General features: G+C 71.2%; 58 protein-coding genes, 1 tRNA gene and 1 riboswitch. Of the genes, 18 read left to right on the top strand and 41 right to left on the bottom strand.

What is annotated here, in order from left to right; translation table 11 throughout:
• Positions 1-166: 166 nt before the first annotated feature.
• The 4 genes from J7E88_RS34335 to J7E88_RS34320 all read right to left on the bottom strand — a co-directional run bounded on the left by J7E88_RS34335 (position 167) and on the right by J7E88_RS34320 (position 18,550).
• The gene (locus J7E88_RS34335; RefSeq protein ID WP_215187414.1) at positions 167-376 is read right to left on the bottom strand and encodes an MbtH family protein; all 210 of its coding nucleotides are present in this window, start codon (positions 374-376) and stop codon (positions 167-169) included.
• Entirely contained in the window at positions 373-15,918 is a 15,546-nt protein-coding gene (locus J7E88_RS34330) for a non-ribosomal peptide synthetase (protein WP_215187413.1), read from the bottom strand. Before J7E88_RS34330 ends, J7E88_RS34335 begins: the two co-directional genes overlap by 4 nt.
• A gap of 154 nt (positions 15,919-16,072) precedes the next feature.
• Positions 16,073-17,107: an iron-siderophore ABC transporter substrate-binding protein gene (locus J7E88_RS34325; protein ID WP_215187412.1), complete on the bottom strand. Its 1,035-nt coding sequence runs from the start codon at positions 17,105-17,107 to the stop codon at positions 16,073-16,075.
• A 93-nt stretch (positions 17,108-17,200) separates the two neighbouring features.
• Positions 17,201-18,550, bottom strand: coding sequence for a lysine N(6)-hydroxylase/L-ornithine N(5)-oxygenase family protein (locus J7E88_RS34320; protein ID WP_215187411.1), 1,350 nt, complete (start codon positions 18,548-18,550; stop codon positions 17,201-17,203).
• Between the two features lie 247 nt (positions 18,551-18,797).
• Between J7E88_RS34320 and J7E88_RS34315 the strand changes: the two genes are divergently transcribed.
• Together J7E88_RS34315 and J7E88_RS34310 are read left to right on the top strand one after the other, a co-directional pair.
• Positions 18,798-19,745 (top strand): methionyl-tRNA formyltransferase, encoded by a 948-nt coding sequence (locus J7E88_RS34315; protein WP_215187410.1) that lies wholly within the window; start codon positions 18,798-18,800, stop codon positions 19,743-19,745.
• A gap of 214 nt (positions 19,746-19,959) precedes the next feature.
• Positions 19,960-20,646 carry a MarR family winged helix-turn-helix transcriptional regulator gene (locus tag J7E88_RS34310; RefSeq protein WP_215187409.1) on the top strand — a complete coding sequence of 229 codons (687 nt, stop codon included), beginning with the start codon at positions 19,960-19,962 and terminating at the stop codon, positions 20,644-20,646.
• A gap of 111 nt (positions 20,647-20,757) precedes the next feature.
• Here J7E88_RS34310 and J7E88_RS34305 read toward each other — a convergent pair whose 3' ends face one another.
• The 4 genes from J7E88_RS34305 to J7E88_RS34290 form a co-directional block, all read right to left on the bottom strand.
• Positions 20,758-21,489 carry a DUF2470 domain-containing protein gene (locus J7E88_RS34305; RefSeq protein ID WP_215187408.1) on the bottom strand — a complete coding sequence of 244 codons (732 nt, stop codon included), beginning with the start codon at positions 21,487-21,489 and terminating at the stop codon, positions 20,758-20,760.
• Positions 21,490-21,646: 157 nt separating this feature from the next.
• Entirely contained in the window at positions 21,647-22,717 is a 1,071-nt protein-coding gene (locus tag J7E88_RS34300) for an ArsO family NAD(P)H-dependent flavin-containing monooxygenase (protein ID WP_215187407.1), read from the bottom strand.
• Complete coding sequence (gene arsB, locus J7E88_RS34295; protein ID WP_215187406.1) at positions 22,714-23,799, bottom strand: ACR3 family arsenite efflux transporter; 1,086 nt, start codon at positions 23,797-23,799, stop codon at positions 22,714-22,716. Before arsB ends, J7E88_RS34300 begins: the two co-directional genes overlap by 4 nt.
• Entirely contained in the window at positions 23,796-24,104 is a 309-nt protein-coding gene (locus tag J7E88_RS34290; RefSeq protein ID WP_215187405.1) for a helix-turn-helix transcriptional regulator, read from the bottom strand. Before J7E88_RS34290 ends, arsB begins: the two co-directional genes overlap by 4 nt.
• A gap of 91 nt (positions 24,105-24,195) precedes the next feature.
• Here J7E88_RS34290 and J7E88_RS34285 point away from each other — a divergent pair, with 91 nt between their 5' ends.
• Positions 24,196-24,609: an arsenate reductase ArsC gene (locus J7E88_RS34285; RefSeq protein WP_215187404.1), complete on the top strand. Its 414-nt coding sequence runs from the start codon at positions 24,196-24,198 to the stop codon at positions 24,607-24,609.
• Between the two features lie 802 nt (positions 24,610-25,411).
• On the top strand, positions 25,412-26,536 hold the full coding sequence (pstS, locus tag J7E88_RS34280) for a phosphate ABC transporter substrate-binding protein PstS (RefSeq protein ID WP_215187403.1): 1,125 nt from the start codon (positions 25,412-25,414) through the stop codon (positions 26,534-26,536).
• Between the two features lie 99 nt (positions 26,537-26,635).
• On the opposite strand, the gene J7E88_RS34275 is transcribed toward pstS, so the two are convergent.
• From J7E88_RS34275 to J7E88_RS34255, 5 genes are all read right to left on the bottom strand, one after another.
• Positions 26,636-27,202 carry a DoxX family protein gene (locus J7E88_RS34275; RefSeq protein ID WP_215187402.1) on the bottom strand — a complete coding sequence of 189 codons (567 nt, stop codon included), beginning with the start codon at positions 27,200-27,202 and terminating at the stop codon, positions 26,636-26,638.
• Between the two features lie 231 nt (positions 27,203-27,433).
• Complete coding sequence (locus tag J7E88_RS34270; protein WP_215187401.1) at positions 27,434-28,873, bottom strand: bifunctional transcriptional activator/DNA repair enzyme AdaA; 1,440 nt, start codon at positions 28,871-28,873, stop codon at positions 27,434-27,436.
• A gap of 26 nt (positions 28,874-28,899) precedes the next feature.
• Positions 28,900-30,138, bottom strand: a complete 1,239-nt coding sequence (locus J7E88_RS34265; RefSeq protein WP_215187400.1) for an NAD(P)/FAD-dependent oxidoreductase — start codon at positions 30,136-30,138, stop codon at positions 28,900-28,902.
• Positions 30,135-31,559, bottom strand: coding sequence for an FAD-dependent oxidoreductase (locus tag J7E88_RS34260; RefSeq protein ID WP_215187399.1), 1,425 nt, complete (start codon positions 31,557-31,559; stop codon positions 30,135-30,137). The genes J7E88_RS34265 and J7E88_RS34260 overlap by 4 nt, the downstream gene beginning before the upstream one ends.
• The gene (locus J7E88_RS34255; protein ID WP_215187398.1) at positions 31,556-33,010 is read right to left on the bottom strand and encodes an FGGY family carbohydrate kinase; all 1,455 of its coding nucleotides are present in this window, start codon (positions 33,008-33,010) and stop codon (positions 31,556-31,558) included. Before J7E88_RS34255 ends, J7E88_RS34260 begins: the two co-directional genes overlap by 4 nt.
• A 506-nt stretch (positions 33,011-33,516) precedes the next feature.
• Here J7E88_RS34255 and J7E88_RS34250 point away from each other — a divergent pair.
• The 5 genes from J7E88_RS34250 (at position 33,517) to J7E88_RS34230 (ending at position 42,193) form a co-directional block, all read left to right on the top strand.
• Positions 33,517-34,515: a hypothetical protein gene (locus J7E88_RS34250; protein WP_215187397.1), complete on the top strand. Its 999-nt coding sequence runs from the start codon at positions 33,517-33,519 to the stop codon at positions 34,513-34,515.
• 177 nt (positions 34,516-34,692) lie between these two features.
• A complete protein-coding gene (locus J7E88_RS34245; protein WP_251023620.1) occupies positions 34,693-36,240 on the top strand; it encodes an amino acid permease in 1,548 nt (515 codons plus the stop codon).
• A gap of 189 nt (positions 36,241-36,429) precedes the next feature.
• Positions 36,430-36,861: a pyridoxamine 5'-phosphate oxidase family protein gene (locus J7E88_RS34240; protein ID WP_215187396.1), complete on the top strand. Its 432-nt coding sequence runs from the start codon at positions 36,430-36,432 to the stop codon at positions 36,859-36,861.
• 609 nt (positions 36,862-37,470) lie between these two features.
• On the top strand, positions 37,471-39,165 hold the full coding sequence (locus J7E88_RS34235; RefSeq protein ID WP_215187395.1) for a S8 family serine peptidase: 1,695 nt from the start codon (positions 37,471-37,473) through the stop codon (positions 39,163-39,165).
• Between the two features lie 190 nt (positions 39,166-39,355).
• Complete coding sequence (locus J7E88_RS34230) at positions 39,356-42,193, top strand: LuxR family transcriptional regulator (protein ID WP_215187394.1); 2,838 nt, start codon at positions 39,356-39,358, stop codon at positions 42,191-42,193.
• A 319-nt stretch (positions 42,194-42,512) separates the two neighbouring features.
• Here J7E88_RS34230 and J7E88_RS34225 read toward each other — a convergent pair whose 3' ends face one another.
• Positions 42,513-42,926 (bottom strand): preprotein translocase subunit TatB, encoded by a 414-nt coding sequence (locus J7E88_RS34225; protein WP_215187393.1) that lies wholly within the window; start codon positions 42,924-42,926, stop codon positions 42,513-42,515.
• Between the two features lie 378 nt (positions 42,927-43,304).
• Between J7E88_RS34225 and J7E88_RS34220 the strand changes: the two genes are divergently transcribed.
• Entirely contained in the window at positions 43,305-44,087 is a 783-nt protein-coding gene (locus J7E88_RS34220; protein WP_215187392.1) for a DUF899 family protein, read from the top strand.
• A 215-nt stretch (positions 44,088-44,302) separates the two neighbouring features.
• Here the strand turns inward: J7E88_RS34220 and J7E88_RS36900 are convergent, their stop codons facing one another.
• A complete protein-coding gene (locus tag J7E88_RS36900; protein ID WP_215187391.1) occupies positions 44,303-44,773 on the bottom strand; it encodes a MarR family winged helix-turn-helix transcriptional regulator in 471 nt (156 codons plus the stop codon).
• 152 nt (positions 44,774-44,925) lie between these two features.
• On the opposite strand from J7E88_RS36900, the gene J7E88_RS34210 reads away from it, so the two are divergent.
• The 5 genes from J7E88_RS34210 (at position 44,926) to J7E88_RS34190 (ending at position 50,731) form a co-directional block, all read left to right on the top strand.
• Complete coding sequence (locus J7E88_RS34210; RefSeq protein ID WP_308307727.1) at positions 44,926-46,425, top strand: MFS transporter; 1,500 nt, start codon at positions 44,926-44,928, stop codon at positions 46,423-46,425.
• Between the two features lie 74 nt (positions 46,426-46,499).
• Positions 46,500-47,426 (top strand): NADP-dependent oxidoreductase, encoded by a 927-nt coding sequence (locus tag J7E88_RS34205; protein ID WP_215187390.1) that lies wholly within the window; start codon positions 46,500-46,502, stop codon positions 47,424-47,426.
• A gap of 98 nt (positions 47,427-47,524) precedes the next feature.
• Positions 47,525-48,229: a type 1 glutamine amidotransferase domain-containing protein gene (locus J7E88_RS34200; RefSeq protein WP_215187389.1), complete on the top strand. Its 705-nt coding sequence runs from the start codon at positions 47,525-47,527 to the stop codon at positions 48,227-48,229.
• A gap of 84 nt (positions 48,230-48,313) precedes the next feature.
• Positions 48,314-49,633 carry an aldehyde dehydrogenase family protein gene (locus J7E88_RS34195; protein ID WP_215187388.1) on the top strand — a complete coding sequence of 440 codons (1,320 nt, stop codon included), beginning with the start codon at positions 48,314-48,316 and terminating at the stop codon, positions 49,631-49,633.
• Between the two features lie 48 nt (positions 49,634-49,681).
• Positions 49,682-50,731 (top strand): NADP-dependent oxidoreductase, encoded by a 1,050-nt coding sequence (locus J7E88_RS34190; protein ID WP_215187387.1) that lies wholly within the window; start codon positions 49,682-49,684, stop codon positions 50,729-50,731.
• Between the two features lie 188 nt (positions 50,732-50,919).
• On the opposite strand, the gene J7E88_RS34185 is transcribed toward J7E88_RS34190, so the two are convergent.
• The 15 genes from J7E88_RS34185 to J7E88_RS34115 form a co-directional block, all read right to left on the bottom strand.
• Positions 50,920-51,210: a hypothetical protein gene (locus J7E88_RS34185; protein WP_215187386.1), complete on the bottom strand. Its 291-nt coding sequence runs from the start codon at positions 51,208-51,210 to the stop codon at positions 50,920-50,922.
• Positions 51,211-51,272: 62 nt separating this feature from the next.
• A complete protein-coding gene (locus J7E88_RS34180; protein ID WP_215187385.1) occupies positions 51,273-52,154 on the bottom strand; it encodes an acyl-CoA thioesterase II in 882 nt (293 codons plus the stop codon).
• Positions 52,155-52,174: 20 nt separating this feature from the next.
• Complete coding sequence (locus J7E88_RS34175) at positions 52,175-53,833, bottom strand: long-chain fatty acid--CoA ligase (RefSeq protein ID WP_215187384.1); 1,659 nt, start codon at positions 53,831-53,833, stop codon at positions 52,175-52,177.
• A gap of 79 nt (positions 53,834-53,912) precedes the next feature.
• Positions 53,913-54,710 carry an SDR family oxidoreductase gene (locus tag J7E88_RS34170; RefSeq protein ID WP_215187383.1) on the bottom strand — a complete coding sequence of 266 codons (798 nt, stop codon included), beginning with the start codon at positions 54,708-54,710 and terminating at the stop codon, positions 53,913-53,915.
• Positions 54,707-54,844, bottom strand: a complete 138-nt coding sequence (locus J7E88_RS34165) for a hypothetical protein (RefSeq protein WP_199834172.1) — start codon at positions 54,842-54,844, stop codon at positions 54,707-54,709. Before J7E88_RS34165 ends, J7E88_RS34170 begins: the two co-directional genes overlap by 4 nt.
• 49 nt (positions 54,845-54,893) lie before the next feature.
• Positions 54,894-55,928: a phosphotransferase family protein gene (locus J7E88_RS34160; RefSeq protein WP_215187382.1), complete on the bottom strand. Its 1,035-nt coding sequence runs from the start codon at positions 55,926-55,928 to the stop codon at positions 54,894-54,896.
• On the bottom strand, positions 55,921-56,703 hold the full coding sequence (locus J7E88_RS34155; RefSeq protein WP_215187381.1) for an SDR family oxidoreductase: 783 nt from the start codon (positions 56,701-56,703) through the stop codon (positions 55,921-55,923). The genes J7E88_RS34160 and J7E88_RS34155 overlap by 8 nt, the downstream gene beginning before the upstream one ends.
• Position 56,704: 1 nt before the next feature.
• Positions 56,705-57,973 carry an acyl-CoA dehydrogenase family protein gene (locus J7E88_RS34150; protein ID WP_215187380.1) on the bottom strand — a complete coding sequence of 423 codons (1,269 nt, stop codon included), beginning with the start codon at positions 57,971-57,973 and terminating at the stop codon, positions 56,705-56,707.
• On the bottom strand, positions 57,960-58,772 hold the full coding sequence (locus J7E88_RS34145) for an enoyl-CoA hydratase-related protein (RefSeq protein ID WP_215187379.1): 813 nt from the start codon (positions 58,770-58,772) through the stop codon (positions 57,960-57,962). Before J7E88_RS34145 ends, J7E88_RS34150 begins: the two co-directional genes overlap by 14 nt.
• A complete protein-coding gene (locus tag J7E88_RS34140) occupies positions 58,769-59,587 on the bottom strand; it encodes an SDR family oxidoreductase (RefSeq protein ID WP_308307722.1) in 819 nt (272 codons plus the stop codon). Before J7E88_RS34140 ends, J7E88_RS34145 begins: the two co-directional genes overlap by 4 nt.
• Positions 59,588-60,102: 515 nt before the next feature.
• A complete protein-coding gene (locus J7E88_RS34135) occupies positions 60,103-60,795 on the bottom strand; it encodes a TetR/AcrR family transcriptional regulator (protein WP_215187377.1) in 693 nt (230 codons plus the stop codon).
• Between the two features lie 202 nt (positions 60,796-60,997).
• The gene (locus tag J7E88_RS34130) at positions 60,998-61,963 is read right to left on the bottom strand and encodes a nitronate monooxygenase family protein (RefSeq protein WP_215187376.1); all 966 of its coding nucleotides are present in this window, start codon (positions 61,961-61,963) and stop codon (positions 60,998-61,000) included.
• Between the two features lie 65 nt (positions 61,964-62,028).
• Positions 62,029-63,555 carry a class I adenylate-forming enzyme family protein gene (locus J7E88_RS34125; protein WP_215187375.1) on the bottom strand — a complete coding sequence of 509 codons (1,527 nt, stop codon included), beginning with the start codon at positions 63,553-63,555 and terminating at the stop codon, positions 62,029-62,031.
• 197 nt (positions 63,556-63,752) lie between these two features.
• Positions 63,753-64,391 carry an HAD family phosphatase gene (locus J7E88_RS37205; RefSeq protein WP_308307721.1) on the bottom strand — a complete coding sequence of 213 codons (639 nt, stop codon included), beginning with the start codon at positions 64,389-64,391 and terminating at the stop codon, positions 63,753-63,755.
• A 90-nt stretch (positions 64,392-64,481) separates the two neighbouring features.
• The gene (locus J7E88_RS34115) at positions 64,482-65,681 is read right to left on the bottom strand and encodes an acetyl-CoA C-acyltransferase (RefSeq protein WP_215187373.1); all 1,200 of its coding nucleotides are present in this window, start codon (positions 65,679-65,681) and stop codon (positions 64,482-64,484) included.
• A 354-nt stretch (positions 65,682-66,035) separates the two neighbouring features.
• On the opposite strand from J7E88_RS34115, the gene J7E88_RS34110 reads away from it, so the two are divergent.
• Positions 66,036-66,917 (top strand): alpha/beta hydrolase, encoded by an 882-nt coding sequence (locus J7E88_RS34110; RefSeq protein WP_308307720.1) that lies wholly within the window; start codon positions 66,036-66,038, stop codon positions 66,915-66,917.
• A gap of 4 nt (positions 66,918-66,921) precedes the next feature.
• Entirely contained in the window at positions 66,922-67,743 is an 822-nt protein-coding gene (locus J7E88_RS34105; protein WP_215187371.1) for a hypothetical protein, read from the top strand.
• Between the two features lie 282 nt (positions 67,744-68,025).
• On the opposite strand, the gene J7E88_RS34100 is transcribed toward J7E88_RS34105, so the two are convergent.
• From J7E88_RS34100 to J7E88_RS34070, 7 genes are all read right to left on the bottom strand, one after another.
• A complete protein-coding gene (locus J7E88_RS34100; RefSeq protein WP_215187370.1) occupies positions 68,026-68,532 on the bottom strand; it encodes a GNAT family N-acetyltransferase in 507 nt (168 codons plus the stop codon).
• A 257-nt stretch (positions 68,533-68,789) separates the two neighbouring features.
• The gene (locus J7E88_RS34095; RefSeq protein ID WP_215187369.1) at positions 68,790-69,905 is read right to left on the bottom strand and encodes an AI-2E family transporter; all 1,116 of its coding nucleotides are present in this window, start codon (positions 69,903-69,905) and stop codon (positions 68,790-68,792) included.
• Positions 69,906-70,457: 552 nt separating this feature from the next.
• The gene (locus J7E88_RS34090; protein WP_215187368.1) at positions 70,458-72,125 is read right to left on the bottom strand and encodes an ABC transporter ATP-binding protein; all 1,668 of its coding nucleotides are present in this window, start codon (positions 72,123-72,125) and stop codon (positions 70,458-70,460) included.
• Complete coding sequence (locus J7E88_RS34085) at positions 72,122-72,997, bottom strand: ABC transporter permease (protein ID WP_215187367.1); 876 nt, start codon at positions 72,995-72,997, stop codon at positions 72,122-72,124. The genes J7E88_RS34090 and J7E88_RS34085 overlap by 4 nt, the downstream gene beginning before the upstream one ends.
• 44 nt (positions 72,998-73,041) lie before the next feature.
• Complete coding sequence (locus J7E88_RS34080; protein WP_215187366.1) at positions 73,042-74,052, bottom strand: ABC transporter permease; 1,011 nt, start codon at positions 74,050-74,052, stop codon at positions 73,042-73,044.
• A gap of 6 nt (positions 74,053-74,058) precedes the next feature.
• Positions 74,059-75,756, bottom strand: a complete 1,698-nt coding sequence (locus J7E88_RS34075; RefSeq protein ID WP_215187365.1) for an ABC transporter substrate-binding protein — start codon at positions 75,754-75,756, stop codon at positions 74,059-74,061.
• 211 nt (positions 75,757-75,967) lie between these two features.
• Positions 75,968-76,141: riboswitch (cobalamin riboswitch) on the bottom strand.
• A gap of 912 nt (positions 76,142-77,053) precedes the next feature.
• Positions 77,054-77,127 (bottom strand) — tRNA-Pro (locus tag J7E88_RS34070).
• 594 nt (positions 77,128-77,721) lie between these two features.
• Here J7E88_RS34070 and J7E88_RS34065 point away from each other — a divergent pair.
• Entirely contained in the window at positions 77,722-78,234 is a 513-nt protein-coding gene (locus tag J7E88_RS34065) for a DUF309 domain-containing protein (RefSeq protein WP_215187364.1), read from the top strand.
• A gap of 14 nt (positions 78,235-78,248) precedes the next feature.
• On the opposite strand, the gene J7E88_RS34060 is transcribed toward J7E88_RS34065, so the two are convergent.
• The 4 genes from J7E88_RS34060 to J7E88_RS34045 all read right to left on the bottom strand — a co-directional run bounded on the left by J7E88_RS34060 (position 78,249) and on the right by J7E88_RS34045 (position 83,094).
• Entirely contained in the window at positions 78,249-79,472 is a 1,224-nt protein-coding gene (locus tag J7E88_RS34060; protein WP_215187363.1) for a cytochrome P450, read from the bottom strand.
• A 196-nt stretch (positions 79,473-79,668) separates the two neighbouring features.
• The gene (locus J7E88_RS34055; RefSeq protein WP_215187362.1) at positions 79,669-80,040 is read right to left on the bottom strand and encodes a DUF488 domain-containing protein; all 372 of its coding nucleotides are present in this window, start codon (positions 80,038-80,040) and stop codon (positions 79,669-79,671) included.
• 295 nt (positions 80,041-80,335) lie between these two features.
• The gene (locus tag J7E88_RS34050) at positions 80,336-81,721 is read right to left on the bottom strand and encodes an MFS transporter (protein ID WP_215187361.1); all 1,386 of its coding nucleotides are present in this window, start codon (positions 81,719-81,721) and stop codon (positions 80,336-80,338) included.
• A complete protein-coding gene (locus J7E88_RS34045; RefSeq protein ID WP_215187360.1) occupies positions 81,718-83,094 on the bottom strand; it encodes a hypothetical protein in 1,377 nt (458 codons plus the stop codon). Before J7E88_RS34045 ends, J7E88_RS34050 begins: the two co-directional genes overlap by 4 nt.
• Positions 83,095-83,147: the final 53 nt, after the last annotated feature.

The raw sequence follows: 83,147 nt of genomic DNA, 5'->3' as shown, positions 1-83,147 counted from the left end.
GCCCCGCCCCGCCCCGCCCCGGCCGGCGGCGGCATGCGGCGGCCGCGGCGTCGGACCGGCGTCGGAGCCGGGCCGGCGGGCCGCTGTTGCCGGACCGGTGAACGCGCGTCGCCGTCCGGCGGTGAGGAGTTGCCTCACCGCCGGACGGCGACGTTCTTCCGCAGGCTCAGGCCTGCTGCGCGATCAGGCTCGCGGGCCGCAGGTCGCTCCAGTTGGCTTCCACGTAGGCCAGGCAGGCCTCCCTGCTGTCCTCGCCGAAGACGGTGCGCCACCCCGCAGGCACCTCCGCGAAGGACGGCCACAGCGAGTGCTGGTTCTCGTCGTTGGCCAGAACCAGGAAGCGGCCCTGCGGGTCCTCGAACGGGTTCGTTGTCATATGTCGTCACTCCTCATGGACATTACGGTGAACAGCTCCGAGAGCGGCTGTTCCGGGTCGGCTGCCACGTTGTGCAGCAGCACCTGAAGTTCGTCGACGAGCTGCTGTGCCTTGGCCGGGCCGAGCAGTTCGCTCGCGTGGATCAGCTCGCAGTGCACCGGCCCGTCGCCCCGCGGCTCGTAGAAGCTGAGCGTCAGCTCGGCCCGCGTCGAGCCGGTCGGCACGGCGTGGAAGGAGCCCATGCCGCCCTCCAGCTCCACGAAGTCCGCCTGCTCATGGTGGATCACCATGACCTGCGGTCCCTCCGGGGGCAGGCCGGTCGCCCGGACGACCTCGTCGAACGGGACGTCCTGCCGGTCCAGGGCGCTGAGCGTCGTTTCCCGTACCCGGGTCAGCAGCTCGGTGAAGGTCGGGTCCCCCGCGGTGTCGGTGCGCAGCACCACGGTGTTGAAGAAGCAGCCGACCAGGTCGGCCAGTTGCTCGTCGCCACGGCCGGCGACCATGGTGCCGATCGGCAGGTCCGTGCCCACGCCGTGGGCGGTGAGCAGTGCCGACAGGGCCGAGTGCAGCACCATGAACATGCTGGTGCCGGTCGCCTGCGCGAGCTTGTCCACCTCGGCGTGGAGCCGCTCGTCGAGGACGAACCCGACGTAGTCGCCGCCGTGGCCGGGCAGGCCGGGGTCGGCGGGACGCGGCCGGTCCGTGGGCAGTGTCAGCACACGCGGGATGTCCTTCAGCGTCTGCTGCCAGTACGTGAGCTGCCGGCCGCCCAGGCTGTCGGGGTCACCGAGGTCGCCGAGCACCTCGTGCGCCCAGTGGGTGTAGTCGGCGTAGGTCACCGGCAGTGGCTCCCACTCGGGCGCCCGGCCGGTCGCCCGCGACGCGTACGCCGTGGTGAGGTCTCGGAACAGAGGCACCACGGACCATTCGTCCACGGCCAGGTAGTGCATGGTCAGCAGCACCGCCTGGGTGCCGTCCGCCCCGGTGAGCAGCCGGGCCCACACGGGCGGTTCCAGTGACAGCTCCGCGGTCCCGGCGGCGAGTTCGGCGAGTCGGGCGTCCAGATCGGCGCACCGCTCCGACTCAAGGGCCGGGGTCGCGGATGCCTGCTGGTGAACGGCTCCGTCCCGCTCGGTGAAGACGGTGCGCAGCGGCTCGTGCCGTGCCGTCACATCGTCCAGTGCGGCCGACAGCGCCTCGGCGTCCAGTCCACCCGGCGAGCGCAGCACAAGCGCGTGATCGAAGGCCGCGTGCCGCCGGTACGACGACCACTGCCAGCGCTGTACGGGGGCGACCGGCAGCGCGGCACCGTCCGTGGGGTGTTCGACCGGGCGCAGCAGGGGCCTGGCGGCGGACGCGCCGTCGAGCTTGGCCGCGATGCCCGCGACGGTCTGTGCGTCGAAGACGTCCCGGATGGTCAGCTCGGCCCCGAACTCGGAGCGGATCCGTCCGAGCAGCCGCATCGAGGCCATCGAATGCCCGCCCAGCGCGAAGAAGTTGTCGTGGATGCCGACGTCTTCCAGCTGCAGGATCTCGCCGAACAGCTCGGCCAGGCGGGCCTGCGTCTCGGTGGCGGGGCGTGCGTCACCGGTCATGGCGGACCAGTCCGGTTCGGGCAGCGCCTTCCGGTCCAGCTTTCCGTTGGGGGTCAGCGGCAGCGGACCGTCCAGGGGCACCACGAGGGCGGGGACCATGTACTCGGGCAGCAGCGCGGCGACGTGGGTGCGCAGCGCCTGCGGGTCGAGCTCGGCGCCGTCGGGGACGGCGTAGCCCACCAGGCGCACGATGTCGCCCTGTCGGTCGGGCACCACGGCGGCCTGGCTGACCGCGGGGTGACCGGCGAGTGCCGCCTCGACCTCGCCCAGCTCGATGCGGAAGCCGCGGATCTTCACCTGGGTGTCGACCCGGCCGAGGAAGTCGAGGTTGCCGTCCCTGCGCCAGCGGGCGCGGTCTCCGGTGCGGTACATCCGGCTGCCGGGCGGGCCGAACGGGTCGGCGACGAACCGCTCGGAGGTCAGCGCCGACTTGCCGAGGTAGCCGCGGGCGAGTCCGCGTCCGGAGACGTACAGCTCGCCGACCACGCCCGGCGGGACCGGGCACATGCGGTCGTCCAGCACGTAGCAGACCGTGTTGGGATCCGGTCGGCCGATGGGCACCCGGCCGGCCGGCCGGCCGCCGTGCTCCCAGGCGGGCCACAGCGTGGAGTTGACCGTCGCCTCGGTGAGCCCGTACGCGCAGATCAGGTTGGCCGTGGCGCCGAAACGCTCGAACAGGTCCGGCGGCACCGTCTCCGTACCCACCAGGATCGTGGATCCTTCGGGCAGCTCGCAGCCCGCCGGCAGCGCCGACACCAGGGAGGGCGGCAGGATCATGTGGGTGACCCGCTGGTCCGCCAGGAAGTCGGTGAGCGCCGGTCCGGCGACGCGCGCCTCGTCGGGTATCAGCACGAGCCGCCCGCCATGGCACAGGGCCATGGACAGTTCGAAGACGAAGACGTCGAAGCCGATCGAGGCGAATTGGAGCACCCGGCTGTCGTGCTCCAGGCCCATGCGGTCGACCGCGGTGGCCACCAGGCTGGCGATGCCCTCGTGCGGGACGACGACGCCCTTGGGGCGGCCGGTCGAACCGGAGGTGTAGATCACGTAGGCGGCCTGGTCCAGGCTCACCGGCAGACCGGCCACCTCGGACCCGGGAAGCCGGTCGAGTTCGGCCCTGGTCTCAGGAGCGTCGAGCAGCACCACCGGTACGCCCGCGACGTCCGGAATCTTCCCGGCCACCGACTCGGTGCCGACGACGAGCGTGGCCCCGGAGTCCTCGATCATGTAGGTGAGCCGGTCGGCGGGGTGGACCAGGTCGAGCGGCAGGAACGCCGCGCCGAGCTTGTGGGCGGCGAGCACCGTCGCGATCATGTCCACCGAGCGGGGCACTGCCACCCCCACCGCACTCTCGGCGCCCACTCCCCGATCGGCCAGCAGTCGCGCGATCCGGTTGGCCCGGGCGTCCAACTGGGCGTACGTCACCGAGCGAGAGCGCTCCACGACGGCCACCGCGTCCGGCCGCTCGGCGACCCACCGGGCGAACAGGGCGGGCAGCGAGGCCTCGTCGACGTCACGCCGGGTGGCGTTGAACCCCTCCAGCACCAGCTGCCGTTCGTCGGCGGCGAGTACCTCCGCTCGCGAAACCGGCTGCTCCGGTTCGGTGGCCACCGCCGTGACCAGCCGCCGCAGCCGGTCGCCGAGCCGCTCGGCGGTCTCCTCGTCGAACAGCTCGGTGGCGAACTCCAGTCGGCAGGTGAGCGTGCCCTCGTTCCCGTCGGCCCCGCTCACGTGCTCGGTGAAGCTGAACACGAGGTCGAACTTGGCCGACCGGATCCGGAACGGTACGTACTCGACGCCGAGGCCGGGCAGTTCCATCTCGTCACCGGTGCGGTTGTGGTAGCCGACCATCACCTGGAACAGCGGGTTGCGGGCGAGCGACCGCGTCGGGTTCAGCTTCTCGACCACGGACTCGAACGGCACGTCCGCGTGGGAGAAGGCGGCCAGGTCGGTGTCGCGGACCCGGGTCAGCAGTTCGGTGAAGCTCGGATCGCCACTGAGGTCGGTCCGCAGGACGAGCGTGTTGACGAAGAAGCCGACCAGTTCGTCGAGCGCCTCGTCGCCGCGCCCGGCGATGGGCGAGCCGAGCGGGATGTCCGTACCGGCGCCCATGCGGTGCAGCAGTGCGGCGACGGCCGCGTGCACCACCATGAACATGCTGGTGCCGCTCTCCCGGGCCAGCCGCTTCAGGCCCTGGTAGGCCGTGGCGTCGAAGTCGATGTCGAGCTCGGCTCCGGTGAAGGCCGGCCGTGCGGGCCGGGGCCGGTCGGCCGGCAGCTCGATCTCCTCGGGGGCGCCTGCCAGCGTCGTACGCCAGAACTCCAGCTGCCGGGCCGCCAGGCTCCGCGCGTCGGCCGGGTCACCGAGCAGGCGCTGCTGCCACAGCGCGTAGTCGGCGTACTGGACGGGCAGTGGCTCCCACCGCGGAGCCGAGCCGGACCGGCGGGCGGCGTAGGCGGTGGCCAGATCGCGCAGGAACGGCCGGTCCGACCACTCGTCGGTGGTGATGTGGTGCAGCAGGAGGACGACGACGTGGTCCTGCGGCGCCACCTCGACGAGCGTCGCGCGGAGCGGCAGCTCGGCGGCGAGATCGAACGGGCGGTTGACGGCGGCGTCCACGATGCCGGCCACCTCGTCCTCACCGGCGCGGACGCACTCCACGACCGGATGCGCCTGCTCGACGGGCAGGACCCGCTGGAACGCCTGGCCGTCACGCTCGGTGAAGACCGTCCGCAGCGCCTCGTGGCGTGCCGCCACATCGGCGAGCGCCGCCCGCCACGCCTCCACGTCGAGCGCGCCGCGCAGCCGCATCACGAGCGGGAAGTTGTAGGCGGCCGAGGTGCACTCGATCTGCTGGATGACCCACAGCCGCTGCTGGGCGTGGGACAACGGCAGTTCGGCGGGCCGCTCCCCGGCCGTCAGTGCCGGGCGGTCGGCGGCGTGCGAGCCGTTCGCGCGCTCGACCAGCTCGGCGACGGTCGGTGCCTCGAAGAGGTCCCGGATCGCCAGCTCGGCCTTCAGCGCGCTGCGGGCGCGGCTGATCAGCCTGGTGGCCAGCAGTGAGTGGCCGCCCAGCTCGAAGAAGTTGCTGTCGATTCCGACGCTGCCCTCGGCGAGGCCGAGCACTTCGGCGAAGAGCGCGCAGAGCGTCTCCTCCTGCGGCGACCGGGGCGGGCGGCTGGTGCTCGGTCCGGCGAAGTCGGGAGCGGGCAGGGCCTTGACGTCGAGCTTGCCGTTGACGGTCAGAGGCATCGTGTCCACGGTCACCAGCGCGGCCGGGACCATGTAGTCGGGCAGGCCCGCCTTCAGGTGGTCGCGCAGGCTCAGGACCAGTGCCTCACCCCGCTCCGCGCCTTCCTCGGGTACGACATAGCCGACCAGCCGCTTCGTCCCGGCGGTCTCCGCCACGACGACCGCGGCGTGGGCGACCTCGGGGTGCGCGGCGAGGGCCGCGGAGATCTCGCCCAGTTCGATCCGGTAGCCGCGGATCTTGACCTGGTCGTCGGTACGGCCGAGGAAGTCCAGCAGTCCGTCCGGGCGCTGCCGCACGAGGTCGCCGGTGCGGTACATCCTTGCGCCCGGCGCACCGAACGGGTCCGCGACGAACCGCTCCGCCGTCAGGCCGGGCCGGTCGTGGTAGCCACGGGCCAGGCCGGTGCCGGCGATGTAAAGCTCACCGGGGCAGCCCGGCGGCACCGGGCGCAGCATGGCATCGAGCACATGGGCCCGGGTGTTGCGGATCGGCATGCCGACCGTCGGGGTCGCGCTGTCCACCGTGGACCCGCCGAGCGTGTTGATCGTGTACTCGGTCGGCCCGTACAGGTTGTAGCCGTAGGTGCCCTCGGTGCGCCGCAGCCGCGTCCACACCGTGTCCGAGACGGCCTCGCCGCCGAGGAGGACGAGCGCGGGCCGGTGCTTGCCGGTCGCCTCGTCGGTGGCCTCTTCCCGGTCCAGCAGGCCCTCTTCGATCAGCAGCTGGGCGTATGTGGGCGTCACATTGACCACGTCGACGCGGTGCCGGTCGCAGTAGGCCACCAGGGCTTCGGCGTCGCGGCGCAACTCCTCGTCGCAGACGTGGACCTCGTGCCCCTCGACGAGCCAGAGCAGCTCCTCCCAGGACATGTCGAAGGCGAAGGAGACGGTGTGCGCGATGCGCAGCCGTCGTCCGCCCGCCGAGGCGATCGCCGGGTCGAAGATCTCCTTCTGGTGGTTGAGCTGCATGTTCGTCAGTCCGCGGTACGGGGTGACGACGCCCTTGGGCTTGCCGGTCGAGCCGGAGGTGTAGATGACGTAGGCGGGGTGTTCCAGCCGGTCCGGCACATCGTGCGCGAACGCGGGCCGCTCGGCGTCGGTGATCTCACCGTCCGGGAGAGCGGCGAGCTCGGCCGTGACGGCCGGGTCGTCCAGGAGGAGTTCGGGGGCGAGCGTGCCCGAGGACCCCCGCAGCGTCGGGGCGACCGCGGTCGTGGACAGCAGGCACAGCGGCCCGGTGTCCTCGATCATCAGGCGCAGCCGGTCGGCGGGGTGGTCGAGGTCGAGCGGCAGGTAGGCGGCGCCGGTGCGCAGTACCGCGAACAGCGCGACGACCATCTCGATCGAGCGGGGCAGCGCGAGGGCGACGACCTTCTCCGGTCCGGCGCCACGGGCGAGCAGCAGCCGGGCGAGCCGGTTGATGTGCGCGTCGAGCTCCAGGTAGGTGAGGGCGCGCTCGCCGAACACCAGCGCCACGGCGTCCGGGGTGCGGGCGACCTGAGCCGCGAGCATGTCGGCGACGGTCTCGTTCGGTACGGGATTGTCACCGGCCTCCCACGCGGAGAGCAGCGCGGCACGCTCGCCGGGCAGCAGCAGGTCGAGGGTGCCGACGCGCGCCGACAGATCGCCGATCAGCCGCTCCACCAGGGTTCCGAAGCGTTCCAGCGTGGCCGTGGCCTGCTCGTCGTCGACCAGGTCCGGGCGGTACTCCAGCTTCACCCGGACGACCTCGGCCGGGTTGACGATCAGGGTCATGGGGTAGTGCGTGGCGTCCACGCTGCCCACTCCGGTGATGCCGTGCCGCTCGGTCAGCTGCCGGAACGCGCCTTCGTCGGCGAAGTTCTGCAGCACGTACAGGGTGTCGAAGAGGTTGGTGTGACCGCCGGCCCGCTGGAGCTCGGCCAGCCCGAGGTACTCGTGGTCCATCAGTGCGACACGCTCGGACTGCATACGGCGCAGCAGGTCCGCGACGGTCTCGTCGGCGTGGAAGGTGACCCGCTGGGGCACGGTGTTGAGGAACATGCCGATCGCCGTGTCCACTCCGGGCACGTCGGCCGGCCGTCCGGCGACCGTGGCGCCGAACACGACGTCGTGGCGGCCCACGGTCGCGGACAGGACGAGCGCCCACGCGGCGGACAGCACAGCGTTGATCGTCAGTCCGTGCTCGCGGGCGGACGCCCGCAGGCGGTCACTGAGTTCAGGGCTCAGATCGAAGGTGCGGCGCCGCGGGATCGTCGGCTCGTCCCCTCGGTTGCGCGCCACGAGCGTCGGCTCGTCGAGTCCGGCCAGGGCCTGCCGCCACGTCTCACGGGCCGCGTCGAAGTCCTGCTCGGCGAGCCAGCCCAGGTAGTCGCGGTAGCTGCCGGGCGAGTCCAGCGCGGTGTCGTCGCCCGCCGTGGCGTACAGCCCCAGCAGTTCGTCGAGGAACACGGACTGCGACCAGCCGTCCCAGGCCACGAGGTGGTGGCTGAGCATCAGACGGTCGGTGTTCTCGGTGAGCCGGATCAGCTTGAGCCGGAACAGTGGCGGCGCGGCCAGGTCGAACCGCTCCCGCCGGCCGGCGTCGGCGATCTCCGCGAGGCGTGCCTGCCGCTGCTGCTCGCTCAGGCCGGTCAGATCCACCTCGGTCAGCGGCACCGGCACCTCGGCCGCGGAGCAGACGAACTGCACCGGTGCGGGCAGGCCGTCGCTGGTGATACCCGCGCACAGGCTCGGGTGTCTGCGCAGCAGCGTCGCGCACGCCGCACGAAGCCGCTCGGCGTCGAGGCGGTGGTCGAAGTCGAAGGTGTCCTGCGCGGTGTAGACGTCCAGCGCGGAGGTGTCGTAACTGGCGTGGAAGTGGATGCCTTCCTGGAGCGGCGACAGCGGCCAGATGTCGGCGACGGGCACCGGGCTGACGCTCTCGACCCGGTCGATCTCCGCCTGGGTGAGCCGGACCAGCGGCACGTCCGAGGGTGTGAGGGCCCGCCCGGCCCGGCCGGACTGGGATGTCTGCGCGATGAGTTCACCCAGCGCCGCCGCCCACTCGCGGCCCAGCGCCTGCACGTCCTGCTCGGTCAGCGCGTCGCTCTCGGGCCAGCTCCAGGTGGCGCGCAGCTCGGGACCGTGGGGCGTGTCCGCGCATACCGCGTTGACCTGGAGCGGGTACGGCATGGCGAGGTCGGTGTCCGGTTCGACGGACAACGCGTCGGCCTCGACGGCGGGCGCCCAGTCACGGGTCTGCTCGGCGGGAAGCCGGCCGAAGTAGTTGAACAGCACCTGTGCGCTGGACAGCTGGGCGAAGACGGGGGCGAGCTGCGGGTTGAGGTAGCGCAGCATGCCGTATCCGGCGCCGGAGTCCGGCGCCGAACGCACGGCCTCCTTGACCAGCTTGAGCACGTCGAGGGCGTCTCCTGCGGTGGGGAGTCGTACGGGGTGCAGGCTGGTGAACCAGCCGACGGTGCGCGACAGGTCCAGGTCGGCCCCGTCGCGTCCGTGACGTTCGAGATCCACCAGCAGGTCGCCGCCACCGTCGCCGTCCCGCTCACCGCGCCAACGGGACACGGCGAGGCGCAGTGCGGCGAGCAGCACCTCGGTGACATCGGCTCCGGCAGCGGCGGGCACCGAGGTGAGCAGCGCCTGGGTGTCCTGGGTGGACAGGGACACGACGTGTTCCCGCGCCGACCCGGCTGTGCCGGTACGGCCGGCTCCGGCGACCAGTTCGGCGCCGGGTGCCAGGGTCTGGGCCCAGAAGGGGAGTTCGGCCTGCCGCTGCGGTGAGGTCGCCTGCTCGGCGACGTCCCGGGCGAAGCGCCGCAGTGACGTGGGCACCGGCTCCAGAACGGGCCGCTCCCCCTGCGAGACGGCCTCCCACGCGGTGGCGAGGTCACCGAGGAGCACGCGCCAGGACACGCCGTCGATCGCCAGGTGGTGAACGACGAGCAGCAGTCGCCCGGGCCGGTCGCCGCCGGCGTCGAACCAGACCGCCTGGAGCATGACGCCGCCGTCGGGATCGAGCCGGGAGGCCGCGCCGTCGGACTCCTCGGCGATCACCGCGCGAAGTCCCGCGGCGTCGAGGTTCCGTATGTCGACGCCCCGCAGCAGCGAAGCCGCCTCCACCGCACCCACGGCAAGCGTCTGCGCCGACCACAGCGCCGGAATCGCCGGGCCGAGATCCATACGGGAGAGCGTGAGCCGCAGACCGTCGTGGTGGTCCAGGAGCGCCTGCAGAACCCGTGCCAGCGCGTCGGCATCCGCCGCGGCGGGTGTCTGCACCAGCATCGACAGGTTGAAGCGGTTGATCGATCCGCCGTCCTCGCGGAGCTGGTGGACGATCGGCAGCAGCGGAATGTCGCCCACGCCGTCGGCATCGGCGGCGACCGTGGGAGCGGTGTCCCCGGTGCCGGCGATCGTCGCTGCCAGCGCGGCCGGTGTGCGGTGTTCGAACACGTCCCTGGGAGTGATCGGCAGTCCCGCCTTGCGGGCACGACTGGAGACCGACATGGACAGGATGCTGTCCCCGCCGAGCACGAAGAAGTCCTCGTCCGCGTCGACCTCGTCGATCCCGAGCACGGCGGCGAAGATGGCGCAGAGCTGCGACGCGCGGCCCTCTCGCGACGTCCGTCCCTGCCGCCGCCGGACCTCGGGGGCCGGCAGAGCCTTGTGGTCGATCTTCCCGCCCGGGGTCAGCGGCAGTGCGCCGAGCTCCACGAAATGGCTGGGCACCATGGGTGCGGGAAGGGAAGCGCTCAACGAGCCGCGTACGGCCGCGACATCCAGGGTCGCTCCGGCTGCGGGGGCCAGGTAGGCCACCAACTGCTTGACTCCGCGGTCGTCGTCGCGGGCCACGACCACCACATCGCCGACGGCCGGCTCATCACGCAGCCGTGCTTCGATTTCACCGAGTTCCACCCGGTTTCCCCTGATCTTGACCTGGTGGTCGGTGCGCCCCATGTACGTGAGCACACCGTCTCCACTGAACTGAACCATGTCTCCGGTGCGGTACATCCGCTCTCCCGGTCCGCCGAACGGATCGGCGACGAAACGCTCCGCGGTCAGCGCGGTGCGTCCGTGATACCCGCGGGCCAGTTGGGCGCCCGCGATGTAGAGCTCGCCGGGCTCGCCCTCGGCAACGGGGCGCAGGTACCGGTCGAGGACGTAGAGCCGGGTGTTCCACACCGGACGTCCGATGGGTACGGTGCCCTCTTCGCCCGGCTCGGAGCCTGCCTCCCAGCTGGTGACCTGGATGACGGCCTCGGTCGGCCCGTAGACGTTGAAGAGGGGCACCCCGGTGCGCTCCCGCCAGCGCCGCGCGAGCGGGACCGGCAGCGCCTCGCCACCGCTGAACGCCCTGCGCAGGCTCGACCACCAGGGAGTGCCGGTGTCCTCGGCCAGCAGCGCCGAGTACAGCGAAGGCACCAGATCGACGTTGGTGACCTGCTCGCCGCGGATCAGCTCCGCGAGATACGCCGGGTCCCGGTGACCGTCCGGCCTGGCGATCACCACGGTCCCGCCGGTCAGCAGCGGGGCGAAGATCTCCTGCACCGACGGATCGAAGCTGGTCGAATACTGGTGCAGTACGCGCTCGCCGGGGCCGAACCCGAACCGCTCGGCCGTCCAGGACAGCTGGCCGACGACCGCACGGTGCGTCACCGCCACGCCCTTGGGCCGACCGGTCGAACCCGAGGTGTACATCAGGTACGCGACGCTGTCCGGCTGGACGCACACGGCGGCGGGGGCGGCGGGGACGTCTTCCCGACCGTCGCCGAGGACGATCCGGGTCACGCCGTCCAGCTCGGGCAGGCGCGCCCACGACTCCTCGGTGGCGACGACCGTACGGGCCCCGGAGTCGGCGAGCATGTAACGAACGCGGTCGGCCGGGTAGTCCACGTCGACCGGCAGGTAGGCGGCACCCGCCTTGAGAACACCGAGCAGCGCGACCAGCGTCGGGGCCGAGCGGGGAACAGCGACGGCCACGATGGACTCGGGTCCCACGCCGTGGGCGATCAGCCGGTGCGCCAGCGCCTCGGCCCGCTCCTGAAGTTCGGCGTAGGTCGTCCGCTCGCCGTCGTGGATCAAAGCGGTCGCGTCAGGGGTTCGCCGGACCTGCTCGGCGAACGCTCCATGCACCGTGCCGGCGGGCATCGCGTGCTCCGCTCCGGTGAGGCGGTCCAGCGTGCTGCGCCGCTCGTCGGCGTTCTGCGCTGCCAGCCGGGCGACCGGGAGCCCCGGGTCGGCAACCACCTGGTCGAGCAGCGCCCGCAGCCGGGTGGCGAACCGTCCCGCAGCCGCGGTGTCCAGCCGGGTGGGGTCGTGTTCGAGCCGCAGCTGGAGTCGCTCACCGGGAAGCACGGTGAGCGCCAGCGGGTAGTGCACCGAGTCGCGAATGTGCGACCCGACGATACGGACCTGGCCCGACGGATCGGCAGGCTCACCCGCGTCGGGCAGGTTCTCCACCACGACCAGCGCGTCGAACAGGTCACCCTGCCCGACGGCCCGCTGGATGTCGGCGAGTCCGAGGTACTGCTGGTCCAGCAGATCGGCCTGATCGTCCTGGAAGTGCGCGAGGACCTCGGCGAGCGGCTGCTCCGGACGCCATCGCAGGCGCACGGGCACGGTGTTGATGAGCAGGCCGACCAGCGTTTCGATGTCCTCGACGGCGGCCTGCCTGCCGGAGACCGTGGTCCCGAAGACCAGGTCGTGGGAGCCGACGACATCGCCGAGCACCAGGCCGAACCCGCCCTGGACGATGGTGCTCAGGGTCAGCCCGAGCTGCCGGGCGCGCGCCATGAGTGCCGCCGTGTCCTGTGGGGACAGCTCAAGAGTGACCTTGCCGACCTCACCGGCCTCGCCGGAGCCGGCGTCCGCCGCCCGGACGGGCAGCCTGGCAGGCGTGTCGAGTCCTGCCATCGCCTCGCGCCACGCGCTGCGCGCCTGTTCCCGGTCGCGGGCGGCGAGCCACCCGGCGTAGGCCCGGTAGGTCCCGCGCGGCGCGGCCGGTTCGGCCGTGGCCCCCGGCCGGTAGCCGTCCAGCAGCTCCCGCATGATGAGCGAGACCGACCAGCCGTCGACGACGATGTGGTGCATGGTCAGGACCAGCAGGGACCGCCGCTCGCTGAGCCGGACCAGCGCGGCCCGCATCAACGGCGGGGTCCCGAGGTCGAATCCCTCCGCCCGCTCCGCCGCCGTGACCTCGTCGACGGCCGTGGACTGCTGTACCGCGTCGAGTTCCGACAGGTCGGCGAAGCGCCATGGCAGCTCGACGCGCTCACCGATGAGCTGCACGATCTGACCGTCCGGGCGCTGACGGAAGGCGGCGCGCAGCAGCGGATGGCGGTCGAGCAGACGCTGCGCGGCTGCCCGCAGGGCGTCGGCGTCCACGTCACCGGCGAGTTCGAGGGTGTCCTGCACGGCGTAGCCGTCCACCCCGCCCTCGTCGACGGCGGCGTGGAAGAAGAAACCCTCTTGCAGTGGAGTGGCCGGTACGACGTCGAGGAGACCGGGGACGGCGGAACCGAACTCGGCACGCTCGGCATCGGTCAGCGACACCAGGGAGAACGGCGCGGGCACCGCACCGGATTCACGAGGCGGCGCCTCCACGCCGTCGGTGACGCGCGCGAGTGCCGCCACCGTGCGGTGCCGGAACACGTCGCGAGGGCTGATCGCGAGTCCGGCGGCCCGCGCGCGGGTGACCAGCTGGATCGCGACGATGCTGTCCCCGCCCAGTTCGAAGAAACTGTCGTGGACGCCCACCGACGGCAAGCCGAGGACCTCGGCGAACAGCGCGGCGAGAGCGGTCTCGCCCGGCGTCGTCGGCGCCGCGTCGCCGGTCATCGCGGTCCACTGCGGCTCGGGCAGGGCCCGGACGTCGAGCTTTCCGTTGGGCGTCAGCGGCAGGGGCCCGTCAAGGAGCACGACGGCCGTCGGCACCATGTAGTCCGGCAGCTCCTGCGACACCTGCGTCCGCGCCGCCACCACGGACGCCTCGGCGTCCGCGCCGGCGTCGCCGACCAGATAGGCGACGAGGCGCTTCACACCCCGGTGGTCCTCCCGTACGAGGACGGCGGCCTGGGCGATGCCCGGGCAGGCCATGAACGCGCTCTCGATCTCGCCCGGTTCGATCCGGTGGCCCCGGATCTTGAGCTGGCCGTCCGCGCGGCCGAGGAAGTCCAGGTTGCCGTCCTCGCTCCAGCGGACGCGGTCGCCGGTGCGGTACATCCGCGCACCCGGCGGTCCGAACGGGTCGGCGACGAACCGTTCCGAGGTCAGCCCCGCCCTGCCCAGGTAGCCGCGGGCCAGGCCGCGCCCGCCGACGTACAGCTCACCCTCGACACCCACGGGAACAGGCCGCAGCGCCGCATCGAGCACATAGGCACGGGTGTTGGGGTCGGGCCGGCCGATCGGCGCGGGCCCCTGCCAGCCGGGCTCGGCGAGCCACAGCGTCGAGTTGACCGTCGCCTCGGTCAGACCGTAGGCGACGACGATACGCAGCCGCCCGGACCAGCGGGCGATCAGCTCGCTGGGCACCGCCTCGGTGCCGACCACGAGCACCGCCCCCTCGGGCAGCTCACAGTCCTGCGGCAGCGCCGAGACGAGCGACGGCGGCAGGATCATGTGGGTGGCCAGGTGCTCCTCGATGTAGTCCGTCAGGGCGGGCCCGGCGACCCGGCGCTCGGTGGGGACGATGATGATCCGGCCGCCGACGCACAGCGACATGATCAGGTCCCAGACCGTCACGTCGAAGCCGACCGACGCGAACTGCACTACACGGCTGTCCGCGCCGATGCCGATCCGGTCGGTGGCCGTGGCGATCAGGCTGCCGACCCCGTCGTGCGAGACCACCACGCCCTTGGGGCGGCCGGTGGAGCCCGAGGTGTAGATGACGTACGCGGCCTGGTCGAGGGCGATCGGCAGGCCGGGGTCCGAGTCGTCCAGCGCGGCGGACTCGGCGGCCACGGACGGGTCGTCGAGCAGTACCTGCCCGACGCCGGGCGCTGCCGGCAGTTCACCGGCCAGCTCGCGCGTGGTGACGACGGTCCGCGCGCCGGCGTCGGAGAGCATGTAGGCGATCCGGTCCTGGGGATGGTCGGCGTCCAGCGGCAGATACGCCGCGCCCGCCTTCATCACCGCCAGCAGGGAGACCACCAGTTCGGGCGAGCGCGGGACGGCTACGGCGACGACGTCCTCGTCGCTCACGCCGCGCACGATGAGCAGCCGGGCCAGTCGGTTCGCGGCGGCGTTGAGTTCGGCGTACGACAGTTGCCGGTCCTCGCACACGAGCGCGACGGCGTCCGGCGAGCGGCGCACCTGCTGCTCGAACGCGGCGGGCCAGGACAGTTCGGGAACCTCGCACGGCGCGACTGAGAACTCGTCGAGCAGCTGGGCCCGCTCCGCACCGGAGGTCAGCTCGATGTGGCCGATGGGGCGGTCCATCCCCTCGACGAAGGCGTCGAGGAGCATGAGGAAACGGCGCTCGTGGTCGCTCAGCGTCCGCTGGTCACACACCTCCGCGTCCGCGTCGAAGTGGATACGGATGCTCTTGCCCGCCCGGGACTCGGCGACGGTGACCGCCAGGTCGCTGACCGGGCCGAGCCATTCGGGACGGAGGTCGGCCTCGTGGTCGCCGAAGCGCAGACCGCCGTCGGGCAGGATGTTGACCGTGGGGCCGACCAGCTCCGGTACACCGTCGACCAGCCCCAGGTCCCTCGCCAGGTCCTCGGCACGGTAGCGCCCGTGGTCGACCGTCTCGGCGATCTGACACCGCACCACGTCCACGAGCTCGGTCGCGGTCATGTCCCCGCGGACTGCGACACGCAGGGGGAGAATGTTGGACACCATGCCGGGGACATCCCTCGACTCGGCGTCCTGCCGGGTGGTGACCGGCAGGCCGAGGACGAGGTCCTGCTCGCCGGTGACTCGGTGCAGGTAGGCGACCACGGCCGCCACCAGCAGACGGGACAGGCGCACGCCCGCGCCCGCCGCGGCGACGCGCAGCCGGGCGGTGTCCTGCGGTGACAGCTCCGCCGTGCGCCGGATGCGCCGCGTCATCGGCGCCGACGCGCGCTCGACGAGACGCACGGGCTCCGGTCGGTCGGCAAGCCGGTTCAGCCAGTACGCGCGATCCGCCTGGTACTGCTCGGACGCGCGGTACGCGAGCTCGGAGCCGACCAGCCGCGACAGCTCCCAGTCGGCGTCTCCTGCCGGTTCACCGGACGGCTCACCGGCGGTGTAGAGCTCACCGGCCCGGCGGGAGATCAGCGCGATGCTCATCCCGTCGATGGCGATGTGGTGGTAGCGCTGGTACCACAGGACCCGGTCGTCCGCGAGGCGGAGCAGTGCCTGGCCGAACAGCGGGCCGTTCACCAGGTCGACGGGCCGGTCGCGGTCGTCTTCCGCCCAGTCCGCGGCAGCGCCTTCGGGATCCGTCTCGTCCCGCAGATCGATGGTGGGCACGTCGACGGGGACCCGCGTGATGGTCTGGCGCGGCTCCCCCTCCTCGACACCGACGCGCACATGCAAGCACTCCGCCTCCTCGATCGCCTGCCGCACGGCGGCGGTGAGGCGGTCGAGGTCGACGTCGCCGCGCAGTTCCAGGACGAACGAGACGTTGTAGGCCGAGCTGTCCGGCTCGATCTGCTGGGCAAGCCAAATGCCGGACTGCCCACCGGTGACGGGTATCCCGGCGGCAGAGGTCCGGTCCGACTCGGCGTCAAACATCGTTCGAATGACCTTTCCCTGGTTGTGCGTCAGTGGTGAGTCGTTGTGTGGCGGTGCGTGCCACGCCCGCCCGGCGGGAGACGGCCACCGGGCGGGCGTGAGGTGGAGGTGGAGGTGGAGGGAGCTACAGCGTGCGGGAGACGCTGTGGCGCTCCTACTTGATGGCCTCGAGCATCGGTACGACCTGGTCGATGGCGTACGGGATCGACAGCACCGTGTTGAAGGAGAGCGCGGCGCCGATGTCCGGGCTGTCGTAGGGCAGGAACAGGTCCCGCTTCTCCTGGTGCACCTTGGTCTTCTTGTAGAGCGGGTCTGCCTTCATGAGCTTCTCCGTCTCAGGAGTGCCCAGCCACACCGTCCGGTCGGCCTCCATGACGTCGAAACGCTCCGAGCTGAGGTCGGCGATGTTCTCCTTGCCGAGCGCCTTGCGGTACGCCTCGGAGGTGGTGAAGCCCATCTCGCTCAGGAAGATGACCTTGGGGTCCTTGGGCGAGAACGCGGAGAACTTGCCCGGCTCATAGGGCTCGCCGACGGTGACCGTCTTGCCCTTCCACTCGGGGTGCTTGTCGCGGACGGCCTTGAAGCGCGCGTCGATGCCGGCGATCAGCTTCTCGGTCTCGGCGTCCTTGCCCAGGGCCTTGCCGATCTGCTTGGTCATGACCTGCCACGGCGCCTGGTAGTCCTCGTGGCCCTTGGGCTGGGCAACCACCTTGGCGATCTTGGACAGCGTGTCGTACTGCTCCTTCTTCATGCCCGAGTACTGCGCCACGATCAGATCCGGCTTGAGGGCCGCGATCTTCTCCATGTTGTACTCGTCGCGCTCACCCACGATCTGCGGCGGCTTGGAGCCCCAAAGCTCCTTGGTCCACGGCCACTTGCCGTACGGCTGCTCCTTGAACCAGTCCACCGAGCCGACCGGCTTGACACCCAGCGCCAGCACCGCGTCCTGATCCGACAGACCGAGGGTGACGACCTTCTCCGGCTCCGACTCGATCGTCGTGCTGCCGTACTTGTGCTCCACCGTGACCGGGAAAGCCGCCGACTTCGCGCTCTCCTTCTCGGACGGCTTGGAATCGGCCTTCTCGCCGCCACCACAGGCGCTCAGCACCAGCGCGGCGACTGCGGCCACAGCCACGCGGGGGAGGTGTCTGACGATCCTCGTCAGACCGGGGCGTGTACCAACGGACACGGGTGTTTCCTTTCACGGGGGATTCACGGTGCGCGTCACATCCGCCCGGTGGCGACGACCACCGGGCAGGCGGGACTGTGGGGGGAGGCCTGATCAGAGGGTCGAGCCGATTTCGTCGGCGGCGTGCCGGGATCCGGTGACCGGCTCCTGACCCCGGTCGATGACCGACTGAAGGATGTCGCCGACCCTGACAGCGGTGTTCGACAGCAGCGACGACGTGATGCCGTGCGTGTGCTCGGTACCGCCCTGCAGGTAGATACCGCACTGAAGTTCGGGATCGGTCTCGATGCGGTAGTCACGCTCGACGCGGACACGGCCGTCGTCGTCGCGGTGGCAGTACGCCTCGACATCACCGAGGAGTCCGAGGGCATCGGCCGACCGGTATCCGGTGGCGTAGACGAGGACATCGGCGTCCAGCGGTGTCTTCTCGCCGGTGACCAGCGACTCGACCGTCGTGCGGACCTTGTCGGGGGTCTCGACGACATCGGTGAGCCGGGACACCTTGAGGAACCGCAGACGCTGCGTGCCGAGGACCTTCTCCTGGTACTCCTGCCGGTAAAGGTCGTCGATCAGGTCGATGTCGACCACGGAGTAGTTCGTGTTGCCGTGGTAGTCGATCAGCTTGCGCTTGACGTCTTCAGGCGCCGTGAAGAACTCGTCGACCGCTTCGGGGTCGAAGATCCGGTTGGCGAAGCTGCTGTCGTCCGCGGGGCTGTAGCCGTAGCGGGAGAAGACCGCGCAGACCTCGGCCTCGGGGAAACGCCGGTGCAGGTAGGCCACGTTCTCCGCGGCGCTCTGTCCGGCTCCGACCACGATGAAGCGTGACGGATCGGCGTCCTTCAGCCCATCGACACGTGCCAGCAGGTCGGAGTTGTGCCAGATCCGGTCCGTTCGCTCGACACCCTCCGGCATCTGTGGCCGCAGACCGGTGCCGATCACGAGGTTGCGGGCCCGGTGGACGACCAGCTCCGCCCCCGAACGGGCCGTCACGTCCACGTACTGCACCACTCCGTCCTCTACGACGGGCTGGACGGCGACGACCTCGTGCCCGTAGGACACCATGTCGTCCACCTTGGCCGCGGCCCACTCGAAGTAGTCGTGGAACTCGACCCGCAGAGGGAAGAGGTTCTTGTGGTTGATGAAGTCGATCAACCGCCCCTTGCTCTTCAGGTAGCACAGGAAGCTGTACTCGCTCGCCGGATTGCGCAGCGTCACAAGGTCCTTGAGGAAAGACACCTGCATGGTGGCGTCGTCGATCAGCATGCCGCGGTGCCAGCCGAAGTGCGGTTGCCGCTCGAAGAAGTGAGCAGTGACCGCCTCCTGCCTTCCGACGCTTGCGTTGTGCTCGCTGAGCGCAATCGCCATGGCCACATTGGACGGCCCGAAGCCGATGCCTATGAGGTCGTGGATCAGAGGTGCGTCGTCAGGAAGAGCCTGTGACATGTCACTCCCATCGTGCGGGGCAGCCGCTTGTCAGGCGTTGGGGAACGGCAGCAGGGCACACCGAAAAGCGGCGGCCGTGCGGAACTTAGGTAAAGCTAACCTGATCTGGGGAGCCGTGTCGACCGGGCAAAACGGACAAGCGGTGGACCATGGGTGCGAACGCCGCCCATATGGGACCTCGTTGCACTGTTAGGTAAGGCTTGCTTTACTTAATGCTGATCCATCACCGCTCTGAGGAGGAACACCCATGCGGGTCGTCATGTTCGGTTATCAGACCTGGGGACATCGGACCCTGCAAGCCCTCCTGGACTCCGAACACGACGTCGTGATGGTGGTGACACACCCCAAGAGCGAGCATGCGTACGAGAAGATCTGGAGCGACTCGGTCGCCGACCTCGCCGAAGAGCACGGTGTGCCCGTACTGATCCGCAACCGTCCCGACGACGAGGAGCTGTTCACACGGCTCAAGGACGCGGACCCGGACATCATCGTGGCCAACAACTGGCGCACGTGGATTCCCCCGCGCATCTTCGGCCTGCCCCGCCACGGCACCCTGAACGTCCATGACTCGCTGCTGCCGAAGTACGCCGGCTTCTCGCCGCTGATCTGGGCGCTGATCAACGGCGAGCGCGAAGTCGGCGTCACCGCGCACATGATGGACGACGAGCTCGACGCCGGCGACATCGTGCTCCAGCGCGGGGTGACGGTCGGGCCGAAGGACACCGCCACCGACCTGTTCCACAAGACGGTCGACCTCATCGCCCCGGTCACGACCGGAGCGCTCGACCTCATCGCGTCCGGGCGCTCCGACTTCACCAAGCAGGACCGCTCCCAGGCGAGCTTCTTCCACAAGCGGTCCGCCGAGGACATCCGCATCGACTGGAACTGGCCCGCCGAGGACCTCGAACGCCTGGTCCGCGCCCAGTCCGCCCCGTATCCGAGCGCCTTCACCTTCCACAAGGGCAAGCGACTGGAGATCCTGGCAGCATTCGTGTCCGAGGGCCGCTACGGCGGCACCCCCGGCCGCATCTTCTACCGCGAGGGCGACGGTGTGGTGATCGTCTCCGGAGCCGACGCCCGCACCGGCCGCAACCACGGCCTCGCCATCACCCGGATACGCACGGAGGACGGCGAGGAGATGCCCGCGACCGACTACTTCACCTCGATGGGCGGCTACCTCACGAGCCGTCTCTGACCGCGTTCGGCCGAAGAGTCTGCCGGCACCCCACCACGGCCCGGGGCTGACCGGCCGTCACCGCCGTGTGGATCACCTGATCCGCACGGCGGCGACGTTCACGTACACGCGTTCGCGGCCGAGCGGTCGGCGGCATGCCGCGTGGCAGGCGGGGCGGCGAAATGCCTCCCGTGCCGGCATGTTCCCCCGGCCGCACGAAGAGAGTGGGAGAGCAATGGAACAGCCGGTCTTCTCAGGGACGGCTCACGATCCCTCGGGTGCCAAATTCGCCTTCATCGGGCTGTCGAACCTGCCGACCGACTGGGCCCAGGTCCTCCGCGCCATGGCGGACGCCGATCTGACGATCGAGTCGGTGACACCGGAAGGCGCAGACGTGGCGGGTGCCGCCGTACACACTGCGCCGGCGCCCGACGACAAGAACAACGAGTCCGGGCCGTCGGCCATCAGCACGACATCGCCCAGCGTTCTGCGTCTCAACGCCTACCTCATGTACGCGATCGGCAAGGCGGCGCGGCGCAGGCTCTCGGAGAAGCTGACCGCCCGTGGCCTGCGGCTGTGGCATCTGACCGTGCTGGCCCTGCTGGCGGATATCGGACCGCAGTCCAAGGGCACTCTGGCATCCCGGCTGGACATGAATCAGAGCGACCTGGTCAAGATTGTGAACGACCTGACCAAGGCCCAGCATGTCGACTGTGTCCGCGACACGGCCGACCGCCGCCGTGTCGTCGTGCGGCTCACCCCCGAGGGCAGGGCGGCACTGAACCGACTCAACGCGGACATAGCGTCAACGGACGACGATCTCCTGTCCCCGCTGACCGAGGCGGAACGCGCCCAACTCGGCTCCCTCCTGCGCCGCGTGCACCAGCACCTCGCCCTGGCTCCCGTGCAGCGTCGCCCTTGAGGACTCCGCTTCCGCTCAGGGCGACGGCGTGGTGATCGTCACCACGGCCGACGACCGCGCGGCCGCAACCACGGCCTCCTGATCACCATGGCCTCGCCTGCGCCGCCCGGATCACGGCCGGATCGGTGACCTGTGCCGACGAGGGCAGGCGCGTGCCGCCGTCAGCAACGTGCGGACCCGGTCGCCGGCCTCCGCCGCATCGCCCAGCGGTGCCGCGAACGGCAGCCGTACATCGTGTTGCGCGTGTGCGTGCTCAAGTCGCAGCGTGATCCCGTACCGGTCCATGGCGAGAGGGAGGACGCGCAGTACACCCTGCATGAGCCTCGGGGCCACGAGCCGGGTGAGCAGGCCGACTTCGTCGCTGTGGACGTCGACGAGGTGCGTGAGCATGTCGGCCTCGTGCACGGCAAGAGGGTCCGCCTCGGCAAGGGTGAGTTCGTCGAGCCCGACGGTGACCGTGCCCTCCGCTGTCACCAGCTCGGCATGCGCGATGTCCAGACGTACGTCGACGCCAGGCGTCTCGGACACGGGGCCGGCGGGACCCAGCCATCCGGAGAGCGTCACACGGGCACGCACACGGTCGCGCGCAGCAGTGGGTGCGATGTCGGTGAACTTCAGCCGTGCCGCCACAATGCCGCGAGGCGCGAGGGCGACCTCGGCCGCCAACGCGCAGTCGTCCGGCACCCGCAGACACAGACGCCCGCGCGCGTCCAGGCTGTGCAGCCCGGCCAGCTCACAGCTGTGCCGGTCCGTGACCACCATCAGGGACCCCGCTGCAGCCACCACGCTGCGAACGCGCTCACCATTGGTCGGCCGAGCCGTGCAGACGTCCGCAGCACCCATCCCGGATCCCCTTTCAGGTTAACTTAGGCTTACCTAAGTTAACCCATCGTGGGTCAACACACCAGCGGCTCCATGGCGTCGCGCGCTCGGTCGCTTCGAGCGTTGCGGGAGGCGGTGGCCGCCCGGGTCGGGCGCGTCGCGGCCACGCTGTCCTGCATCAGAGGGCACCGTCGGCCGGCGGCGCGGCGAGCTGCCGTGCCGCGTCCCGTGCGGTGCGGCCGACGCCGATCAGGGTGGCGGAGGCGGGCCCGGTCCAGTCGCCGTAGCCGAGCAGGTGCAGGCGAGGTTCGCCGGTGGCCCGGGTACCGGTGGTCGGGATGTGCCCGCGCGTGCCCCGCAGTCCGAGGGGTGCGAGGTGGGACAGGGCGGGGCGGAAGCCGGTGCACCAGATGATCGCGTCGGCTTCGGCGCGGGTTCGGTCGGCCCATGCGACGCCGGTCGGCGTCAGGTGGGTGAACATCGGCCGCGCGGTGAGGAGTCCGGCGTCGCGTGCCGCGCGTACGGGCGGGACGGCGACGATGTCGCCGAGCGAGGCGACGCCGCCGGTGTCGGTGCGGCCTTCATCCAGGGCGCGGCGGCGGGCGGTGGCGACGTCGAAGAGGACGCGTCCGTCGATGTCGTCGGCCAGGAACCGCGGCTCGCGCTGGGTCACCCACGTCAACTCCACCCCCGCAAGGGCGAGATCGGCGGCGATCTGCGCACCGGAGTTGCCCCCGCCGACCACGATCACCCGCTGACCGGCGAAGCCTCGCGGACTGCGGTAGGCGACGGTGTGCAGTTGGCGGCCCCGGAAGTCCGCGCTGCCGGGGACGGCGGGCAGGAAGGGGCGCGACCAGCTTCCCGTGGCGCTGACGACCGTCCGTGCGTGCCAGGTGCCGGTGTCGGTCTCGACGCGCAGGAACCGGCCGTCACGGTGGACGCCCTGGACCTGCACACCGCGCTGCACCGGGAGTTCGTACCGCTTCTCGTAGTCGGCGAGGTAGTCGACGACATGCTGCGCGTCGGGGTAGGTCTCACCGGGCTGCGGCGGCATGAGGCGGCCTGGCAGCGAGGAGTAGGCGGCCGGGGAGAACAGGTGCAGGGAGTCCCAGGTGTGCTGCCAGGCGCCGCCCGGCGAGGACTGCGCGTCGAGGACGACGAAGTCCACGCCGAGGCGGCGCAGGTGGTAGCCGGCGGCGAGCCCTGACTGGCCACCGCCGACGACCACCACATCGGCGTGCTGCGTCACCGCACCGCTGCCGCGAATTTCTTGCGCCAGGCCAGCGACACGTACACCAGCGCGACCAGGACGGGGACCTCGATCAGCGGGCCGACGACACCGGACAGGGCCTGGCCGGATGTGACGCCGAAGGTGGCGATGGCGACCGCGATGGCGAGCTCGAAGTTGTTGCCCGCGGCCGTGAAGGCCAGGGTCGCGGTGCGGTCGTAGGCGAGGCCGATCACCTTGCCGAGGGCGAAGGTGCCGAACCACATCACCGCGAAGTACACCAGCAGCGGCAGGGCGATCCTGGCCACGTCGAGGGGCTGGGAGGTGATGGTCTTCCCCTGGAGCGCGAAGAGGATGACGATCGTGAAGAGCAGTCCGTACAGCGCCCACGGGCCGATCCTGGGCAGGAAGGTGTTCTCGTAGAACTCGCGGCCGAGCTTCTTCTCGCCGATACGACGGGTCAGGAACCCGGCGAGGAGCGGGATGCCGAGGAAGATGACGACGTTCAGCGCGATCTTCCACATGGAGATGTCCAGCGATCCGCCGTCGCCGAGGCCGAGCCAGCCGGGCAGAAGATCGAGGTAGAACCAGCCCAGCAGTCCGAACGCGAGGACCTGGAAGACGGAGTTCAGCGCGACGAGAACGGCGGCGGCCTCCCGGTCTCCGCAGGCCAGGTCGTTCCAGATGATGACCATGGCGATGCAGCGCGCGAGGCCGACGATGATCAGGCCGGTGCGGTATTCGGGCAGGTCCGGCAGGAAGATCCATGCGAGGGCGAACATCACCGCGGGGCCGAGGACCCAGTTGATGACCAGCGAGGAGATCATCAGCTTGCGGTCGCCGGTGACGGCGTCGAGCTTGTCGTAGCGGACCTTGGCCAGGACCGGGTACATCATGATCAGCAAGCCGACGGCGATCGGGAGCGAGATGCCGCCGATCTCGACCTTCGCCAGGGCGTCATCGAGGCCGGGGATCAACCGGCCGAGCCCGAGGCCGAGGCCCATGGCGATCAGGATCCAGACGGCGAGGAAGCGGTCGAGCGTCGACAGCTTCGCGACGACCGACTGATCCTCAGTGGTCGCGGGTGCTTCGGTGCGGGTCACGGACAGGCCCTCTTGTTGTCGGCAGCGGTACGGGCGGACTCGGCCAGCTCGGCGAACTGACCGGCGAGCGCGGCGATGACGTCCGGACGCAGCTTGTAGTAGGTGAAGCGACCGCACGGCTCGGTCTCCACCACTCCGGCCTCACGCAGCACCCTCAGGTGGTTGGAGAGGTTGGTCTGCCTGGCACCGGTCTCCTCCACCAGGTGCGTGGTGCACAGGGTCTCGCGGGAGAGCAGGGTCACGATCTGGAGCCTGAGCGGGTCGGCGAGAACCCGGATCAGTTCAGTGTCGACTGACGTCATCATGGACTGATACTGTCACATCAGTGGTGGCTGACACCACCAGGTGCTGACATCACGTGCACCTGATTTCCTCGTGAGACAAGAGAGATCTCTGATGTCCGAGAAGCCCTCCGTGCTGTTCGTCTGTGTCCACAACGCAGGCCGCTCGCAGATGGCCGCCGCGTGGCTGACTCACCTGGCCGGAGACCGCGTCGAGGTCCGCTCGGCCGGCTCCGCGCCCGCCGACGCCGTGAACCCCGCCGCTGTCGAGGCCATGCGCGAGGTCGGCATCGACATCTCCGCCGAGACGCCGAAGATCCTCACCGTCGACGCGGTCAAGGAGTCGGACGTCTGCATCACGATGGGCTGCGGCGACACCTGCCCCGTCTTCCCCGGCAAGCGTTACCTCGACTGGCAGCTGGAGGACCCGGCCGGCCAGGGCGTCGAGGCCGTCCGCCCCATCCGCGACGAGATCAAGAAGCTGGTCGAGGGCCTGATCGAGGAGATCGCGCCGGAGAAGACCGCGTGAGCGACACGGTGACGGGATCGGGAACGTCATCGTCATCGGCCACGCCCCGCGCCGAGCCGGAGAAGACGCCCGCGGCCGTAGGCGTCTGAGCGGCGGCGAGGTCGCAGCCCTCGTCCATCGCGGGGAGCCCGTACAGGCGGCGCACGGAAGGCTTGTCGAGCGTCTCCGCGCCCGCTGACGGAAGTCGCGGAGACGGTGACCTCCGCGACGACGTATCGCCCGTCGAGCTCGCGAGCCACTGCCGCCACGCCCTCACAGCGGTCGGGTCGCTGCCGTCGAAGGCAGCGGCCCACGCCTGCGCACCGTGCGCCCGGGCGCGGGGCCGCGCGGGCGCCGCAGCGGCTGCACTCGGGACTCGACCGAGACGTCCGCAGCGTGCCCTCGCCCGGACCGGGGCCGGGCGAGGACTGCCGGATTCCTCGTTCAGGTGGTGAGGTTGCGCATCCACAGGACGCACGTCGCGCCCAGAAGAAGCTGACGTTCTGGGCGAGGGTGAGCCGGCTGACTCCGATGCGCTCCAGGGCGGTGCGGGCGCGGGCGCGGCCTGGCGAGCCTGCCGGCGACTGGCGCGCCGGACGCTGCGCGGCCTGTGCATCCGCACGCACAAGGCGTACCTCGCGCACCCGCAGGTCGCCGTGCCGAGCACGGTCCGCATCACCTCTGCGGCCGGCCGAGCACTCCCCTCGACGCGGATCCGGAGAGTGATCAACACCTGGGTGACGCCCATTGTTCGTCTCCACGTCACCAAAGAAGCATCGGCGTCGGACAGCATCGGTGTCTCCGGCTCAGGAAGGGAACGCGGGTGCGGCAGCGACGGATCAACGGGCTTCGTCAACTCGGCGCGGCAGTCGCGGCCTTGGCCGGCATCGCGTCGTTGTCCGCGTGCGGTGCAGGCGCCGCCGGTGACACCGACCGGGCCGCCGACAAGGCACCGAGCACCATCGCCTGCGCCCGAAAGGGACAGCTGGCGGCGTCGGGCTCCACTGCGCAGCAGAACGCGATGCAGCACTGGATGCGCGAGTACCAGCAGGCGTGCCCCGGTGTGCAGATCCGCTACGTGGCCATCGGCTCGGGCGGGGGCATCGCCCAGTTCCTGCGCGGGGCCACGGTGCTCGCCGGCACGGACAGCGCGCTGAAGCCCGACGAGGTCGAGGCCTCGCGCCGGTCCTGCCCGGGCAGCCGGGCCATCGACCTGCCCATGGTCGGCGGGCCCATAGCCATCGGCTACAACCTCGACGGTGTCGACGACCTGGTCCTCGACGCGCCGACGCTCGCCAAGATCTTCGACTCGGAGATCACCACCTGGGACGCCCCCGCGATCCGCCGCCTGAACCCCGGGGCCGAACTGCCCTCGACCCCGATCAGCGCCGTGCACCGTTCCGACGGATCGGGAACGACGCAGAACTTCAACGCCTATCTCGGCGCGGCGGCGCCCGCGCAGTGGCCTTACGAGGCGGAGAAGGCGTGGCAGGCGAAGGGGGGTCACTCGGCGGCGGGCTCCGACGGGGTGGCTTCGCACGTGTACGGCACGGACGGCGCGATCGGGTACTTCGAGCTGTCCTCCGCGGCGGCGGAGAAGATCCCCACGGTCCGGCTGGACACCGGTGCGCCGGAGCCCGTCGGCGTCTCGGCGAAGGCGGCGTCGGCCGGTATCGCCGCCGCGGCGGTGGGTGGCGGAGGCGTCAAGGACCTGACGTTGGAGTTCGACTACGCGACCAGGGCCCCGGGGGCGTACCCGATCGTCCAGGTCACCTACGAGGTCGTGTGCGACAAGGGCACGCCGGCCGAGGCGCTCCCCGCCCTGAAGTCCTTCCTCACGTACACCGCGAGCGAGGAGGGGCAGAACCACCTGGCGGGGATCCACTACGCCCCGCTGCCGGACGGGCTGGCCGCGCGGGTACGGGACGTCGTGGCGAGCCTGTCCTGAGCGACGTGCCGCAACGGCCACACGCGGCGGTGCACTCGTCGCAGGGGTTCACCCGTCGCCGGGGTTCATTCGTCGCCGGGGTTCATTCGTCGTAAGGGTTCATTCGTCGTAGGGGTCCTCGTCGTCCGCGTCCGGGTCCGCAAACGCCTCCGCCACAGCCTCCGCCTGGTCCTTGGCTCGCTTGCCGACGACGGCGGCCGCCGCGAGCGCGCTGGCGAGGAAAGCGGCGGCGACCGTCCACGGCCGGTCGAAGCGGTGGCCCGTGACATGGTCGAGGGAATAGCGGCCGGGGCCCGCGACACCGATGCTCGCCGCGGTGAATCCGAGGAACGCCGGGTACTCGAAACCGCCCGACTGCGCGAAGAAGCCCGCCGGCGCGTGCACGGAGACGGCTCCGGCCATGTTCCCCGCCGCGGCGGCGCCGGCGGCCGGGGTGGCGAGACCCAGGGCCAGCAGCACGCCTCCGCCCGTCTCGGCGAGACCCGCGGCCAGTGCGCTCCCCTTGGGCGGGTGGAAGCCCATCGCCTCCATTCCCTTGGTGGTGCCCTCCAGGCCGCCTCCCCCGAACCAGCCGAAGAGCTTCTGCGCGCCGTGGGCGGCGAGTACGGCTCCGGTGCCGACGCGCAGGACGAAGAGTCCGACGTCACGGCGGTTGAACGAGGTCATGGCTGCTCCCGGTGCGGATGACATGGGGACCGACATGGGCGACTGACATGGGCGACGTCATCCACTCTGGGCCCGCCGAGGTCCCGGGTCGCTGCGTTGCTGAACCGAACGGGTGACAGCACGGTCCGCGGCCGGTGCCGGGCCGCACGCCCACGGCGGAGCCTGGCTGCGCTCAACACCGGGCTGCCGCGGGCTCGTTCACCTCTTCGGGCACAGCTCCCGTTCGGCGCGTCAGCCGGCCGCGACCGCCTGGGCGGGACGGCGCAGCGCGAGGTACCGCATCGCGTACGACCTCCACGGGCGCCAGCGGTCCGGGTCGGCACCGGGCGGGACTGCCGGGGTGTCCGGCAGCAGGACGTCCGGATCGCCCAGGGCATGGGTGCGGATGCGGGCCGCCGCCGTGGCGTCGATGCCGGGGAGGGCGAGCAGGCGGCGCTCGGTCTCCTCGCGGTCCGCGCCCGGGTCGAGCACGAGGTCGCCGGAGGCGAGGGCGCCGGCCAGGGCGCGCAAGGCGGGCGGTCCCGCCTCGGTGAGCCTCTCGGCGCGGGGGAAGAGATGGGTCAGTCCTCCGCTGGGGACGCACAGCCGCTCGCCGTACGCCACCACCAGACCCGCGGCGGAACCAGCGGCGACAGTACGGAGCGCGGCCTCGTGCGGGTCCGGTGTGCCGGGGACGCGCAGCCCGGGCCGGGCCGCGACCAGCGGGGCGAGGACCGGGTCGGCACCGAGGCGTTCGCCGACCGCGCACGGATCGGCGTCCAGGTCGAACAGGCGGCGCACGCGCTGCGCCGCGGTGGTCAGGTCGCGCAGGTCGGCGAGGTGCAGGCGGCACTCCAACCAGCCTCCCCGACCCGGCCGTTCGGACACCTCCGCGACGGAGGGACCGCCGGGCAGGCGCAGGGTGCGCCGGTAGGTGCGGGAGCCGTTCGTGCCGACGACCTCCTCGACACCGGGGATCGCCCGGGCGGCCAGGTGGTCGAACAGGTCCTCGGCGGCGTACGGGCCCCGGTGAGCGAGCCGCAGCGGGACGCCCGCGCCGCTGCCCGGCGCGAGGGTCCGGCCGGGGCGTCGGGAGCGCAGTTCGCTCGGGGTCGCGGCGTAGATCTCGCGGATGGTGTCGTTGAACTGCCGCACGCTCGCGAACCCGGCCGCGAACGCGATCTCCGCGGCCTGCAGCGTGGTCGTCTGGAGCAGGACGCGCGCGGTGTGGCCGCGCTGGGCGCGGGCCAGAGCGATGGGGCCTGCGCCCAGTTCGGCGTTGAGCTGGCGCTGGACCTGGCGGGCGCTGTAGCCGAGCCGGGCGGCGAGTCCGGCGACGCCCTCGCGGTCCACGACGCCGTCGCCGATGAGCCGCATGGCGCGGCCGACGACGTCCGCGCGGACGTTCCACTCGGCGGAGCCGGGCACGGCGTCGGGGCGACAGCGGCGGCAGGCCCGGTATCCGGCGCGCTGGGCGGCGGCGGCGGTCCGGAAGAAGGAGACGTTACGGCGTTTGGGCGTGACCGCGGGACAGCTGGGGCGGCAGTAGATGCCGGTCGTCGAGACGGCGAAGAAGAAGACACCGTCGAAGCGGGCGTCACGGCTGCTCACCGCCTGGTACCTGCTGTCCTCCATCCGGATGTCATAGGTCCGCTCCGCGGGATGCCCGGTGCGGCTGCCGTCGAGGGTCATACGGCCAGTATCAGTGGCTCCCCGGCCTACGGCTGGCGGAAATCGGACATGGCGCTGACCCTCACCGCGCCGCCGTCGCGGTCGGCCTCGGTGAGCCAGCCCGCCCGCAGCCCGATCGCGCGGCCGGGCACGGCGGTGCCGGGCAGCGGCTGCCGGTCCAGCAGCCGCCCGTCCTGTTCGACGACGAGGACCGCGCGGGGCAGCCGTTCGGCGGTGCGCACCAGGAAGCGGTCGTGAGGGGGCGGCCGGCCGTCGGCGGTGACGAGGTTCGGGGTGATCCACAGCAGCGGTGCCTCGCACAGGACGGGCGGGCCGGCATCGGGCCAGGGTGTGTCACCGCTGAGGAACCGCAGCACGGCCGTGGCTGCGTGCCGTCCCTCGGCGGCGGCCGTGGCGGCGGGCTCGACGCCGCGCAGCAGGTTGCCGGCGGCGAAGACGCCGGGCCGCTCGGTGCGCAGGGCGGTGTCTACGGCCGGGCCCCGGGTGGCGGGGGCGAGCGGCACGCCGCCGCGCCTGGCCAGTTCGTGATCGGGGATCCAGTCGCCCGTCAGGACCACCGTGTCGCAGGCGACGAGCCGCAGGGCGCCGTCCGGGCCGAGGAGCCGTACGCCGGTGAGCCGGGCGTGGCCGGTCAGCTCGGCCACCGTGGTGCCGGTGACGACCGGGACGCGATGGCGCGGCGACTGCAACGGGCCGTGCGCCCGGTCGGTGACCAGCGCGACGACGTGGGTGCCGGACATCCGCAGGGTGCGGACGGCGGTCAGTGCGACGGGGTCGGAGCCGACGACGACGGCGCGGTTGCCGACGCGGCGCCGGTAGCGGTGCACGGACTGCTGGAGTTCACCGGTGGTGAGTACGCCGTCTGGCCGGGTGCCGGGGATCAGGCGGGCGCTGCGGGGACGTTCGCGGGCCCCGGTGGCGAGGACGACGGCCCGCGCGGTGACGCGTTCCAGGCCGGTGGGCGTCGTGAGGTCGAGTGTGCGCGGACCTGCCCAGTCCGTGACGGTGGCGGAGGTGCGCAGGACGGCCCCGGCCGCTGTCGCGGCGTCGGCGAGACCACAGGCGTAGGAGGCTCCTCCGACCGGCCGGTGGCGCGGGCCGAAGCCCCGGTGGGGGCAGTGGCGGGGGGCGCCTCCGGGATGTTCCTCGCGTTCGACGGCCTCGACGCGGCCCGCGCCGTGGGCGGCGAGCCGCGCGGCCGCGGCGAGTCCGGCTGGGCCCGCGCCGACGACCAGGACGTCGACGGTCCGTTCACGGCGGCTCATCGGGCGGCTCCGCCCGTGGCGTCGGGGGTGCGGTGGGCGTCGAACAGGGCGCGGACGGCGGCCCCGCAGGAGAAGCCCTGGCAGCGGCCGCCGCGGGCGCGGGTGCGGCGCCGCAGTCCGTCGAGTGATGCCGGGGGGACGGTGGCGGCGAGGGCGTCGCGGATCTCGCCACGGGTGACGCGCTCGCAGTGGCACACGACCGTGCCGTACTCGGGGTCGGCGGCGATCAGGTCCGCGCGCTGGTACGGGCGCAGGGACGCCTCCCCGATGTTGGGCATGCGCACGGGGTCCAGGGGCCGCACGGGCCCGAGGTCGAGTCCGGCGTCGCGGAGCAGTCCGACGACGTGTGCGGCGATGGCCATGGAGGCCGTCAGGCCGGTGGAGCGGATGCCGCCGACGGTGACGTACCGCTGCCCGGGGCGTGAGTGGATGCGGTAGTCCTCGTGCTCGGTGGCGGCGCGCAGTCCGGCGTAGACCGCGGTGACCTCCTCGTCGACGAGGTCCGGCAGGATGCGCCGGCCCTTCGCGCGCAGCAGGTCGAGGCCCTGCGCCGTGGAGCCCGTCGCCCGCTTGTCGTCGAGGTCCTCGGCGGTGGGGCCGAGCAGGACGTTGCCGTACACGGTCGGTGCGACGAGGACGCCCTTGCCGAGTGCCGTGGGCACGGGCAGCAGGATGTGGCGGACGAGGGGGCGGGCGAGTTTGTCGTAGACGATCAGCTGGCCGCGGCGCGGGGTGACGGTGAAGTCGTCGTGGCCGAGCCGCCGGTCCAGCTCGTCGGCGTGCAGCCCGGCCGCGTTGACGAGGTAGCGGGTGCGTAACGGGCCGCGTTCGGTGGACAGTTCGTGACACGAGCCGTCGGTGACGGACCGGACCCGGCAGTTGAGGTGGAGCCCGACTCCCGCGTGTACGGCCTGGGTCGCGTAGGCGAGTGTCGTGGTCCAGGGACAGATGATCGACTCGCCGGGGACCTCCAGGGCGCCGAGGGCGCCGGGGCCGAGCCGCGGTTCACTGCGGTACGTCGCGGCGGCGTCCAGCAGGCGGGTGTCGTGGCAGCCGTTGCGTACGGCCTTCTCGGCGAGCCGGGGCAGGGCGGCGAGCTGCTCCTCGTCCCAGGCGACCAGGAGCGCGCCGACGGGCTCGACAGGGATGCCGCTCTCGGCGGCGTAGGCGGACAGGCGGTGCTGTCCCTCGCGTACGAGCCGGGCCTCGAGGGAACCGGGGACGGCGTCGAAACCGGTATGGAGAATCGCGGTGTTGGCCTTGGAGGTGCCGTTGCCGACGTCGTCGCTCGCGTCCACCAGTGCGGTACGCAGCGCGTACCGGGCCAGTTCACGGGCGATGGCCGTGCCGACGACCCCGGCGCCCACGACGACCACGTCATGGACGTCGCCGGGCAGTGCGCCGCGGGTGGTGACCGTCATGCGGCGGGTGCCGTCGCGGGCGAGCGCGCGAGCAGGGCGTCCACCTCGGCGCGGAAGCCCGCGAGCCGTTCGGCGGCCTCGGCGGCGCCGATCCGCGGCTCGTACACGGCGGACGGCGCCCACTCCGGAACGGCCTGCCGCAGTGTCAGTCCCGGATCCGTGCCGAGCCGGGCCACAGCGGCGACGCCGAGCGCGGTCGCGTCGGGCAACGCCGACACCTCGACGGGACGTTGCAGCAGGTCGGCCTGGGTCTGCATCAGCAGCGCGGAGCGGGTGAGCCCGCCGTCCACCCGCAGCGAGGTGACAGGGCTGCCGAGGTCGGCGGCCACCGCGTCCGTGAGCCCGGCCACCTGGGCGGCGATGCCCTCGCACAGTGCGCGCACGAGGTGCCCGGGGCCGGTGTCGAGGCCGAGTCCGGTGACCGAGCCGCGCAGATCGCCGCGCCACCACGGCGCGGCCAGTCCGGCGAGTGCGGGCACGAAGGTGACGCCGCCGCTGTCGGGGACGGCGGAGCCGACCGGGTCGAGGTCGGCCGCGCCGGAGATGACACCCAGGTCGGTGAGCCAGCGCACGGCGGACGCCGCCGTGTACACCTGGCCGTCGAGGCAGTAGCTGGTGCTGCCGCCGAGCCGCCAGGCGACACAGCTGACGAGGCCGGTCGTGGCGCGCCGGGGCGTCGGTCCCGTCTGCGCCAGCAGGAACGCGCCGGTGCCGAAGGTGCACTTGGCGGTGCCCGGTTCGGTGACGCTCTGGGCGAGGAGGGCGGCCTGCTGGTCGACGAGCAGGCCGGTGAGTGCCACACCCGGGCCGAACGCGGTGGTGACCCCGACCGGGCCGTCGGCGTCGACGACCTCGGGGAGCCGTTCGCCGGTGAGGCCGAAGATGTCGAGGGCGCGCGGCGACCAGTCGGTGCTGTCGAGGTCGAGGAGCTGGGTGCGGCCCGCGGTGGCGGCGTCGGTGACGAACGCTCCGGTGAGCCGGTGCACCAGCCATGAGTCGCTGGTGGTGACGACACCGTCGCGGGTGAGCTCGCGGCGGATCCACGCCATTTTCGCAGCGGCGAAGTAGGGGTCGAGAGGCAGTCCGGTCAGCTGTCTCAACTCATCGGCGTGGGGTGCCAGTTCGGTGCAGAACGGGGCGGCTCGCCGGTCCTGCCAGACGATCGCCTCGGTGAGCGGTTCGCCGTCGGCGGGATCCCACGCGAGGACGGTCTCGCCCTGGTTGGCGAGGCCGACGGCCATGACCGGTTCACCGGCCCGGGCGAGTGCCTGGCGTCCGGCGTCGACGACGGAGGAGAGCAGTTCGCGGGGGTCCACCTCGACGCGGCCGCCGGGGCCGTACCGGGGCGCGACCGGCGCGAAGCCGCTGCCGATGACGCCCCGCTCCGGGCAGACGACCAGCGCCTTCGTCCCGGACGTGCCTTGATCGACGGCGAGCACAGCGCCTGTCACGGTCACCCCGTTCTTCGCTCGAAGAAACCTTGATCGCTGCGCAAGAGCGTGGTGCAGGCCGCCGTCCCCGTCAAGGCCCGGCCGGTCCTGCACCCTGATACCTCATCAACTCCTTGCTCCGTACGCGGGGTTGAGTAAGATCGGCGCGTCGCGGAAAGCGTAAGGGGACCGGCGCGTTCCCCGCCGATGTGACACCGCCCGACGGCGTCCGGGCCGACCACCGGACGTCTGCCCCTGCACGACGGACGGCCGGTGTGTTGCCGGCGTCCGGTTCCCTGCCCGACGGCGGCCGGCTGCTCCCGGACGCCGCACCGTCCGGTGGACGCCGATGCCCGCCGGTGTGCCCGATGCCCACCGGCGGGACAGGCACGCCTCACCTCCCATCTCCCCAAGAGGCCCCATGACCTTCCGTTCCCCGACCGAGCCCTGCCACGGAAAGACGGCCCCCAGGACGTCTCGGTCGTGCTGAGCACCCCCCGCACCTTCCGGCGCGGGAGGGCGGGCTGATGGCTCAGGACGAGTTACGGCCCGTGTACCACCCGGCCGGACACGACAGCGAGCTCCGCGCCGCGCTCGAGGACCTGCGCACCGGCCGATGGCTGGCGATGCGGAACCTGCTGGCGGACACCACGGACTGGGCGGTGTGGACGCAGCGGACCCAGGTGCTGGCCGCGGTCGCCGCCGGATCCGACACTGTGCAGGTCTGGCGCGCGGAGGAGCCGGCGAATCCCGCGGCAGCCGTGATGCACTGCCGCGTGGTGGTGGAGCGTGCTCTGCGGGCGCATCGCGAGGGACATCACCGCACCGACGAGTTGTGGCACGAGGGCTGGGACGCGTGCCGTACGGCGGCGCACGCCGCGCCCGAGGACCCGGTGCCCTGGGTGTGCCTCCTGGCCCTGGCCCGTCTGGACGAGGTGCAGCGGCTCGAAGAGCACCGCGTGGCGCCGCCGGGCCCGATGCTGTTCCCCGGGCCGTGGGGCCTGCTGGCCCAGGCGCACAAGCGCGATCCGCACAATCGCGAGGCGTACCACCGGATGCTGCAGTTCGTGTACGGCTGCCGGGCCGGCGGGCACGTGTCCGAGGCGGTCAACTTCGTCCAGTGGGCGGCGTCCTCGGCTCCGGCCGGGTCCGCGGTGACGGTTCTCCCGCTGTACGTGCGGGTGGAGCGCTACCGCCGTGAGCACGGCCAGGAGAAGGCGCTCGACCTGCACTGGGTGACCGACGACGCGGTGCGCGACGCGCGGCTGGCGCTCGGCTGGTTCGCTGCCGCGGATCCGGATCACCGTTCGCTGCTGGATCTCGGTCACCTGGCACACGCGCTGTGGGGTGCGCAGCAGTTCGCGGACGCCGGACCGGTGTTCGAAGCGCTCGGCCCGTACTACACGCCGCTGCCTTGGGCGTACCGAACCGACGATCCCCAGGACACGTCGCTGGCGAAGGAGGTGTTCCTGCGCGCCCGGTCCCGCTGCCTGGCCGCGGCCCGTGAGGCACGCTCCGGTCCGTGAGCCGCGCCCGCGAGAGGCACTTCGGCCGATGCGGCGGGCTCCGGCCCCGTGAGCCCGGCCCGATGGCGGGCGGCACCGGTACGGCCCGCCCGCCGCCGCTCCCCCGCCAGGGCCGGGCCCGAGGCCCACCCCGTTCCCGTCCCCACCGTGCACCGCCTTTCCCCGGAGGTATCCGCGATGTCCACGTCCCCGCCGTCCCCGCCGTCCCCGCAGAAGCGGTCCGGCTCCGACCAGGTCCCGCCCAGGGACGAGGAGGAGCGGCTGAGGGAACTCGGCTACCAGCCGGTCCTCGCCCGCCGCATGGGCGGTTTCGGCAACTTCGCGATCAGCTTCTCGGTGATCTCCATCCTGTCGGGCTGTATGACGCTCTACGGGTTCGGCCTGGGCACCGGCGGCCCCGCCGTGATGCTGTGGGGCTGGGCGGGCGTCGGTCTCTTCGTGTTGTGCGTCGGCATGGCGCTGGCCGAGGTGACGAGCGCGTACCCGACATCGGGCGCGCTGTACTACATGGCCGACCGGCTCGGCGGCCGCAAGTGGGGCTGGTACACGGGCTGGCTGAACCTGCTGGGTCTGCTGGGCGCCATCGCCGGCATCGACTACGGCTGCGCCCTGTTCACGGGCGCCTTCCTCAATCTGCAGTGGGGTTTCGAGCCGACGCCCGGCTCAACGATGCTCATCTTCCTGTGCATCCTGCTGCTGCACGCCGTGCTGAACCTGTTCGGTGTGCGGCTGGTGAGTCTGCTCAACTCCGTCAGTGTGTGGTGGCATCTGGCCGGTGTGGCCCTGATCGTCGGCGCGCTGGCGATCGTCCCGTCCGACCACCAGTCGCCCGGGTTCGTCTTCGGCGAGTTCGTGAACGACACGGGCTGGGACAACCCCGTCTACGTGGCCGCGATCGGTCTGCTGCTGGCCCAGTACACGTTCTCCGGCTACGACGCCTCCGCCCATCTGTCGGAGGAGACGTCGAACGCCTCGGTCAGCGCGGCCAAGGGCATCGTCCGCTCCATCTGGGTGTCGTGGATCGCCGGTTTCGCGCTGCTGGCGGGGCTGACCTTCGCCATCCAGGACTATGCGGGCACCCAGGAGACCGCGACCGGTGTGCCCCCGGCACAGATCCTGATCGACGCTCTCGGTGCCGGCGCCGCGTCCGCGCTGCTGCTGGTGGTGATCGTCGCGCAGCTGTTCTGCGGCAACGCGGAGGTGGCGGCGGCGAGCCGCATGGTGTTCGCGTTCAGCCGGGACAACGCGCTGCCGGGCTCGGCACTGTGGCGCAGGGTCAGCAGCCGTACGCAGACTCCGGTGCCCGCGGTGTGGCTGTCGGTGGGCTTCGCCGCCGTGCTGGCGTTGCCGTCACTGTACTCGGCGACCGCGTACGGCGCGGTCACGGCGATCAACGTCATCGGCATCACCCCGGCGTACGCGATACCGGTCTATCTGCGGCTGCGGGCGGGCGACCGCTTCCGACCGGGACCGTGGAGTCTGGGCCGCTGGAGCAAGCCCATCGGCTGGGTGGCCGTGGTGTGGGTGGCGTGCGTGACGGTCCTGTTCTGTCTGCCGCAGTCGAACCCGGTGACGATCGACTCGATGAACTACGCCTCGATCGCTCTGGTGGCCGTGCTGGTGCTGGCCACGGTGTGGTGGTTCGTCGCCCGGCGCACGTACAGCACACCGGCCGCGTACGGCAACGCCCGTGAGCAGGCGGAGCTCGCGGAGAACATCGTCTGACCGGTCACCGCACCAGTGGAGGGGCCCGTCCGCGGTGGACGAGCCCCTCGCCCTGTTGCCGTCGCGGCTCACCCGCCGACCGCTGTGCGCCGGAATGACTTACAGGGCAAGGGCGTTGGGCCGATAGGCGCGCTCCGTCGCCGGAGCCGATGCCTGCCGAGCCCTGCCTACCGAAGGAGTGAGTGTGCCGTGGCCCTCTCCCGTCACGAGCGTGAACAGTTCCTCGCCGAGCCCCATATCGCCGCACTCGCGGTCGATGCGGGCGACGACGGCGGCCGGGCGCCGCTCACGGTGCCCATCTGGTACCAGTACGCGCCGGGCGGCGACATCTGGATCATGACCGGCCGCGAGTCCCGCAAGGGGCAGCTGATCGCAAAGGCGGGGCGGTTCAGTCTCATGGTCGACCGTGTGGAGCCGACGATCCGGTACGTCTCGGTCGAAGGCCCCGTCATCGACACCGTGCCGGCTACGCGGGAGCAGTTGGTGGAGATCTCCGCGCGCTACCTTCCGGCCGACAAGGTCGATGCCTACGTCGACTTCGCCTGGAAGAACCACGGCGACCAGACGGTCATCCATATGCGGCCGCAGCGCTGGGTGAGCTCGGACCTCGGCGAAGTCTGAGCCGTCTCCCCACCGGCCACGTCACCGGACTCTGGGCGGTTCTCCCCACCCGTCACGTCACCGGACTCCGAGCGGGTCTCCCACCCGTCACGTCACCGAGGGCTGGAACCGGCCGGACCGACGTCGTCCCCCGGTCGACGCCCCGTAAGTCCCCACCCTGACGGCGCGTCCCCCTCCCCCACCCTCGGGGTGCGCGAGGGGGACAAGGGTTTTCCCCGTATCGCGTTCACCTCAGGTTTTCCTACTGTCTGCCGCACCGGCAGATCCCGCCCCCTGACTCGCGAGCCCCTCGCTCTCCTGTCAGGTGCATGCAGATCGGGCCTGTCGGTGCGGCCCCGACCCGGGGCCGTCGTGCCGGCGGCGGCGCGCGGGCTACCCGGCCCGGGGAACCGCGGAATGCACCCCCACACCGCACCGCGGTTCCCGCGCCGCCCGTCCGCGCCGAAGAGACCGTCATTCGAGAGGAACACCTTGAACGGTTCCAGGCGGAGACTCATAGCCGTCGCGGCAGCGAGCGCCACGCTCGCCGGCGTTGCCGCGACGACTTCCGTGGCGTTTGCCGCAACGCCCGCGAATCCCGCGCCGAAGCCCGCCCCGGCGTCGCAGACCATGTCCAGCCCGCCGGCCGCGCCGGTGGAGAAGGTCATCGTCACCTACAAGTCCAAAGCCGCCGAGGCCACTTCCAACACCGCGGCCCGTTCCGACGCCGCGGCCAAGGGCTCCGAGACCGGCGAGAGCCTGTCCTTCGAACGCCGGCTCGCCGGCGGTTCGGCCCTGGTCGACCTCGGTGGCGAGGCGTCCAGGAAGACGGTGGCCGAGGTCATGGACGCCTTCCGCGCCGACCCGTCGGTCGCCTCCGTGGAGCCCGACATCCGCGCCTACGCGATGGCCGTCACCCCCGACGACACCGAGTACGCCAAGCAGTGGGACCTCTTCGAGGCCACCGGCGGCATGAACGTGCCCGGCGCCTGGGACAAGACCACCGGCAGCGGCGTGACCGTCGCCGTCATCGACACCGGCTACGCGGCCCACACGGACCTGGCCTCCAACGTCGTCTCCGGCTACGACTTCATCTCCAGCTCCGCCGACGCACGCGACGGCAACGGCCGCGACAACAACGCCAAGGACGAGGGCGACTGGAACGCCACCGACGGCGAGTGCGGCAGCGGGTCCAGGGCGAGCAACTCCTCCTGGCACGGCACGCATGTCGCGGGCACCATCGCGGCGACGACCAGCAACGGCAAGGGCGTGGCGGGCATCGCGTACGGCGCGAAGATCCAGCCCGTCCGTGTGCTCGGCAAGTGCGGCGGTTCCTCCTCCGACATCGCCGACGCCATCACCTGGGCCTCCGGCGGCTCCGTGCCGGGCATCCCGGCCAACGCAACCCCGGCGAAGGTGATCAACCTGAGCCTCGGCGGCGCGAGCAGCAGCTGCCCGAGCGTGTACCAGAACGCCATCAACGGCGCCGTCTCCCGCGGCACCACCGTGGTCGTGGCGGCGGGCAACAGCAACACCAACGCCTCCGGCTTCACGCCCGCCAACTGCGCCAACATCATCAACGTGGCGTCCACCAGCCGCGAGGGCAACCGTTCCTTCTACTCGAACTACGGCAGCATCGTCGACGTCTCCGCTCCCGGCGGCGAGACCCGTCGCGCGACGGACACCCCCGGCACGGTGACCACCCCGGAGAACGGCATCCTCTCGACGCTCAACTCGGGCACCACCGTCCAGTCCACCGAGAACTACAAGCCCTACCAGGGCACCTCGATGGCCGCCCCGCACATCGCCGGCCTCGCCGCGCTCCTGGAGTCGGCCAAGCCCACGCTGACACCGGGCGACATCGAGTCCGCCATCAAGGCGAACGCCCGGCCGCTGCCCGGCACCTGCACGGGCGGCTGCGGCTCCGGTATCGCGGACGCGACCAAGACGGTCAACGCCGTCTCGGGCACCGCCCCCGGCGGCGCGACCTACAGCAACGCCAACAACGTGACGATTACGGACAACTCGACCGTCACGTCCTCGATCGCCGTGACCGACCGCACCGGCAACGCCCCCGCCGCCCTCAAGGTCGGCGTGGACATCAAGCACACCTGGCGCGGCGACCTGGTGATCGACCTGATCGCCCCGGACGGCACGGTGCGCAACCTGAAGACGTCCTCCGGCTCGGACAGCGCCGACAACGTCCTCGCGACGTACACCGTCGACGCCTCCAGCGAGGTCGCAGGCGGCACCTGGAAGCTCCAGGTCCGCGATGTGGCCTCGGGTGACACCGGCTACATCGACTCCTGGAGTCTCACCTTCTGATCCACCGGATCGCCTGCATCACTGCTGGTCAGGGCGCGTTCCCGGCACCTGCCGGGAGCGCGCCGCACCGCTTTCCAAGTCCAGACCTGTCCGTATGCCGGACAACGGACCTGGACTGAAGGGACAGGCTTCGTATCCTCTGCTCGAACGGGCAGGGGGCCCGCGCACGCCGGAAGGTGGTGGTGGGCTCATGACATCGGTCGCATACCGCGCCGAGCCCGTCGGCCGCGCGGAACTGCTCGCCCGCCTGGACCGTGTGCTGTGCACCGGCGGGCGTGCGCTGCTCACCGGTCCCCCCGGGGTCGGCAAGACGGAGGTCGCCCTGTCCGTCGCCGCACGCGCCGAGGCGCGGGGCGATAGCGTGCTGTGGCTGGCCGCGCTGCCCGCCGACCGCGACATCCCCGGGGCGACCGCCGCCGCGCTCATCGCCTCCGTGGCGGCAGCCGCCCCGCCCGCCCAGGGCGGGGACGGCGGCGAAGGACACGTCCTGGAGGGGCTCCCCGGCCCGCAGCGCGCCGCTGTCGCCATGCTGTGCCGTGAGGCGCCCATGCCGGAGTGCGGCTGGGACCCCGTCGCCCTGCGTCTGGCCCTCGCACGCATCCTGCGCACCCTGGCCGCGGGCGGGCCGGCCCTCCTCGTCCTCGATGGCGTCCAGTGCATCGACCCGGCCAGTGCCGATCTGCTGCGTTTCGCGCTCCATCTCGCGCCGCCCGAACTGCGGGCGATGGCCGTCGACACCCCGGCGGCGTACGGCACGGCCGGCGAGTTCCAGGACGGGCGTCCGGACCCGGTGACGGCGAAGCCGCTGTGGGAGCCGTCCGAGGCGGACGTGCTGAACGTGCCGCCGCTGCAGGCCGACGAGATCGCGGAGCTCCTCATCCACCACCGGCTGCCCTCGCGCATGGCGGGCCGTATCCACAAGGCCAGCGGCGGCAATCCGCGGCTCGCGCTGGCCGTCGGCCGATCGCTCGCGGACGCGCGCACGCCCGTGCACCACGCCGAGGCGCTGTCGCTGTCCGGACGCGCCCGGGACCTGGCGCGCGGGCTGCTGGGCGCCGTCTCCCCCGACGTGCGCGCCACGCTGCTGCTCGCGGCGCTCGCTCTGCGTCCGTCGGCGTCGCTGATCCGCCGGGCCGGACGGCCGACCGCCGAGGCGGACCTCGCGGCCGCGGAACGTGCGTCGCTGATCCGGCTCACAGAGGACGGCACGGTCGCGTTCTCGGCCGGCGTCCTGCCCTCGACCCTGGTCCACGACGCCTGCTGGGCCGAGCGCAGCTCGGGTCATGCGGCACTCGCCGAGGTCGTCGACGACCCGGTCGAGGCCGTACGGCACCGGGCGCTGGCCACCGACATCCCCGACGAGGGCCTGGCCGCCGAGGTGTCGGCCGCCGCGGAAACGGCCCGGCGGCGCGGCAACAGCACGCTCGCCGCCGAACTCGCCCTGCTCGCCGCCGAGTCCACTCCCGGTCTGCACGGCGCGTCGCAGCGCATCGCCCGGCTCGTGGACGCGGCGGAGGAGGCGGCGCGCGCGGCGCGCGCCGATCTGGCGATGCGCGCGGCGACGGACCTGCTGGCACGGGACGCGTCCCCGGCCGACCGGGTACGGGCCCGGCTTGCGGTGCTGGACACCGCCGGGCAGGGCCTCACGGGCCTCGACGAGATCTACGTCCATGCCATGGAGGATTCCGAGGGCGACACGGCGCTCCGGGCCGCGGTCCAGCTGCGGCTCGCGGTCAAGCACGTACTGGCCGACGGCGATCCGGTGCGCTCACGCGCGGCGGCCGTGGAATCGGCGGAGCTCGCCGCATCCGTGGGCGACCGCGCCACGGCGGCCAAGGCGCTGACCGTGCAGGCGCGCATGGACCGGGTGCTCGGGTCGCCGGACGCGGAGCGCGTGCTCGCCGAGGCGCGCGCACTCGAAAGGGTGGAGCGTCCGCTCGGCATCCGCAATGCCGCCCAGATCCTGACCATCCGTCACGCCATGTTCGACGACCGCCTCACCGAGGCCCGCGACCAGCTCGGTGCGCTGCTGCCGCTCGTCGAGCGTCGCGGTTCGGTGGAGGACATGATCGAACTGCTTCATACACTCGCGGAGGTCGAGGCCCGGCGGGGTCAGTGCGCGGCGGCGCTCGCGCACGCGGGACGCTCACTCGCCCTCACGCTGGAGGCAGGACTCTCCCCCGGGCCCGCCTGGTACACCCTGGCCCTCGCCGAGACGGCCGGAGGCAGTTTCGCGCGGGCGGCGAGTTACGCACGGCGCAGCGCCCAGGCGTCGGAGGAGGAGGGAGACCACGTCTTCCTCTCGCGCAGCCTCTACGCGCTCGGCCGGGTCCAGTTGCTCTCCGGTGACGTCACCACCGCCCGCGAGACGCTGCGCCGGGTACAGGTGAGCGAGCGGGCCCAGGCGACCGTCGACCCGTCGATGCTTCGCTGGCACGAGGAGCTCGCCGAGGCGCTGGTGGCGGTCGACGCGCCGGAGGAGGCGGCCGCGCTGCTCGCGGACGTCCGCCCGGTCGCCGAGCGCCTCGGCCGCACGACGGTGCTGCTGGGCTGCGACCGGGCGCATGCGGTGCTCCTGGCCGCGAGCGGCTGCGCGGACGAGGCGGCGCCGCTGCTGACGGAGGTCGCCGAGCGGTACGGAACGGCGGGTCTGCCGCTGGAACGCGGTCGGGCGCTCATCACGCTCGCCCGCGTGGAACGCCGCCGCCGCAGGCGGTCGGCGGCGGCGAGCGCGTTGCAGGCCGCGGCCATCGTCTTCGAACGGGCGGGCGCCGTGCCCTGGCTGGCCCTGGCGACGGAGACCCCCACGGCCCCGGCCGAGCAGACGCCGGCCGCGCGGGGTGCCTTGTCGGCCCTGACGGACGCGGAGCTGCGGCTGGCACGGCTGGTGGGCCAGGGGGCGAGCAACCAGGAGGCCGCGGCGAAGCTGTACCTGAGCGTGAAGACGGTCGAGGCGCGGCTGACCCGTATCTACCAGAAGCTGGACGTCCGCTCACGGTCCCAGCTGGCGACGGCGCTCAACAGCTGACCGCCGGCCCGGGCGTCGCGCGGAGATGCCTCGCGTGGCCGGGGCGGGACGCGGGCGGCGTCCGCGACTTCCGGTCACGGGGCAGAGCAGAGGGCCGATCCGTTCGGATCGGCACCTCGTCACGCTGTCATGTGTTGTCGCCGGCCGGGACGACGCAGAACGCGACGTGTCTGATGGCGGCAGCGCGGGGCAGCTCCCAAGGAGGACGTTCGTTCTCGCCTGGCCTCCGCCGGCTTTCCCGATTCGACGGCACCCTGCGATCGGCCTTGCTCCCCACACGATGCAGGCCACCGGCGGGAATGCGTTGAGCCACAGACCGTCAGACGCAGAACCTCATTGCGCAGACGGTCACTCTGCCTGTGAAGAGGGCGCTGTCCAACCCCTGCACATAGGTGTTGACGACGGCCCCTTCCAGCTTGAGCAGCTGAAGCGCCACATTCTGATTCACGGTGCTGTCCGCGGCGTTGACCAGGTTGATCTCAAGGTCTTCGAGCTGGTTGTCCGTCAGGACATTGATGTCACCGACCGTGACGGTGGTGTTGTTCAGCACATTGTTGACGGTGATCAGGCCGGAGCAGTTGACCGTGTGGTTGGGGCCGCCGCCCCTGTTGCTGCAGGTGTAGGTGTGCTTGGAGCCCTTGGCGCTCCCGGCCTGGGCCGCAGGCGCGAAGGCCCCGCCCACCAACACAGCCGCGAGTCCGGCAGCCAAGGCCACACGAGAAAGTACAGACACGATGGCGTTCCTTTCGTCAGTCCCATCCACACGGGACTCGGCGCACAGGGTATTGCCGTCTGTAGTCGCTCTGTTGCGGTACGCGCCCGGCACGGGGGTGAATTCACGGGTCTCCGCAAGGCGAAACAACAGCCCATCACACCAGTAGGACTTGGTCGGAGTGTCCGAACGCGGACGCCGACCGCCGCGGGTGGCCGTCCGTCCAGGTGCGTCTGGGGGCGCGTTTGTGAACGAGTCAGCCCGATGTGGTCCGTGCAGGATCGGCCGAGGGCGGGCGCCCCCGCTGCGATGAGTTCCGGCCGGTTCGCGAGTCTGTCCTGGTGACCGCCACAGGACGTCGTACGACGCTGCCCGGCACGGGACACCGCGGAGGACACCATGACGACCACGCCGGACGACCCGACCACCGCGCTGCCCGACCGCCCGCCCGTGGTCGACATGGCCACCTGGCAGACCGCCCGTGACGAGCTGCTGGTCCGGGAGAAGGCCCACACCCACGAGGGCGACGCCATCGCCGCGGCCCGCCGCCGGCTGCCGATGGTGGAGCTCGACGGGACGGTCGAGGTCATCGGACCCGACGGCCCGGTCCCGTTCCTGAACCTGTTCCAGGGTCGCGACGAGCTCGTGGTCTACAAGCACATGTGGTACGACGGCGCGCCGCACCAGGGGCAGTGCGAGGGCTGCACCACCACGGCCTGGCACCTGAAGGACGCCGTCTACCTCAACGCCCGCGGCGTCTCGTTCGCCATCCTGACCACGGGCCGCCCGGACGAGGTGGCCTCCTACGTCGAGTTCATGGGCTACACCCAGCCCTGGTACTCGGTGCGCGACGTGGACGCGCCGGTCGGCGGCAGCATGGGTCACCTCACCTGCTTCCTGCGCGACGGCGACCGCGTGTTCCTCACCTACTCCACGACGGGCCGTGGCAACGAGCGGGTCAACGGGTCTCTCGGCCTGCTCGACATGACGCCCTACGGCCGCGGCGAAGCGTGGGAGGACAACCCCGGGGGCTGGCCCGAGGGGCACAGCCCGTGCTGGTTCTGGCGCTCGGACGCGGACGGGTACGCCACCTGGGGCCCGACCAGTCGCCCCGTGCCGCAGTGGACCCGCCCCGGCGCGACCCCCGTGGAGACCCTCGGCCGGCACGGCCACCACCACTGACGCGCCTTCGTCGGCGGCGCCGCCAGATCTGTGCCGCCGCCACTGGGCAGCTCAAACCGCCTCGCCCGCTGACCCAGTTCACCGACGCTCTCTGAGTAGCGGGCAAACGGGCCTGTGGACAGCGCGGACGCGCCCTTCAGGCATCGGGCGATCTCTGCTTTCGACCGCGCTCACGGGTCGCGCGTACACCCGGGCGGACACCCCGGCCGTTGTGGTCAGACCGTCTCGTCCGGGTGCAGGCGCCCCAGCAGCTCGTAGAGGCTCCGGCGGCCCTCGTCGTCGAGACGGTTGAAGGCCGCCGAGGTGGCCCGCATATCGGCGCGGATCACACGGACCGCCTCCAAGCCCTTTTCCGTCGCGACCACGTTCTTGATCCGCCGGTCGGCCGGGTCGAGGTGCCTGGAGACCAGTCCATGGGACTCCAGCCGGTCGACAAGCCCGGTGATGTTGGAAGCGTCGCAGGCGAGCTTGCCTGCGAGAGCGCGCATGGGCAGGGGCTGCCGGAGCAGGATGAGCATCTTGGCCTGCGTCATGGTGAGGCCCTGCACCGCGGCCGCCGCGGCGAGGTCCCGGTAGTAGCCGGCAGCAGCGCGCGCCAGGCGCTCCAGGAGTTCGACGTGGGTGGGGTCGCTCCCCTTCGGGTCAGGGGTTTCGGGTACCGGGTGCGGGGCGGGGGTGCGGGACATGTCTCCAGTCTAGGTGAAGCTCAAAGTTTGACTTCCTCAACCATTGACGTTTACCGTCGAGCTCGTTGCTTGAGTTCATCAAGCATCTAGCTGTGAGCCCTCCTCCGGGCTCCGGCGCCACCGCACCCCTCCCCGCCCCGAAGAGAGCGCCCGTGTCCCGAACCATTGCCCCGTCGCCCGGCCGACATCGACGTGAGATCGCAGTCGTCCTCGTCCTGAGCCTCGCCGCCATGGTCGTGTCGATGATGCAGACACTGGTGGTCCCGATCCTGGGTCTGATCGGAACCAGCCTCGGCAGCAGTGCTGCCGAGGTCAGCTGGGTCACGACCGCGACCCTGCTCTCCGCAGCCGTCTTCACCCCCCTGCTCGGCCGCCTGGGCGACCAGCACGGGAAGAAGCCGACCCTCATCGGCGTGCTGGTGGTGATGATCGCCGGCTCGGTCCTGGCGGCCACCACCGACTCGCTCCTGTGGCTGATCGTCGGCCGCGTTCTCCAGGGAGCCGCCACGGCGATCTTCCCGCTCGCGCTGTCGGTACTCCGTGAGGAGGTCTCCGCCGACCGGCTGCCCGGAGCGATGTCCCTGGTCAGCGGCACCTTGGCGTTCGGCAGCGGCTTCGCGCTGGTCACCACCGGCCTGCTGACCCGTGGCGAGAACGCCGACTACCACCCCGTCTTCTGGCTGGCCGCCGGGCTGGCTCTGGTCACACTCATCGCCGTCGTCATCCTCGTACCGGCAAGCCGCACCAAGACCGGAGGGCGCACCGACATCCTCGGCGCCCTCACTCTCGGGCTCTTCCTGGTCCTTCTGCTCCTGCCGATCTCCCAGGGCCACGAGTGGGGCTGGACCTCCGCCCGCACTCTGGGCAGCTTCACCGGAGCGGTCGTCATGGCCGGTGTCTGGGCCTTCGCCGAGAGCCGCGTGCGCGAACCGCTGGTCGACATGAGGATGTTCCTCCACCGCCCGGTGCTGTTCAGCAACCTCGCGGGCCTCTTCGTCGGATTCGGGATGTTCGCCCAGTTCCTCGGCGTCTCCTATCTGGCTCAGATACCGCAGGACATCGCGGGTTACGGCTTCGGCGCATCCGTTCTCCGCGCCTCGGTCGAGTACCTGCTGCCCAGCACGATCGCCTCCCTCGTCGCCGCCCAGTTCGGCGGCCTGCTGATCCGCAGGATCGGCCCACGCCTCACCCTCGCGCTCAGCGCGGTGATCGGCACCGCCGGCTTCGCGTGGCTGGCCGCCGCTCACTCCTCGGCCCCCTCGGTGATCGGCGCCGGAATGGCTGTCGGAACGGCCATCAGCCTCGGCTACGCCGCGATGCCCGCACTGATCGTCGCGGGAGTGCCGCCCCACCAGACCGGCGTCGCCAACGGCATCAACTCCATCTCCCGCTCGGTCGGAAGCTCGATCGGCAGTGCGCTGATCACCACGCTGCTCGCCTCCCGGACCATCGAGAACCTTCCGGCCGGAGTGCCCCCGCTGCCCGCCGAGAGCCAGTTCACCCTGAGCTTCACCATCGCCGGAGCCGCATTCGCCTCCGTCCTGGCCATCGCGCTGCTCGGCCTGAAGCGGCAGCGGCAGGCGCCCCGTGCGGAACACCGGCCCGCCGCCGAGCCGGCCCCCGAGCCGGCTGCCGCCACCGCGGCTGCCTGACGACCCACCCGAGCCAACACCACCGCGATCCTGCACCACCGCACGACCGCACCACCACAGCAAGGAGCACCACCATGAAGGCCATCACCTACCGCGCCTACGGCGGCCCGGACGTCCTGGAATACGGCGACGTCCCCAACCCGAAGCTCGCCCCGGACACCGTACTGGTCCGAGTGAAGGCCGCCTCCGTCAACCCGGTCGACTGGAAGATCCAGGCCGGCTACCTGGACGGCATCATGGACACCGTCTTCCCCGTCGTCCCCGGCTGGGACGTGGCAGGCGTCGTCGAAGAAGTCGGCGTCGGCGTCACCGAGTTCGCCCCGGGCGACGAAGTGATCGGCTACGTCCGTGAGGACTTCGTCTCCCGCGGCACCTTCGCCGAGTACGTCGCCGCCCCGATCCGTACGCTCGCCCGCAAGCCCGCCAACCTCACCTTCGAGGAGGCCGCCGGCATCCCGCTGGCAGGTCTCACCGCCTACCAGTCGCTGACCCGTGCCCTGAACGTGGGCAGCGGCGACACCGTACTGGTGCACGCCGCGGCAGGTGGGGTCGGCTCTCTGGCCGTACAGATCGCCCGAACGCTCGGCGCCCGCGTCATCGGCACGGCGAGCGAGCGCAACCACGACTACCTGCGCGGGCTGGGCGCGGAGCCGGTCGCCTACGGCGAGGGCCTGACCGACCGCGTCAAGGCACTGGCGACGCAGGGTGTGAACGCCGTGCTCGATCTGATCGGCGGCGAGGCCCTGAAGCTCTCCCCCGGGCTGCTCGCCGAAGGCGGCCGCCTGGCCTCCGTCGCCGACGGCGCCGTCCTCGGCCTCGGGGGCCGGTACGTCTTCGTCCGGCCCGACGCCGAGGACCTCGAGGCGCTCACAGTCCTCGCGGAGCGGGGGCAGCTGCGCGTGGACGTGGCGGCGACATTCCCGCTCGAGCAGGCCGCTGACGCACAGCGGCTCAACCAGGAGGGTCACACCCGCGGCAAGGTGATCGTCACCATCGGCTGAGCCACCCACTGCCTGTACGCCGGCGCCGGCACACCCCCTGCCGGACCAGAAGACCCCCCACCACCGCGCGACGCGCGCACCCTTCGAAGGAGACAGTTGTGACCGCAGTTCTGTTCGTCGTCACCGGTTCCGACCACTGGACACTCGCCGACGGCACCCTGCACCCCACCGGCTACTGGGCCGAGGAACTCGCCACACCGCACCGCCTGTTGCGCGAGGCCGGATTCGACGTCACCGTCGCCACGCCCGGCGGCGTCGCTCCGACCGTCGACGCCGTCAGCCTCGCCGCCGAGTCCACCGGCGGCAAGGAGCAGGCCGACGCCATCGCCGCGTACCTGGCTTCCATCCGCGCCGACCTGGAGAACCCGGTCAAGCTCGAGGACGTCGACCTCGACGCGTACGCCGCCGTCCTCTACCCCGGTGGCCACGGCCCCATGGAGGACCTCGCCGTCAACGCCGCGTCCGGCCGACTGCTCACCGCTGCGCTGGACTCCGGCAAGCCGCTCGCGGTGCTGTGCCACGCCCCCGCGGCCCTGCTCGCCGCCCGGCGCGAGGACGGCAGCTGGCCGTTCGCCGGTTACCGCATGACCGGCTTCACCAACGCCGAGGAGACCCTGGCCGGCTTCGCCGACAAGGCCACGTGGCTGCTCCAGGACCGTCTGGTGGAACTCGGTGCCGACTTTGCCGCCGCCGCCCCGTTCAGCGCGCACGTGGTGGCGGACCGCAATCTGCACACCGGCCAGAACCCCGCCTCCTCCGAGCAGCTCGCCCGGAACATCATCGACATCCTGAACCGCGGCTGATTCCCCTGCCGACGCCGGCGTCCGGGCCTGCCCCGCGGCGCGGCGCCGGCGCCCCCGTCCACGTACCGCACCTGTGAGGGAACCATGAACCACTCTGCGCCCGAGCAGCCCGCCGAGCTCGTCGCCCGGCTGCGCGCCTCCTTCCGCGCCGGCACCACCAAGCCCGTGGCCTGGCGTACCGGGCAGCTGCACCGGATGCGTACCCTGCTCACCGAACACGGGGAGACGTTCGCCGCGGCGCTCCACGCCGACTTGGGAAAGAGCTCCACCGAGGCCTACCGCACCGAGATCGACTTCGTCATACGCGAGATCGACCACACCCTGGAGCATCTCGACGACTGGCTGCGCCCCGAACAGGCCCCCGTCCCCGCGTTCATCGGGGAGGCGAGTGCCTGGACGCAGTACGACCCGCTGGGCGTCGTCCTGGTCATCGCCCCCTGGAACTACCCGGCGCAGCTGCTGCTGGCCCCGGTGGCCGGTGCGCTGGCCGCGGGCAACGCGGTGGTCGCCAAGCCCAGCGAACTGGCCCCGGCCACGTCCGCCGCCCTGGCCCGCCTCCTGCCGCAGTACCTCGACACCGACGCGGTCGCCGTGGTCGAAGGCGGGGTCCCGGAGACCACAGCCCTGCTCGAGCAGCGCTTCGACCACATCCTCTACACCGGCAACGGCACGGTCGGCCGCATCGTGATGGCCGCGGCCGCCCGGCACCTCACCCCCGTCACCCTCGAACTCGGCGGCAAGTCCCCGGCGTTCGTGGACCGGGGCACCGATCTGGACACCGTCGCCGCCCGCCTCGCGGCCGGGAAGTTCCTCAACGCCGGACAGACCTGCGTCGCGCCCGACTACGTCCTCACCGACCCCGAGACCGCACGCGCACTTGAGGGAGCGCTGGCCAAGGCGGTGGAGGGCCTGTACGGACCGGACGCCTCCGCCTCCCCGGAGTACGGCCGGATCGTCAACGAGCGCCACTTCGACCGGCTGACCGCCCTCCTCGAATCCGGCCGCCAGGTCACCGGCGGTGCGCACGACCGGGATTCCAAGTACATCGCGCCGACCGTCCTGGCCGAGGTGTCACCGGACGCGCCCGTCATGCAGGAGGAGATCTTCGGCCCGATCCTCCCGATCGTCGAGGTGCCTGGGCTCGACGAGGCCATCGACTTCATCAACGACCGCGACAAGCCGCTGGCCCTGTATGCGTTCACCGAATCGGACACCACCCGGGAGCGGCTCACTGCCGAAACCTCCTCGGGCGGACTCGGGTTCGGGCTGCCGCTGGCCCATCTCACCATCTCCGACCTGCCGTTCGGGGGCGTCGGGGAAAGCGGCATGGGCAGCTACCACGGCCGCTACTCCATCGAGACCTTCAGCCACCGCAAAGCCGTCCTCGCCAAGCCGCTCAGCTGATCCCCCTCCAGCCATGCAGTGAACACGACAGAAAGAGACGTCCCCATCATGAGCGCTCTACCCACCACCAGCCGTGAATGGCACCTGGTCGCCCGCCCGAACGGAGTGCCCCGGCTGCAGGACTTCGCCCTGCGCGAGGTTCCGGTCGCCGAGCCCGGCTCCGGTCAGATCCTCGTACGCAACCTGCACTTGTCGGTCGACCCGTACATGCGCGGCCGGATGAACGACGTGAAGTCCTACGTCCCTCCCTTCCAGCTGAACCAGCCGATGGACGGCGGTGCGGTCGGCGTCGTCGTCGCCGTGGGCGATGACTCCTCCGCCGGCACCATCGCAGTGGGTGATCACGTCCTGCATGGGCTCGGCTGGCGGGAGTACGCGCTCCTCGACGCCGCGAACGCTGTGAAGGTCGACGCCGGGAACGCTCCGCTGAGCACGTACCTCGGTGTCCTCGGCATGCCCGGGCTGACCGCCTATGCGGGCCTGCTGCGGGTGGCGGAGTTCCATGAGGGCGACACCGTCTTCGTCTCCGGCGCGGCCGGTGCGGTCGGCAGCAAGGTCGGGCAGATCGCCCGGCTCAAGGGCGCCAAGCGGGTCATCGGCAGCGCCGGCTCCGACGAGAAGGTGGAACTCCTCCTCAGCAAGTACGGCTTCGACGCCGCCTTCAACTACAAGAAGGCGCCGGTGGCCGAGCAGCTCAAGGCCGCGGCCCCGGATGGCATCGACGTCTACTTCGACAACGTCGGCGGCGACCACCTCGAGGCGGCGATCGGCGCCCTCAACGTGCACGGCCGCGCGGCGCTGTGCGGGGCCATCGCCCAGTACAACGCCACCGAGCCGACCCCCGGCCCGCGCAACCTCGCGCTCGCCATCGGCAAGCGTCTCACCCTGCGCGGCCTGTTGGTATCGGACCACAACGACCTGCAACAGCAGTTCGTGCAGGAGGTCGGCAGCTGGATCCGCGACGGGAAACTCCACTACGAGGAGACCGTCGTGGAAGGCATCGAGAACAACGTCGAGGCATTCCTCGGCATGCTCCGCGGCGACAACACCGGCAAGATGATCGTCACCTTGCCGGCACGGGCCGCAGTCGACAACTGACCGTCGCGGGCGGAGTGCACGGCAGAGTCCGCCCTCCCCTCAGCGCGTGGGGCCCGGCGCTCCTGCTACCGGGCCCCGGGCGGCGGGTGCCGGCCCCCGCGCGGCGCGGCGGCCGGCTGCGACTCCTCCTGGAGAAGTCGCGGCCGGCCGCCGCGTGATCGCCAGGTCCCGCAGCTGCGGTGGTGGCGTCAGTTGAATGTTCCACCCTCGGCGGCCAGCCGCATCAGCAACGGCGAGGGCTCCCAACCGTCATCTCCGTGGAACCGCCTGAGCCCGGAGAGGACGTGTGCGGCACCCATCGTGTCGGCGTAGAACATCGGTCCGCCCCGGTACCTCGGGAAGCCGTACCCCGCGATGTAGACGACGTCGATGTCCGAGGCGCGCAGGCCCTTCCGCGTTGCGTGCCCGAGCCCGTTGACCGGGGGCTTGTCGATGCGGAGGATCGCTGTGCGTCCGGTGACGCTGTAGTGGGTGGACATGCCTGGCACCACTTCCTGAATTCGTTGATCAACGGATGTCGGCGACGGTCGGGGCCGGGGGATTACGGAACGCTCGCTGAGGCGTGCGCTCCACGCGTCCCTTCTTCTGTGTCGCGGCCCGCCGTCGACCGGGGCCGGTCGAAGCGCATGAGTCCCTCCTGCGCGACGGCGGCCACCAGACGCCCGCCCGTGTCGAACAGCCTTCCGCGGGTGAGCGCCCGACCGTGCTCGGCCGAAGGGGAGACCTGGTCGTACAGCAGCCACTCGTCCGCGCGGAAGGGACGCAGGAACCACAGCGAGTGGTCCAACGACGCGCCCTGTACGGCGGTTTGGGGATGTGGCAGCCGCGCGGATCCCAGCAGCGCCATGTCGCTGAGATAGGTCAGTGCGCAGGCGTGGACGGCACTGCCATCCGGCAGCGGACGTCCGTACCGGATCCACACCCGCTGGCAGGCCGGCGCCTCCGGAACGTGGCCGATCTCCCCCCTGGGCACCCATCGCATCTCCCAGTGGCGCCACTCCGCGGGCCGCGGCATGCCCCAGCCGCTGATGCGGTCGGACTCCGGGATGTCGTCAGGTGCCGGCACCGCCGGCATGTCCACCTGGTGGGAGAACCCTTCATCTCCGCGATGGAACGACGCCGTCATCGTGAAGATCGCCTCCCCCGCCTGGACCGCGGTCACCCGGCGGGTGCAGAAGCTGCCACCGTCGCGGATCCGCTCGACCGAAAAGTCCGTCGGCTCGTGCGGACGGCCGGGCCGCAGAAAGTAGCCGTGCAGCGAGTGAGCCGAGTACGACCGGTCGAGCGTACGCGCCGCGGCCATCAGCGACTGGGCGGCGATCTGGCCACCGAACGTCCGCGCCCACTCGCTGGGGATCGGGCCGGACCGGAACCGGTCCGGCGCGATTTCGTCGAGGACCAGGACCTCTGGCAGACCGGCCATCCTTCAGCTCCTCTCGCTCGTCACGCGGACGTCGCCCCGCGCAGTTCGCGGCGCAGGATCTTGCCGCTGGTGGTCTTGGGCAGCTCGTCCCGGATGCTGACGGTCCGAGGGGCCTTGTAGGCGGCCAGGTGCTCGCGGCAGTAGGCGACCAGCTCGTCGGGCTCGGCAGATCCGCCGGGCCTCAGGCTCACGAAGGCCGCCACGGTCTCACCGCGGTAGGGGTCGGGCACACCGACCACGGCGGCCTCGCGCACCGCGGGGTGCCCGTAGAGGACGTCCTCGACCTCGCGAGGCCACACCTTGAACCCCGAGGCATTGATCATGTCCTTCTTGCGGTCGACCACGTACACCCGGCCCTGGCGATCCATGAAGCCGACATCGCCGGTGAGCAGCCGCCCGTTCGGGATCGACTCCGCGGTGGCCTCGGGCCTGTTCCAGTACGCGGGCACCACCATGGGGCCTTCGACCGCGATCTCGCCGACCTCGTTCGGTCCCAGGTCCCTGCCGTCCTCGTCGACGATGCGGACCATCGCGGTGGGAAGGGGCAGGCCGATCGACAAGGTGCCCGAGTCGGGATCCACGGGAGCCTCGCTGCCCACGGGCACCACCACGCAAGGGGCACTGGTCTCCGTGAGCCCGTAACCGTTGCGGATGTACAGTCCCGTCTGCTCCTGGAACCGCTCGACGACCGCGGGCGGCAGCGGGGCGCCGCCGGAGTTGAGTGTCCTGAGCGAGGCGAACGCCTCGGCCGAGTAGTCGGGGTGTGCCATCAGCGCCATGTACGCGGTGGACGGCCCGACCATGTACGCGGGCCGTTCCCGCTTCAGCGCGTCGATCACCACCCCCGGCTCGAAGCGGTAGGCGAGTACCAGAGGGCTCGCCAGGTCGACCGCGTTGAGCAGTTGGACGACCATGCCGGTGATGTGGAACAGCGGGGCCAGCGCGAAAATCGGCGAGCCCGGGGGGATCTCGTCGTACAGCCGCAGCAGGACCGCGTTGACGGTCAGGTTGCGATGGGTGTTGGTCGCCCCCTTCGGCAGTCCGCTGGTGCCGGAGGTGTAGGAGATCAGCGCGATGTCGTCGGGCGTCAGCCCGGGACGAGCGGGTCGCCGCCCCACCCGTGCCCTCGCCACGTCGAGGACGTCGTCCGCGCCCTCGCTGCGCTGCCGGGTCAGGCCGGCGAAGACGCGGGGGTCGTCCAGGGTTTGCAGGTCCAGCGGGCTGGCGGTGAGCGCCGTCGTCACCCCCGCCGCGGTGGCCCGCTCACGGACGTGCTCCGACCAGGCCTGCTCATCGCACACGATCGCCGACACCCCCGCGTCGGTGAGGATGTGCGCGAGTTCGTCCCGGTACATCGGGTTGAGCGGTACGACTGCGCCGCCCGCCTTCCAGGCACCGAACAGCGCCAGCACGAACTGCGGGATGTTCTGCAGGTACAGCGCCAGCCGGTCGCCGGGACGAAAGCCGCGCTCGAGCAGGTAGTGCGCCACCCCGTCGGAGAGCTCGTCCACTTCCCGGTAGGTCAGGGTGCCACCGAGGTAGGTGGTGGCCGGGCTGTCGGGGGCGGCGGCCACCGCGTCGGCCAGCAGTTCCAGCGTGGTGCGGTGGCCGACCGGTTCCACCTCCGCCATCCGTTCGGGGTACTGCGCCGTCCACGGCCTGTCGTCGAACCAGCTCATCGCTGCCAGTGCCGCCTTTCAGGGGTGAGAGTGTGGGGGTGTTTGCCGTGTGGGCGTGGTGACCTTCATTTGCGATCGGTCAGCGCGTCCCGGAGATCCCGCCGTCCACGGGGATCACCGTGCCGGTCAGGTATGCGCCCGCGCGGGAGGCGAGGAAGATCGCCGGACTCGCGATGTCCTCGGGGGTGCCGATGCGGCCGAGGGGCACCCGTTCGACCACGTCGTCCCGCAGCTCGGGGTCGTCCAGGACGTGCGCCATCATCTTGGTCGGGAACGGGCCAGGAGCAAGGGCGTTGACGGTGATGTGATCACTCGCGAGCGTGGCGGCCATCTTGCGGGTCAGCATGTGCACCGCCGCCTTGCTCGCGACGTAGGAGAAGTTGTCGGAGGCGGAGACGACGAGCCCGTCGATCGACCCGATGTTGATCACTCGCGCGGGATCCTCCGCGGTGGCGGCCCTCCGCAACTGCGGCAGCAGCCGTTGCGTCAGCGAGAAGACGGCCCTGACGTTGACGTTCAGCACCTTGTCGAAGCCCGAGTCGGGGAACTCGCCGATCGGCGCACCCCAGGCGGCTCCCGCATTGTTGACCAGGACGTTCAGCCGGGGCGCGACCTCCGCGACCCGCTCGGCCAGGCTCTCGAGGCCTTCGGCGGTGGACAGGTCCGCCGGGTGCGCCAGACAGGTTCCGGCGCCGGGGGACGTCAGGGCGGACAACTCCGCTGCCGCCTTCTCGCACGCCTCGGCATTGCGGGAAGAGATGATCACCGTGGCCCCGGCCGCCACAAAACCGTGCGCGATCATCAGCCCGATTCCGCGTGAGCCGCCGGTCACCACCACGGTCTTTCCGCTGACGTCGAACAGTGCGGCGGGGTTCACGACACCACCTCGAACAGCCCCGCCGCGCCGATGCCGCTGCCGATGCACACGGTGATCACGGCGTAGCGCGCGCCCCGGTAGGCCTTTCCGATCGGCGTACGCGCCGCCGATACGAGGACTGCTTGCCTCATCATCGCTCCTTTCCTGTACGTGAGTCTCAATGTCCGTGGGCATGCGATCGGGTCAGATGCCTGCCCTGTCCGCGACTTCGTGGGCCTTCGCCACCAGCGCGTCGATGCGCTCCGCGGTCGGGGCCCCGGACGCGGCCTTGTTCCGCGGTTCGTCCATCGCGCGGCGCATGACGCCCTCCGCGATGATCGCGACCTTCCACAGCCCCATCGCGTGCCAGTAGCCCAGCGCCGTCAGGTCGCGTCCCGACGCCGCCAAGTAGGCCGCCTCGAGTTCCTCGCGGGTCGGGAAGCCCTCGAGAGCGGTCGCGCCGAAGTCGCCCGAGGTGTTCTCACCCTTGGCCGGCCAGTACGCCAGCAGACTGCCCATGTCCGCCAACGGATCCCCCAGTGTCGACAACTCCCAGTCGAGCACCGCCGTCACCTCCCCGGTGTCGCAGGAGGTGATGACATTGCGCAGATGGAAGTCGCCGTGTACGAGCGTCACTTCGCGCTGCTCCGGAACAGCTGCGGCAAGGCGTCGCGTGAGGTCGTCGAGGGCGGGCAGCTCGCGGGTCCTGGACTTCTCCCACTGGCCCGACCACCGCTTGAGCTGGCGCTGCGCATACGGCTTGTGGCCGGCCAGACCGGTCAGCCCGGCCGTCGCGAGATCGACCGCGTGGATCTTCGCCAGCGTCCGCGGCAACGACATCCCGATCGCCCGGCGCCGCTCGGGCGTCAACGACCGCGCGATCGGCATCGTGTCGACGACCTGGCCGTCCATGAACTCCATGAACAGCAGCGGGACGTCCGTCACGGCGGGGTCGGCGGTCAGCCCGAGCACCCGGGGGGTCGGGACGCCGGTGCCCTCCAGCGCGGCCAGAATCCGCGCCTCTCGGGCCACGTCGTGCGCCGACGCCAACAGGCGACCCAGCGGTGGGCGCCGCAGCACCCATCTGCGGCCGTCCTGGTCCCGTACGAGATAGGTCAGATTCGACTGGCCGAGCCCGATCCGGTCGAAGCGCAGCGGCTCGGCGAAGCCGACGCCGAGGGTTTCGAGCCAGCGGCTCACCGTCCCGGCGTCGATCCCGACGATGCCCCGGCTAGACACCGATGCCGACTCCCTGCCTGAACGGGCGTGCGTCACCGAGCAGTTGCCCCCCGTCGATCACCATGGTCTCACCGGTGATCCAGCTCGCGGCGTCCGAGACGAGGAAGGCGACCGCCGAGGCGATGTCGGCAGGCTCCCCTATGCGTCCGAGCGCCGTCGACGCCGACACGGCCTGCTCGTGCTCCTTCCACAGGGCCTCGGCCAGCTTCGTGCGCACCACGCCCGGTGCCACGGCGTTGACGCGAATCTTCGGCGAGAGTTCCAGGGCCAGTTGCTTCGTGAGATGGATGAGCGCGGCCTTCGACGCGTTGTACAGCCCGATGTTCGCCTCGAAGGCCATGCCGCCGACCGAAGCGGTGTTGACGACCGCCCCGCCGTGCTCGCCCATCCAGGCCCGCGTGGCCAGCCCCGTCCACAGGACGGGAGCCCACAGGTTCACGTCGAAGGTCTTGGCGAACCGCCCGTGGTCCTGGTCGATGACCGGCCCGAACGCCGGGTTGGTCCCGGCGTTGTTGACGAGGATGTCCAGGCTTCCGAAGCGCTCGAGCGTCAGGTCCACACAGCGCTGGGCCGCCTCTTCGTCGACCGCGTGCGCGCCGACGCCGACCGCTGTGCCCCCGACCTGGGCCGCGGCGGCGTCCGCCGCCTCCTGGGACCGGGAGGTGAGGACGACGTTTCCGCCGACCGCGGCGATGGCCTGGGCGATGGCCAGCCCGATACCGCGCGAGGCGCCGGTGACGACGGCGGTACGACCGGTGAGATCGAGTCCTGCCATCTCAGTTCACCGCTGCCTTGTGGCCGCCGGGGGTGCCCGTGCCGCTCGCCGCCGCAGCGTCCGCGTCGCGGTACTGCCGCAGTTCCTGTCGGGCGATGGCCCGCTTGTGGACTTCGTCGGGGCCGTCCGCCAGCCGCAACGTCCGCAGCCCCGCGTACATCATGGCCAGCGGGAAGTCCTCGGTCACTCCTGCTGCACCGTGCACCTGGATCGCACGGTCGATGATCTTCAAGGCTATGTTCGGGGCGGCCACCTTGATGGCCGCGATCTCGGTGCGCGCTTCCTTGTTGCCGACCGTGTCCATCAGATGCGCGGCCTTGAACGTGAGCAGGCGGATCATCTCGATGTCGATACGCGCTTCCGCGATCCAGTCCTGGATGTTGGACCGGTCGGCAACCGGACGGCCGAACGTCACCCGTGACTGCGCACGTCGGCACATCAGCTCCAGCGCCCGCTCAGCCGCGCCGATCGCCCGCATGCAGTGGTGAATACGACCCGGCCCCAGCCGGGCCTGGCTGATCGCGAAGCCCTCGCCCTCGCCCTTGAGTACGTCCTCGGCCGGCACCCGTACATCGGCGAAGTCGATTTCGGCGTGCCCCTCGCGGTCCTGGTAGCCGAACACCGGCAGCCCGCGCATCACCGTGATCCCGGGGGCGTCGATCGGGACGACCATCATCGACTGCTGCCGGTGCGGGTCAGCGGTGGGATCGGTCTTCCCCATGACGATGAGCACCTTGCAATTACGGTGCAGGGCATTGGACGCGAACCACTTACGGCCGTTGAGCACGTACTCGTCGCCGTCGCGCTCCATCCGCAACTCGATATTGGTGGCGTCGGAGCTCGCCACGCGCGGCTCGGTCATCGCGAAGGCAGACGCCATCGTCCCGTCGAGCAGGGGCTTGAGGTACTTCTCCTTGTGCTCGTCGGTGCCGAAGAGCGTGAGCACCTCCATGTTGCCGGTGTCGGGAGCGTTGCAGTTGCACGCCTCGGAGGCGATGTGGCTGCGCCCCATGATCTCCGCCAGCGGCGCGTACTCCAGGTTCGTCAGCCCGGGACCCCACTCCTTGTGCGGGTGGAAGAGGTTCCACAGGCCGCGCCTGCGTGCCTCCGCCTTGAGGTCCTCGATGATCGGCGGGTGGAAGTGCGGATCACCCGACGCGCGCATCTGCTCGTGGTACACCTCCTCGGCGGGGTAGATGTGCGCATCCATGAACTCGAGCAGGTCCGCCTGGTACTTCTTGGCGCGGTCCGACATGTCAAACAGGGACATCTGGGCTCCTGACGGGGAGGGAGGGAAAATTCGGTGGGCGTTTGTCGAGGTGACTGGCCACGCCTTCGACGAAATCGGCCCCGCGGAAGGCCTGGAGCATGGCGCCCTCCGCACGGGTCATGGCGTCGGCGTACGTACCGTCCGCGTCGCCCTGCAGTTGGCGCTTGATGGTGGCCATGGATGCCGGGGAGCAGCGCGCCGCGAGACCGGCGGCGTACGCGACAGCGGCATCGACCACGCTGCCGGTGGGAACCAGATGGTCGAGGAGTCCGATACGCAGTGCCTCCTCGGCGTCCACCATGCGACTCGACAGCAACAGGTCCTTGGCCCGGCTGTGCCCCACCAGCCGCGGCAACAGCCAGGAGATCCCGTACTCGGCGATCAGCCCGCGCTGCGCGAATGCCGTGGTGAACCGGGCCGAGGGCGAGCCGAAACGAACGTCGCAGTAGAGCGCCTCCACCATGCCCAGGCCCGCGGCCACCCCGCCCACCGCACCGATCAGCGGTTTGCGCAGGGTCAGCGGCACGTCGCGCGGCCGGCGCCCCGCCCGGTCCGCCTCGGAAACCTCGCCGGCCGCCTGCAGCCGCTGGAGGTCGGCGCCGGCGCAGAATCCGCGTCCCGCGCCGGTGACCACGACGGCGCGTACGTCCGGGTCGTCTTCGGCGGCGTCGAGCAGTGTGAAGTAGCGATCTTCGAGTTCGTCGGTCCAGGCGTTCAGCTTGGCCGGCCGGTTGAACGTGAGCACCAGCACGGGCCCACGCTGTTCGGCGAGGACGAGCTCGTCGGGCCCGCCGGTCATGCCTGCGCCAGCAGGGAGTTCTGGTAGCGGCGCATGCCGCGCAGCCACCGGTCGTAGTCCGAGCCCTTCTGCCGGTACATGTCCAGAACGTCTTCGTGCGGCAGGATCAGGAAGCGTTCCTCCTCGATCGCGGCGAGGACGGCATCGGCGACCTCGGCCGGCTCGAGGACGTCACCCGCGGACGTGACGGCCTGCGCGGCCGCTCTTCCCAGCGCGTCCCCGGAGTCCTTTCCCAAGGACAGCATCCTGGTGTTCACCCCCATCGGGCACAGGCAGCTGACATGGACCCCGCGATCGCCATAAGTGACACTCAGCCATTCGGCGAAGCCGATGGCCGCGTGCTTGGTGACGGCGTACGTGGCGGAGCCGATCTGGGTGAGCAGTCCGGCCGCCGAGGCGGTGCTGACGAAGTAGCCCTCGCCTCGCTCGAGCCACCGCGGCACCAGCAGCCTCGCCGCACGGATGTGGGCTCGAAGGTTCACGTCGATCGAGAGGTCCCAGTCCTGCTCGCCCGCGTCGAGGCCCGGCGCCCCAGCGATGCCCGCGTTCGCGAAGTAGAGGTCGACCGGACCGAAGGCGCTCTCCGCCAGGGCGATCAACTCCTGGATCTGTGCGGTGTCCGACACGTCGGCGCCGGCGCTGACGGTGCTTCCGGGATGGTCGGCGTTGACTTTCTCCGACACCGCCCGTGCGGTGTCCGCGTCGAGGTCTGCGACGACGACCCGCGCACCCTCGCGAGCGAGCCGTGCGACCAACGCGCCGCCGATGCCTCCACCGCCACCGGTGACGACGGCGACTCTTTGTGCAACGTTCACAGCGAACCCTCTCCGTGGCGGGGCGTGCGGTGCCAGGGCACCCGTGCTGATGTGACCGTGGTGTGCACCACCTGTATATTTGAATCCGACGTCAAGTTCAACAGTGGGTCGGATCACCATGCGAAGAGGGCCGCCTCACCCACTGAACTGCCGCCGGAGGATTCACGGTTGACATCGCCGCCCATCGGTCCGTCCCGGAGAGCACGAGGGCCGACGGGCGCCATTGCGCACCGGCTCCACGCCTCTGAGTCGGCCCGGCCCGGCGGCCGTGGCGTCGTAGCTGCTGAAGTGCGACGGCTTCGCCCTGAGCCTCGACGACGGCAGTGGCCGCCTGCTACTCGTCACCTCCTCGGAGGGCGACGAGAAGGAGTGAAGGCACCCGGCGGTACGAGGGTGCGACGAGTCAGATGGTCGAGTGTGAAGGCTCGCGCAAGCCAGCGCTCGTCGCCGATGCGGGCGCCAGGACCGTCGAACGGTCGCAGGGGCGGGCTCCGCCCCGGTGTGCTACTGCCGGATCAGCGGTGGCAGGGAAACCGCAGGGCGTTCGCCCAGAGCCGGGTGACCGTGGATACGAGCTCCTCGAAGTCCGCCGGCGTACCTTCTTCTCGCCCTTCGCCGAGCACGAACGCCTTGTAGGCCATGACGCTGACCATGCCCGAGAGCGCATGGGAGGCCATCATCGGATCGATCTCACGGTCTGCGACACCCCGCGCCTGGAGGTCGGCGATGCCGCGGGCGTTGCGGCGGACGAACGCATCCGAGCGCCGGCTTCGGAACTCACGGAATTGCGGCTCCACTTGTGCGACCTGCTCAAGCAGTCCCATCAGCTTCGCGTTCCGTTTGTACGCCTCGAGATACGCGCGATTGCTGGCCTCGAGTACCGCATACGGATCGTCGGCACCCTGGACCCGGCCCATGCCCGGGTGCAGCATGTCCTCCTGCGCCTCCAGGAGGACGGCGGCAAGCACCTCTTCCTTGTTGGAGAAGTAGGTGTAGAAGGATCCCGCCGCGCATCGGGCCTCTTTGGCGATGTCGACCAGGCGGGTGTCGAGGTAGCCGTCCCGCTCGAACACCTTTCGCGCGGCCTGCACCAGAGCGGCGCGCGTCCGCGCTCCGCGCTTCGTCGTCGGCGGCTCGCGAAGCGGCGAGAGGGGCGCCATCGGCGGGGCCTTCTCGCTGTCATTCTCCTCGGGCACAGTGGTGTCCATCCCCAGAACTCTACTTGAATCCGACGCCAGAGTCATAAACGTGCAACGGTGTGCGGGGCCCGCCCGAACGTCCCCAGCCGGGTACCGGCTGTCCGCGAAGAAGCCGCGGCGACCGGACCCCGAGACGGTGCCGCCCGGACCACGTCGCCGGTACTCGCCGACAACGGCACACAGTTGTGTGGTGCGGCTGCGCCGTACCGCCTCACATGCGCAGAAGCCGACGCTTCGCCTCGGCGTACTCACCGGCGAGGCGCTCGACGACCGCCGCCGCGGGAAGTACCGCCCCGACCGCGCCGACACCCTGACCCGCGCCCCAGATGTCCCGCCACGCCTTCACCCCGTCGACGTCCCGGTTTCCGAAGTCCATGGCGGACGGATCGGAGCCGGGCAGTGCCGCCGGATCGAGCCCCGCGGCCTCGATGCTGTCGCGGAGGTAGTTGCCGTGCACGCCGGTGAACAGGTCGGAGTACACGATGTCCGCAGCGGTGGAGTCCACGATCATCTGCTTGTACCGGTCCTCCGCGTTCGCCTCGTCGGTGGCGATGAACACCGAACCCACGTAGGCGAGGTCCGCGCCGGCGGCCTGCGCCGCGAGGATCGAGCGGCCGTGCGCGATGGAGCCCGACAGCAGAAGAGGGCCCTCGAACCAGTCGCGAATCTCCTGGACGAGCGCGAAGGGCGATTGCGTGCCGGCGTGCCCGCCCGCGCCCGCGGCGACGGCGATCAGGCCGTCCGCGCCCTTCTCCACCGCCTTGCGCGCGAACCGGTTGCTGATGACGTCGTGCAGCACGATGCCACCGTAGGAGTGGACCGCATCGTTGACATCGGCCCGGGCGCCGAGAGAGGTGATGACGATCGGCACCTTGAACTCCACGACGGTCGCGAGGTCCTCCTCCAGGCGTGAGTTGGTCCTGTGCACGATGAGATTGACCGCGAACGGCGCGGACGGCGCATCGGGACGGTCGGCGTCGTGCTTGGCCAGCTCCTCCGTTATGTGCCGCAGCCATGCACGCAGCGCCGACTGGGGCCGCGCGTTCAGCGTGGGGAAGGAACCCACGATGCCGGAGGCCGACTGGGCGACGACCAGCTCCGGATCGGACACGATGAACATCGGCGATGCGACTACGGGCAGGCGCAGCCGGTCCCGCAGGACGGGAGGCAGGCTCATGAGCAACTCACCATGTGTCATGCGTCTTTCTCTGCGGTGGACACATCTCGTTTGTCGACGGATGCTCAGTGGCGGCGGGCGGGTACGTCGCCGGGCGCGGGCTCGCGGGTCAGCTCCGTACGGTCGATGGAACGCTTGAGGATCTTCCCGCTCGGGCCCTTGGGCAGCGCGTCGACGAACCGGATGATGCGCGGGACCTTGTAGGCGGACAGTCGCTCTCGTGTCCAGCTCGACACCTCAGCGGCACCGAGCTGCGAACCGGGCCGGGCGGCGACGAGCGCGGCGACCTCCTCGCCGTAGTGGTCGTCGGGAACGCCGATCACGGCTGCCTCGATGATGTCCGGGTGCTCGTAGAGGACTTCCTCCACCTCACCGGGGTAGACGTTGTAGCCGCCACGGATGATCAGGTCCTTGATCCGGTTGACGATGCGCAGGTCGCCGTCCGCGTCGGTTTCACCCAGGTCGCCGGTCCGGAACCAGCCGTCGGGCGAGATGGCCGCGGCGGTGTCCGCGGGGCGGTTCCAGTAGCCGCGCATCACCGTGGGCCCCTTGATATGGACCTCCCCGACGGTACCGGGCGGGCACTCCTTCCCGTCGATGTCACGCACCTGTACCTGCAGCCGCGGGACCGCCCGCCCGGTGTACCCCGTCTTGCCGCCGCGGTCGATGTCGTTGAACGTGCCGAACGCGGTGGTCTCGGTGAGCCCATAGCCTTCGAGGATGGTGCAGCCGAACCGGGCCTCGAAGGCCCGGGCGATCTCCCCGGGCAGCGACGCGCCGCCGGAGACGGCGACACGGAGCCCGGCGAAGTCCGCCGGATTCGCCTCACCCGCCGCGTGCAGCATCGCGTTCCACATGGTCGGTACGCCGGCCATGATGGTGAGCCGGTCGCGACGCAGCATCTCCAGCATCGACGTCGGGTCGAATCGGGCCAGCAAAGACATCGAGCCGCCCACGGTCAACGTCGCCATCATGACCGATGCCTGGCCGAACACGTGGAACAGTGGAAGTCCGGTGCCGGTACGGTCGGCACTCGATCCGCGGCTGCACTCGGCGCCGATCTCCCCGGCGGACAACAGGTTCCCGACCGTGAGTTGGGCACCCTTCGGCCGCCCCGTCGTACCCGAGGTGTACAGGATGGCCGCGGTCTCCTCGCGATCCCGGTCGACGACGGGGGCGGGGGCGGCGTCGGTGACCGCCGCGCCGGGGGACAGCGTCCAGAAGGGCACCTTGAGCGTCGCGGCCGCCTCCGCGACGGCGGGGCCGAGGGCGTGCCATGCGACCGCCAACGAGCACCCGGCGTCGCCGAGGACGTACTCGGCTTCGGCCCGGGTGGACATCGTGTTGACCGGCACCACGACACAGCCCGCGGCCTGGATACCGAGGTAGGCCACCACGAACTCGGGCACCGACGGCGCCGCCAGCAGCACCCGGTCCCCTGGAGACAGGCCCGCGGCGACCAAGGCGCCCGCGTAGCGTGCACTCGCGTCGCGCAGTTGCCGGTACGTCCATTGATCCGCGCCGCCGCGCAGCGCGATGTTGTCGGGAGTTGCGGCCGCGTGGCGGCAGACCGGGTCGAGAACATTGGCCATGGACGATGCCTTCCGGGGATGTGAGCAGGTGATGCGGGCGGGTCCACTTTGCCCGAGTAGTAGCGAATCCGGACTCGAATCACGTCTTTGCACGGCGAAGGGCAGGAGTGACGGGCGTCAGGGCCGCGGCTCGGCTCGCGGGCGGTCTCGGCCCGGGGCATGACCGGTCCCCCGCGACCGGTCGGTCGATCCATCGGTCAGGCGGTGATCCTGAAGCGTTCGGCGAGTTGGCGGCGGGTGTCAGCGGCGTCGGTGTGCAGCACGCCCCCGATTCCGATCCGTGCCGCACCGTCGAGGTTCTGCCGCAGATCGTCGATCATGACTGCCTCCTCGGGGCCGACGCCGAGGCGTTCACACGCGATCGCGTAGATCCGCCGGGAAGGCTTGCGGATCCCGACCTCGGCGGAGATGACGACCGCGTCGGCCACGGCGGCGAGGTCGACGCCGTCGTAGGTTCCGGTCCCGAACGAATTGGACACCAGCGCAACGGGGTACCCGGCGGCGCGGAGATCAGAGAGCAGGGCGAGCACGTCCTGATCGATCGACATTCCCGCTTGCATCCGGGCCGTGAGCCCCTCCGCCTGTACGTCGGCGCCGTGGGCGCGAAGACGCTCGGCGAATCCTCGCTCGAAGGCTTCGGCGTCGATACGGCCGGACTCGTGATCGGCCAGGAGGGTGCGTGACGGCTGATCCCTGCTCAAGAGGTCGAGCGGCAGGCGCGGGTCGACGCCGAGCGAGGCGCCGAAGTCGGTGAAAGCCCGCAACACACTGGAGGTGATGACCCCACCGAAGTCCACGAGGACCGCGGTTCGGACCTTTTCCACCACGTTCGACACCGTACCCACTCCTTGCTCACGGCCGGCTTTCCACCGGTCTCACGCGACGGCAGCCATGCCCCGCCGGCGCCCCAGCCTGGACGCGGAACCTCAGACGACCTCGAACAGCCCGGCTGCGCCCATTCCGCCGCCGACGCACATCGAGATCACCACGTACCTGACGCCGCGGCGCCTGCCCTCGATCAGGGCGTGCCCCACCAGGCGGGCACCGGTCATTCCGTACGGATGGCCGACGGAGATCCCGCCGCCATTGACGTTGAACCGCTCGGGGTCGATGCCCAGTTCGTCACGGCAGTACAGCGCCTGGGAAGCGAACGCCTCGTTGAGTTCCCAGAGACCGATGTCGTCGATGGTGAGGTCGTGCTGCTTCAGCAGCTTCGGAATGGCGAACACCGGACCGATCCCCATCTCGTCCGGCCCGCAACCGGCAACGGCCATGCCCCGGTACACGCCCAGCGGCTCCAGTCCGCGGCGCTCGGCTTCCTTCGATTCCATCAACACCGACGCCGAAGCGCCGTCCGACAACTGCGAGGAGTTGCCGGCCGTGACGCTGGAATGCGCGGTCACCTGACCGTCCGGCAGCACCGGCGCCAACCCGGCCAGGCCGTCGAGTGTGGTCGAGGCGCGGTTGCCCTCGTCCTGGGTCAGGGTCACGGCCTCGTCCCGCACCTCCCCGGACTGCTTGTCCAGGACCTTCTTGACGCTGTCGAGCGCGACGATCTCCTGATCGAACCGTCCGGCCTTCTGCGCCGCCGCGGTGCGCTGCTGTGACACCAGCGCGAACTCGTCCTGGCGTTCCCGGCTCACGCCGTAGCGTTCGGCGACGATCTCCGCCGTCTGCAACATCGGCATGTAGATGCTCGGCTTGTGCTCGACCAGCCAGGGGTCCGCCATGCGATGGGTGTTCATTCGGTCGTTCTGCACCAGGGAGATCGACTCGACACCGCCGCCGACAGCGACCTGCATTCCGTCGCCGATGATCTGCTTGGCGGCCGTCGCAATCGCCATGAGGCCCGATGAGCACTGCCGGTCGACCGTCATCCCCGACACGGTGTCCGGAAGCCCGGCGCGAAGAGCGGCCTGACGGGCGACATTCCCACCGGAGGACCCCTGCTGCACGGCGCAACCGAAGATCACGTCCTCGACCTCACCTCCCTCGAGCCCGGCGCGCTGCACCGCGTGCGAGAGGGCGTGGGCGGCAAGTTCCTGCGCCTGGGTGTCATTGAACGCGCCACGGTACGCCTTCCCGATCGGCGTCCGTGCCGTCGAAACGATGACTGCTTCCCTCATGTCGCCTCAACTCTTCCTGTCGGTCCGGTCGTACGGGAGCTTCAGGGCTGGAATGCCGAGCTCCGTGAGCCGGGTCGATGCTGGTCGGTCTTGCCGAATACCACCTGGGGCGCTGCGAGCAGCAGCGACCGCCTCTCCTTCACCGATGACTGCGCCATGGCCGCAGCGGCGACGGGAGCCGGCCTCCTGTTGGTTATAGTTGAATCCGGCGTCATGTTCAACTAGGCCCGGGCTCGCCATCCGGCCAAAAGCACGACGTGCGGCGGCTGGTGCGGGTATGCGCACACCCTCGACCTTGACAATGCATTCCCACGACTGGAAGCTGACCGACCAGTCGGTATGAAGGGGCGGAGCGTGACCGAGCTGAGCATCTCCACTGCTGCGGGCGTTTTCGACGCGATCGTGGCGGGTCCACCTGGGGGCCGACCGGTGCTGTTGCTGCACGGCTTCCCGCAGACGGGGCTGGTGTGGCAGCGGCAGATCGCGGCCTTGGCCACGCACGGCTACCGGGTGGTCGCACCCGACCAGCGCGGGTACTCCCCCGGGGCCCGCCCCGAGCGGCCCGAGGACTACCGCATCAGCGTCCTGGTCGACGACGTGGTCGCGATCACGGAGGAACTGGGCTGGGCGTCCTTCGACCTGGTCGGCCATGACTGGGGAGGCGCGGTGGCGTGGTGGACCGCCGATGGCCACCCCGGCCGCGTACGTACCCTGACGGTTGTCTCGACCCCACACCCCGGCGCTCTGGCCACCACCCTGCGCACCGACCAGGACCAACGCGAACGATCGCGCTACATGATCGACTGGCGCGAAACGCCCGCGACCGAAGAACGCATGCTCGCAGGCGATGCCGAGGCGCTTCGCGCCTCTTACGCCGGAAAGGTCCCGCAGGACAGTGCCGAGGCCTACGTGCGGCACCTGTCCCAGCCGGGCGCTCTCACCGCGGCGCTGAACTGGTACCGGGCCGGCCGCCCCGACGGCGCGATCGGCGTCATCGATGTGCCCACGCTGTACGTCTGGAGCACGCGGGACAGCGCTTTCGGCCCGGCGGCCGCGCAGGAGACCGGGCAGTGGGTCAACGGGCCGTACCGGTTCGAGACCCTCCAGGGCGTCAGCCACTGGGTTCCCGAGGAAGCGCCCGAGGCGCTCAACCTCCTGCTGCTCGAACACCTGCGAGCGCACGGCGAGTCCGGAACCACAGCGAAGTCCCCGTCCGTCGACTCCCAGAAAAGGTGACCCCATGAAGACAGCGCGAGCAGCCTGGCGCCGACTCGAGCCCGTACACGCCATGATCTACTTCGCCCCCGAGGGAAGGCGACGGTACGCGGACCTCGGACTCAGCGGACGCGCCGGGTACTTCGCCTCCCGGAGCGCCGCCTTCGGCCGGGCATCCGCCGAGCTCGTCATCTCGACCTTCTACAACTTCAACCCCGATTTCGTACGGCAGGCGGTCGACGGGGCCTGGGACGCGGCGACGCCGCAGCAGGTGCTGGACGCGCGCCACGCCGCCGCGAGCGAGGCCCTGCGACGGGCCGGGATCCACGAACTCACTGCTCTGGACGAGGTTCTGGCACTGACCCGCAGGGCCGCCGATGCGGCCTGCGAACACGCGCAGGGCCGCCCGCTCTTCGCCGCCCATGCCGCGCTGCCCTGGCCTGAGGAACCGGTACTGCGGCTGTGGCATGCCCAGACGCTGCTGCGGGAGTTCCGTGGCGACGGCCATGTCGCGTGCTTGCTCAGCGAGGGCATCGGGGGCTTGGAGTCCCTGGTTCTGCACGCTGCCACTGGCGACGTTCCCGTCGACTTCCTCAAGGCAAGCCGCGCGTGGCCCGAGGAGGAGTGGGCCGACGCCGAGGAGCGCCTGCGCACGCGAGGTCTCCTCGACGGCAACTCCCTCAGTCCGGAAGGCGCACGTCTGCGCCAGCACATCGAGGACCGCACCGACCGCCTCGCCCTTCCCGCCTACGCCGCCCTGGGCGACGCCGACTGCGAACGCCTCGCCGAACTCGCGAGCCCCTTCGGCCGCGCGGTCGTCGACGCCGGCCTTCTCAAGATCGGCTGACCGCGCGGGGACGGGCGCGGCACCCCTCCGTCTCGCGGTTGGTCGACTCAACTTCTTCGGCTGATGTGGCCATAGAGCTCGTCCTCGGCCACGTCGCGGGGTGCGAACAGGTGCCTGACCCCGTGCGGTCGTCGATCTCACGGACGCGTAATCGTTCTGCCACCCGCCCAGCCCGACGGCCGCGCGGCACCCAGGAAAAACCGGCTGGCGGTTCGCTTCCCAGGACAGCGTTTGCCGGTGCCGCTCAACGGCGGCCGAACGCTCCTGGCAGCACCCGCGGTGTCACAGCGCCTGGCGCATGCAGCCCCGAGGCCACCTGTCCAGGCCATGTGCCGCTTCGCGCTCGCGGATCTCCCGCAGGCCTGGCGTGAGCGCGCTGTCGTCCAGGAGCCGGAAGCCACAGCGCGCATAGTAGGGGGCGTTCCACGGGACTTCGGTGAATGTGGTGAGGGTCAGAGCGGGCGCCCCCTCGCTCGTAGCGTGATCCGCCATCCGGTCCAGCAGGGACCGGCCGATACCGCGGCGTGAACTGTCCGGATGTACCGAGACCTGCTCGACGTGGAGGTTGCCGTCGACACGGTCGGCGATCAGGTAGGCGACCGGGATGTCGGCGTCGTCGGCCGCGACCCAGGCCAGCCCGGCGTGGTGGTAGCGGGCGAGCTCGCCGAGCGGGAGCGGCTCGTCGTCGGCGATCTCCGGCATGCCGATGTCGCGGAAGCAGAGCCCAGCGGCCCTCTCGATGTCCTGCAGGAGAGGCAGCTCGTCCAGACGCACGGCTCGTATATGCATGGACGCATTGTCCAGGGCCGGCCGGACGGAGCCACCTGAATAAAGGGTCACGCCGGATCGCCATCCACCGCTCGACCTCACAGGTCACAGCGGGGCGAACGCTGCCCGATGCGGCACCGGGTGACGTGCCTTCGTACTGTCGCCGAACCGCCCTCGTCCCGCGGCCGCTTCCACGATCACACGGTGCTCCCGTTCAAGCGAGGTCGCGGGGTCCTCCGAGTGTGCGCTCCGGGAAGCGAAGCGGTCTGCGAATGGTGCTACGAGGGGACGGCGGCACCGGTGTGCGACTCGTCGGTCTCCGGCTGCTGCGGCGGGTCGCTGAGCTGCTCGCGCAGATAGCTCCAGACCACCGCGATCAGCGCGGCGGCCGGTACGGCGAGCAGGCTGCCCACGATGCCGGCCAGGCTACCGCCCAACGTCACCGCCAGCAGGATCACCGCCGCATGGAGACCGAGTCCGCGCCCTTGGATCATGGGCTGGAACACGTTGCCCTCGAGCTGTTGCACCACGACGATGATCGCCAGCACGATCAGCGCGTCCGTCAGGCCGTTCGACACCAACGCGATGAGCACCGCGACCAACCCGGCGAACAGGGCACCCACGATCGGCACGAACGCGGATACGAAGGTCAGCACCGCCAGCGGAAGCACCAGTGGTACCCCCAAGATCCACAGGCCGAGGCCGATGAAGACGGCGTCGAGCAGGCCGACGAATGCCTGGGAACGCACGAACGCGCCCAGGGTGTCCCAACCGCGCGCGGCCACGATCGGGACGTCGGTGGCGAGCCGTCCGGGGAGCTGACGGGTGAGCCACGGCAGGAACCGCGGGCCGTCCTTGAGGAAGAAGAACATCAGGAAGAGCGCAAGGACGGCAGTGACCACGCCGTTGACCACGGTGCCCACTCCCGTGACGACAGCGGTGACCATGCTGCCGACGCTGTTCTGCATGCGGGCGATCGCGGCGTCGAAGGCCCCCGTGATCTGGTCGTCGCCGATGTTCAGCGGTGGCCCGGCGGCCCACTCACGCAGCTTCTGGATGCCTTCGACCACACCGTCGGCCAGCTCACCGGACTGGGACGCCACCGGCACGGCGATCAGCGCCATGATGCCCGCGGCGATGAGGAGGAACAGCACGGTCACAACGGACGCGGCCAGGGCGGGAGGCCACCCGCGCCGACGCAGGAAACGAGCCGGGGGCCAGGTCAGCGTGGTGAGGAACAGGCCCACGATGAACGGCCAAACCACCGACCACATCCGGCCCAGAAGCCACAGGGCCACTGCGGCCATCACGAGGACCAGCAGCAACTCGGCGGAGACACGCGCCGATGTCCGGAGCGCGGCGAGGGCTCTCGTGGAACTCAATGTGGCAGACATGGGGTCACTCTATTGGCACGACAGTCTCACTTCGACATCGCTGCTGGTCAGGAGCCGCTATGCCAGTTCGTCGACTGACTGCCTGTCAGGTTCCGGCTCGTGCCTGCGACGCGACAGCGGTAGGGCTGCACCTGGCGACGAAGCCGTACCCGCCAGGAGGCGCAGCGTGCGCTGAGTCCGTGCCGCCACTCGGGCACCACCGAACCGGGCACGGTCACCGGCGCTTCCCCGCGGCCGCGCGGCTCCGCCGTGACCTGCCCGACCACTCACGGGCAATCACGAATCGTTCCCACGCGGCCTTCGCCTCCCGAAGCTCAGCCTGAAGAGCCTTCTCCGCTACAGGACAGCACGCTCCCGCTCCTCCAACGGCCCCGTCACCGACGGCAACCGGCACGTCCGCCAAGGAGTCAACGCGACATGCCATCACTGCCGCACGACGACGGAACTATGCACGATCAGCGGAAGAAGCAGCGGTCATGCCCGGAAAGACAACGATCGCCGGCGTCCTCCGCTTCGCCCTCGCTCAGATGTGAGGAGAATCAGATGTGAGGACTAATGGTGCGGGTGTGGTGTCCGGCCGATCGGCGGGGCGAGCGCGCCGGGGTGGTGGCTGAGACTGAGGCTGGGGGCTGCATCGAGCAGCCGGCGGGCCAGGGGATGGGGGTTGTCGTGCAGGACGTCGCGGGTGGGTCCTGACACCTCGATCCGGCCGTGGTGCAGCAGCGCCACGTGGTCGGCGATGGAGGCCACGACGCCTAGGTCGTGGGTGATGAACAGGAGCGTCAGATCGAGTCGGCGTCGCAGGTCACTCAGCAGATCCAGGACGGTGGCCTGTACGGAGACGTCGAGCGCCGAGGTGATCTCGTCGCAGATCAGGACCCGCGGGCCGGCGGCCAGCGCGCGAGCGATGGCAGCGCGCTGACGCTCTCCGCCCGACAACTGGCCGGGGTACCGGTCGGCCATGGCCTGCGGCAGTCGGACGCTGTCGAGCAGCTCGGCCACCCGCCGCGCGGTATCGGCTTCGCCGACGGTGTCGAAGTGGCGCAGCACCCGGGCGAGTTCGGCGCCGACGGTACGGCGGGGATTGAGCGACTCGCTCGCCGACTGGGACACGATCTGGATGGCCTGGCGCTGGTCCCGGTCACGTCGGCGGGCTGTCGGGCCGAGCGGCTTCCCGTCGAGGGTGACGGTGCCGGTGTCGGGACGGTGCAGCCCGGCCACACAGCGACCGATGGTGGTCTTGCCCGAGCCGGACTCGCCGACCAGCGCCAAGCAGGTGCCGGCCGGCAGGTCGAGGTCGACGCCGTGAGCGGCGACCACCTGCTGCGCGCCACTGCGGTGGGTGGCGGCCAGGCCGCGGATGCGCAGCAGCGCGCCGGTGGTGTCGGGGTCGGGGCCGTCCGGTCGAGGCGTCGGCCGATGAGGGTCGGGTACGGCCGCGAGGAGGTGGCGGGTGTAGACGGCGGCCGGCCGGACGAGGACCGTACGAGCGGGCCCCTGCTCGACGATGCGGCCGCTGTGCAGCACCGCGACCCGGTCGGCGAGCGGCGCGATGGCGGCCACGTCGTGGGTGACGTAGACCATCGCCGCCCCCGTCTCGGCGCGCAGCCGGTCGAGGTGGGTGAGGAACTCCTGCCGGGTGACCGCGTCCAGGCCGGTGGTCGGCTCGTCCAGGACGACCACGGCGGGATCGAGCAGCAGCGCCTGGGCGATGACGACGCGTTGACGCTGCCCGCCGGAGAGTTGATGGGGAAAGCGGCGCAGAAACCGCTGGTCGGTGGGGAGCCGGGCCCGCTCCAGTGCTCGGCCGACGGCCCCGTCGGCGTCGGCGTGCCGGCCGTGCGCGCGAACGATCTCATAGAGCTGTACGCCCACGCGCCGGGCCGGATTGAGCGCCAGTGCCGGGTCCTGCGGAACGTAGCTGACCAGTCGGGAGCGCAGTCGGCGGGTCTGCGGCTCGGGACGGCCGAGCAGAGCCTCCCCGGCGATGCGCACCGTGCCGGCGGCTATGGCGGTGCCCGGGCCGGCGAAGCCGAGGAGGGCCAGGGCGGTCGTGGTCTTGCCCGAGCCGGACTCGCCGATGACGGCGAGGACCTCTCCCGGGTAGACGGTGAACGAGACGCCATCGACGATCGGTTGACCGGCTTCGGTCACCACGCGCAGCCCATGCACCTCGACGGCGAGTCTCGTCTCAGGGTCCTGCGGCATGGTGGCGGTCACGACGGCGCCCCTTCCTTCTTCACGACCGGCTGGCCGGCCTTCTTCACGACCGGGTGACCGCTCGGCGCGATGCCGCCGCGCAGGGTGGTGACCGCGGTGGTGGCCCGGCGCAGCCGGGCGGCGATCTCGTCGCCACCGAGATTGACGGCGATCGTCAGAACGGCGATGGTCAGTGCCGGGGCCAGCACCGCCCACGGTTGCAGGGCCAGGCCGGCGCGGTTCTCGGCCACCATCAGCGCCCAGTCCGCGGTGGGCGGCTGCAGGCCCAGACCGAGGAAGTTGGCGCCGGCGACCATCGCGATGGTGGCACTGACACGGGAGCCGACGTCGGTCAGCATGGGCGCGGCGATGTTGGGCAGCACATCGCGCGCCGCCACGCGCGGCCAGGATTCGCCCCGGGCGAGGGCCACCTCGACGTAGCCGCGCACACCGACTTCCAGGGTGGCCGCCCGGACCACCCGGGCGATGCCCGGAGCGTTGGCCAGCACGGCGGCCATCACGACGACGATGGTGCCGCGTCCGGTGCCGGCGGCAAGGACGGCGAGGAGCAGGAAGGGCGGGAGGGCAAGCAACACGTCGACCGGACGCATGAGGACGGAGTCGGCGTGACCGAACAGACCGGCGGCCAGCCCGATCCCGCCGCCTACCAGGTAGCCCAGGAAACTGGCGGCGAGAGCGAGCATGACGACGGTACGCCCGCCGTGCAGCAGCCGGCTCGCCACGTCGCCGCCGAGATAGTCGGTGCCCAGCGGCAGGCCGGGGCCCGGCGGAGCGTACGGCAGACCGACGACGTCGGTCGGGGCGTGCGGGGCCAGCCACGGGCCGGCCACCGCCACGACGACCAGGGCCACGATGACGAGGCTGACGGCCATGCCGGTCCACCGCCGCGGCCGACGGGACGAGACGCTCGGCGTGTTCATCGGCGCCGCCCGCCGGCCGTGCGCAGCTTCGGCACGAGCAGGACGACGACGATGTCGGCGAGCAGGTAACCGGCGACCGTGACCGCGGCGAACAGCAGCGTCACCGACTGCACGTACGGCAGGTCCCGCTGGGCGATGGCGCGCACCAGGTCCTGCGAGACGCCTGGGTAGTTGAACACGGTCTCGACGACCACGATGCCGCCGACCAGCCAGGTGACGCTGCCGGCCAGCAGTGGCATCGCCGGGGCGAGGGCGTTGCGCAGCGCGTGGTGGGTGACGATGCGCCGCTCCCGTATGCCGTGCAGCCGGGCCATCTTCACGTAGTCCGACGCCATCGCCTCGGCCATCTGCGCCCGCACCATCCGGATGGTCTGCGGGGCCATCACGGTGACGAGGGTGACGACCGGCAGCACCAGAATCTCGGGGGTGGACAACGGGCTCCGGCCAGGCGGGACGAGCGAGACAGCCGGCAGTACGGGGAGGGCGTACGCGAACACGGCGATCAGCAGGGTCGCGGTGACGAACTCCGGCAGCGACCCGAGGGTGACCGAGGCGGTGCTCACGACCCGGTCGCGGGTCCTCCCGGCGCGGGCGCCGGCCCACGCCCCGAGCCCGATCGCCACCGGGATGAGCACGGCCGTGGCCACGGCCGCGAGGACGAGCGTGTGGGGCAGCCGAGCGGAGACGATCTCGGTGACAGGACGTCCCGAGAACAGCGACCGCCCCAGGTCGCCGCGCAGCACCGCTCCCATCCAGTCGAGGTAACGCTCGGCGGCGGGCCGGTCGAGCCCCAACTCGGCGCGCAGCGCGGCCTTCTGAGCGGGCGTGGCCGTACCGGAACCGGCCCCCTTGGCCAGGATCACGTCGACCGCGTCACCGGGCAGCAGCTGCATCGCCGCGAAGACGGCCACCGATGCGGCGAACACGATGGCGAGAGCTCCGACTGCCCGCCCGGCGATGTGGCCCAGGAGCGGGTGGCGGTCCGGTATCCGCCTCCAACCATGCATCTGATGTCACATCCAGACGTCGCGGTAGCTGCACCAGTCGTCGGTGGCCACCGACGCGGCCTTGAAGCCGTGCACTCTCGGGCTGACCCCGTCGAGCCACTTGGCGTAGGAGTGGATGATGTAGCCGCCGTCCGCCCACAGCTCCTGCTGCAGTTCGGCGTAACGCTGCTCGCGCCGCGACGGGTCGAGCGTGCCCCGCGCCGTGGCGAACTTCCGGTCCCAGGCCGGTCGCCGCCACGCGGTCTCGTTGCTCCGCGCGTCCGAGAGGAGGGCCTGCCCGTAGAACCACTCCAGGGCGTAGCTGCCCCAACCGGTCTGGGTGAAGGGCTGCTTGAGATAGACGTCGCTCCAGTACGAGTCGGCCGCCGACTTCGACACCTCGATGGTGATGCCGGCCTTCTTGGCCTGTTCGGCGAAGAGCAGCGCCGACTGCACATAGCCGGGGGTGACGTCGGCGGTGTGCAGGGTCACCCGCAGGTTCTCCTTGCCTGCGGCGCGCAGCAAGGCCCGGGCCTTGTCCGGGTCATAGGCGCGCTGCGGGATCGCGGCGGCGTAGTGGGGCGCCCCCTTGCCGTACAGGTCGTTGCCGACCTCGCCGTAACCGAAGAAGACCGACTCGACGATCGCCTCGCGGTCGACGGCGAGTTTGAGCGCCTCGCGCACCTTCGGGTCGTTGAACGGCTCACGGTCGATGAGCATGTTGAAGGAGTGGAACGTGCCCACCGGTGAGGCGTGGACGGTCAGCGCCTGGTTGCCCCGCTGTGCCTTGGCCTGTACGTACGACAGCTCGTGCACGATGTCGGCCTGCCCGGACAGCAGGACATTGAGCCGCGCGTCGGCCTCCGCCGCCAGGATGATCTCGACGCTGTCCACATAGGGCTTGCCGGCCTCCCAGTACCGGTCGTTGCGTACCAGCCTGGTCCGCTCGCCCGGTGCCCAGCTGTCGTATCGGAACGGCCCGGTGCCGATCGGCGGATGCTTCCTGTCGAAGGCGTTCGTGCCGTTCTGCACGACGTAGACGTACCAGCCGGCCAGAAGCGCGCCGAGATCGGCGATCGGCTGTGTCATGCGCAGCTCGACCGTGTTGTCGTCGACCGCGCGGGATGCGGCGATGTCGACCATCTTGAGATCGGCGGCGGCGGGCAGCTTGTTCCCCGGGTCCAGGATGCGCTTGACGCTCCACAGCACGTCGGCGGCGGTCAGCGGCTTGCCGTCGTGCCATGTCACGCCCTGGCGAAGCCGGATCGTCCAGACCGTGCCATCGGTGTTGGGCTCCAGCTTCTCGGCCAGCCGCGGACGCGGGGTCAGGTCGTTGTCGTGGGCGACCAGTTTGTCGAAGATGTTCTTCGCCACCGCCCCGCCGCCCCACGAGCCGGCCAGGTGCGGGTCGAGCACGTCGTCGGTGCTCGACGCTCCAGAGATCACCACCCGCAGGTTCCCGCCGCGGCGCGGGGAAACGCTCTGGGCATCTGCGGTGGTGCTCGACCGGCATCCGGCCAGGCCGGGCACGCCGAGCAGCACTGCCCCGGCGAAGGCGCCCTTGAGCAGGCTCCGCCGGGCAACGGCCTGCGGGTCTTTGTCGGCGAATACCGCCACGGACAACTCCTTGTACACATACGGAATATGAGAAAGCGCGGAACACAGCAGGGAGAAGGGAGAAAGGGAGAACTCCGCGAGGGCGCGGGCGGCCGGCACAGGCGACACGAGCCGGTCGCGTCCGAACGCGACAGACGGGCCCGCCGGTTATCACTGAAAGCCGGGCATTGCGCCCGGCATGACTGCCTGACGACTCGTCAGCTCGACGACAGGCAGCGCGAAGCGACCCCCGAGCGCAGGCTTACGGAGGCGACTGGATGAGGTGGCAGGCAGGTAAGCGCCGACATGGCAGACATCGTGATCCATCCTTCGTGGAGTCATCGTTGATCATTGCGACGCGAGGTATCCTGACTCCCGGATCAGCGCTCACCCCGCCTTCCCGGGCTGTCGCCCAGTGGCCGGATGGGGTTCGCTCCCCGGTTACAGTGGCGAGGACCGTGCCGGACTCACACCGGCTTCCCTCACACGTTGCGGCGCCGAACCTAGCAGATCAGGTCCCCATCCCAACAGCCGCCTACAGGTGTTCGAGCATGAGGTGTCCCCCACGCCAAGGCGCCGGACCTCCGCCTTCGCCCGCCCGTCCCACTGCTCGGCCTCGGGGAGCACGCGACACAGCGAGACAACCGACAGGCACTTCCCTGCGGTTGTTCCCGTCTTGATCGTGACGCTCCGCCTCACCGTCGTCCCCCGAGGGCGCTTGCGCAGCCGGAGTCGAGCCGGCGGACGACGTCATGAGCGAGCACGCTCTCACGGCATCGCCGTCCTGACCTGCTGCACCGCGTTCGGCGGCGGCCTCCGCCCTCACGCGCCGGCCCCTGGACATCGCCGACGCGGCCGGTGTCGGCGTCTGCTGCGTCACCGGCACGCTCACCGTCCATGACGTTCCTCGGCGCCGTGAACCTCCGCACTGCTGAGCGTGACCATGCTCATCGGCGGCGGACTCGTACGCGACCTGCCGGCCGGGGAGGCCCCCCACCCTGCTGCGTTGGGACCAGGAGATCTACGCCCTCTCCGCCCTGGTCTGCACCGCGACCACCGCCCTCCCGCTCCGCCTGAGCCGGTACAACCTCGGCCCCGGACGCCCCGGCCGCCCGCGCTGCGCTCGTCCTGCCCCTGCTCGCCTTGCGCTTCCCGCAGCACGGTCCGCGCGCCGGCTCGGCCCGCCGGGCCCACACGCGGGCGGTGCCGGCAGCGTGTCCCAGCGGCCGACACGCCGAACTCCCGCGACAGCGCCACGCCGCAAGGTTTCCACTGCCGCGCCGCCGACGTCCGAAGCGCACTTCGACCCGGTCGAGGTGCGCTTCAGCCACAGCCGCGTGCGCTGGTCCCCAACTGGTCCCCAAAACGATCGAGAGGCCGCACCGGATTCACTCCGATACAGCCTCTGACCTGCGACTCCTTCGAGTCGGGACGACAGGATTTGAACCTGCGACCCCTTGACCCCCAGTCAAGTGCGCTACCAAGCTGCGCCACGTCCCGGTGCCCGTGTGACCTGGGGTTTCCCCCTGGCCGAACGCGCAAGAGAACAATACAACACTCGGCGGGGCCGACCGGGCAGGTCCCGGCTGGTAGCCAGTTGGGGGCCCAGGTACGACGCGCGGCCCGGCGCTCGTCCCGTCGCGCCGCAGCGGTGTCCCCCCGCACGGCCCGCGTCGTGGGGCTCACCCGGTACGGGGCGGAACGGAGGGTCGATGCCGCTGACACGTTCCGGCCGGGGCTGGATCTTGGACAGCACCCGGACACGGGGCGCGGTCGCCCCGGCGCGACACAGAAGCACCCGGGCGCAGGGTGACACGGACGCGCCGGGCTCGGACAGCCAGAGATAAGCCGGATTGCCCCGCTGGCGCACGGCCGGACCGTCGGCGGCCCGGAACGACCAGCCGCTGGAACACGGGCCGTCGTGGCAGAAGCAACGGGCGCTCGGACGGCGTGGTGCCGGAGCGCAGGACCGCAGCGGTGCCAGGACCGCCCAGCCACGACGCGCCGAGCGCCATGGCGCCAGGACCACCGGGGCGGGGGCGCGGCTGGGAACCGGGCCCGACGGGCCACGGCGCGGCAGGGGACAATCGCGGTATGGACGATGCAGGCAGCGCACGGTCGGGGCGGGATCGCGACGAAGAAGGGCGGGCCCGCAATGCCCGGCCACGCGACGGGCTCGGCCGGCCTCTCCCGTACGGGACGCCGGGGGTGGAGCGGCAGCCCGAGGGGGTGTGGCGGAGCGGGCCCGAGACCGTGGTCGAGGCACAGCGACTGCTGGACGCGGGCATGCCCTTCCACGCCCACGAGGTCTTCGAGGACGCCTGGAAGTCCGGCCCCGCGCACGAGCGCGAGCTGTGGCGAGGGCTCGCGCAGCTCGCGGTCGGCCTCACCCACGCCGCCCGCGGCAACACGGCGGGCGGCGCCCGGCTGCTGCTGCGCGGGGCTGACCGGATCACGCCGTTCCAAGGGCCGTACGGGATCGATGTGCCGGGCCTGACCCGGTGGGCCCGGCAGCTGGCGGACCGGCTGACGGGCCCGGTCGACGCTGCCACCGAGGCCCCCCGGCTGACCGGTCCGGCCGACCCGGCGGCGCAGTCCCACGGCTGACCTGCAGGGCCGCTTCACCAGCGGACGTGCAGCGCCTCCGGCGAGCGGTGGATCAGGGTCGGGCGCATCACGGGCCGCGGCCCGTCCTCGTCCAGCCGCAGTCCGGGCAGCCGCCGGACGAGGAGACGGAGCGTCAGGGCGAGCTGCTCGCGGGCGAGCCGGGAGCCGGGGCAGCCGTGCGCCCCGTGCCCGAAGGCCACATGCCGACGGGACAGCGGGCGGGTGACGTCGAAGGTGTCGGGCCGGTCGTGCCTGCGCTCGTCCCGGTTGGCGGAGCCGTAGGCAACGAACACCGTCGCCCCGGCGGGCAGTTCGGTGCCGGCGACGGTGACCGGCCGGGTCGTGGTGCGGCGGAAGCCCTGGACGGCGGTGTCGTAGCGGGCGGCCTCCTCGATCGCCGCAGGGATCAGGCCCGGGTCGTCGCGGAGGAGTTCCCACTGGCGGCGGTCGCTCAACAGATGCAACAGGGTCGTGCCAATGAGCGCGGTGGTGGTCAGGTGCCCGGCGATCAGGAAGTTCTGGAAGCTGGAGACGAGTTCGTGGCGCTGGTCGAGGGTCGGTTCACCGCTGCCCGGCGCGAGCGCCGCGACCATGGCCGACAGCAGGTCGTCGCGCGGCTCGGCCCGCCGGTCCCGGATGTACCGGTCGAGCATGGTCTGCAGCGCGACCACGTCCTCGGCGGCCGCGACCTGCTCGGCCTCCGCCATCGGGCGGAACAGCAACTGCTCGGCCCGGTAGCCGCCGCGGACCGCGGCGGGCACATCGGCCGGGTCGATGCCGATGAGGCGGCCGATGACCTGCCCCGGCAGTTTGCGCGCGTACGCCGACATCAGCTCGGCCCGGCCGTCCTCCGCGAAGGCGTCGACGAGCGCCTCGGCCTGCTCTTCCGCGTAGGGGACGAGCGCGGCGACGCGCCCGGCCGACAGGCCCTGGTTGAGCGGGGCGCGATGACGCCGGTGCGCGGCTCCGTCGGTGGAGACGACGGTGGGCCGCTTGCCGTAGCCCTTGGCGAGCACCTGTTGGGCCGCGGGCGAGGGCAGCACGTCCGGCAGCAGGGCGCGTTCGGAGGAGAAGTCGTCGGCGCGGCGCAGCACTTCGCGTACGTCCGCATCGCGGGCGATCAGCCAGGCGTCGAGCTCCGGCACGAAGGTGAGGCCCTCCGCCTCCCGGGCGCCGGCGTAGAGCGGGTAGGGGTCGCGCTGCAACTCGTCGAGCCGGGCATGGTCCTTGCTCGCCACGCGGCGCCTCCTGGGATCGGCGATGGCCGGAGCGGGCGCCGGGACCGGATCTGCCCCTGGTCGCGCCGGGCTCGCAGTGGTGGGTTCACTCGCGGTGGTACGTCCGGCCATCGTGCACGACCCGTGCGGCGGCCGTGAAGGGCCCGTCGACGGAGGTGAGGGCTCCGTATCCGCCCGTCAGAGCCGGCGACGCGCGCTAGCGCCGGGTGCCGAGCAGGCGCAGCAGCACCGACGCATGACTGGTGTCGGGATCCTTGGCCGCCGTGAGCAGGGTCAGTGGCCCGTCGGCCGCGAGGTCCCTGAGCCGTTCCAGGGCCTCGGCCGCTGCGGGTTCGGCGAGTTCGGCCTCGTAGCGCCGGCAGAACTCCTCGTACGTGCCGTCCGGGCCGTGGTACCAGCGGCGCAGCTCCGTCGACGGCGTGAGCGCCTTCGGCCACTCGTCGACGCGTGCCTCGGTCTTGGCCAGCCCGCGCGGCCAGAGCCGGTCGACGAGTACGCGCACGCCGTCGTCCGGGTCCGGTGCCTCGTAGACCCGGCGGACCTTCACATGGTCGGAGCGTCGCTGCATTCCCCCAGCGTCACAGCCGGCGGCGCGGCGGGCAGCGGAACGGGGCCGTACGGTCTACCCGGCTCCCACCCCGCCGCGATCCGCGCCCAGGACCAGCGCCGGAGGAAGCACCGCCTGGACGACGCCCGGCGCGCGTCCGGCCGCGCGAAACGGTGCTCGACGAGCTGCTCGACGCGCGGCTGGTGGTCCTGTCACGCCGCTGGCGCCCCCTGCTCCCGCCTCGTCCGCGCCACCGCCCGTGCGCCCTCCCCGCCGAAACGGCCCCGGCCACCGCGGTCCTCCTGGGCGGAGGCGGTCAGCCGGGCGCCGACCTGTCGGAAGGCGAAGCCGACGCCGAGCCCGACACCGAAACCGCCACCGCGCCGGACGCCGACGTCGACGCGGCATGCGTGGCCGGCAGCCGCAGCAGGCACAGCAGGCTCACCGCGCACACGCCCACCAGATACGCCGCCACGGCCCACGGCACGCCCCCGCCACCAGTCGTCTGCGACAGCCGGCTGTTGATCAGGGGCGTGAGCGCTCCGCCGAGCACCGCCCCCAGGTTGTACGAGATCGCCGTCCCCGACGTGCGCAGCCGAGGCTCGAACAGCTCCGGGATGTACATGCCCTGCACGCCGAGCATGGTGATGAGGGCAAGGAGCAGCACGGTCGTGCAGGCCCACACCGTCGGCAGTCCGCCGCGGTGCAGCAGGGCCAGATACGGCACGGTGAGGACGCCCATCGCGACGCAGCCGACGATGCTGAGCCGGCGTCCGCCGTAGCGGTCGCCGAGCGTCGCGGCGAGGGGTGTGGCAGCGCCCATCACGGTCATCGCCGCCATGATGCACAGCAGCGTCCCGCCGGGGGTGAAGCCCGGCCGGCCGGTGATGTGGGACATCGCCCAGACCGTGGCGGTGTAGTGCACGGCGTACGTGCACATCACCGCGCCCGCCACGAGCACCACGCGCCCCCCGTGCAGCCGCAGGACGGCCCGCAGCGGGGAGCGGGCGAGGGCGTCGTCACGCGCGAGCCCCTGGAATACCGGCGTCTCGACGATGCGGGACCGCAGCAGGAAGCCGATCAGGGTGAGGATCCCCGCGCCCCAGAAGGGCACGCGCCAGCCCCAGGCAAGGAACTGCTCGGGGGTGAGTGCCGCGGAGAGCGCGAGGACGCAGCCGTTGGCGCACAGGAAGCCGATCGCCGGCCCGGTCTGCGGGAACGAGGCCCACAGCCCGCGGCGTCCGGGCGGGGCGTGCTCGCCGGCCAGCAGGACGGCCCCGGTCCATTCGCCGCCGATCCCCAGCCCCTGGACGAATCGCAGGACCACGAGGCAGACGGGCGCGGCGACGCCCAGCTCCCGGTAGCCGGGCAGCAGCCCGATGGCGAAGGTGGCGAGGCCGGTGACCAGCACCGTGGACTGCAGGACCACGCGCCTGCCCAGCCGGTCGCCGATGTGGCCGAAGAGGACCGAGCCGAGGGGCCGCGCCACGAACCCGGTGGCAAAGGTGCCGAACGCCGCCAGGGTCGCTGCCGACGGGGCGAATCCGGGGAAGAAGACGGGGCCGAACACGATCGCGGCGGCGGTGGCGTAGAGCGCGAAGTCGTAGAACTCGATGACGGTGCCGACGAGTGCCGCGGTCGTGACCCGGTTGACAGGGGCAGGCGGTCGCGACGGCCGCACGGGCGGCTGCCGGATGCTCATGCGCGCTCCTTCGCCGTCCACAGCCGGACGCGTCCCTCGAGTTCGACGGCCGCCTGGACCTTGCGGTGGCGGTAGGGCGCCAGTTCCCGCTGCATTCCGGAGACCGCGCGGCTGACCCGGGCCGAGCGCACCCCGTCCATCAGCTCCAGCGCCCGCGTCCAGGTCTCGCAGGCCTGCTCCACAAGGCCCTGGCGGCACTGCATCGTCCCGGCGTGGGCGACGCTCAGCGCGGTGATGCGCCGGTGCTCACCGCCGGAGCGGTTCCACACGGCGTGGCTGAAGTGCCGTTCGGCGACGTCGTAGGAGCCCAGGTGCTCGGCGGCCTTGGCCGTGTGGTTGCCCACGCAGGCGCTCGCCGATCCCCACAGTGCCGCCCAGAAGGGCATCTCCCGCTCGTCCGCGCCCTCGACGATCCGGGCGGCCCGCGCGGCCTCGTCGACGGCCTCCGGCCCGCGGCCGGCCATGGCGAGCGCTCGGGCGCGGGTGACGACGTACAGGGACTCGGTCGCGGGGTCCGTACGGCCCCGCACGCGGCGGAGCGCCTCGTCGATGAGGTCGAGCGAGTGCTCGGGGCGGCCCACCTCCATGCCGTGGTGGGCGAGGACGCGCAGGACGAACGCGCCGTGCAGGTCGTTGTCCGCCTCGCGGGTCAGGGCGTACGCCTGGAGGTAGTAGCGCTGGGCCAGGCCCGCTTCACCCGCGTCGTACGCCTTCCAGCCGGCCAGGTAGGCCACGCACGCCCCGGCGGACAGCATCTGCCGCTTGAGGTCCTCGGTCCGGAAGCGAGCGCGGCACAGCGCGGCCACGTCGCTTCTGAGGTACTGCACCAGTGCGGTGCGTCCGTGCTGTCCGCCGAACCGCTCGTCCACGGCGGTGAACAGCCGCGTCGTCTCGCGCACGGCCGCCACCTCCGTCTCTCCGGCGGTGCCGTTGCACTGCCGTGCCGGGCCCCGCGGCCCCGTCCCCGCCGCGCGGGTGTCCAGGGGAAGGGCGGCGGCCGCGACGCTGTAGGGGACGGTGCGGGACCAGGGGCTCCGCTCGATGTCCGCCCCGGTGAGCGCGTCGAGCACCTCCAGCGGGTCGTGTCCTTCGCCGGGCGGCGGCAGCGGATCGCCGTCGTCCGGCGGTGGCAGCAGGCCGAGCTGGGTGGCCGACACCGGCAGCGGCAGCCGCCGTGACAGGGCCTCGGCTATGAGCCGGGCGGTGCCACGGCTCGGCCGCGTTCCGGCGATCCAGTGGGCCACGGCGGAGGAGTTCGTGCGCGCCGTGGTGCCGTTCTCGGCTGCGACGGCGCGGATCTGGCGGGCCAGCTCGGCGTAGCTGTATCCGGACTCGCGCACGGCCCGTGCCAGTCGCTCGTTCTTGGGGCGCATACAGCACTCCGTTCGGTTCACGTCTGGTTTAATACTCCAGCTGTAGATCGTGA

The sequence above is a fragment of the Streptomyces sp. ISL-10 genome (genome assembly GCF_018614575.1).
Classification (GTDB): domain Bacteria; phylum Actinomycetota; class Actinomycetes; order Streptomycetales; family Streptomycetaceae; genus Streptomyces.
This window is presented reverse-complemented; position numbering and strand designations above follow the sequence as displayed.

Excerpts from the sequence above, each read along its gene's own strand:
- J7E88_RS36900 (WP_215187391.1), bottom strand. The coding sequence starts at position 44,773 with ATGTCCCGCACCCCCGCCCCGCACCCGGTACCCGAAACCCCTGACCCG.
- J7E88_RS34245 (WP_251023620.1), top strand. The coding sequence starts at position 34,693 with ATGTCCACGTCCCCGCCGTCCCCGCCGTCCCCGCAGAAGCGGTCCGGC.
- J7E88_RS34115 (WP_215187373.1), bottom strand. The coding sequence starts at position 65,681 with ATGAGGGAAGCAGTCATCGTTTCGACGGCACGGACGCCGATCGGGAAG.
- J7E88_RS34150 (WP_215187380.1), bottom strand. The coding sequence starts at position 57,973 with ATGTCCCTGTTTGACATGTCGGACCGCGCCAAGAAGTACCAGGCGGAC.
- J7E88_RS34230 (WP_215187394.1), top strand. The coding sequence starts at position 39,356 with ATGACATCGGTCGCATACCGCGCCGAGCCCGTCGGCCGCGCGGAACTG.
- J7E88_RS34285 (WP_215187404.1), top strand. The coding sequence starts at position 24,196 with ATGTCCGAGAAGCCCTCCGTGCTGTTCGTCTGTGTCCACAACGCAGGC.
- J7E88_RS34175 (WP_215187384.1), bottom strand. The coding sequence starts at position 53,833 with ATGAGCTGGTTCGACGACAGGCCGTGGACGGCGCAGTACCCCGAACGG.
- J7E88_RS34185 (WP_215187386.1), bottom strand. The coding sequence starts at position 51,210 with ATGTCCACCCACTACAGCGTCACCGGACGCACAGCGATCCTCCGCATC.
- J7E88_RS34050 (WP_215187361.1), bottom strand. The coding sequence starts at position 81,721 with ATGAGCATCCGGCAGCCGCCCGTGCGGCCGTCGCGACCGCCTGCCCCT.
- J7E88_RS34260 (WP_215187399.1), bottom strand. The coding sequence starts at position 31,559 with ATGACGGTCACCACCCGCGGCGCACTGCCCGGCGACGTCCATGACGTG.
- J7E88_RS34130 (WP_215187376.1), bottom strand. The coding sequence starts at position 61,963 with ATGAGCCTGCCTCCCGTCCTGCGGGACCGGCTGCGCCTGCCCGTAGTC.
- J7E88_RS34085 (WP_215187367.1), bottom strand. The coding sequence starts at position 72,997 with ATGGCCGTCAGCCTCGTCATCGTGGCCCTGGTCGTCGTGGCGGTGGCC.
- J7E88_RS34265 (WP_215187400.1), bottom strand. The coding sequence starts at position 30,138 with ATGAGCCGCCGTGAACGGACCGTCGACGTCCTGGTCGTCGGCGCGGGC.
- J7E88_RS34335 (WP_215187414.1), bottom strand. The coding sequence starts at position 376 with ATGACAACGAACCCGTTCGAGGACCCGCAGGGCCGCTTCCTGGTTCTG.
- J7E88_RS34270 (WP_215187401.1), bottom strand. The coding sequence starts at position 28,873 with ATGACCCTCGACGGCAGCCGCACCGGGCATCCCGCGGAGCGGACCTAT.
- J7E88_RS34055 (WP_215187362.1), bottom strand. The coding sequence starts at position 80,040 with ATGCAGCGACGCTCCGACCATGTGAAGGTCCGCCGGGTCTACGAGGCA.
- J7E88_RS34320 (WP_215187411.1), bottom strand. The coding sequence starts at position 18,550 with ATGTCACAGGCTCTTCCTGACGACGCACCTCTGATCCACGACCTCATA.
- J7E88_RS34315 (WP_215187410.1), top strand. The coding sequence starts at position 18,798 with ATGCGGGTCGTCATGTTCGGTTATCAGACCTGGGGACATCGGACCCTG.
- J7E88_RS34250 (WP_215187397.1), top strand. The coding sequence starts at position 33,517 with ATGGCTCAGGACGAGTTACGGCCCGTGTACCACCCGGCCGGACACGAC.
- J7E88_RS34190 (WP_215187387.1), top strand. The coding sequence starts at position 49,682 with ATGAGCGCTCTACCCACCACCAGCCGTGAATGGCACCTGGTCGCCCGC.
- J7E88_RS34095 (WP_215187369.1), bottom strand. The coding sequence starts at position 69,905 with ATGTCTGCCACATTGAGTTCCACGAGAGCCCTCGCCGCGCTCCGGACA.
- J7E88_RS34235 (WP_215187395.1), top strand. The coding sequence starts at position 37,471 with ATGTCCAGCCCGCCGGCCGCGCCGGTGGAGAAGGTCATCGTCACCTAC.
- J7E88_RS34180 (WP_215187385.1), bottom strand. The coding sequence starts at position 52,154 with ATGGCCGGTCTGCCAGAGGTCCTGGTCCTCGACGAAATCGCGCCGGAC.
- J7E88_RS34195 (WP_215187388.1), top strand. The coding sequence starts at position 48,314 with ATGAACCACTCTGCGCCCGAGCAGCCCGCCGAGCTCGTCGCCCGGCTG.
- J7E88_RS34305 (WP_215187408.1), bottom strand. The coding sequence starts at position 21,489 with ATGGGTGCTGCGGACGTCTGCACGGCTCGGCCGACCAATGGTGAGCGC.
- J7E88_RS34310 (WP_215187409.1), top strand. The coding sequence starts at position 19,960 with ATGGAACAGCCGGTCTTCTCAGGGACGGCTCACGATCCCTCGGGTGCC.
- J7E88_RS34330 (WP_215187413.1), bottom strand. The coding sequence starts at position 15,918 with ATGTTTGACGCCGAGTCGGACCGGACCTCTGCCGCCGGGATACCCGTC.
- J7E88_RS34105 (WP_215187371.1), top strand. The coding sequence starts at position 66,922 with ATGAAGACAGCGCGAGCAGCCTGGCGCCGACTCGAGCCCGTACACGCC.
- J7E88_RS34135 (WP_215187377.1), bottom strand. The coding sequence starts at position 60,795 with ATGGACACCACTGTGCCCGAGGAGAATGACAGCGAGAAGGCCCCGCCG.
- J7E88_RS34125 (WP_215187375.1), bottom strand. The coding sequence starts at position 63,555 with ATGGCCAATGTTCTCGACCCGGTCTGCCGCCACGCGGCCGCAACTCCC.
- J7E88_RS34165 (WP_199834172.1), bottom strand. The coding sequence starts at position 54,844 with ATGATGAGGCAAGCAGTCCTCGTATCGGCGGCGCGTACGCCGATCGGA.
- J7E88_RS34155 (WP_215187381.1), bottom strand. The coding sequence starts at position 56,703 with ATGGCAGGACTCGATCTCACCGGTCGTACCGCCGTCGTCACCGGCGCC.
- J7E88_RS34080 (WP_215187366.1), bottom strand. The coding sequence starts at position 74,052 with ATGCATGGTTGGAGGCGGATACCGGACCGCCACCCGCTCCTGGGCCAC.
- J7E88_RS34045 (WP_215187360.1), bottom strand. The coding sequence starts at position 83,094 with ATGCGCCCCAAGAACGAGCGACTGGCACGGGCCGTGCGCGAGTCCGGA.
- J7E88_RS34205 (WP_215187390.1), top strand. The coding sequence starts at position 46,500 with ATGAAGGCCATCACCTACCGCGCCTACGGCGGCCCGGACGTCCTGGAA.
- J7E88_RS34065 (WP_215187364.1), top strand. The coding sequence starts at position 77,722 with ATGGACGATGCAGGCAGCGCACGGTCGGGGCGGGATCGCGACGAAGAA.
- J7E88_RS34100 (WP_215187370.1), bottom strand. The coding sequence starts at position 68,532 with ATGCATATACGAGCCGTGCGTCTGGACGAGCTGCCTCTCCTGCAGGAC.
- J7E88_RS34145 (WP_215187379.1), bottom strand. The coding sequence starts at position 58,772 with ATGACCGGCGGGCCCGACGAGCTCGTCCTCGCCGAACAGCGTGGGCCC.
- J7E88_RS34220 (WP_215187392.1), top strand. The coding sequence starts at position 43,305 with ATGACGACCACGCCGGACGACCCGACCACCGCGCTGCCCGACCGCCCG.
- J7E88_RS34275 (WP_215187402.1), bottom strand. The coding sequence starts at position 27,202 with ATGACCTCGTTCAACCGCCGTGACGTCGGACTCTTCGTCCTGCGCGTC.
- J7E88_RS34290 (WP_215187405.1), bottom strand. The coding sequence starts at position 24,104 with ATGATGACGTCAGTCGACACTGAACTGATCCGGGTTCTCGCCGACCCG.